This is a genomic window from Pseudophaeobacter sp. 1A09344, assembly GCF_041008745.1.
In the GTDB taxonomy this organism is placed as follows: Bacteria; Pseudomonadota; Alphaproteobacteria; order Rhodobacterales; family Rhodobacteraceae; genus Phycobacter; species Phycobacter gallaeciensis_A.
The window spans coordinates 56,627-170,168 of the sequence record NZ_JAXGFS010000006.1; the positions used below are offsets into that span (position 1 = coordinate 56,627).

Below are 113,542 nucleotides of genomic sequence, written 5' to 3' on the forward strand. Positions count from 1 at the left end.
ACCTCGATATCGAAATCCTCGTCCAGCGCAGCGGCGACCTTCTTGGTCAGCTGCACTAGAAGGTTCACGCCCAGGGACATATTGCCCGCACGTACGATCACCGCGTGACGCGCGGCGGGCGCCAGCTGGGCGATCTGTTCATCCGTCATGCCGGTGGTGCCGATCACATGCACGGCGCGGGCCTGTGCAGCGAGGGCGGCAAATTCCAACGTGGCCTCAGGCGCGGTGAAATCGATCACCGCCTGCGCCTTGGAAAAAGCCTCAAGCGCGTCATCGGTGACGGTGACACCCACAGGTACGCCGCCCATCGCCTCACCCACGTCGCGGCCGACCCAATCGTGGCCGCCGCGTTCCACCGCGCCCACAAGGGTCGCCTTGTCGCTGTCCAGAACCGTCTTGATCAGCATCTGCCCCATACGCCCGGATGCTCCGGTAATCACGATCCCCGGTTTATGAGTCATTGGCCCGATCCTTTTCGCTGGCTGGCGCTTCGTTCTTTTGCTGGTTTTGTCCTACCGTCTTGCGCACGTCTTGGCAAAGGGCAGCTTTCGGCATAGATCGAAGATATGGCAAAGAACAAATTCCACGATGGCCCCGGCCCCTCTCAACGTCAGCTGCGCGTCGGCGAACTGATCCGCCGCACCCTGTCCGAGGTGCTGGCGCGCGGTGATGTGCATGACCCCGAACTCAACCGCATGTCGATCACGGTGGGCGAGGTGCGCATTTCGCCCGACCTGAAGATCGCCACCGCCTATGTGCTGCCGCTCGGTGGCAAGGGGCAGGACGAGGTGCTGAAGCTGCTGGCCCGCAACAAGGGTGAGCTGCGCCGCATGGCGGGCAAGAAGCTCGGCCTCAAATACGCGCCGGATCTGCGGTTCCAGCTGGATCAGACCTTTGATCAGATGGATGACACCCGCCGGATGCTGAACCAGGACGCGGTGCGCCGCGATATCGACGATTGATCCTGCGGGCGGCAGTTGCGCTTGCCGCCTTTTGCCTGGGGTTGTCGGCCTCTGTCGCCGCAGCCGTCGAATGCCGTGACGCCTCTTATGATGGCAGCCGCTACACAATCTGCGAGGTGGACGCGGGCAAGGAAGAGTTGCGGCTGTTCCTGCGGAACGCAGAGGGGAAACCCTACGGCCATTTTGCCGCCATCGATGCCGACCTCGGCAAAGAGGGAAAGTCCCTCTCCTTTGCCACCAACGCCGGAATGTATCACGCCGACCGCTCTCCGGTCGGGCTTTATGTCGAGGATGGCCAGCAGGAAATGCGGCTTGTCCCCAATGCGGGCCCCGGCAATTTCGGCCTGCTGCCCAATGGTGTCTTCTGCATCAATGAGACCCGCGCCGATGTGATCGAAACGCTGAAATTTCGCGACAGCGGCGCCAGCTGCCGCGATGCCACCCAGTCGGGGCCGATGCTGGTGATCGACGGGGAGCTGCACCCGCGCTTCCTGCCGGATTCGACCTCCTACTACGTGCGCAACGGTGTCGGCACCTCGGCAGACGGGCAGCGCGCGGTCTTTGTCATCTCGCGCAATGCGGTGACGTTTCACCAATTCGGCAGCCTATTCCGCGACTACCTGAAGCTGCCCAATGCGCTGTACTTTGACGGCAATATTTCGCGCCTGCACGCGCCCCAGATGGGCCGGTCGGATGCCGGTTTCTCGATGGGGCCGGTGGTGGGCGTCGTCGAATAGCCGCCGTGCAGCCCGCCTGAGCATAGACGGGGCATAGACGGGGCATAGAAATGGCGCCACAACAGACCCGGCACAATTGACAGGCTGTTCTGGCTGCGCTACCCCGCGCGCCTCTTTCAGCATCATCGAGGAACAGGCATGGCACGCAAACGCAAGGGGCGCGATATTTCCGGCTGGCTGGTGGTGGACAAGCCCGCAGGGCTGACCTCGACCGCGGTCGTGAACAAGGTGCGCTGGGCGCTTGAGGCCAAGAAGGCCGGCCATGCGGGCACGCTCGACCCCGAGGCGACGGGTGTTCTGGCCGTGGCCCTGGGTGAGGCAACCAAGACGGTTCCCTATATCACCGACGCGCTGAAGGCCTATACCTTCACCGTACGGCTGGGGCAGGCGACCAATACCGACGATGCCGAGGGCGAGGTGATCGCGACAAGCGACGCGCGCCCTTCCGACGAGGAAATCAAGGCCGCGCTGGGTCAATTCATCGGTGAGATCATGCAGGTGCCGCCGAAATTCTCGGCCGTGAAGATCGACGGGCAGCGTGCCTATAAACTTGCCCGCGATGGCGACGAGGATTTCGAGATCGCCGCCCGCCCCCTGTGGGTCGAGGAACTGGTGCTGGTGGACCGCCCCGATCCCGATCATGTGGTGCTGGAAATGACCTGTGGCAAGGGCGGTTACGTTCGCTCCATCGCACGGGACCTAGGCGCCGCGCTTGGCTGTCATGGCCACGTCAAGGAGTTGCGCCGCATCTGGTCGGGACCGTTTGACGCCGCCGATGGTCTGTCGCTGGAAGATATCGAACGGATGCAGCGCACGCCGGAACTCGACACCCATCTGCGCCCGCTGGAGGAAGGTCTGGCTGACCTCCCCGAGCTGAAATGCACGCCCGAAGGCGCCACCCGCCTGCGCAACGGCAACCCAGGCATGGTGCTGGCCTCGGATGTGGAGTACGGCGACGAGGCCTGGGCCTCGATTGACGGAAAGGCCGTCGCCGTCGGCATCTACAAGGCGGGTGAGCTGCACCCGAGCCGCGTCTTCAACCAGTAACGCCCGCGCTTGCCCCCTCTGGGGGCAGCGTGGCATCCCTGCCCTATGATCACCCGCAGCCATACCAAGGGCGATGCACCCTCCACCGCCGTCTATTCGGATTGCGAGACCTATCGCTATAGCCTGACTCGGGTCTGGGATCCGGACGGGCAAAAGGTGATGTTCGTGATGCTGAACCCTTCGACTGCGACCGAGGTGCAGAACGACCCGACCATCGAACGCTGCGAAAGACGGGCGCGCACGTTGGGGTTTGGCGGCTTCCGGGCCACCAATATCTTTGCCATCCGCGCCACCGACCCGCGGGTGATGCGCGCCGCCAAGGATCCCGAAGGGCCGGAGAATGAGGCCGCGATCCTGTCCGGCGCAGAGTGGGCCGATCAGATCATCTGCGCCTGGGGCACCCATGGCGCCCACCGCGATCAAGGTCCCCGCATTGAGAATGCGTTAAGGGCGACCGGACAGCCTCTATTTCACCTTGGCCTCAGCAAACACGGCCATCCGAAACACCCGCTTTACATCGCCTACAGCCAGCAGCCGCAACCCTGGGCATGATCCCAAAGGCGCCGACCCCGGTATTATTTCGTTAACCGATGTTCCCGGTTTGTTTTGAGGCAAATCCTTAATTGTGCGAGAGTATACTCAGGGATAGAAATTTGTTGCGTAAGGAGTGGGGCCGATGCTCTGGTTGGCCGGCCTTTTTGGTCTTGTGGCTGTTGGCGGGGCCATGTTTGTGGATTTCAGCGGCGGTGACGACGATCTGAACGACACCGACGACTCGGATGAGGCAGCGGGCGAAGGCTCCGGTGAGGACACCGGAGCCGTCATCGTGCCGCCTTCCGAATTTCTGAACCCCGACGACCCGGACAGCACCGCTACAGATGACGGCTCTGCCAGTGGCAGCGGCGACACCGGGACGACCACCGATGGCGAAACCGGTGACGGCACCGACAGCGCCACGGATGGGCTCAACCTGTCCGGTACCGATGAACCCGAACTGCTGACCGGCAGCGATTGGGCCGATATTCTGTTCGGTGGCGATGGCGATGATCAGCTGGACGGCAACGAAGGCGACGATTCCCTGTCTGGCGACGGCGGCCATGACGTCCTGCACGGTGGCGACGGCGATGACACGCTCGCGGGTGGCTGGGGACGTGATCTGCTGCATGGTGAAGACGGCGACGATCACATTGCTGGCGAGGATGGCGATGACACGCTGTATGGTCACTTCGGCAATGACACCCTGACCGGCGGCGGCGCCGAGGATGTGGCCCACGGTGGCCAGGGTCACGACGTGCTGAGCGGCGGCGAAGGCAGCGACGCGCTGCATGGTAACGATGGCAATGACACGCTGAGCGGTGGCACCCAGAACGACACGCTGTTCGGTGGCCGGGGCAACGATCTGGTCTGGGGCGCCGATGACGATGACACCAGCGATTTCCTGAACGGGGGCGATGGCGACGACACATTGGTTGCCGGAGCCGGGGATATCGTCACTGCGGGCAGCGGCGCCGATCTGATCATGGCCGGAGATATCGGCGGAACCCCGGATGGCGACCACCCCCCTGTCGAACTGGTCGATTATGATCCCGAAGAGGACCAGCTCATGGTTCTCTGGTCCCCCGGCGCCGAATCGGAACCGGAGATCACCGTGGAACAGGATCCCGATGCCCCGGACGAGCAGGTAATCCGCGTGAACGGCACCGAGGCCTTGCGCGTGAGTGGTGCCGCGCCGCTATCAGCCTCGGACATTCAACTGGTCGATGTGAACGATCCGACCTTCGCCGACCTGCTGCCCAACTGACCGATCCGATTGCTGCCTGAACCGGCACGGACAGACGGCTTGCAGGGTTGCGCCTTTGCTTCTCTCGTGATTGTTATGTCATAACATAACATTTGGAGCAAACCATGCAGGATTCTCGCCTTCCCGTCACAGTGCTGTCCGGATTTCTCGGTGCGGGCAAAACCACCTTGCTGAACCGGGTGCTGAACAACCGCGACGGGCGCCGCGTCGCCGTGATTGTCAACGATATGTCAGAGGTGAACATCGACGCCGATCTGGTGCGCGCCAATACGCCCGAGCTGAGCAAGACCGAAGAAACCCTCGTGGAACTGTCCAACGGCTGCATCTGCTGCACCCTGCGCGACGATCTGCTGACCGAGGTACGCCGTCTCGCGGAAACGGGCCGGTTCGATTACCTGCTGATCGAATCCACCGGCATATCCGAACCGCTGCCGGTGGCGACGACCTTTGATTTCCGCGATGAGGCTGGCGTCAGCCTATCCGATGTCGCGCGGCTGGATACCATGGTGACCGTGGTCGATGCGGTGAACCTGCCGGATGACTTCTCCAGCCACGATCAGCTTGGCGACCGGGGCGAGACGATGGGCGAAGCGGACACACGCAGCCTTGTCCACCTGCTGACGGATCAGATGGAATTCGCCGATGTGGTGATCCTCAACAAGGTGTCCGACGCAGGCCCAGCCCGCACCGATGCCGCGCGCAAGATCATCCGCAGCCTCAACGCCGATGCCCGCATTGTCGAAGTCGATCGCAGCGAGGTCGCTCCTGAAGACATTCTCGACACCCACCTGTTCGATTTTGAAACCGCGCATGAGCACCCGATGTGGGCCAAGGAACTCTATGGTTTTGCCGATCACACGCCCGAAAGCGATGAATATGATATCCAGTCCTTCGTCTTTCGCGCCCGCGCGCCCTTTGATCCGGTGGCGATCCACCGCGTTCTGAATGGGGATCTGCCCGGCGTGATCCGCGCCAAGGGGCATTTCTGGATTGCCACCCGCCCCGATTGGGTGGCGGAATTCTCGCTTGCCGGTGCCCTGTCCAGCGTTGCCCCGCTGGGGACATGGTGGGCCACAGTTCCCGAAGAACGCAGGCCCACTCATGCCCAGGCGCAGGAATACCTGCAGGTGCATTGGCAGGAACCCTTCGGTGATCGCAGGCAGGAACTGGTGTTCATCGGCAGCGGGATCGACTGGCCATCCCTGAAGGCACAGCTGGAGGCCTGCCTGATGGCGGTTCCCGATCTCAATGCGCTGGAGAGGCTGACGGATCTGCCCGATCCTTTCCCGCGCTGGCGCCGGGCCTGAACGCCCAAGGGCGAAAAACCGGGAACCGGCGACATCTCCTTTGCTTTTTGCCGCAAAACCGCCTATACGCCCGCATCTGCCGTGGAATCGCGGCGGACTTCTCCATGGGCCTGTGCTGGACGACATCCCGGCCTGCGCCATTTCTCTAACCTTTTCAAAGGAGACCCCGATGTCGATTACTGCTGAAGAAAAAGCACGCCTGATGAAAGAATTCGCAACCAAGGAAGGCGACACCGGTTCGCCCGAAGTCCAGGTTGCCATTCTGACCTCGCGCATCAACACCCTGACCGAGCACTTCAAGACCCACAAGAAAGACAACCACGGTCGTCGTGGTCTGCTGAAGATGGTTGCTCAGCGTCGTAAGCTGCTGGACTACACCAAAGGCAAGGATGAGGCCCGTTACCAGGACCTGATCAAGCGCCTGGGCATCCGCCGCTAAGCGAGACATTTGCATTTCGATGCATGCGCCCGTTCCGAAAGGAGCGGGCGTTTTTTATTGGCGGGAACCGGACGGGATGTGGTCGGCCCACCGCCAGCCCTCGTTTACGGGCTGCCGACACATGATGTAGGGTTTCACTGCGTGTGAAGCGCGCTTTCCCAGCTCAGACAATGAAAGACCAGAAATATGGAACACCCGACCTCGGGAAGTTGTCTGTGCGGTGCTGTCCGGTTTCACATCCGCGGCGCATTCGAAAGCTTCTTCCTGTGCCACTGCGCGCGCTGCCGCAAGGACAGCGGGTCCGCGCATGCGGCCAATCTGTTTTCCACCCAGGCAGAGATTGAATGGCTAACCGGGCGGGACAGGGTCAAGAGTTTCCAGTTGCCTGAAACACAGCACGTCAAAAGCTTTTGCACCGACTGCGGATCAGCGCTGCCGACGCTTCAGATGGATGGCGCCCTGCTGGTCGTGCCCGCAGGTGCGCTGGACAGTGAGATCCCTATCCGGCCCACGGCCCGCATCTGCTACGCCAGCCGCGCGGCCTGGACCGATGCGATTGTGACTGTGGAAACCGTCGATGGGCTTCCCGGCTAACTGATCCCCTCCATTCACCTAGCGCAGCAGGTCCAGCCGGGACAGGGTCAGCCGTGATTGTCGGCACAGCGCCTCATTCCTGCCGCCGCGGTAGAAACTGAGGGCAATGACCGCACAGTACAGCGCCCAGCCGCTGGCCCGTTCCCACGTCCTGTCCTCCAGTTCCAGCCGGTCGCGAAACGCGGTGCGGGCGGCAGGGGCCACCCAGGTCCAGGCCGCCGCATAATCGACGGCGGGATCGCCAACTGCCGACAGGCCCCAGTCGATCACCCCCCGCAAGGTACCATCCCGGGCAATCAGATTGTCGGCCTTCAGATCCCCGTGCAGCCAGACGGGTCGGTCCTGAAACCCGGCATCGCAGGCCGCGTCCCACAGGCAACGTGCGCGCGGCGCGTCGATCTCATCTTTGAGGATGTCGATGGCCGGATGCACCACTTGGGTCAGGTCCTGCAGTGCGACGCCACGCCTATTGTTGCCATCCCCCGCAACGGGTGCGCCATCCGTGTCGGTCCGGTGCAGCGCCGTCAGAAAATCCGCAAGGCTTTGCGCCGCCGCAACCGGGTCCGCAATCTTTGCGGGGTTTGCGAGATCCCCTTCGATCCAGTCGAATATGCCAAAGGGCAAATTATTCTGCAGACACCCCCGGTGCCGCAGCACCGGAACCGCAAGCGGCAGACCTTGTAGGCGCGGCAGCCAGTCCAACTCCTTGGCCAGATACTGAGTCGCCGACCACCGGCGCGGAACCCTCAAAACCATCTGCTCCCCGATACGGACCATGCAATTGTCCGTCCCAGACGATTCGATGCGCCTCCGCGGAAGGCCAGCCCATTGCGGCACCTCGGTCGCAAGGATATCGCCGACCATCGCGTCGCTGATTGCAATGTCATCCGTGTCTTTGCTCATCAGGCGAAGCTAACCGCCCGATGGCCCCACCGGCAAGGAAAGGGCGCGATCCGGGACCGGGCGTATCGGCAGCTTGCCGCTTCAATTTGATATGTTATTACATACCAAAGCAGCATTTCGAAGGACACCCATGCCACACCCGCGACGCCGCAATCTGGGCGCCACCGGCCTGCCCATCCGCAAACGTACCGGAAATGCGATGACGGAGTATGACCGCTTACCGCCCAGCCTGCGGGCCTGGATGCAAGAGGCCGCCCTGCCGTGGTCGCCGCGCTCCTGCCACAGCATCTGGATGAAGGTGAAACAGGATGGCGGAAGCGACCGGCAGGCCATTGCACGCCTTGCCGCTGTTGAGGCCGCAATGCTGAAACGCGCCGCAGAGGCGTGAACCTCCTTCCTGTAGGTCTCCACGAGCTGTTTTTCTTTCATTCCGGGCCAAAGTGATGTATGGGCCGGGCATCTGAGACGTTGCGCCATGGCCCCGGCGCTCGAAAGAAAGATGGAGGGGGCCGGCGGCAATGGGGCCGCCATGACAACGGGAGACCCGGGATACGCCTGGGAGTGCTCCCACTTAGGATGCTGACATGTTCAACGTTACGAAGAAATCAATGCAGTGGGGCGAGGAAACGCTCACACTGGAAACCGGCAAGGTTGCCCGCCAGGCAGATGGCTCTGTGATTGCCACCCTCGGCGAAACCTCGGTTATGGCAAACGTCACCTTTGCCCGCCAGCAAAAGCCCGGCCAGGACTTCTTTCCCCTGACCGTGCACTACCAGGAAAAATACTACGCCGCGGGTAAAGTGCCCGGCGGCTTCTTCAAGCGTGAGGCCCGCCCCACCGAGAAGGAAACCCTGACCGCCCGTCTGATCGACCGTCCGATCCGCCCGCTGTTCGTCCCCGGATTCAAGAACGAAGTTCTGGTGATGTGCACCGTGCTGTCCCACGATCTGGTCAATGACCCTGACATCGTCGCAATGATCGCTGCCTCGGCTGCGCTGACCATTTCCGGCGCCCCCTTCATGGGCCCGATCGCCGGCTGCCGCGTTGGTTTCGAGGACGGCGAATACGTTCTGAACCCGACCGTCGACGACATGCAGGACCTGCGCCTGAACCCCGATCAGCGTCTCGACCTGGTTGTTGCCGGCACCAAGAACGCCGTGATGATGGTGGAATCCGAAGCTTACGAGCTGTCCGAAGCAGAAATGCTGGGCGCCGTGAACTTTGCCCACGAGCAGATCCAGCCGGTTCTGGACCTGATCATCTCGCTGGCCGAAGAAGCCGCCAAAGAGCCGTTTGACTTTGCCGCACCGGATTACTCCGAGCTGTATGAAGCAGTCAAAGCCGCTGGCGAAGAGCAGATGCGCGCCGCCTTTGCGATCTCGGACAAGCAGGAGCGCACCGCCGCTGTTGCCGCCGCACGCGAAGCCATCAAGGAAGCGCTGAGCGAAGAGCAGCTGGAAGATTCCAACCTCGGCTCTGCTCTGAAGAAACTGGAAGCCGGCATTCTGCGCGGTGACGTTGTCAAAACCGGCAAGCGTATCGACGGTCGCAAGACCGACGAGATCCGCGAAATCGTTTCGGAAACCGGCCTGCTGCCGAGGACCCACGGTTCTGCCCTGTTCACCCGTGGTGAAACCCAGGGTCTGGTCGTGACCACGCTGGGCACCGGCGATGATGAACAGTTCATCGACGCCCTGCACGGCAACTTCAAATCCAACTTCCTGCTGCACTATAACTTCCCGCCCTACTCGGTTGGTGAAGTTGGCCGCGTGGGTGGCCCCGGCCGCCGCGAAATCGGTCACGGCAAGCTGGCATGGCGTGCGCTGCAGGCGGTTCTGCCCGCGGCAACCGACTTCCCCTACACCATCCGGATCGTCTCCGAGATCACCGAATCGAACGGTTCCTCCTCGATGGCGTCGGTCTGCGGTGGCTCGCTGTCGATGATGGACGCAGGCGTTCCGCTGAAAGCACCGGTTGCCGGTGTGGCCATGGGCCTGATCCTCGAAGACGACGGCTCCTACGCGATCCTGTCCGACATCCTGGGTGACGAAGACCACCTCGGCGACATGGACTTCAAGGTTGCAGGTACCGAGAACGGCATCACCTCGCTGCAGATGGACATCAAGGTCGCAGGCATCACGCCCGAGATCATGGAAAAAGCCCTGGCCCAGGCCAAGGACGGCCGGATGCACATCCTTGGTGAGATGTCCAAGGCCCTGTCGGAAACCAACGCGTTCTCCGTCCACGCGCCGCGCATCGAGACCATGAACATCCCGACCGACAAGATCCGTGAAGTGATCGGTTCGGGCGGCAAGGTCATCCGCGAAATCGTGGAAACCTCCGGTGCCAAGGTCGACATCAACGACGACGGCGTGATCAAGATCGCTTCCTCCAACGGTGACGCGATCCAGAAGGCCTATGACATGATCCACGCGATCGTGGCAGAGCCGGAAGAAGGCGCCATCTACAAAGGCAAGGTCGTGAAGATCGTCGATTTCGGCGCCTTCGTGAACTTCTTCGGCAAGCGCGACGGCCTGGTGCACGTTAGCCAGATCGAGAACCGTCGCCTGAACCATCCTTCGGACGTTCTGAAGGAAGGCCAGGAAGTCTGGGTCAAGCTGCTGGGCTTTGACGACCGCGGCAAGGTGCGCCTGTCGATGAAAGTCGTCGATCAGGAAACCGGCGAGCCCGCCGCGCCTGAGAAGAAAGAAGAAGCCGCGGACTGATCCGCAGCCTCGCTTCGAACAAGAAAGGCCCCGCTGGCAACGGCGGGGCCTTTTCTGTCAGCGCCGTTCAAGGGACTGCGGCCTTCCCCCTCAGCGCGTTCCCCGATATGGATTTTACCATGCACACCCTGATCATCCACATGTCCGGCAACAGCAAACGCGGCGCAAATGTCGAACATCTGCTTTATACACTGCCGAATGCCGAGGTGGCCGAAGCGGTGAATGGCCGGACTGCGGTGAGTCACCATGTGCATCCGACGCGTCACGGCGATGTGCATGATCCGCGCTACCCCTTTCCCCTGTCACCAGGAGAGGTCGGCTGCTTCCTGTCACACCGTAGCTGCTGGCAGAGGATCGTGGATGCGGGCTGGGAGTATGCTTTGATCGTCGAGGATGATCTCTCGGTCGATCCGGAGGCATGGCAGACGGCGCTGTCGCTGGTCGAGGCGCACGCGGATGCGGACAGCTTCATCCGCCTGCCCGCCAAACGGCGCGAAAGCCCCGCCGCGATCATCGATCAGGCGGGCAACAGCAAGCTGTTCCTGCCCCGGGTGATCGGCCTTCAGACCGTGGCGCAGGTGGTGGGGCGCAACGCGGCGGCGAACCTTCTGGCTGCCAGCACCACTATCGACCGGCCCGTCGATACCTTCCTGCAGATGCACTGGATCCACGGGCAACAGATCCAGACCATCCTGCCCAATGGCGTCAGCGAGCTGACCGAGGCACTGGGTGGATCAACCATCCAGAAGAAGAAAAGCGGCAACAAGCTGGCGCGTGAATTCAAGCGCACGCTCTATCGGGCCCAGGTCGCCGCCCGCCCCCAGACGGCCGGATAGACCCGCAGACTGGACCCGCGCCCGGGAGTGTGCCAGGAACCGCATCATGAAAACCCTCGTTCAGACAATCCCCCTGCCGCGCCAAGCGCGAATTACCGTCCCGGCCTGATCGTCGGGCCGGGTGGTCGAACGCTGAACAACACATGCGCGCCACTTGGAATCTGCGCGCTTTCAAGAGTTTCTGAAATGTCTCAAACACTTCCGACGCTGCACATGCTGTGCGGCAAGATCGCCTCTGGCAAATCCACTCTCGCCGATCACCTGACGCGCGAAGACAAGGCCGTACGCATTGCCGAGGACCAATGGCTGAACACTCTCTTCCTCGGCGAGATAGAAACCGGGGCCGATTACCTGCGTTGTACCGGGCGGCTACGCGAGACCGTGGCGCCTCATGTCATCGACCTGCTCAACGCAGGGGTTTCCGTGGTGCTGGATTTCGCCGCAAATACGATCCAGCAACGCGTCTGGATGCGCGGCATTCTCGACAGGACTAGTGCAGACCATCAACTGCATGTGCTGGATGTCCCGGAAGAAGTCTGCCTTGCCCGGCTGCGTGCGCGAAATGCCAGTGGGGAGCATCCGTTCTCGGCAACCGAAGAACAGTTTCACCAGTTCTCGAAGCACTTTGTCCTGCCCACGCCGCAGGAGGGGTTAATTATCGTGTTTCACACCACACCCGAAAAGGCACAGCCAACGAAATGACAAAGGGGCCAAACGGCCCCCTTGCTGAACTTCAAAATGGTCTTCCGACTTATTCCGGCGCTTTGGTCTTGCGCAGGTAGGGGAAGATGGTTTCGAACTCACCGAACTTGGCCTTGGCGTCTTCGTTCGACACGGTCGGCGGGATGATCACATCCTGACCCGGCACCCAGTCGGCAGGGGTGGCAACGCCGTGGCCGGTGGTCATCTGCAGACCGTCCAGCGCGCGCAGGATCTCGGCAAAGTTGCGGCCCACCGACATCGGGTAGGTCATCGACAGTTTCAACTGCTTGTCCGGGCCGATGATGAAGACCGAGCGCACTGTGGCGCTGTCGGCCGGAGTGCGGCCATCGGGCAGGTAGGCTTCGGCGGGCAGCATGTCAAAGGCCTTGGACACGGCGAGCCCTTCGTCCGCGATGATCGGGAAGCCTGCCGGAGTTTTGGCATAGCTTTCAATGTCGCCCTTCCACTTCTTGTGGTCCTCGACGCCGTCAACGGACACGCCGATCACCTTGGTGTTGCGCTTGGCCCATTCCTCGGACAGCTGCGCCACGGCACCAAATTCAGTGGTGCAGACCGGGGTGAAATCCTTGGGGTGGGAAAACAGGATCGCCCAGCTATCCCCGATCCAGTCGTGGAAGGTGATGGTGCCCTGATCGGTCTCGGCGGTGAAATTCGGAACCACATCGTTGATGCGCAAACCCATGACGGTCTCCTCTCTGCGTTCACATTCAGTTTTCAATACGTATCTTGCTACGCAAGGTAATCAATCGCAGCGCAGGTTAAACCCCTGCGGCGTCAAGACCAGCACAAAAGTGCCAATCACCTGCGACAAAACGGAAAACCCTGGGTTTATCCGCGAAAATTCGCCTCACATAATTTGATCAAATTATGTGAATGTGGTCTTGCCCAAGGGTCAAGGCAGTGACACAGTGGCGCGCGAAAGCGCCGGTACAAACTGGCGAAACGTCTGATTTGGGAGATCTGGACATGATCGAGAAACGCGACTTTTACATCAATGGCCAATGGGTTGCTCCTGCGGCAGCCAAGGATCACAATGTCATCGATCCTTCCACCGAAGAACCCTGTGCAGTGATTTCCCTGGGATCCGAAGCCGATACCAATGCCGCCGTTGCCGCTGCCAAGGCCGCCCTGCCCGGCTGGATGGCGACCCCGGTAGAAGAGCGGATCGCGCTGGTGGAAAAGCTGATCGAGGTTTACCAGGCCCGCGGCGAAGATCTGGCGCAGGCGATGTCCACCGAGATGGGCGCCCCGATCGAGATGTCCCGCACCCAGCAGGTTGGCGCCGGCATCTTCCACCTGAAGAATTTTGTCCGCGCGGCCAAGGCGTTTGAATTTGAACGCCCCCTGAGCGACCGCTTCCAGAACGACCGCATCATCTACGAAGCCGTCGGTGTTGCTGCCCTGATCACGCCCTGGAACTGGCCGATGAACCAGATCACCCTCAAGGTGGGCGCCGCGGCCATCGCGGGCTGCACCATGGTTCTGAAGCCTTCCGAGGAAAGCCCGCTGGATGCGATGATCTTTGCCGAGCTGATGGACGAGGCAGGTTTCCCCGCCGGTGTCTTCAACCTGGTGAACGGCGATGGCGTCGGCGTCGGCACGCAGCTGTCCTCGCACCCGGATGTGGACATGGTCTCCTTCACCGGTTCGACCCGCGCAGGCACCGCGATCTCCAAGGCGGCTGCCGACACCCTGAAGAAGGTGCACCTTGAGCTGGGCGGCAAAGGCGCCAACGTGATCTTTGACGATGCCGACGAAAAAGCGGTCAAGCGTGGCGTGCTGCACATGATGAACAACACCGGCCAAAGCTGCAACGCGCCTTCGCGGATGCTGGTTCAGAAAGGCATCTACGATCAGGCCGTGGCCACCGCTGCCGAAGTTGCCGCCAAGGTCACCGTCGGCCCGGCGTCCGAGGAAGGTCGCCACATCGGCCCCGTGGTCAATGAAACCCAGTGGAACAAGATTCAGGACCTGATCCAGAAGGGTATCGACGAGGGCGCGCGTCTTGTCGCCGGTGGCACAGGGCGCCCCGAAGGATTCAACAAAGGCTTTTACGTCAAACCGACCGTCTTTGCCGATGTGAACAACCAGATGACCATCGCCCGTGAAGAGATCTTTGGCCCGGTCCTGTCGATCATCCCCTTCGAGACCGAGGAAGAAGCCGTCGAGATCGCCAACGACACTCCCTATGGTCTGACCAACTACGTGCAGACCCAGGACGGCGCCAAGGCCAACCGCATGGCCCGCGTGCTGCGGTCGGGCATGGTGGAAATGAACGGCCAGTCCCGCTCCCCCGGTGCGCCCTTTGGCGGCATGAAACAGTCCGGCAACGGCCGTGAAGGCGGTATCTTCGGGATCGAGGATTTCCTAGAAATCAAAGCCGTCGGCGGCTGGTCCACCGACTGATTTTCAGCCTCTTTGAAATAGCAAAAGCCGCTCCTATCCGGAGCGGCTTTTCTTTTGCCCGTGTGGTGCACGGGGTCTTGCAGCTCCCCGTTACGCCCAAACTTGATCGGGATCGGGCAGCGGGATCGCAGACAGCAGTTCTTGCGTATAAGGCGCAGTCGGGGCCGCAAACAGGTCCGCCGTGGCGGCGTTTTCGACAATTTCGCCCTGATAGAGCACCAGAATGCGGCTGCACAGGCGGCGGATCACCGACAGATCGTGGCTGATGAAGGCCAGCGTCAGGCCCAGCTCGCGCACCAATTCTTCGAGCAGGTTCAGCACCTGCGCCTGGCTTGAGACATCCAGCCCCGAGACGATCTCATCCGCGAGGATGAAATCGGGGCGCAGGGCGATGGCGCGGGCGATACCGACGCGCTGACGCTGCCCACCGGACAATTCATGCGGATAGCGGCTGGCAAAGCTGCGTGGCAGGCCCACCATATCCAGCGCCTCATTTACGCGGGCGTCGATCCCCTCCAACCCATGCAGGCGCAAGGGACCGGCGATGATCCCCCCCACCCGGCGGCGCGGGTTAAGCGAGGACAGGGGATCCTGAAAGATCATCTGGAACCGCCGCCGCAGGGGGCGCAGGGCCTCCTCTGACATATGGGTGATGTCTGTCCCCTCAAACGAAATTTGACCACTGTCCGGTTCAATCAACCGGATCAGCGCCCGCCCCAATGTGGATTTACCGGACCCAGAGCCGCCAACGATGCCTAAAACCTCACCCTTCGGGATCTGGAAGGTCAGCCCCTTGAGGATCTCGATCCGCGGCGCAGGACCCAGCAGTGGCTTGCGCGACATGTCCGGAAAGCTGAGCCGCAGATCCTTCACATCATAGATCACATCACTCATGCCGAGCCCTCCATTTGTCGGTCAAAGGCCGCAACCTCTTCCTCCACCGCGCGGATCACCGCGTCGGGGACCGGGGTCAGACTGCCGTCCGGATCGGTGTATTTCGGCGTCGCTGCCAACAGGGCCGCCGAATAGGGATGCCCGGGGCTCGCGAAGAAGTCGCGCACCTTGGTGTCCTCGACCACCTTGCCGGAGTAGAGCACGGTCATGGTCTGGCAGACCTTGGAGACCACGCCCAGATCATGGGTCACGAACAACAGCGCGGTACCATGGCGTTGCTGCATGTCCGAGATCAGCCGCAGGATCTGCTTCTGCACGGTGACATCCAGCGCGGTCGTCGGCTCATCCGCGATGATCAGCTTCGGCTCTGCCGCAAAGGCGGAGGCAATGAGGATCCGCTGGCGCATTCCCCCCGACAGCTCGTGCGGGTAGGCGCGCATGACGCGGGCGGGATCGGGGATATGGACCTCTTCCAGCAGCTCCAGCGCCCGGGCCTCGGCGGCCTTGCGCGACCAGCCAAGGATATCCACCAGCCGGTTGGTGATCTGCGGCCCCACCCGGCGCGAAGGGTTGAGCGCGGTCAGCGGATCCTGTGGGATCAGGGCGACCTTGGCGCCAATCCTCTGGCGGCGCGCGCGCGGTGACAGCTGGCCCAGATCCTCGCCTTCCAGGATGATCTGCCCGCCGGTGATTCCCAGCGCCTGCGGCAGGGTGCCCAGCACCGATTTGCCGATCATGGATTTGCCTGCGCCGCTTTCGCCGACAAGGGCGCGGGATTCACCCGCCGCCACATTGAGCGACACACGCCGCAAGATCGGCACATTGCCCCTGAGGCGCACGGTCAGGTCTTGAATGGACAGAAAGCTCATCGCAGCACCGGATCGAAATGGTCCTTCAGACCCTCGCCAAGCTGCGAGAAGCTGAGAACGGTGAAAAACAGGGCGACCAGCGGGAACACCAGCACCCACCAGGCCTGATGGACCGAGGTGCGCCCCTCGGCGATCATCCCGCCCCAGGTCGGCGCATCGGTGGAGATCGACAGGTTCACAAAGCTGAGGATCGCCTCGACGATGATTGCAATGCCCATCTCCAGCGTCAGCAGCGCCACGATGGTGGGCAGCACGTTGGGCAGGATTTCCGTCAGCGCGGTACCGAACCGGGTGCGCCCCACAACCTGTGCCGAGGCGACGTAATCCATCTTGCCCTGGCTCATTGCTTCGGCCCGGATCACCCGGGCAAAACGGGTCCAGTCAATCACCACGATGGCGATGATGATCGAAGTCATGCCAGTGCCCAGAACCGCGATCAGCAGGATCGCAAAAAGGACCGGCGGGAAGGCCATCCAGATATCCACGAGGCGGGAAATCACCAGATCGGCCCAGCCGCCGTAATAGCCAGCGATCAGGCCCAGCGTGGCCCCAATCAGACAGGTCAGCACCCCGGCGATCAGCGCCACGCTCAGCGCCAGCCGGGCGCCATGCAGAATGCGGCTGAGGACATCGCGGCCCAGGGAATCGGTGCCCAGCCAGTAATTGGGATCGGCGCCCGTCTCCCAGAAGGGCGGCATCCGTCCGGCGAACAGGTCCTGCGCCAGCGGATCATGCGGGCTGATCCAGGGCGCCAACAGCGCGGCCAGAACTAGAAGGCTGATCCAGCCCCCGGACAGCCACAGGCGCAGGCCCGGTTTGCGGGTGTGTGCTCGGGTATCACGCATGACGGAGCCTCGGGTTCAGGGCGGCATAGGTCATGTCGACGACCAAATTGACCACGGTGAAAATCAGGGCGAACAGGATCACGATCCCCTGGATCAGTGGCAGATCGCGGTTGATCACCGCATCAATGGCCATGTTGCCCAGCCCCTCATAAGAAAACAGCCGCTCCACAATGACCGTGCCGCCAATCAGGAAGGTGAACTGCACCCCGACCAAGGTCAGCGTCGGCAGGATCGCATTGGGCAGCGCCTCGCGGGTGATGATGCTGGTCTCGGCGTAGCCCTTGGTGCGCGCCAGGGTCACGTAATCCAGATGCATGGTTTCCTTCAGCGACTGTTTCAGCAGCTGCGAGATGATCGCCGCCAGCGGGATCGCCAGCGCCAGCGCGGGCATGAACATATGGGCGACGATATCGGCCCAGACATCGAACCGCAGGCGGATGAAGCTTTCCCAGAGATAGAAATTCGACTGGAACTCGAACCCCAGCGAGGGCGACACCCGGCCCGAGATATGAAACAGCGGCCAAAGCACGCCAAAGAGCAGGATCAGCACCAGCCCCCACAGGAAGTCGGGCACCGACAGGGCCATGCCCCCGGCCACATCGATCGCACCTTCGACGCGCGTGCCCCGGTAAAGCGTCGCGGTCAACGCCATGGTGCCGCCCAGCATCACCGCGATTACCAACGCCATTACTGATAGTTCCAACGTGGCGGGCAGACGGCCCAGCACCAGTTCGGACACCGGCTGGCGCAGGGAAATCGAGGTTCCGAAATCCCCCTGAAGCACGCCAGAGGCCCAGATCAGGAATTGTTCGGGGATCGATTTGTCGAACCCGTAAAGCGCCTGAAGCCGCTGGATATCCGCATCGGTGGCCCCCGGCGGCAGCATCATGGCAATCGGATTGCCCGGCACCACGCGGATAACCACAAAGACGATGATCGCCACCCCGACCAGCGTCACCATAGTGGCCGCCAGCCGCGCGATCATTCTGCGCAGGATCTGCATTGTCTACCTTCGTTCTGTGAGGTCGTGAAAAAGGGCCGCGGGGCACCGGCACAATCAGACCGATGCCCCGCAACCAAGGGAGAGAGGGATCAGGCCCGTGTCATCAGATGCGGCAACAGCGCGCCCGAGGCATGCGGCACCACCTTCACCTGATCGCTGTGCAGGATCGGCTGAACATATTGCAGCAGCGGGATCACCAGCGCGTTCTCGGCGATGAAACGGTCCACGTCCTTCCAGCCCGCGATCCGCTTGTCCTCGTCCGATTCACCCCAGAGCGGCAGGATCTTCTGCATCAGCTCCTCACCGTCCCAGACCGAATGCGGCGAGGGGCCGAACATGGCAAAGCCGGTCGAGGTGGTGGGATCACCAATCGAGTTGCCCCAGTTGTAGAAGGCCGCAGGCGCCAATGTGTCGGCCGCGCGCAGCTCGTAGTGTTTGGCAATCTCGTAGACTTCGATCTCGGCCTCGATACCGACCCGGCGCCACAGACCGACGATGGCCTGGATGATCTCGTAATCCTTCGGCTTAAAGCCACGGGTGGTCTGGATGGTGAATTTCACCGGATTGTCGGGACCATAGCCAGAGGCCGCCAGCAGCTCCTTGGACTTCTCCGGATCATAGGCGACCTTGATCGTCTCGTCATAGCCCACGTAATCGGGCGTCTGCAGCGTGTCGATCGCCACGCCATAGCCGGACAGCAGCCGGTCGATGATCAGCTGTTTGTCGATCGCATGGGCCATGGCCATGCGCACGTTGGGATCGGTCATCACTTCGATATCGTTGATGAAGATCATGCCGATATCCGACACCGGTGCGGCAGTGCCCATGATGCCCGATTTTTCCTTCAGGCGGTCGAATTCCTCATAGGGCATTTCCAGCGTCACATGGGCGTTGCCCGATTCCACCTCGGCCACGCGGCTGGCGGCATCGGTCACGAACTTGATGGTGACGGATTTGAATTCGGGCGCGCCGCCCCAGTAGTTCTCGTTCGCCTTCAGGCGCACGAATGCGTTGCGCTCGAACTTTTCGACCATATAGGGACCGGTGCCCACAGGCGCGGCCTCAAAGCCATCTGCCCCGACTTCCTCGTAGTATTTCTTGGGCAGGATATAGCCGGTCAGGAAGCTCATCCATTTGAAGATCGTCGGCTCATAGGCCAGCACGTCAGCGGTGACGCGGTTCCCCTCGATGGAGAAATTGCCGATCTTGCCCCAGATGAACTGGATCGGGTTGCCGGTCTCGGGGTTGCCCGCACGTTCCAGCGACCAGACCACGTCTTCGGGTGTCAGGGGATCGCCATTGTGCCAGGTGACGCCTTCGCGCACATCCATCCAGACCTTTGTCTTGTCATCGTTCCAGCCATAATCGCTGATGATCCCGGAACCAAAGGACAGATCCGGGTTCTGCGGGATGAACAGATCGAACACCGATTGGTAGATGCCCTGAATGGTGGGGTTCACCGCCGAGGGACCGACGGTCGGATCCCAGCTGGGCAGGTTCACGTTATAGGCAATCACCAGCTCTTCGATCCCGGCGGCAAAGCTGGGCAGGCTGGCCCCGGCAAGCGCCACGCTGGCGGCGGTGCTCTGAAGTAAAGTGCGTCTTGTCAATTTCATTTTGCTTTTCCCTGTTGGTTGGAAGGCCGACATGTTGTTGTGATTAGGTGCCGGCCAGTTTTTGCCCGAGGAGGTATCCCGCCCCGGCTCCGGTTCCCGCTCCGGGCCAGACAGCCGCCCCGGTGTGATAAAGATCACGGATCGGGGTGGAGCCATCCGCAAACCCGCGCAGGGGCCGGAACATGAAATGCTGGTTGAGCTGGTGACTGCCACAGACCTGATCCCCGCCCACAAGGTTGGGGTTATCGGCCTCCAGCATGGTGGGCGTCACGATATGCTGGCCAAGGATCTTTGCCCTTGTACCGGGCGCATAGGTTTCAAGGATATCGAGCGCGCGCTCTGCCATGGGCTGCGCTGCCTCAGTCCAGTCGGTGGCGGTGATCTGTCCGGCGGCATCGCCCTTGATCTGACCGGGCACCATGCGCACCTGCAACCATAGAACATGTTTGCCCTCGGGCGCGCGACTGGGGTCGATGACGGTGGGCTGACCGCATACGATCACCGGCTCATCCGGCAACAGCCCCGCCTTGGCCTGCGCATAGGTGCGCGCCATCTGGTCAAGCTCGGGCGCCATATGCACATAGGCAAAGCGTTTCAGATCGTCCCCGGCCGCCCAGTCCGGCAGATCCTCCATCGCCAGATGGATCATCATGGTCCCCGGCGCGTGAGAAAATTTCTCCATCCCGCGATCATACCGTTTGTCGGGTGTGCCGCCGGTCAGCCGCAGCATCGCGGCAGGGGCGACATTGGCGATCACTGCCCGTTTTGCCTGCACCTGTGTCCCGTCCGACAGCTCGATTCCCGTGGCTCGCCCGCCCGCGTGCAAAATCCGCGACACCTCGGCGCCGCAGGTCACCGATCCGCCGCGCGCCTCGATCATGGCGATCATGGCCTTGATGATGCCATCGGCGCCGCCCTGCCCCAGCACCATGCCAAACGCCTGGTTCACTTGTCCTTCTAAGTAAGGAAACAGCGCACCGCCCGCGATGTCCGGGGCAAAATCCAGATGCATGCCCCAGGCCGCCAGAAGGGCACGCACCTTTGACGATTCGAATGTCTCTTCCAGCCAGCTGCGCGGCGAAGACGCCAGAAACTGCCCCAGATCCATTAGCCCGGCAGCGCCCATCTTGCGCCAGGATTTCCAGCCTAAAGATGCAAATGCACGTTTATTGATCGGACTACCCAGCAAAGCGAACAAAGTTTCAGCACGCTCAGGAAACGCGGCGCTCAACGCCTCCCAGGCTTTTGCATCAGCCGCATTCTCGGCTGCGATTCGCGCCACATTTGCCGCCGCATCATTGCCGATCCCCAACCAGGTCTGATCCCGAAAAACCGAGGCAAAACAATCCGCCGCGGGGGCGAATCCAAGTCCGTGCCCGGCCAATTCCTCGGCATATTTCTGATGAAATGCGGACCCTGCAAAGAGCGACAGATTCATCGCAGCCCAGTCATGGCGAAAGCCCGGAAGCGTATATTCCCCGGTTTTTACTGCCCCGCCGGGCGTTTCGGCGCGCTCGTATACGGCAACGCTCCAGCCCTTTGCCGCCAGATGCGCAGCACAGGCCAAAGAGTTGTGACCGCTTCCGATAATGACTGCGTCCGGCGCCACTGACATGGGCAGATTCCTTTATCCTTTACATATTGATATTTGCAAATGCATGTAATTATGTCTAGCATGGATTTGTCATCGCAAAAAGCGGCACCTTCAGACCGCACACAACACGGGAGGCGATAATGACCGCAACAACCGCATTGGACGGGCTTGGCGCCAAGCTTTTGACCGGGGAAATCGAAGTGGTGGACTGCACCGGGGTTCTGGGGCCAAACACTCCGATCCTGCAGCTGCCGGAAGATTTCGCGAAAAACACCCCCAAGGTCGAAATCCACAAAATCAGCGAATACGACGAAGACGGCCCCTTCTTTGCCTGGAACTGGATGAAGCTGGGCGAACACACCGGCACCCACTTTGATGCGCCGCATCACTGGATCACCGGCAAGGATTTCGAAGAAGGCTACACCGACACGCTGGACGTGCAGCGCCTGATCGCGCCCGTAAACGTGCTCGACTTCTCCAAGGAGTGCGGCGAAGATTCCGACTTCCTGCTGACCATCGACCACGTGAAGGCCTGGGAGGCCGAGCACGGCGAGATCAAAGCCGGGGAATGGGTCGTCCTGCGCAGCGACTGGGATCAATACGCCGACGACGAGGCCAAGTTCCTCAACGCTGACGAAACCGGCCCGCATACTCCCGGACCGACCGCCGAGGTCATCCAGTATCTGGTCGACAAGGACATCGTTGGCTGGGGCAGCCAGTGCATCGGCACCGACGCAGGCATGGCCGGCGGCATGACCCCGCCGTTCCCGGCGCATAACCTGCTGCACGCCAACAACCGCTTTGGTCTGGCCTCGCTGGCCAATCTGGACAAGCTGCCCGCCAAGGGCGCCATCCTGATCGCTGCGCCGCTGAAGATCCAGCGCGGCACCGGCAGCCCGATCCGCGCGCTGGCGCTGGTCCCCAAGGGATAAGAGCAGATGGCCGCCGCCCCTCACATCATCATCGGCACCGGGATCAATTCACTGGTCGCCGCCGCGCTGTTGTCCCGCAAGGGCAAACCGGTTCTGATGCTCGAACGCTCGGACCGCATCGGAGGCTGCCTGCGCACCGATGAGATCACGCTGCCCGGGTATTCCCATGATGTGATGGCGGCGACCTTCGTCCTGTTCCTCACCTCGCCTGCCTATGCAGAACTGGCGGGCGATCTGGCGAAACATGGGCTTGAGTTCTGTCACACGGACCGCCCCACGGCGGTCCTGCGCCCCGATGGCCGCGCCACCGTACTGACCATGGACCGCGCCGCCAATATCGCTGCCTTTGACGCGCTCAGCCCCGGCGACGGGGCGCAACATGGCCGCGATGTGGGCGGGATCGAGGCGGATGCCGAATTCCTTTTCGCCTTGCTGGGCGGACCGCTCTGGTCTGCTGGCACCGCCAAACTGCTGGCAAAACAGGCGTGGAAACGGGGCCTCAACGGTCTCAAATCCTGGGTCGGCGCAGCGCTGCAACCGGCGCGCGGCTGGCTGGAAAGCTCTTATGGCTCCGAAAACCTTCAGGCGCTTTGGGCGCCTTGGGTGCTGCATTGCGGCCTCACCCCCGAAAGCACTTATTCCGGGCAGATGGGCCGCGTCATTGCCTTTGCGCTGGAGGCCGCCGGGGCGCCGGTGGTCAAAGGTGGCGCCGGGGCTGCCGCCGAAGCCTTTGAACGGCTGATCACCGCCAATGGCGGCGAGATCCGTACCGGCACCGATGTGACGCGTATCCTTACCGAAAACGGCCGCGCCACCGGCATCGAAACCGCCGACGGAGAGGTCATCCGCAGCGCCTCTGTCATCGCTTCGGTCACGCCGTCGCAACTCTATGGCCGCCTGCTACCGCAGGAAACCGCGCCGGAGGCCGCGAAGAACTACCGCCATGGGCGTGGCAATTTCCAGCTGCACTATGCGCTGGATGCCGTCCCTGAATGGCTCAGCGAGGGGTTGGAAGACGTCGCCCTGATCCATCTTTCGGACGGGGTCGACAGCGTTTCGAAATCCGCCAACGAGGCCGAACGCGGCATGCTGCCGGAAACGCCGACGATCTGCGTTGGCCAGCCCCACCGCATGGACCCCACCCGCTGCCCGGATGGAAAGGCGATCCTGTGGCTGCAAATCCCCGACGCCCCCCGCGTGATCAAAGGCGACGCCGCAAAAGAAATCGACAGCGGACCCGAGTGGGATGAACCCACCCGCGAAGCCTTTGCCGACCGGATCGAGGCGATCCTGTCCCGCCACATCAAGGATTTCGACAAGATCAAACTGGCCCGCCGCGCCTATTCCCCTGCCGATCTTCAGGATCTGAACATGAACCTGGTGGGCGGCGATCCCTATGGCGGATCCTGCACGCTGGACCAGTTCTTTGTCTGGCGCCCCTTCCCGCAATCGGTCAATAACGCCACCGCAGTGAAGGACCTGCATCTGATTGGGGCCGCGACTCACCCCGGACCCGGTCTGGGCGGAGGGTCCGGCTACAACCTTGCAAAAAGGATGGGCGCATGAGCACGGACGACACCACCACGGCCACGGCAGACCAACAGGAAGCAGACACGCCGATGCCCCGTCTGGGTGAAATCGGGCTGGAAAACTTCCCCCCCTACCTGATGAACCGCATCATGGGCCGCTACAACGCGTCCTTGCGCGAAGAGATGGCGGCGCTCGGCCTCAACACGGCCAAGATGCGTGCCCTCGCCGTACTGTCGGTGCTGGACGGGCTGCTGATCCGTGAGCTCGCCGTCTATGCGGTGGTCGAACAATCCACACTGAGCCGGTCGCTGGACAAGCTGGAACAGGACGAGCTGATCATCCGCCGTCCCGACCCCGACGACAGCCGCGCCACCCGGATCTTCATGGCCCCAAAGGGCCGAGAGACGCAGGAAAAGCTCTGGCCGCATATCGCCGAGGCCTATGCCCAAATGTTCACCGGCATCAGTGCCGAAGAGCAGCGTCAGTTCGTGACCACCCTGCAAACCATCCTGCGCAACGTGCGCGTACACCAGATTTAACCTGACCGTCTTCCACGACGGTCCCCCAGAACGATATCCAAGGAGGCGCCAATGGCCGAAAGGTCGTTCAAGGCAGAAGTAGAGCACCTGCGCAAAGGTGCCGGGACCAGCTTTACCGGCGAAGGCATTCTGGCCATCACAAAGGCCCTGCTGGAAAACGGAGTCGGCTATGTCGGCGGTTATCAGGGCGCGCCGATCTCGCACCTGATGGACGTGCTGGCCGATGCCGAGGACCTGCTCGGCGAACTCGGCGTGCGTTATGAGGCGAACGCCTCCGAAGCGGCAGCGGCGGCGATGCTGGCAGCCTCGGTCCATTATCCCATCCGCGGCGCGGTTACATTCAAGGGGTCAGTCGGGGTCAACGTGGCCTCGGATGCGCTGGCCAACCTCGCCTCTTCGGGCGTCACCGGCGGCGCCCTTGTGGTGGTGGGCGAAGACTACGGCGAAGGCTCCTCGATCATGCAGGAGCGGTCTTATGCCTTTGCGATGAAATCGCAGTTCTGGCTCTTGGACCCACGCCCCAACCTGCCTTCGATCGTGAAATCTGTGGGCGATGGCTTTGGCCTGTCCGAAGCGTCGAACACGCCGGTCATGCTGATGGTGCGGATCCGATCCTGCCACGTGACTGGCACCTTTGAATGCCGCGACAACCAGCGCCCCGATCTGACCGTGCGCGATGCGCTGGCCAACCCGCAGCGGGATTTCTCGCGCGTGGTGCTGCCGCCGATGTCCTATCAGCATGAACACGACAAGATCGACAATCGCTGGCCCGCCGCCGAGAAATACATCCTCGACAATGGTCTGAACGAACGCTTTGGCCCGAAGGAAGGCAAGGTCGGGTTGATCTGCCTGGGCGGCATGTACAACAGCGTCATCCGCGCCCTGCAACGCCTTGGCCTTGCGGATCTGTCGGGCAACACCGACGTACCGCTTTACGTGATGAACGTGACCTACCCGCTGGTGCAAAGCGACCTTCTGGATTTCTGCGAGGACAAGGACGCCGTCCTGATGATCGAGGAAGGCCAGCCCGAGTTCATCGAACAGCAGCTTGGCGCCATGCTTTACAAGGCAGGCAGCAGCACCAAGCTTGAAGGCAAGGGCACCTTCCCCAAGGCAGGCGAATATACCGGCCAGGTGATGAAGGACGGCATCGACGATTTCCTGCGCACCTATGCCGCGCATCTGTTGCCCGGGCAGATTCTGGCCCCAAACGAACCGGCGCCAGAAATTCCCGACCTCAGCCAGACCGTGCCGATCCGCCCGCCGGGGTTCTGCACCGGCTGTCCGGAACGCCCCATCTTTGCCTCGATGAAACTGGTAGAGCAGGAGCTGGGCAAGCATCAGATCTCGGCCGATATCGGCTGCCACCTGTTTGCCGCCCTGCCGCCTTTCGAAATCGGTGGGCAGACCATGGGCTATGGCCTTGGTCCGGCCTCCAACGCGGCCTTTGACGGCGGCGGCGAGAAACGCGCGATCTCGATCCTTGGCGACGGGGGCTTCTGGCACAACGGCCTCAGCTCTTCGATCGGCAACATGGTGTTCAATAAATCGGACAGCGTCGCGATCATCGTCGACAACTACTATTCCGCAGCGACCGGTGGGCAGGACATCCCATCCAGCCGCGCCAAGAACCCCAGCAAGGCGACCAACAACCCGATCACCAAGGCGCTGGAGGGTGCTGGCGTCAAATGGATCCGGCAGATCGACCGGACCTATGATGTCACCCAGATGCGCGCCACCATCCGCGAGGCGCTGACCACCGATTACGATGGGCCAAAGGTGATCGTGGCCTCCTCGGAATGCATGCTGAACCGGCAGCGGCGGGAGAAACCCCAGCGCAATGCCGCGATCAAGGACGGTACCCGCGTCGAGGTGCCACGCTTTGGCGTGGATGAAGATATCTGCACCGGCGATCACGCCTGTATCCGCCTGTCGGGCTGCCCCTCGCTGTCGCTGAAGAAACTGGACGATCCGCTGCGCGACGATCCCGTCGCCCATATCGACCAGACCTGCGTCGGCTGCGGCAACTGCGGCGAGGTCGCTGATGCTGCGATCCTCTGCCCGTCCTTCTACGAGGCCCGCGTGGTGCATAACCCGACCGGTTTTGAACGCTGGACCGCAGGGTTGCGCAACCGGATGATTTCCTGGCTGCAGAACCGCCGCGCAGCACGGCGCCTGACCTTTTCCACCGACCTGAGCGAAGGAGCCGCGTGATGTCCATCGAACTGCCAATCGCATCTGGCGGAGACGCCACCCATCTGGACGGCGTCATCAAGGTCGCGATCCTTGCCGTGGGCGGACAGGGCGGCGGCGTCCTGACCAACTGGATCGAATCCCTGGCCCGCGCCGAAGGCTATTCCGCGCAGGCGACCAGCGTCGCGGGCGTGGCGCAGCGTACCGGCGCCACCATCTATTACATCGAAATGGCGCCTGCATCGGTGCCAACGCCTGTCTTCTCCCTCGCACCGGCGCAGGGCGACATCGACGTGATGATCGCCGCCGAAATGATGGAAGCTGGGCGCGCCATCATGCGCGGCTTCGTCACCCCGGATCGCACCACTCTGATCGCATCGACCCACCGGGCGCTGGCAGTCTCTGAGAAAATGGTGCCGGGCGACGGCATGGCCGATGCCGCCGAAGTGCGCGCCGCCGCCGAAACCGCGGCGCGGCAGCTGGTCATGGCCGATATGGAACAGGCCGCTGTCGGTGTCGGCTCAGTGATCTCCGCGTCGCTGTTCGGTGCACTGGCCGGATCGGGCGCCCTGCCCTTCAAACGTGCTGCCTTTGAAGAGGCGATCCGCGCGGGAGGTAAGGGCGTCGAGGCCAGCCTGCGTGCCTTTGCCGCCGGATATGATCTGGCCCAGGGTGGGAAAGAGGCCCCGGCTGCAGCCCCCTCCGCCCCCGCCGAAGCGCCGAAACCGGCGGGATCCGCCGGAAAGCTACGGGCCTATGGCGCGCTGCTGGACCGGATCAATGCCCTGCCAGCTGCGGTGCAGGAACTGGCGCTGCCGGGCCTGCGCAAGGTTGTGGATTTTCAGGACATCGCCTATGGCGCCGAATATCTGGACCGGCTCGAAGGCATCCTGGGCCGCGACAGCGCGGACCGGGGGTATGTGCTGTCGCGCGAGGCCGCGAAATACATCGCCAATGCCATGGCCTATGACGATGTGATCCGGGTGGCGGATCTGAAAACCCGCGCCAGCCGGTTCGACCGGATCGAGGATCAGGTTGGCAGTGCTGACAAGCTGATGACCCTGACCGATTATCTGCACCCGCGCTCCGAAGAGATCGCCGGTCTGCTGCCTGCGGGGCTTGGCGCCCGGATCGAGGCCAGCCCGGTCTGGATGAAACGTCTCGACCGGCTGTTCAACAAGGGCCGCCGCATCCGCACCGACCGCTTCCGTGGCTTTGCCCTACTTTATGTGATGGGCGGCCTGCGCGGCTGGCGCCGCAAGAGCCGCCGCCACGCGCTGGAACAGGCGCATCTGGACGACTGGCTGAACCGCGCGATCGGCTATCTGCCCAGCAGCTATGACATGGCGGTGGAAGTGCTGCGCTGTCGGCGGCTGATCAAGGGCTATTCCGACACCCACACACGGGGCCTGTCGAAATTCGACCGGGTTCTGGACGGCGCGCGACTGGTCGAAACCCGCGACGACGGTCCCGAATGGGTCGCCCGCCTTCGCGAAGCGGCCCTGCAGGACGAAAAAGGTGAAGCCTTGGACGGCGCGCTAAAAACCATCCGCAGCTTTATCTGACCCCTTAAAGACAGAACCTCCCGCGCCCGAAGGATGCCGTGGCCCTGCCACGACAGCCTTTGCGGCCTTGGGCCCGGCGCCGCGCCTTGCGCGGCGCCGGGCCCAACGGGAGGCAGCCTTTCACCAAAAAGGCGAACGACGGGCGGGAGGACGCCCCATCGCCGGACCCAGATCGGATCATCCTGTCCCTATCGACCTTCCAATGTGGCTGCGGCACCGATATGCAGGGGTATCGGATCCTCCCCTTTGCAAGGACAGACAGCCGCGATGATCACCGCCCGCCTGCACGGCCGCCTTGGCAATCAGATGTTTCAATACGCCGCCGCCCGCGCGCTGGCCGAGCGCCTTGGCGTGGCTGTCGCTCTCGATAGCCGCGAAGCGGTGCGGCGCGGCGAAGGCGTGTTGACCCGGGTCTTTGATCTCGACCTGACCGACACGGCTCCACTGCCGCCGCTGAGAAAGGAAGCACCGCTGCGCTATGCCCTGTGGCGCGCCTTTGGCTCCGCTCCAACTTTCCGGCGCGAACGCGGCCTTGGCTACAACCCCAGTTTCGCGACCTGGGGCGATGGCAGCTATCTGCATGGCTACTGGCAAAGCGAGAAATACTTTGCCGCGATCGCCGACCGCATCCGGGCCGATTTCAGCTTCCCGGAGTTCACCAACGCGCAGAACGCCAACATGGCCGCCCGCATCCAAGGTAGCAATGCCATCTCACTGCACGTGCGGCGCGGTGATTACGTGGCGCTTGCCGCCCATGTGCTTTGCGATCAAGCCTATTACGAAGCCGCCCTCGCCCGCGTTCTGGAGGGGCTGGAGGGTACGCCAACCGTATTTGTCTTCTCCGACGATCCGGACTGGGCCAAGGAAAACCTGCCCTTGCCCTGCGAAAAGGTGGTGGTGGATTTCAACGGCCCAGACACCGATTTCGAGGACATGCGGCTGATGACCCTGTGCCAGCACAATATCATCGCCAACAGTTCATTTTCCTGGTGGGCGGCCTGGCTGAACCAGAACCCGGAGAAACGCGTTACCGGTCCGGCGCAGTGGTTCGGAGATCCGAAGCTGCACAACCCCGACATCCTGCCAGACAGCTGGCACCGGATCGACGCCTGATCAGAAGGGCGCCTTGGCCCGGAACTTCATCGACTGTTCGCTGTCGGGGTGTTTGATCCGCAGCTCTTCGGAATGCAGCATCATGCGAGGGAAATCCCGCGCCGCGCCTTCGGCATACAGCGGATCGCCCAGAATGGCGTGCCCCAGCGACAGCATATGCACCCGCAACTGGTGCGACCGGCCCGTCTTGGGCGTCAGCCGCACTCGGGTCTCCCCGTCGCCGTATTTCATCACCCGCCAGTCGGTCACCGCAGGTTTACCCGTCTCATGGCAGACCATCTGGCGCGGACGGTTCGGCCAGTCGACGATCAGCGGCAGATCCACCGTGCCCGCCTTCGGCTCCAGCCGCCCGGTGACGCGGGCCACGTAGACCTTGCGCGTGCTGCGTTTTTCGAACTGCATCGACAGGTGCCGCTGCGCATGGGGCGTCAGCGCAAAGACCATCACCCCCGAGGTATCGCGGTCCAGCCGGTGCACCAGCAGCGCCTCGGGAAAGGCAAGCTGCACCCGTGACAACAGGCAATCGGCGAGATGTTCACCCCGGCCCGGCACGCTCAGCAATCCCGCAGGTTTGTTCACCGCAAGGATCTGCGCATCATGATGCAGGATCTCCAGCGGGTCCTGCGGCGGGGTGTAATCGCTCGATACCGTCATGGCCGCCTGCCTACTGCCTTGCTGCCGCCGGAGCAAGTTCCCGCCACGTCCGTCTTGCCCGGCCCGCCGCCGCAAGGGCAGGATCGCATCAACAAAGGGAGAGAGACCATGCATCCAACCATCACCCGCATGCAGGAGGTCGTCGCCAAGGGCGATGAGGCGCTGATCGCAGAGCTGCTGTCCGAGGACGTGAAATTCCTGCCCCCCACCTATTGGAAAACCTGGACCGGCCGCGCGCCGGTGGCGGCGGTGCTGGGTCATGTGGGGCAAGTGTTCTCGGACTTCCGCTATCGCAGGATCATGGGAGAGGGCAACGACTGGGCGCTGGAATTCCAGTGCAAGATCGGCGAGTTCGACGCCGTGGGCGTGGATCTGATAACCTTGGGTGATGACGGGCTGATCGAGACCTTCGAGGTGGTCATGCGCCCCTATAAATCCGTCGGCGCCCTGCGCGATGCGATGAATGCACGGGTTCAGACCGATGCGCGCTTCCTGAAATTCCGTGAGTCACTCAGCTGAAATCCCCGATATTAGAGCCACATATTGGCAGATAACCCATGATCGCAGCCGACCAGATCCTGCGCCTGCCGCTGCTCCCGCTGTTGATTGCGCAGGGGCTGCGCGTCCGGCGCAAGGCGTTGCGGCTGCCAGAGCCAGAGGGGGACCGACAGGGAACTGCGGGATCCGGTGCGCCGCTGCGGCTGCTGATTGCCGGGGACAGTTCCGCCGCCGGTGTGGGCGCTGCGCATCAGGAGCAGGCGCTTGTCGGGCAACTGGTGCAGCGGCTGGCGCCCCGGTGGCAGGTTCACTGGCGCCTTGAGGCCACCACCGGGCATCGCACGGCAGATACGTTGCAGCGCCTGAAGGCCCTGCCCGCGCAGCCCTTTGACGTAGTGGTTCTGGCGCTGGGGGTGAACGATGTGACCGGAGCCGTCCCGCAGGGGCGGTTTGAACGGCAGCAGCGCGATCTGGCGCGGCTTTTAACGGATCGCTTTGGCGTGCAAAGAATCCTCGTCTGCGGGGTGCCACAGATGGAGCATTTCCCCGCCCTGCCGCAGCCGCTTGCCTGGGCGCTGGGGTGTCAGGCACGGCGGTTGGATCGCAGGCTTGCAGACCTCTCCGGGCAGATCGACGGGTTTCACCATCTGCCGTTTGAATTGCCCAGTGACCCGGCGCTGGCCGCCGAGGATGGCTATCACCCGAACCCGCACGCCTATGCGCTTTGGGCGGACCGGCTGGCGAAAGAGATCGGAAACCCCTTGATCAGAACCTGATTCAGGTGACCTTCTGCACCTTCGGCTTGCGCCGCATCTGACGGATCAGGGGAATAGAATAGATCACCAGCGCCGCCCAGATCATCGGGAAGGCGATCATGCGGGCGTGGCCGAACTCCTCACCAAAGACAAAGACGGCGACCAGAAAGATCAGCGTCGGCGCGATATATTGCAGGATACCGATGGTCGATAGCCGCAGCAGCTTGGCACCATTGGCGTAGATGATCAGCGGCACCGCCGTCACCACGCCGCACCCCATCAGCAGCAGGCTTTGCCCCCAGCTGATGCCAAAGCTGCCCGTGCCTGTGGCGGTCAGATAGGACAGATAGGCCAGCGCGGGTACCGACAGGATCAGGACCTCCAGAAGGAACCCCTGATTGGGGCCGACCGGCAACCATTTCTTGAAGAAGGCATAAAACCCCCAGCTGAACGTCAGACCGACCGCAGCCCAGGGCAGGCTGCCGGTTTCCACGGTCAGAACCACAACCGCGGCCGCCGCCAAGGCGATCGCCAACATCTGAGTGCGACTCGGCCGCTCCCCCAACAAAAGGGCGCCCAATGCGACACTAAACAAGGGGTTTATGTAATATCCAAGTGCTGCATCCAGCGCGTGATCCGTGGCGATGGACCAGACATAGATGCCCCAGTTCACCGAAATCAGCACCGCTGTGATGCAGGCCATCAGCAGGGTGCGCGGGCTGCGCAGGGCCGCGCGCAGATCGCCGGTGCGGCGCAGAACGATCAGCAGCGCCCCCGCCAAAGGCACCGACCAGATCACCCGATGGGCCACCACCTCGGCCGCGGGGATGTGCGACACCGCCTTCATGTAGAGCGGCAGGAACCCCCACAGCAGATAGGCCGTAATGGCAAAGGCCAACCCCTGAGGGGTGTCGACGTTCTCGCGCGTATGGGTGGTCATGGCAGCTCTCCTACGCGGCCTTTATGGCAGCTTTGCAGGCGAAGGGAATGCCCAAAACGCACAGGAATTGATCACGAAACAGATCACGCCGCACCATCACCTGCATGACTCGTCAGACCGAAGTATGACAAATTTTCCTGCATTAGAGCCTGATTCAGACCTTCACCCGCTCCGATTTCGGGTCATACATCGGCTTTAACGAAGCCTCTGCCTGCACCCGTGTCCCCATCACGTCGATCTCGTAAGAAGAGGCCAGAACCTCGGCAGCGCTTTCCCCTTCACACGGCACATAGCCCATGCCGATGGCACCACCCAACGTATGACCATAGGCACCCGAAGAGAGATAGCCGACGATCTCTCCATCGCGCAGCAGGGGTTCGTTGTGATAAAGCAGCGGTTCAGGGTCAGTCAGACGGAATTGCAGCATCCGGGCCTTTGGGCCGTTCTCCTTGCGCGCGGCAACGGCTGCCTTGCCGATGAAATCAGGTTTGTTCAGATCCACTGCGAATCCCAGCCCCGCGTCGATCACGTGATCCTCACAGGTGATGTCATGGCCGAAGTGGCGAAAGCCCTTCTCGATCCGGCAGCTGTCCATCATATGCATGCCGCAGAGCTTCAGATCCATGTCCCGCCCGGCATCCTGCAGCACCTCGAAAACGTGCCCTGCCATATCGGACGAAACATAGATCTCCCAACCGAGTTCACCGACATAGGACACCCGATGCGCACGGGCGAGCCCCATGCCGATCTCGATCTCCTGCGCGGTGCCAAAAGGGTTCACCGCGTTGCTGAAATCATTGGGAGAGACCTTCTGCAGCAACTCGCGCGAGCGTGGCCCCATGACCGCCAGGACGCCCTCCCCCGCGGTTACATCGGTAATGGTCACGCGGTAATCCCCGACCAGCCGCCGCATGCGGGTCTCATCCGCCAGCCGGGTCAGGGCAGGCGTCACAACCAAGTATACAGTTTCTGACAGGCGTGTGATTGTCACATCCGCCTCGATCCCGCCGCGGCTGTTCAGGAACTGGGTATAGACGATCTTGCCCACAGGGGCAGACATGTTCGCGCCGCAGATATGGTTCAGGAAGCTTTCCGCATCCGGTCCTTCCACACGGATTTTCCCGAAGGAGGACATATCGTACATGCCAACGTTTTCGCGCACCGCACGGTGTTCAGCGGCGGAGTTCTGGAACCAGTTCTGCCGCTTCCAGCTATAGCGGTATTCCCGTTCCTGCCCCGCCTCGGCAAACCAGTTGGCGCGCTCCCAGCCCGCCAGTTCGCCAAAGACCGCTCCCGCCTCAGTCAGTTGGTGATGGAAAGGAGAGCGCCGCACCCCGCGCGCGGTTGCCTTTTGCCGATAGGGGAAGTGATCGGCATAAAGCAGCCCCAGCGTTTCCTTGGAGCGCTCGAACAGGTAGTGTTTGTTGCCCTGGAAGGGATGCATGCGGGTGATGTCCACATCGCCCAGGTCAAAGGGCTTCTCTCCATCCTGCATCCATTGCGCCAGCGCCATGCCCGCGCCGCCCGCCGACTGGATCCCGATCGAATTGAACCCCGCTGCGACCCAGACGTTGTCCATCTCGGGCGCCAGTCCCAGGTGATAGGCATCGTCGGGGGTGAAGCTTTCGGGGCCGTTGAAGAAGGTATGGATCCCGGCATCGGCCAGCATCGGCATCCGGTTGCAGGCGGCCTCCAGGATGGGTTCGAAGTGGTCGAAATCCTCGGGCAGCTGGTCGAATTCGAAACTGTCGGGAATGCCCTTCATCCCCCAGGGTTTCGCCTTGGGTTCAAAGGCGCCCAGCATGATCTTGCCCGCGTCTTCCTTGTAATAAGCGCATTCATCCGGCACCCGCAGCACCGGCATCTGGCTGAGCCCCTGGATTGGTTCCGAGACGATGTAGAAATGCTCGCAGGCATGCAGCGGTACGTTGACGCCCGCCATGCGGCCCACTTCATGCCCCCACATGCCAGCGCAGTTCACCACCATGTCACAGGCGATATGCCCCGTATCAGAGCCTGAATCGGACACCCAGTCCACCCCCGTCACACGGCGTCCTTCGCGGGCAATGCCGGTGACCTTGATCCTCTCCTTGACCAGCGCACCGCGCTGGCGGGCACCCTTGGCCAGGGCGAGCGCGATATTCCCCGGATCCGCCTGACCGTCAGTCGGCAGCCAGACACCACCGGTGACGCCATCGAGATTGATATGGTCGTAGCGCGCTTTCACCTCTGCCGGGGAGAGCTCCTCGACCGGCACGCCAAAGGCACGCGCCATGGCGGCATTTCGGTACAGCTCCTCCAGCCGTTCATCGGTCAGCGCGACCGAGACAGACCCCACCTGCCGCATACCGGTGGCAACGCCGGTTTCTTCCTCCAGCCCGAGGTACAGATCGGCGGAATAGCGCGCCAGCTTCGTCATGTTGGAGGATGCCCGCAACTGCCCGATCAGCCCGGCCGCATGCCATGTGGTGCCAGAGGTCAGCTGTTTGCGCTCCAGCAGGACCACATCCTGCCAGCCGAGTTTCGTCAGGTGATAGGCCACCGAACAGCCCACCACGCCGCCGCCGATGATGACCACGCGGGCCGACTTTGGAAGATCGCTCATCTCATGCTCTCCGAACCGATTTACGGATCAGAGTGGCACAGACTTGCGTCAGAAAATGCATCAAAAACGTCAAACGGGGGAATGTCTTATCCCCGACCCGTTTTTTCAAACCGGCCGTGGCTCCCCAGAATGCGCACTGTGGGCGGTTTCAGACACCGGGCGGGTGCGGCGCTGTTTGCGCAGGGCAAAGGGGGTGATCCCGAAAACGGATTTGTAGAGCGAGGAAAACCCGTTGGGAAATCCGCAGGCCAGGCCAATTTCTCGCACGCTGAGCGTGGTGTTCAGCAGCAGATTATTCGCCTTGCTGAGCCGCATTTCCCGATAGAACCCGTTGGGCGTGGTGCCGAAAAACGTCCGGAACTTGCGCTCTAGCGAGCGGTTGGACAGGCCCAGTTCGGTGACGATGGCGCGGATCGGCATCGGTTCTTCGATATTGGCCTGCATCAGGCGGATGCAATCGTCCAGATCCCGGTCGCCTGACGTGGTCGGCGCATGACCCGCAAAAGGTTGCAGCGAGGCAAAGTCGCGGATGTGGTCGTGCAGCAGGATATTGGCCACCGTGACCTGCGCCGCCGCCGAGGTCAGCTGCCCGACCAGGGCCAGAACCACATCGGTGGTGGCGCCCATGCCGGCACAGGTCACCACCAGACCATCCTGCCGGGCCAGCGCATGGGCACCAAGATCCAGCCCAAGCTGTTCGCGCAGCAGGTCCGAGTTCTCCCAATGGGTGGTGTGCGCCCCCGCCCCGCCGGACTGGCTGCGGATATGGCGGGCGGCGGCTTCGGCCAGCAGATAGACCTGCGCGCCGCGGCTGGTGTAGCTCTGGACCACCCGGCCCAGCGACAGGCCCGGATGCGCCGGATCGGAATTGCCAAGGACAAAGGCAAAATCGGCTTCTGGCTTTGCGGCGAAACACTGGGTGTCGACGCTCAGCCCTGACCGGCAGGTGATCTGCCCGCCAGAGGCAGAGCGCACCGTCCAGTCGAACAGAGGGCGCGCCAGCACCCGGTTGGCAATGCGCAGCGTGTCGGTGACCGCGGCCATTTCCGTCAGTACGAACCCATCGCAGACGAGAATGTCGAAATGCCAGCCTTGCGAGGCCTCTTTCAGATCCGAAACCTTCCGATCCATTCCGTTTTCCCTCGTTCAGCCAAGGCGCGCTGCGGCACTAGGCCCGCAGGCGCGTGTTTTCCGGATCCCAGAGCGGTTCATCCTTCTGAACCATGGCCCGGTGCATTTGTCCGTAGATCTCCACCTCCAACTCGGTGCCGGGCGTGGCCAGATCACTGCGCACCATGCCCAGCGCGACAGAAGCGCCGACGCGGTATCCCCAATCGCCCGAGGTGGTCTCGCCCACGATCTCGCCATCCTTCCAGATGCAGGACATATAGGGCGCGTCCGCCTCACCCGCCTCGACAATCAGCGTGACAAACCGTTTGGCCGGGCCATCCTGCGTCTCTGCCGCCAGTACTGCCTTGCCGGGGAAATCATGCGGCTTGTTCAGTCGAATGAACCGGTCGAGGCCCCCTTCGATGGCCGAATAGTCAGTGGATAGGTCGCCCTTCCACGCGCGATACCCCTTCTCGATCCGCAGGGAATTCAGCGCGTACATGCCAAAGGGTTTCGCGCCTGCCGCCAGAACTGCCTCATAAAGCGCGGGAATATCCTCTGGCGCGGCGTGGATTTCCCAGCCCAGCTCCCCGGCAAAGGACACGCGCGCCAACCCGCAGTCGCGTCCGGCAATCCGCGCGCTCTGCACTGAAAGCCACGGCAGCGACAAATCTGCCTCGGTTCCGATGGTGGTGAAGATCTCGCGCGCGGCAGGGCCGGTGACGATCAGAGTCGAGAAATCTTTCGTCCTGTCGCTGAGGGTGATCCATTCCGGCAGCTCATGTGCCAGAACATCGTAATCGTGCCATTGCGCCGTGGCGGCGGTGATCAGCATGTAGTGATCCTCGCCATGCCACATCACGCTCATCTCGGTCAGGATACGGCCGCGGGGATCGGTGAAATAGGCCAGCCCCATACGCCCCGGTCCGGGCAAGCCGCCGGTGATCTTGCCGAGCAGCCAGTCGCGCGCGCCGGGACCCTTGACCTCGAACCGGGAAAACCCAGGCAGGTCCAGGACACCGCAGTGATCGCGCACCGCCTCGCATTCCTCGCGGATGCGCTGCTGCCACGGTCCAGCGCGGCCCCAGGTGCGGGTGGCTTCCTCCGATGTGTCATCGCCGTCTTTCGCGAACCAGTTGGCCCGTTCCCAGCCGTTGTAGGCGCCCATCTGACCGCCCAGCGCCTTGACCCTGTCATGAACCGGCGACAGTTTCCGGTCGCGTCCGGCAGGCCATTCGTGGCGCGGGAAGTGCATGGCATATTCGTGGCCGTAGACCTCCATCCCCTTGGCGACGCAGTATTCGTGATCGGTGTAGTCGGTATAGCGGCGCGGATCGCAGGACCACATGTCCCATTCGGTCTGCCCATCGACAATCCATTCCGCCAACACCTTGCCCGCGCCGCCGCCCTGCGCGATGCCAAAGGTAAAGACGCAGGCCTCAAAGGCGTTCTTCACGCCCGGCATGGGGCCAAGCAGCGGCAGCCCGTCGGGCGCATAGGGGATCGGCCCGTTGATTACGCGGGAAACGCCCGAGGTCGCCAGCGCAGGCACCCGCTCCATAGCGTCGGTGACGATTTCCTCGATCCTGTCCAAATCGTCGTTCCACAGCTGAAAGGAGAAATCCTCGGGCATGGGGTCGGCGTCGGTATCCCAATGGGCGCGGCAGTTCGGCTCATAGGGGCCAAGGTTGAAGCCGTGTTTTTCCTGCCGCAGGTAGTAGGACACATCCACATCGCGCAGGAGCGGCAGCTTCTTACCGGTCTCCTTGGTATGGGCCTCGATCTCGGGGATTTCCTCGGACAGGAGGTACTGGTGGCTCATCACCATCATCGGCACGGTGCGCCCGCCGTAGGGTTTGAACCATTCCCCCACCCGCTGCGCGTAATATCCGGCCGCATTCACCACGTAATCGCAGGCGATATCGCCCTTGTCGGTGTGAACAATCCAGCCATCGTCTGTTTGCGTGACGCCTGTCGCCGGGCAGAAACGCAGGATCTTGGCGCCCAGATCACGCGCGCCCTTGGCCAGAGCCTGCGTCACCTGCGCCGGGTCGATGTCGCCGTCATTGGGATCATACAGAGCGCCTGCCAGATCATGCGTTTCAAGGAAGGGATAGCGCGCCTTGGCCTCTTCCGGGGTCAGGATCTCCATGCCCATGCCTTGATAGCGGCCCATGGCGGCAGCACGCTCGAACTCCTGCATGCGTTCCTTGGTGTGCGCCAGACGGATTGATCCGGTCTGGTGATAGTTCATTGGATAATCGACCTCATCGCCCAGACGTGCGTACAGCTCGGTCGAGTAGCGCTGCATGTTCATGATCGACCAGGAGGTCGAAAAGGTCGGCACATTGCCTGCCGCGTGCCAGGTTGATCCCGCCGTTAGCTCATTCTTTTCCAGCAGCACGCAATCGCTCCAGCCGCGTTTGGCCAGATGATACAGGGACGAGCAGCCGACAACGCCGCCGCCAATGATGACCACGCGGGCCTTTGATGGAAAATCAGACATATCCGCTCCCTGTTGCTGCGGGTGTTATGGTTTCTGCGGCAGCCCGTCGGCGATCTCATAGTAATCGCCCTTGCTGGCGCAAAAGATGTGCTTTTCGATCTTCAGCCCGCTGGGGTCCTCGACCGCACCAAGCGCAAAGCTGATCGTGTCCTCGTCATGGGCCTTCCAGAACAGAAAGGAGCCGCAGCGCGCGCAAAAGCCCCGTTCGGCCCCCGTGCTGGCCGCGTACCAGCTGACCGGGCCGTGAAGGATCAACTCGGTCTCTGGCACATAGGCCGAGGCCCAGACACCGCCCGATTGCTTGCGGCACTGGCTGCAATGACACATCGACGGCCCTTGCGGCGCGGCGGCGGTTTGAAAGCGGATATCACCGCACAGGCAGGATCCCCGGATCATTGCACGCCCTCCAGCTGCGGCGCGCTGCTGGCGCCAAGAAGCACGCCATAGACGATGAAACAGACTGCCAGCAGGCGGCGGATCCAGACGTTGAACACCGCCTTCAGCGCCGCCTTGCCCATCAACACACCCAATAGGGTGAACCCCGTATAGCTGAGCGTCGTCAGCACCAGTGCCGTGGGCATGATCACCGACATCTGCTCCCAGATCGGCACACCGGGCTGCACGAACTGGGAAAAGGCGGCAAGGTATCCGGCAACGCTTTTGGGGTTGATCGTGGCCACCGCCAGCGCGTGCAGGTAAACATGGCGTGCAGGGCGTTCCACTGCGGGCGTAGGGCGCGTTGCGTTGATCCAACCGCGCACACCAAGAAAGATAAGGAAGCCCGCCCCGATCACCTTGGCCACGAAGAACCCGGTGGGCGAGGCCGCGATCAGCGCCGTCACCCCCAGCGCCGACAGGATCAGAAAGGCGCTGGCCTGCGTCAGGATCGCCAGCACCCCCAGCATCGCCTTGGGCAGGCCCAGCGTCATCCCGTTCGAAATGCAATTCACTGCATTGGGACCGGGCGTGGTGACAAAGACCACCCAGAACAGGGCAAACAGGGTCCAGGCTTCAAAACTCATCAGTCATATCTCATGCTTTAATAAACGGGCGGGGCAATGACCCAGACCGCCACGGCGGGCGCGTCATAGGGGTTGGCCCATTGGTAGGGTTCGTGGCGGATGCGGAAACTGTCACCGGGACCGACGGTAAAGGCATGCCCGCCGATCACCAGATCCAGCTGCCCCGAAATCATGTAGCCAACCTCTTGCGTGGGGCGGTTGGCCGGGGTCTGCATGCGGGATTGCGGCGCAAAGGTGGAATGCACCATCTCAAAATCATCGGTCAGGTCCGGCGACAGCAGCTCCTCCATCAGACCTTCTTCGCCCGATCCCATGGGGCGGCGGGCACCTGCACGCACCACATAGCCCTGTTCGTCCGCGGGCACGTTGGAATGGGCAAACAGCATGGACATGGGCACGCCCAGACATTGCGCGATCTGGCGCAGATCGGAAATCGACGGTTCGGACAGGTCCCGCTCAACCTGGCTGAGCCAGCCCACCGACCGGTTCAGCCGCGCCGCGATATCGGACAGTGTTAGCCCGCGCGCCTTGCGCAGGGCGCGGATATCCGCGCCAAGGGTCGCTGTCTGCGGGGATAGATCACTCAATGCCAGTACCGCTTCGTGAAAAAACACATCTCTTTTTCACGCTGACCCACATTGCATGAAATTTCAAAGCATTTTTTCACGAAAGCCGCAGAAAGCCTGTCAAGCGGCAAAGACCTGTTTGAGGATGGCGCCCAGCTGATCCGCATCTTCCTGGGTGAAGGCATCGGGCTGGTCGCTGTCGATGTCAAAGACGCCGATTACCTCGCCCGCCTTGTTCCAGACAGGCAGCACCAGCTCGGACCGGGTGGAGGAGGCACAGGCGATATGGCCGGGGAAGGCCTCAACATCCGGCACCAGCTGCACTTCTCCGCTGCGCGCCGCCGCGCCGCAAACGCCGCGCGAGAACGGGATCTGCAGACAGCCGTGTCCGCCCTGGTAGGGGCCGATTTTCAGCAGCTCGGGCGCCACCACGCGATAAAACCCGGTCCAGTCAAACCGGTCATCGCTGTGATGCACCTCGCAGGCGACGGTGGCCATCAGGGCGACCTCATCGGTTTCGCCCTCGGTCAGGGCGGCGATGGTCTTTGCCAAAGTGGTGTAATCGAGGCTCATCTGGTCGGCTCCCGGGTCAGTCTGTTCTGGTGCTGCTGTATCCCGCGCAGGCGCAGGCGACGCAAGGCCCCCTTCACGCGGCGGTGTCCAGCGCGCCCCGCAACCACTCTGCCGCATCGGATATGGCTTCATCCGCCTGCGGGATCACCTTGGTCAGATTCAGGAAGCCGTGGATCTGCCCCGGATACTGCTTCACCGTGACGGGCACGCCTGCCTGCTCCAGCGCTGCCGCATAGGACAGGCCATCGTCCCACAGGGGATCATGCCCCGCCACCAGCACAAATCCCTGCGGCTGCCCGGCCAGATGGGTCGACATCAGCGGCGATATCTCGGGCGCCAGACGGTCCTGACCTTGGGGAATATATTGATCCATATACCACTGCATCCGCGGCAGCGACAGCAGCGGGTGATCCTGCAAGGCCTGCACCGAGGCCGAGGTAAGCCGCGCATCCACAGCCGGATAGATCAAGAGCTGCGCCCGGGGCAGAGGTTTGCCCGCTTCCGACAGGCTGTGCATCAGGCTGGCCGTCAGATTCGCCCCCGCGCTGTCGCCCCCGACAGCAATGCGCGCCGGATCGATGCCAAGATCCTCCGCCCGCTCTAGCAAGGCCAGATAGGAGGCCAGCACATCATGCGCCGCCGCCGGAAAGGGGTGTTCCGGTGCCAAACGGTAGCTGACTGAAACAACCCGCACTCCGGCCCGCGCCGCCAGTTTCGCACACAGCGCATCATGGGTGTCGATACTGCCCTGTATCCAGCCGCCACCATGCAGATAGATCAGCGTCGGAAGGCTGTGCGCCTCATCGCATTCGGCAGGGACATAGACACGCGCAGGCCGGGGACCATCGCCGCCCGGCAGGGTCATGTCGTTGCGCGTAACCGGCTCCCGGCATGGGGCATCGAATTTTTCCACGAAACCGGCGAGTTGCACTCGGCTTTCCTTGACCGTCGGCTGGACTGCGGGATCGCGCACCAGACCAACCAGATCCGCAACCGCCTGCGCCTTGGGATCGGCCCGCCGTCCATCGACCACGGGCAAGGCCCCACCATAAAGCAGGCGCACCGCGCTCTCGGGCAGCAGCACCCGCAGCAAGGCCCAGATCAACTTTACTTTCTTCATTGGAAATTCCCCGCACTGAAATCACCTGCACCCCGCCAAAATTCACGGCGGAGACAGGGCTACTCTGCGGAGGAGAGGGCAACCGCGCAAGCCACGGCACGCTGCAGGCACATAAAAGGGCAAAGAGGTCGCCCCCTCTGCCCTTCACTCACTGATCCGGGATTAGACCCGTTCGATAGCGATGGCGGTGCCTTCGCCGCCACCGATGCAGATCGCCGCAACACCGCGTTTCAGCCCGCGTTTCTCCAGCGCGTTCAGCAGCGTCACCATGATCCGCGCACCGGAGGCACCGATCGGGTGACCCAGCGCGCAGGCGCCGCCGTTCACATTCACCTTGTCGCGGGAAATGCCCATCTCGTGCATGAAGGCCATGGGCACGACCGCAAAAGCCTCGTTCACTTCCCACAGATCCACATCCTCGACCGACCAGCCGATCTGTTTCAGCAGTTTCTGGGCCGCCGGAACCGGTGCGGTGGTGAACCATCCTGGTGCCTGCGCGTGGCTGGCGTGGCCCATGATCCGCGCCCGCACCGTCAGACCCTTGGCTTCTGCCGCCTCTTCCGAGGCCAGCACAAGCGCCGCCGCCCCGTCCGAAATCGACGAGGCATTCGCTGCGGTCACAGTGCCATCCTTGCGGAAGGCCGGTTTCAGGTTCGGAATCTTTTCCGGGCGGGCCGACTGGGGTTGCTCATCGGTGGTGATGACCTGCTCTCCGCTGCGGGTGTGCAGCGTGACCGAGGTGATCTCATCCGCAAAAGCACCGGTGCGCTCGGCGTCGAGCGCGTTCGACAACGAGGCCAGCGCGTATTGATCCTGCGCTTCGCGGGTGAACTGGAACTTCTCGGCGCAATCCTCGGCGAAGGTGCCCATCAGACGACCCTTGTCATAGGCATCCTCCAGACCATCGAGGAACATGTGGTCAATGACCTGCCCGTGACCGATCCGCGCACCCCCGCGCATCTTGGGCAGCAGATAGGGCGCATTGCTCATGCTCTCCATACCGCCCGCGATCATCGTGTCGGTGTGACCAAGAGCGATCTGATCAAAGGCAATCATCGCCGCCTTCATGCCCGATCCGCACATCTTGTTGAGCGTCGTGGCCGGGACCTCTTCGCCCAGACCACCTGCAAAACCAGCTTGCCGCGCGGGCGCCTGCCCCTGCCCCGCGGGCAGAACGCAGCCCATCAGAACCTCATCGACGGTGTCGGTTCCGGCCCCGGCGAGCGCTGCCTTGATCGCGGCACCACCCAGTTCGGCTGCAGTCACGCCATCGAAAACGCCCTGGAACCCACCCATGGGGGTGCGCGCCGCTCCGGCAATTACAACGTGTTTCATGAAATTTTCCTCCAATCGTCGAAATTATCCATACAGAATGCTAAGGTTTGAGGTCTAGAGTCAGTGTGAAGTACAGAGAGACCCTCGGGGAACAAACATGAGCTTATCCAGTACGGTAACGGACGGTGCGCAGATCGTCACAGTGAATGCGGAGCGGATCGACGCGGCCATCGCGATTCGGTTCAAGGAAGACATGCGCTCTGCCACCGAAAGCGGACCCGACCGCGTGATTCTGGACCTGTCCGAGGTCCAGTTCATCGATTCCAGCGGTCTTGGCGCCATTGTCGCAGCCATGAAACAGCTTGGCAGCGGTCGCCGCCTTGATCTGGCTGGCCCGACCCCGATGGTGGAAAAGGTTTTCCGCCTCACCCGGATGGACACGATTTTCGATCTATATGGCTCGCTGACCGAAGCGATGTCTGAACCCAAAGTCGGCACGTGATTCCGTATATGATCCTCCGCGCAAAGCGAGAAACGAATGGTTGAAACCTTTGCCTGCTCGTTCACGGCAACAGAGCTTGATGCCCGGTCCGGCATTACGCAGGTTGTGAAACGGCTGCGCGGACTGGGCATCCCCGAGTTGCGGGTCGATGAAGTCCAGATCGCGCTGGCCGAAGCCGTGAACAATGTGGTCGAGCACGCTTATGCGGGCAAGACCCCGGGAGACGTGCGGATCCGCTGTTCCCTGGAACCTGAGCGTCTGTGGATCAATATCACCGATGCCGGAGCCCCCTTCCCCGAAGGCGAACTGCCCGAAGGCAAGCCTGCAAATCTGGATGTGGCGCCGGAAGATCTCCCTGAAGGCGGCTTTGGCTGGTTTCTGATCCGGGAGCTGACAAGCGACATCCACTATGAACGCAGCGCCGGCAACAACCAGCTTTCCTTGTGTTTCGAAATTCAGGTGACCCGGGCCTGATCCCATTTTCCGGCCCCCTGTTTTGATCTGGTACCGACCTGTCGATGTACCAGCCGCAGAGCTTTTATTGCTCCAAAGCCGTACTTTCTAGAGCGTCCTGCCAAAAGCACGACGAGTGCGCCGCAAGGGTGGCTCCGGACTTCGCCGCAATTGCGCCACATAATCACCCCTAAATCGCCTGAAAAATGTGCTTTCTGTTACATCAGAAGCTTTTGATAGCTGTCCCCGGCGCTACGTTCCACTGCCCCCATCGTGCATGTTGCGCCGGGGAACATCCTCTCCCCTTCCACTGCAAGCATGGAAATCTCCGCCCCGGTTTTGCACCGCTACCGGAAATGGCCGTCTTTTGATGCGCCGAAGACGCGACAAGCATGGATGCCTTTCGCATTGCCTTCGGCGGCGAAGCCACTAGTGTTTCGCTGCTATTCAAGAGGGAGAGGCATATGCGCGATTTTCAACAACCCGGACGCTCTGCGGTCTTTGCACAGAACGGTATCTGCGCCACATCGCACCCCCTTGCGGCCGGTGCCGCCATCGACATTCTGAAACGCGGCGGCAACGCCATGGATGCGGCCATCGCCGGGGCGGTTCTGCTCGGTATTTGCGAGCCGCAGATGACCGGGATCGGCGGCGATTGCTTTGTGCTTTATACCCGTCCGGGCAGCGATGAAATCCACGCGCTGAACGGGTCCGGCCGGGCACCTGCCGCCGCCAATGCCGCAGATCTGCGCGCCGAAGGGCTGAGCGCCGTGCCGCTGCGCAGCCCGCATGCGGTTACCGTGCCGGGCGCCATCGACGCCTTTTGCCACCTGTCGCAAACCGAAGGCAAACTGGGCCTTGATGCGATCCTGTCCCCCGCAATCCACTATGCCGAAACCGGCGTTCCGGTAGCGCCGCGTGTTGCCTTTGACTGGGCCAATGACGCGGACACCCTGCAAGGCGCGGCCCGCGACAGCTATCTGATCGGGGGCAACGTCCCGACCGTTGGGCAGATCTTCCGCGCCCCGGGCCAGGCCGAAGTTCTGCGCCGGATCGCCAAGGACGGTCGCGATGCCTTTTACACTGGTGAAATCGCCGAAGACATGGTTGCCGCGCTCAACGCGCTTGGCGGCGTGCACACGGTTGATGATTTCGCCGCTACCGCCTGCATGTCGGTGACGCCGGTTTCCGGCGATTACAAAGGCACCGATCTGGTCGAGCATCCGCCGAACGGTCAGGGCGCGACCGCCATCCTGATGCTGAATATCCTGAAACATTTCGACATCGCGGGCATGGACCCCTTTGGCGCCGAACGCGCCCATATCGAGGCCGAAGCCGCCAAGCTGGCCTATGATGCCCGCAACCGCTTCATCGCCGATGCCGATCATACCACCCGGCTGGACCACATGCTGGCGCCCGAAACCGCGGCCAAACTGGCCGCACTGATCGATCCGAAACGCGCCATGGCCGCCGCCGCCCCGCTGAGCGAGGCCGTGCACAAGGATACGATCTATATCACCGTGGTCGATAAGGACCGCATGGCCGTGTCGCTGATCTACTCGATCTTCCATGGCTTTGGCTCGGGCATCGCCTCGGACAAATTCGGCATCCTGCTGCAGAACCGGGGCGCCGGTTTCACCTTGGAAGAAGGCCACGCCAACGAATTGGGCGGTGGCAAACGGCCGATGCATACGATCATCCCCGGCATGCTGCGCCAGAACGGGCGCGTGACGATGCCTTTCGGTGTGATGGGCGGTGCCTATCAGCCCAATGGCCACGCGCGTTTCGTTTCCAACCTTACCGATTTCGGCATGGAGCCGCAGGCCGCCATGGACGCACCGCGCAGCTTCTCGGACGCAGGTGTCATGAAGGTCGAGCGTGGCTATTCCGACAAGGTGCGCCAAGAGCTGACCGAGATGGGCCACAAGGTGGAGGTCCCCGAAACGGCGATTGGCGGCTCGCAGGGCATCCGCATCCACGATGGCGATTTGCTGGAAGGCGCCAGCGACCCGCGCAAGGATGGCTGCGCGCTCGGCTACTGATCAGGCCTCACCGGTGCTTCGCTGCAGCAAAAGCGCAGCGGGGCACCGGACGCGATCCGGCGATTAGTTCAGCTGGTATTGCAGGGAATAGGCCGCGCCGTCGAATTTGCCGAACATTTCCGAAAGATCCGGATGGCTGATCGGTTCGCCGGAATAATCGGCAACCAGATTCTGCTCGGACACATAGGCCACGTAATAGGTCTGATCGTTTTCGGCCAGCAGATGGTAGAAGGGTTGATCCTTCACCGGCCTGCTTTCTTCGGGAATGGATTCGTACCATTCCTCGGTATTTGCAAAGGCTGGATCGACGTCAAACACCACCCCGCGGAAGGGATGCTTCCGGTGGCGGACGACCTGGCCCAGGTTATATTTTGCGCGCGTTCTCAACATGGTCTTGCTGCCCCCGTCTTTTGTTACTAACGCGGATGCGCGGCAGATGTCCAACTCTTGAGGCAAATTTTCGAGGAAACAGACTGTGAACCTTGCTCTGACAGTGCTTGAAATCGTGGCCCCCGTCTTCCTGCTTGCCGGGGTCGGGTTCGCTTGGGTGCGGCTTGGATTTGAGTATCGGATTCAATTTGTTACCCGTCTGGCCATGACGCTGGCGGTGCCCTGCCTGATCTTCACGGCGCTGATGAAAACCGAGCTGGACAAGGCCGCGATCGGCTGGTTCGTGCTGGCTGCCCTTGCCGGGCATGCGCTGCTGGCATTGGCAGGCGCAGCACTGGTGCGCGTGATGCAGCTGGAGCGGCGCAGCTATCTGGCGCCCTTCATTTTCGGCAATACCGGCAACCTTGGCATTCCGCTGTCGCTCTTTGCCTTTGGCGAGGCGGGCCTTGGCTATGCGGTGGCGATGCTCGCGGTTTCTGCGGTGCTGTCCTTCACCTTTGGCATCTATCTGGTCGCCGGTGAAGGCGGCGGCGGCAAGGCGCTGCGTGAACCGATGGTCTGGGCCACGCTTCTGGGCGCGCTCTTTCTGTGGCAGGGCTGGCAGACGCCGCAATTCCTGACCAATGCGCTGGATCTGATCGGGCAAATGGCAATTCCACTGATGCTGATCACCCTTGGCGTTGCGGTGGCGCGGCTGACACCGGGCAAGACCGGCCTTGCCGTGTTACTGTCGCTGATCAAGGTGACGTTCAGTGCGGCCATCGGCTGGGGGCTGGGGCTGGCATTCGGGCTCGATTACACGGCATTCGGCGTTCTGGTGCTGCAGCTGGCAACGCCCGTGGCGGTGACGTCTTACCTGCTGGCCGAGAAATTCGAAGCCGATGCGCAGGCGGTTGCTGGCATGGTGGTGGTTTCCACGCTGATGTCCGTTGCAGCTCTGCCTCTCCTGCTGTCCCTGCTTCTGGAAATGTGATTTCATCCACAGGCGCAATTCGCTAGACTGCCGCCAAAATAAAAAAGGCAGAGGCAATGAGCAGAATCATCGTCGCCCTGATCCTCCTGTTGGCGGTTGCCTCCTGTGGGGGTGGGTACAAGTCCCCGCCGCGCAATCTTGATAATGCCTGCAGCATTATCAAACAGCGGCCTGAATACCTGAAAGCCTTCCGCGCGACCGAACGGCGCTGGGGTGTTCCCGTGCACGTGCAGATGGCCACAATCTATCACGAGAGCCGTTTTGACGGCGATGCCCGCACGCCGCACAACTATCTTCTGGGCGTCATCCCGATGGGCCGCCAGTCCAGCGCCTATGGCTACAGCCAAGCCCTGGACGGCACCTGGGACGATTACCGGCGCGACACAGGACGCCGTCGGGCCAAGCGGGACCGGATCAAGGATGCCGCGGATTTCATGGGCTGGTACATGAACAAGAGCCGCGAAAAGAACGGCATCGCGCTTTATGATGCCCGCAATCAGTATCTCGCCTATCATGAAGGGCACACCGGCTATGCCCGCGGCAGCTACCGTGCGAAATCCTGGCTGATGCGGGTGGCGAGCAAGGTGGAGTCTCGCTCCTTGATGTATCAGGCGCAGCTGGCCACCTGCCGTAAGTTCCGCTGACCCCCCGGGCTCGTGCCACAACGAATTGGTTCCCGTCCGGGCTGTCCTAGAGAAACGCTAAAGGGGCACTCCCGCCAGTCTCGAACCCTTCTGCGAAGGGTCCTCCCCCGTTGGGCCCGGCACCGCCTGACGGCGGTGCGACCCGCGCCACGGGCGCCAGTGTTCCACGGAATGTTCAGATATCACCGAGCGCGCCACGCCCTGGCGTGGCGCCCGGCCCAACACCGCCAAGGGGTTCGGGCAAAGCCCGGGCACCTGCGGGGGCGGGAGCCTTCAGCTGTATGATTGACGGCCTACCGACAGACAAGGTCAGGCTCGACAGTAGTCAGCGGGATCCGCTGCCTGCGCCCGTGGTGAAGAGGAAGGAGGATAGCTTGCCCCCGGTTTCCAGAGCGCCCAGAACCACCGTCGTGCGGCCCCCGGCGCTGTCATGCACAACCCATTTGCGCAATTCGACCGGGTCATCGGTGAACATCAGCTCCAGCCCGCCGTATTCGGGGTTCTCCGGGTCCTGCGCCTGCAGGATCGTTGTCGTTCCGTCGAACTGGTGGCCCACAACCATATCGGCTTGCCCCAGATCGACAGTTTTGGCCAGGATGATCGACAGCGGCGTACGCTTAAGCGGATAAGTCTCCGGCGGCTGGTTCGATTTCGGATCGTGGATCACCACCGACCCGGCCCCAGCCACCACCGTGGCGCCATTTTCGCCATCATATTCGAACCGCATCCGGCCCGGCCGATGGATATACAGCTTGCCAGTGGACAGCGTGCCATCATCGTTGATCTGGGTAAAACTGGCCTCGGCCGTGGTCAGGGCGTTCAGGTAAGCCGACAGTTCCGACAGGCTCAGCTTCTCTGCCGCCCAGGCAGCAGGGGCACACAGGATCAGCGCCGCGACAAGTGCAATCTGTTTCATGACCCTTAGATAAGCCCTGACTGTGGAAAAGGAAGAGCCACCCGCCGCTGCGGGAGACCCTGCGCACCCATCCGCCGATCTACTGTTCGGGGACTAGGATTTCCCGTTTGCCGACATGGTTCGCCGGAGACACCAGCCCTTCGTCCTCCATCTGCTCAACCAGACGCGCGGCCTTGTTATAGCCAATCGCCAGTTTGCGCTGGATGTAAGAGGTAGAGCACTTGCGGTCCTTGATCACGATCTGCACGGCGGAGTCATACAGCGCATCCTCGCCCGTGGTATTGCCGCCGGTGGACAGCCCCAGAACCGCGTCGATGTCGTCGGCCTTCTCGTCATCCGGGCCATCCAGAACCGTGCCCACATAGGCAGGCGGGCCGAATTGCTTCAGATGGGTGACGACTTCCTCGACCTCTTCATCCGACACGAAGGGACCGTGGCAGCGGGTGATCTTGGCGCCGCCCGCCATATAGAGCATATCACCCATCCCCAGCAGCTGCTCGGCGCCCATTTCGCCAAGGATGGTGCGGCTATCGATCTTGCCGGTCACCTGGAAGGAAATCCGGGTGGGGAAGTTCGCCTTGATGGTACCGGTGATCACATCGACCGAGGGACGCTGAGTGGCCATGATCAGGTGAATGCCCGAAGCCCTCGCCATCTGCGCCAGACGCTGAATGCAGGCTTCGATTTCCTTGCCAGCCACCATCATCAGGTCGGCCATCTCGTCGACGATCACAACGATATAGGGCAGTGCCTCGGGTGCGAACTCTTCGGTCTCGAACACTGGCTCGCCGGTGTCATCGTCAAACCCGGTCTGCACTGTGCGGGAGAACATCTCACCCTTGGCAAGCGCCTCTTTCACGCGACCATTGTAGCCTGCGATATTGCGCACGCCCATCTTGGACATCTTGCGATAGCGGTCTTCCATCTCGCCCACGACCCATTTCAGGGCGACGACCGCCTTTTTCGGATCGGTCACAACAGGCGACAGAAGATGCGGGATGCCATCATAGACAGAGAGTTCCAACATCTTGGGGTCGATCATGATCAGGCGGCATTCATCCGGTGTCAGCTTGTACAGCAGTGACAGGATCATGGTGTTGATCGCCACCGATTTACCGGATCCGGTGGTACCCGCGATCAATAGGTGCGGCATCTTCGAAAGGTCCGCCACCATGGCGTCGCCACCGATATCCTTGCCCAGCGCCAGCGGCAGGTTCTGGGTGCCATCGCCATAATCGCGGCTCGACAGGATTTCGCGGAAGCTGACCATTTCCCGTTTTTCATTGGGCAGTTCGATGCCGATCACCGAGCGGCCCGGCACGGTCGAAACACGCGCCGACAGGGCCGACATGGAGCGGGCGATATCATCCGCCAGACCGATCACCCGGCTGGCCTTCAGGCCCGGCGCTGGTTCCAGTTCGTACATGGTGACGACGGGGCCGGGACGGACCGAGACGATCTCGCCTTTGACGCCATAGTCATCGAGCACCGATTCCAGCATCCGCGCGTTCTCTTCCAGCGCCTCATCGCTCAGATGATGACGCTCGACCGCGGCAGGATTGGCCAACAGCGACAGCGGCGGCAGGTCGAAATCACTAGAATCGTTTTCTTCAAAGGCCAGCCGCGGCTGGGCTTCCGCCTTGGCGCGGGTCGATGGCTCCGGCGCGCGGCGCTGGGGCTGCTCAACAACCACCTTGCGCGGCTCTGCCACCGGGATGGTCAGGCCCTCGGCGGGTTGCTCTGCGCGAGCCGTGATCGCGGGCTCAGCGGTTTCAGCAGGCGCGTGGGTCGGCAACTCCTCGGCTGGGACCCGGTCGGGCTCCAGATCGGCGCCATATCCGGTTTCTGCAGCAGGCGCCCCAACGGTCGGCGCGGGCGGAACCTGCGACAGCCCGGGGGCGGCAGGCGCCTCGGCACTGAATTCTGCCGGAGCAGCAGGGGCATGCGCTGCGGTCAGTGGTGGTTCAGGCGGCAGCCCCGCATGGGGCGCGGGATCGGGATTGAAGACCAGCGGCTCAGGGCGGCGACCCCGGCCCTTGGTCAGGGGCAGGTTCGGATCGGGTTCCGGCGGCTGCCCAGCAGCGCGACGCACACGCACGGCATTTGCGATCTTCTGCGAAATCCGGTCATCACCCGGCAGATCCTCATCACTGATCTGCGGTGCGCTCTCGACCAACTCGGGCTGCGGCATCGGCGCATTAGCCAAATCGGGATCAGCGCGGCGGATCAGATTGGGCACCCGAGAGAACAATCCGGTTTTTGTCGGTGCGGCAGGCGCTGCGACCTCGATCGGCGGAGGCGCAGTCACATCGGTTTCGAACATCTGAGGCTCTTCCTCCTCCTGTCCGAACCAGGCCGTATCATCCTCGGCGGCCATTGCCTGTTCTGCGGCGGCAGCGCGTTTTTCACGATAGGACAGCGCCGCCTGGACACCGCTGGAGGCGCCACGACCCAGAAGGCTGGCGAGCGTGCCATAGGCCAGGATTAGACCGACCAGCAGGAACCGTCCGGCCCGCTGCAGTTCCGCACGCGAAAAGCCGCAGACAAACGTGCCAAGCGCCAGCATGCCAATGGCCATCAGCAGCGACATCAGCTTGACCGCGAAATGCGAACTGATCGGCACCAGCGTCAGCAGCGCTCCCATCACGGTATCGCCGAACAGACCCCCAAGGCCGAAACTATGAGTGGCGCGCCATTCCTCGCCCGGCACCAACGTCGCTGCATAGACCGAGCCCACGGCGATCAGAACCGGTGCAAAGACGATCCGCCCGATGACCCGCTCGGCGCCCTGATGCAGCAGGAAGCGAACACCCCAAGCCAGCAGCGTCACCGCGAGGGCCACGCCGCCCCAACCGACAACCATGAACAGCGGCGCCGCCACAGAAGCCCCCATCCGGCCCATCCAGTTCTGAACCGGCGCATCGGTGGAGACCATCCAGTTGGGATCATCCGGCGTATAAGAGCCGATCATCGCGGCGGCCATCAGGCCCAGCCCCAGAAGGGCGATCCCGATCAGTTCCTTACCGCGCTTTTCAATGGCTGCCTGCATGTTGCTGTCAAGCAACGGATCGCGGCTGCGGGTTTGAAATGCCATGCCTACCTCGGTTCCATTTTTCGGCGCCTGCCCCGCTTGTGCCGCGGGATCCTGGCATCCGGTGGTCTATTGATTTTGGCCGCGCGCCCCCAGCCGGGGCCGCGTGGCAGTCGTATCAGTACAGACAACTGCGCAGGGTGCTCAGCGCCGTCTGTGTTGCCTCTGCCGGGGCGACCAGCGCCACGCGGATATATCTTTCGCCCGGGTTCTGCCCCAGCGCGCCTTGCGCCAGATAGGCGCCTGGCAGCACCCGCACGCCGGTTTCCTGCCACAGCTTCAGCGCTGCCGCCTCGCCGCCGTCCTTGACCGGTAGCCACAGAAAGAACCCTGCTTCGGGGGACATGTAGCCATCCAGACCGTCAAACACCTGATCGGCGATCTGGTATTTCTCCTGATAAAGCGCGCGGTTTTCCTCTACGTGCGCCTCATCGGCCCAGACACGCGCCGCCGCAGCCTGCAGCGGGCCGGGCATCGGTGCGCCGCTATAGGCGCGCAGCTGTTTGAGGCGCGCAATGCATTCAGGGCCGCCCGCGATCAGACCAGCACGCAGCCCGGGCAGGTTCGAACGTTTCGACAGGGAATTGAACAGCACCACCCGTTCAGGATCCGCGCCCAGTTCCTGCGCCACGGTCAGCGCGCCTACGGGCGGGCTGTCGCGGTAGATTTCGGAGTAGCATTCGTCGGCGAAAATGCGGAAGTCATGCTTTTCCGCCAGCCGGATCAGATCGGCCCAGTATTCGCGCGTGGCCACTGCGCCCTGCGGGTTGGCAGGCGAGCAGATATAGGCCACCGCTGTGCGATCCAGCACCTCGGTCGGCAGGCTGGCGTAATCGGGCAGATGACCGGTTTCGGCCGTGGCTGGCACAAACACCGGCTCGGCGCCGACAGAAATCGTCGCCACCATGTAGACCTGATAAAACGGATTCGGGATCAGCACCGCTGGACGGGCGCCGTTCTTGGTTTCCGGACACAGGGCCATCGCCGCATTGTAGAGCCCTTCGCGGGTGCCGTTCAGCGCCATCACCTGCCGGTCTGCATCCATCTTCACGCCATAGCGACGCGCGATCCAGTCGGACATTGCGCCGCGCAGTTCCTCGGAGCCTTCGTTTGGCGGGTAGTTGTTAAACCCGGCCGCGTTCTCCGCAATCACATCCGTGACCCAGGCGGGAAAGGTGTGTTTCGGCTCACCAATGGTCATATGCACCACATCCCCGCCGGGCGTATGGTGGTCTAGCAGCGCCCGCAGACGCGGAAACGCATAGGGCGGCAGGTTCGAAAACCGCTCTGGGAAATTCATCACAATTGCCTCAGTTTCGGGATCATTCGTGCCCCGTTTGCAGATAAGGTACAGAGCGTGGGCGCCTGCGTCCAGCCGCATAGGGCACCCACGGTCCAGTTGTGCTTTTGCAACAACGTGCGATAGCCGTCAGATCAACACAGCGCCGCCTCGACGCTGGCCCCGATCCGCAACAGTGCCTCTTCGCAATCCGGTTGCCCCAATAGCTGCAAGCCGCAGCTGGGTTTACTCGTGGGCAAGGACAGCGCGCAAAGCCCCATCAGGTTGCCGATCCGGGTATTGCGCAGGGTCAGAAGATTGGCCCGGACGTAATAGTCATGATCGCTTTGCAGTTGTGCCATGTTCGGCGGCAGAATCGGGCAGGAGGGCGTCAGAACCGCGTCAAAGCCCGCCACCGCCTGATCCCAGACCATCCGGCATTGTTCCAGCTTGGCCCAGGCCGCCACATAATCGGGACCACTGTGCTGACCGCCAGCACGGAACCGCTCCAGGATTTCGGCAAACATCAGATCCGGGCTCGCCTCGATCACATCCTTCCACAGACCATAAGCCTCTGTCGTATACAGAATTCCGCTCAGATCCATGGCGTCCTGCAGCTCCGGCACCTCCAGCGGTACGATCTCAGCGCCGGCCGCCTTCAGCTTGCCCAGACACTCCACATGGGCAGCGGCAACCTCAGGCTCCAGATCATCGCGCGCCACGGTGCGCAGATCGGCAAAGCGGCGCCCCTGCAGCGACGCTGGGTTACGCAGGTCCGGCCCCTTGGTGCCCTCCAGCAGCCCCAGCATCAGGCCCGCATCTTCGACCGAGCGCGCCAGCGGACCGACAGTGTCGAACTTCAGGCACAGAGGCACCACGCCCTCTAGGCTGATCCGACCTGCCGTGGTCTTAAGCCCCACAAGGTTGTTCCAGGCCGAAGGGATGCGCACCGAACCGCCGGTGTCCGAGCCAATACCGCAGGCCGCCAGCCCAAAGGCCACCGAAGCCGCCGCGCCAGAGGACGATCCCCCCGGCGCCGCGCCCTCATCATTGACGCAGGGCGGGGTTTCCTTAACCGGGTTCAGTCCCAGCCCGGAGAAGGCCAGCTCGCTCATGTGAGTTTTGCCCAGGCAGACGGTGCCCATGGCGGTGGCATTGGCCAGAACCCGTGCGTCCTGATCCGGCACCCGGCCTTTGAGCAGGTCCGATCCCGCCTCGGTACCGGTTCCGGCACTGTCGAACAGGTCTTTCCAGCTGATCGGCACCCCATCCAGCGGCGAGCGCCGCAAATCCATCCGCGCCCGCTCGGCCGCGGCTTCCGCTTCGGCCAGGGCGCGCTCATGCGTGACCTCGGTATAGATCCGGTCGCGCAGCGGATGCGCGTCAATGGCCTCCAGGTAGCATTTGGTCAGCGCAACAGGATCGATCTCCCCTGCCCCAATGCCGCGCCCCAGATCCGCAGCCGTCATCTTCAGCCAGTCCTGCATCCGCAAAGTCTCCCGTCGCGTGTTCCATATGTTTTGCCGGGGACGGTAACGGCAGCAGCGCTGAGGGACAATCCCGCGCACTCGCAAGACCGGACAATGCGATGGACATTCCGAATGCAAGGCGCATATTGCAGGGCATGAAGAACAGCTCCGATATCCTGATTGTCGGCGGCGGGCTGAACGGCCCTGCCCTGGCCCTGGCGCTGGCCCAGACCGGCCACAGCGTCACCGTCATCGATGCGCTGCCCAAGGTCGCCCTGAAGGACGAAGGCTTCGACGGGCGCGGCTATGCGCTGGCGCTGGCCTCCAAACGTCTGCTCGACCGGATCGGCGTTTGGCAACACGTCGCGGACAATGCGCAGCCGATGCTGGAGATCAAGGCCTCCGACGGACACGCCGGAGAGGGGCCCGCGCCGTTCTTCATCCATTTCGACCATACCGAGATCGAAGACGGGCCGATGGGCTATATGGTCGAGGATCGCTTTCTGCGCCGCGCCTTTCAGCAGGCGATGGAGGACGCGCCCCGGATCACCACGCTGAATGGCCGCCGCGTGGTGGCGCAGGCACCGGATCAGAGCGGCGTCACCCTGACGCTGGATGATGGCGCCGAGCTGCGCGGTCGCATGCTGGTCGGCTCGGACGGACGCAAAAGCGGCACCGCCGCCCGCGCCGGGATCAAACGCACCGGCTGGGACTACGGTCAGACCGCGCTGGTCTGCGCCATCGACCATGAAAAACCCCACCACGGCATCGCGCATCAGTTCTTCATGCCAGCGGGGCCGCTGGCCATCCTGCCCCTGCCCGGCAACCGCTCCTCCATCGTCTGGAGTGAAAAGACTGAGACTGCGGAGGCTATTCAGGGCCTGAGCGACGCCGATTACATCGCCGCACTGAGACCCCGGTTTGGCGATTTCCTGGGTGAGATTTCTCTTGCGGGCAAGCGCTTTACCTATCCGCTGAACCTGACGCTCGCCAACAGTTTTATCGGGGACCGTATGGCGCTGATCGGCGATGCGGCCCACGGCATGCATCCAATTGCTGGCCAGGGTCTCAACGCCGGGCTGCGCGATGTTGGCGCCCTCGCCGAGGTGCTGACCGAGGCCACCCGGCGTGGCGAGGATATCGGATCATCGCTGGTGCTGGACCGCTATCAGCAGTGGCGCCGCTTTGACACCGCAACGCTGGCGCTGGCGACGGATACCTTCAACAAGCTCTTTTCCAACGACAATCCGCTGCTGCGGCTTGGTCGCGATATCGGCATGGGTCTGGCGGGCGCCGTCCCGGGCCTGCGCCGCGGCTTCATGCGCGAAGCCGCCGGGCTGACCGGCGAACTGCCGCGACTGTTGCAGGGCAAACCCATCTGATCAGGACGCAACCGCGCCGCGCGACAGTGCGGCGCCGGGCCCAAGTCCCACCCTCTTGCTTGGGCGCAGCCAAAGGACAGGCCGGACGCGGGAGTATCCCGGCTTCGCCTCACTCCAGTGGGCGGGCCTCGTCCACCAGCATCACCGGGATCCCATTGCGGATCGGGAAGGCCAGATTGGCAGGTTTGGAAATCAGCTCCTGCGCTGCGGCGTCGTATTCCAGAACTGCATTGGTAACCGGGCAGACCAGCGCCTCCAGCATGCGGCGGTCAAAGGCGGGCGCGGCGGTGTGTTCTTCGCTCATTGCAGCGGGTCCTCACTTGATCCGCTTCGCAAAGCGAATTCGATCAGGGTGACAAGGGTTTCGCGCCTTGTGGCAAGGCAGGGCGCCTCTAGCAAGGCCTGTTTGTCCTCGGGGTCGAAATCCAGCAGCATCGACAGGGAATTGATCAACAGCTCGTCATCGGCCTCCTGCAACGATTCCCAATCCGTCGACAGGCCGCGTGCCGCGAAAAAGCGTTCCAACAGCTCCAGCAGGTCCCCCCGTTCGAACCCGCAATCCGGTTCGCTCCGGCCCAGATCACCCTCAAAGCCGCTCCAGTTCACCTCGCAGCGGCGGTAGGGCGTGAAGCCATCGCATTCTTGCACCACCCGGAACCGAGATATCCCGGAGAGGGTGATCAGATAGCGCCCGTCATCGGTTTCGGAAAATTGCGATATGCGCCCGGCACAGCCGATGGCATGCAGCCCCTCGGCATCACCGCTGCGCAGCGGACAGGGCTGTACCATGCCGATCAGCCGCGTGCGCGTCTTCAGCGTGTCTTCCAGCATCTGAAGATAACGCGGTTCGAAGATATGAAGGGGCAGCTTTGACCGGGGCAGCAATAGCGCCCCGGGCAAGGGAAACACGGGAATCGTGTCAGGCAGATCTGCAGGCTTAAACATAGCCTTCAGTTTAGCGCGCAGGTGCCTTTAGGCAAATATCATCGAGCTCAGCTTGCGGCGCCCGTTCAGAACAACCGGATCGTTGGCAGGCAACGCCTCGAAGATGGTGAAGAGCTGCGCCTTGGCCGCCCCGTCGTTCCATTCGCGATCACGGCGGAACAACTCCAGAAGTTCGGTCACCGCCGCCTCGGCATCACCAGCCGCATGCAGAGCCTGCGCCAGATCGAAACGCGCTGCATGGTCGGCCGGGTCCGCTTCGACCTTGGCGCGCAGATCGGCTACCGGACCGGCATTCTGCGCCTGACGGGCCAGCTCGATCTGGGCCCGAGCCGCTTCGATCTCGAGCGCGTCGGAAATCTCGGCAGGCGCGCCGTTCAGAATTGCCTCGGCCTGATCCAGATCTTCCATCGCGATATGCGCCCGCGCCAGACCACCATAAGCGGCGGCGTTCTTGTCATCCTCGCCCAGAACCGCGGCAAAGGTCTGCGCCGCATCGGCCGCCGCGCCTTCGGCGAGCATTTCCTCAGCCGCCTCCAGCGCCTCACCAAGGCCACCGCCTGCTTCCCCGCCTGCGGCCTCAATCACCTTTTTCAGGAAGGCGTCGATCTCGCTTGGCGGCAGCGCGCCCTGGAACATGTCGATCGGGCGGCCCTGCACAAAGGCCACCACTGTGGGGATCGATTGCAGCGGCAGCCCCTGCTGCGCCAGCGCCTGCGCCAGACGCTGGTTCTGGTCCACATCGATCTTGGCCATGGTGACCGCGCCATTGGCGCGCGTGACAGCCGCCTCCAGCGCCGGACCCAATGTCTTGCAAGGGCCACACCAGGGCGCCCAGAAATCGACGATCACCGGCGCCTGCATCGAGGCCTCGACCACGTCCTGCATAAAGGTCGCTTCTGTGACGTCCTTGATCAGATCACCTGCGGGCGTGGGCGCGCCCGCGCCTCCGAGAATATCCATCATGCTCTTGTTCTCCGTTTGGAACTTGCCCCCTATATGGAATCCCAAGGCCAAGAAACCAAGAGAGGAGTTGCCGCGTGCCGGTTCCGCGCATCGACATCTTTGCCCTGTCCGAGCGCCTGATGGCTATGGACGACGCGGCCTGGGCTCGTCACGCAAACCCGCTGAGCGTTTATAGCCGGGTGTCGATTCTCCCGCTTATGACCCTCGCGATCTGGTCTCATCTCTGGCTCGGGTGGGGCGCTTTGGCGCCGGTTGCTCTGGTACTGATCTGGACATGGTGGAACCCGCGCGCCTTTGGCCCGCCAGCCACAACCGACAGCTGGGCAGCGCGGGGCACCTTCGGCGAACGGGTATTTCTGAACCGTGCCAAGGTGCCGATCCCACCGCATCACGCGCACTGGGCCAGGATCCTGACCCTGATCTCCGGGCTGGGCGTTGTTCCGTGGGTTTACGGGGTGTGGCAGCTGGACCCAGGTCTGACACTGTTCGGTCTCAGCCTGATGGTCGGCGGAAAACTCTGGTTCTTTGACAGGATGGTCTGGCTATATCAGGACATGCAAGCGCAACGCCCGGAATATGCAAAATGGCTGCACTGATGGCACGCCCTCCCGCGCCCGCAGACGCCCCACGGGGCGCCTTCATGCGGCCTTGGGCCGGGCAGCGCGTTACCGCGCTGCTGTTTCTCCACGACGGTGACGTCTGAACGCGGCACCGCGCCGTGCGTCAGCACGGCGCCCGGCCCAACTGCGGCGGGGCAATCAACGATTGCTCCAAGGCAGGCGGGAGCGCCCCACCCTCTGCCTAGAGGTCGAAGGTGGCAAAGACCGGTGCGTGATCGCTGGGTTTTTCCCAACCACGGGCGTCCCGCAGAACGCGGCTAGAGTGACCTGCGCTGGAAATGTCGCCCGTCGCCCAGACATGATCCAGACGCCGCCCCTTATCCGCTGCATCCCAGTCCTTTGCCCGGTAGGACCACCAACTATAGAGCCGCCCATCGGGGATGTCCTGCCGGGTGATATCGACCCAGTGGCCTGCATCCTGCGTCTCCGCGAGGTGTTCGACCTCGACCGGGGTGTGGCTGACGATCTTCAGCAGTTTCTTGTGGTCCCAGACATCGTCTTCGCGCGGGGCGATGTTGAGGTCGCCGACCAGAATCGATTTCTGTGGCTTTTCGCCGTGGAACCAGTCCCGCATGCCAGTGAGGTAGTCGAGCTTCTGACCGAATTTCTCGTTGATCTCGCGGTCGGGTTTGTCGCCGCCGGCCGGGACGTAAAAGTTGTGGATGGTGACGCCATTGTCCAGCTGACCTGCAATATGGCGGGCATGGCCCAAATCGGCAAAATCCATGCTACCGACCTCGGTGATGGGCATCCGCGACAGGATGGCGACGCCGTTGTACCCCTTCTGCCCTCGCGCGATCATGTGGGTATAGCCAAGCGCGGCAAAGCCCTCCATCGGGATCTTGTCGACCGGGCTCTTGCACTCTTGCAGGCACAGGACATCGGGCGCCTCTTCCTGCAGCAGCTTCAGCACGATCGGCTCGCGCAGGCGGACAGAGTTGATGTTCCAGGTGGCAAGGGTAAAGGGCATTGCGCGTCTCTTTCGTAACAGCGGGTCATGGCAGCGGCTCGGCGCTATTCTTGCCCTCCCGGCCCACCGGATACCAGAGCCTATTTCCCTAGCTTCCCCCTACCACTCCCGGAAGTCCGCAGACAAAAAAAGGCCGGGCGCAAGGCCCGGCCCAGTCCAACAGGGAGGTGCATATCATGACCCGGATATGCGCGGGATAGGATCAGGGTAAAGATGACTGACAGACAGACAGATCTTTGATCTGCGTCAACAGCTTTTCCCCGCAGGTTTCAAGCCCCGAACTGTCACAATCCGGTCAGGTCGACAGGCGGTAGCCACCGGATTCCGTTACCAGAATACGGGCATTGGAGGGATCAGGTTCGATCTTCTGGCGCAGGCGATAGATATGGGTTTCCAGCGTATGGGTGGTCACGCCGGCATTGTAGCCCCAGACCTCGTGCAGCAGCACATCGCGCGCCACCACACCGTCGTTCGACCGGTAGAGGAACTTCAGGATGTTGGTTTCCTTCTCGGTCAGGCGAATCTTGCGGTTGTCCTCTGTCTCCATCAGCTTCATCGCCGGTTTGAAGGTATAGGGACCCAACGCAAAGACGGCGTCTTCGGACTGTTCATGGGTGCGCAGCTGGGCGCGGATCCGAGCCAGCAGCACAGGGAATTTGAACGGCTTGGTCACATAGTCATTGGCGCCCGCGTCAAGGCCGAGAATGGTATCGGCGTCGCTGTCATGGCCGGTGAGCATCAGGATCGGTGCCTTGACGCCTTGTTTGCGCAGCAGGCGGCACAGCTCGCGACCATCTGTATCGGGCAGCCCCACGTCGAGGATCACCAGATCATAGAGCGCTTCCTTGGCCCGCTCCATGGCGGCCTGGCCATTCTCTGCTTCGAAGACATCAAAGTCCTCGGTCATGATCAGCTGCTCGCTCAGCGCCTCGCGCAGATCGTCGTCATCGTCTACCAGCAAAATCTTCTTCAGTTGCGCCATGGCGGTGTCCTCCAGTTCGTGTGCAGACAGATGCGGTCAGCATCCCCCAACGACAAGGTATGCTGCAGAAGTTTCACGCCCTCGTGTCCGTCAGACAGGAATTGTTTCACTTCCGTTGCATTTGGGCCTAGGTAAGGGCTGTTATAATGTCACGAACTTCCGGATGGTCGCATGAGCCTGATGCCCACCATGATTGAATTGCTGGCCCGCGCACGGGTCGATTTGCGCATGGGCCTGCCCGTGGTGCTGGAGGGTGGCGACAGCGCGGCGCTGGCGATTGCCGTCGAAAGCCTGACGCCCGAGCGGCTAACGGAGCTTCTGGCCCTTGGCCCGGTGTCGCTGGCGCTGACCGCCCGGCGCGCCGAAACCCTGAAGGCGCGCGCCTATGATGAAGATCTCGCGCGCATCCAAGTCCCCGCTCAGGCCTCCTTGCAGTGGATACAGGCGCTGGCCGATCCCGCCGATGATCTCAATACGCCGATGAAAGGCCCGCTCACCAGCCTGCGCGACGGATCCGCCGATCTGCACCGTCTGGCGATTGCCCTGGTGAAATCAGCGCGGCTGCTGCCCGCGGCGCTACTGGTGCCCGTCAACACGGCCCCCCAATTCGCATCCGAGCACGGGTTGACCCGAATCGCCCGGGCTGCTGCCGAACCGCTGCTCAGCCAAAGCTCACCCCTGCATCCGGTGGCCGCCGCCCGCCTGCCGATGGTCGCTGCCGAGGCGGGCCGGTTACACATCTTCCGCCCCGAAGATGGCGCCGAGGAACATTATGCGGTCGAAATCGGCCGCCCCGACCGCAGTAAACCCGTGCTGGCGCGGCTGCATTCGGCCTGTTTCACAGGCGATGTTCTGGGCTCGCTGAAATGCGACTGCGGACCGCAGCTGCGCGGGGCACTGGCGCAGATGGGAGAAGAAGGCGCAGGCGTGCTGCTCTACCTCAACCAGGAAGGCCGCGGCATTGGCCTGGCTAACAAGATGCGCGCCTACAGCCTGCAGGACCAGGGCTTTGACACCGTCGAGGCAAACCACCGGCTGGGGTTCGAGGATGACGAGCGCGATTTCCGCCTTGGCGCTGCGATTCTGAAAGAGATGGGATTCAGCTCCGTCCGGCTGATGACGAACAACCCCAACAAGATTGCCATGATGGAAAAGACCGGCATCGCGGTGGCTGAACGGGTGCCGCTGAAGGTCGGCGAAAACGCCCATAACGCGGGTTATCTCGCGACCAAGGCGGCGAAATCCGGGCATCTCTTGTGATGCCCCCCGCGCTGTCGCCCCGGGATCTGGTTCTGACCCCGCGCGGTCTGCGCTTCATGGGGCGCCTCCTGCCCTGTGCCATCGGCAAGGGCGGGCTCACCCAGAGCAAGCGGGAAGGCGACGGCGCCACGCCCGTGGGCGTACATCGCATCGCCGGGATGCTCTACCGTCCGGACCGCATGCTGCCCCCCACGGATTGGGCGGTACCTATCGGGCCGGGGGATCTGTGGTCGGACGATGTGAGGGACCCCGATTACAACCTGATGGTCCGCGTGCCGCACGGTTTCAGCCACGAGCGCCTGCGCCGCGCCGATCCCCTATATGATCTGGTGCTGATCACTGACTGGAACTGGCCCAACGCGGTCAAGGGGCGCGGATCGGCCATCTTTATCCACCAGTGGAGGAGGCCCGGATATCCGACCGAAGGTTGTCTTGCCTTCAGCCGCAGTGATCTTCGCTGGATCGCGCAGCGGCTCCGTCCCGGCAGCCGGGTAATTATTCCGTCGGCTTGACCCGCTCGCCAAAAATCGCCGAGCCGACCCGCACATGGGTGGCGCCAAGTGCGATGGCAGTTTCGAAATCGCTGCTCATGCCCATCGACAGGCCGTCCAGCCCGTTACGCGCGGCGATCTTGGCCAGTAGCGCAAAATGCAGCGCCGGTTCCTCGTCCACCGGGGGAATGCACATCAGCCCCTTGATGGGCAGATCCAGCGCCCGGCATTCGGAGATGAAGGCATCTGCATCGGCTGGAAGAATACCGGCCTTCTGCTCTTCCTCGCCGGTGTTGACCTGAATGAACAGATCCGGGCAATGGCCCAGCTCCTGCGCCAGCCGGGCGATGGCCTTGGCCAGCTTGGGACGATCCACCGAATGGATGCTGTCAAAAAGTTCCATTGCCTGACGGGCCTTGTTGCTTTGCAAAGGGCCGATCAGATGCAGGTCGATCCCGTCGAACTGTTTGGCGAAATCGGGCCATTTCCCGGCTGCCTCCTGCACGCGGTTTTCGCCAAAACAACGGTGACCTTCTTCCAGCACCGCTTCGACCCGCTCGTTCGGCTGCACCTTGGACACCGCGATCAGATGAACCGAGCCCGGCGCACGGCCTGCGGCCTCTTCTGCCTTTGCGATGCGTGTCTTGATCTCTTCCAGGGACATGGTCGGCCTCCGAGCGATGAAAGTGCGGTTCGGTCTCGGCGCAGAGAAACACTGTTTGCCGACAAATGTTAAGAGGCAAAAGAAAAGGGCGAGCCTGCAAGCAGGCCCGCCCCCAATTTCACGCTAAGCGTGGTTCAGCTTAGAAGCTGAAGTACACACCAGCTTGGAACTGGTTGTCGTCGTCGGCTTCGTCAACGTAACCGGCAACCACGGTGGCGCCGCCACCCAGGTCGTACTGGTAGTTGATGCCGAAGGAGGTGCCGTCAACGCCGCCGTCACCTTTAACGGTGGACACGGAGCCCGGTGCGTCAGCGGAGTTCACCCAAACCAGAACGTTCGACGCTGCGCCGATGTCCATGTTGCCTTCCAGGGTGAAGCTGTCGACCTGGTCGGTGGAACCGTAGGCCAGTTTCGCGCCGAATGCACCGAAGTTACCGCCAGCAGCAGCAAAGGTGATGTCGTTCAGCGGAACGGAGGAGGACTGCATCGCTGCGGTGACATAGTAGTCGCCGAAGGAGTAAGTCGCCATCACGCCGGTGCGGTCTTCGCCGCCTGCGGAACCGGCAACGGTGCCGCCGTTACGCTGCGAGTAGGACACGTGACCGGTGAAGCCGCCTGCGGAGTACAGAACTTCGATGCCGTTGGAGCCAGCGCCAGCGGAGGAGTACGCGTCCCAGTTGAACACGGTGCCGCCGTTGGTTTTGATGGCAATCTGGTGGAAGCCCATGCCGTCGATGCCGGTACCAGCCGAACGGGTGCCGGTTGCGTACAGACCGGGTGCGTTTTCAACCGCGCCGATGATGTTGCCAACGTTCACGGTCACGCCGTTGTACGACACGCCAAAACGTGCGCCGTTGAATGCGCCGGTGCCGGCAACGCCGTCACGGCTTTCAGCCTGTGCGCGGTAGCGAGCGTTGAATGCAACGCCAGCGTCGGTTTCGGCGGTCATGTCGAACTGCAGGCGCAGACGGCTGGTGATGTTGGTTTTGGAACGGCCAACAACGCGCTCGTTTGCGGAGTTGTAGTCCAGACCGAAACGGCCGTAACCGGACATGCTGACTTCAGCAGCAGCCATGCCCGCGGTTGCGATCAGCGCGGTGGTCGCGAAGAGAACCTTTTTCATAGTTTTTCCCTCGGTTTTCAATTCACATGCCCAAACCGGGGAATCCGGCGTGGGTATGACAAGGGGTTTCGCTCTTTCGGCCCCGGTTTGGCAAGAGCCGCCCATTGGCCGCCGATCATTGTGGCCTGTGCTGGTGCAGCTTTGCCACAGTAGTAAATGCCGCCCCGATTTCGCCGCTCCCGCGTGGCTAAGCCATAGGGACAATATACTTTAATCACCGGCAGACCGCAGCGAGACTGTGACCAAGCGCTGCAACGCCATCTCTCTGTCTTCCGTTGATACCTTAACCTCTGCCGCCCAGCACAGCCGCCGCATAATCTCCTGCAAGGACCTCATCAGGGTGCCCAGGATCCGATTCGATGCATCCCACCCGAATGCTAAAGCCCTTGCTCAGCTTGCTGCCCATGCGATAGGACTGCCTCAAGTCAAAGGCTCCGGGAGCGGCTATGAAACTGCATAAGATATTTCAGGCGACCTTGATCGGCGCATTGTGCCTGAGCGTTGCCGCCTGCGGCGGGCGCGGCAAAGATCGTCCGGCCAACACCAGCGTTGCGCAGGAATTCAACAACGACGTAGACGCCGCAAAGAGCGATAAATCCTCGATCTGGGATGTCTTTGGCGGCAAGCCCGACCAGAAGGTTCAGGTCAACCGCTACCTGTGGAACGCCAGCATTGATGTGCTGAGCTTCCTGCCGGTGCAAAGCGTTGATCCCTTCACCGGCGTCATCATCACCGGCTACGGCACCCCGCCCGGCGGCGGACGTTCCTATCGCGCCACTGTCCACATCAAGGACCCGGCGCTGGACGCGCGTTCGCTCAATGTCTCGCTTCATTCCAAGGGCGGGCCAGTCAGCGCCTCCACCACCCGCGCCGTCGAAGATGCGATTCTGTCCCGTGCGCGCCAGCTGCGCATCGCAGACAAAAAGTTCTGACCCCTCTGCCCTCTGGAAAGCCGCAGAAAACATCAGTATCACCAGCGCCGGGCCCCATCGCCCGGCGTTTTCATTCTAAAGGACCGCATCCATGTCGCGTTACTCTGCCTCTGAGATCGAAGCAAAATGGCAGGAGGCCTGGGAAAAGGCCGGAATCTTCCAGGCCAAACGGACGGCAGACAAGCCGAAGTACTACGTGCTGGAGATGTTCCCCTATCCGTCGGGGAAGCTGCACATGGGGCATGTGCGCAACTACACCATGGGCGACGTGATCGCGCGCTACAAAATTGCAACCGGCCACAATGTACTGCACCCGATGGGGTTTGATGCCTTTGGCATGCCTGCAGAAAACGCCGCCATGGCATCGGGCGGGCACCCCAAGGACTGGACCTACGCCAATATCGACACCATGGTCGAACAAATGCAGCCGCTGGGCCTGTCGCTGGACTGGTCGCGGATGTTCGCCACCTGTGATGAGGAGTATTACGGCCAGCAGCAGGCGCTGTTCTTGGATTTCCTGGAAAAGGATCTCGTTTACCGCAAGAACGCCGTGGTGAACTGGGACCCAGTCGACATGACCGTTCTGGCAAATGAACAGGTTGAAAACGGCCGCGGCTGGCGCTCTGGTGCGCTGGTGGAACGGCGCGAGCTGACGCAGTGGTTCTTCAAGATCTCCGACTATTCCGAGGAACTGCTGGACGCACTGGACGGTCTGGACAACTGGCCCGCCAAGGTGCGCCTGATGCAGGAAAACTGGATCGGCAAATCGCGCGGCCTGCAGTTCTCCTTTGAACGCGCCGACGGTGGTGAGCCGATCGAGGTTTATACCACCCGCCCCGACACGCTGATGGGTGCCTCCTTCGTGGGGATTTCCCCGGACCACCCAATTGCCAAACAGCTTGAGGCCGAAAGCCCCGAACTCGCTGAATTCCTGGCCGAATGTCGCAAGGGCGGCACCACCGCCGAGGCGATTGAGACCGCGCCGAAACTGGGCCGCGACACCGGCATCCGGGTCAAACATCCGCTGAACCCGGAATGGGAACTGCCGGTCTGGATCGCCAACTTCATCCTGATGGATTACGGCACCGGCGCGATCTTTGCTTGCCCGGCGCATGATCAGCGCGACCTCGATTTCTGCCGCAAATACGATCTGCCGGTCACCGACACCTTCCTGGCGCTGGACGATCCCAAGCCGGTCGAAAACGAGGCATTTGTGCCGCCGAAGACAGAAAAGGTGAAATGGATCAATCACTTCGCAGGGCTGGACGTGGCCACAGGTGAAGAGGCGATCAACGCCACCATCGACAAGGCCGAATCCGAAGGCTGGGGCGAAGGCGTCACCAAATTCCGCCTGCGCGACTGGGGTCTCAGCCGCCAGCGCTATTGGGGTTGCCCGATTCCCGTGGTCCATTGCGATGCCTGCGGCGTGGTGCCGGAGAAGAAAGAAAACCTGCCCATCGCCCTGCCCTATGACGAAGACGGCAAGGCCATCGATTTCTCGGTTCCCGGCAACCCGCTGGACCGCCACCCCAGCTGGCGCGACTGTGCCTGCCCGAAATGCGGTAAGCCTGCCCAGCGCGAAACCGACACAATGGATACCTTCGTCGATTCGTCCTGGTATTTCGCCCGCTTCACCGCGCCGCGCGCCGAAACGCCCACGGTGATGGAAGAGGCCGATTACTGGATGAACGTAGACCAGTATATCGGCGGCATCGAACACGCGATCCTGCACCTGCTGTATTCGCGCTTCTTCGCCCGCGCGATGCACATCTGCGGCCACCTGCCGGAGAAATCGAAAGAACCGTTCGACGCGCTCTTTACCCAGGGCATGGTCACCCATGCGATCTACCAGACCAAAGGCGACAATGGCCGCCCGGTCTATCACTACCCTGAAGAAGTCGAGCTGCGCGATGGCAAGGCCTTCCTCAAGGAGACCGGCGCCGAGGTTGAGGTGATTCCCTCGGCCAAGATGTCGAAATCCAAGAACAACGTGGTCGACCCGCTGCACATCATCTCGGCCTTTGGCGCCGATACCGCGCGTTGGTTCGTGCTGTCCGACAGCCCGCCGGAGCGCGACGTGGAATGGACCGCCGCCGGGGCCGAGGCCGCTTACAAGCACCTGAACCGGGTCTGGAACCTGTCGGTAAAGATCGCCGAGATGGACCCGAATGCATCCGGCAGCGGCGACGAGGACCTTTTGCGCGAGATGCACAAGGCGATCCGGGACGTGACCCTGGGTGTCGAATCCTTCGGCTTCAACGCGGCGATTGCCAAGCTTTACGCCTTTACCAACACGCTGGCCAAATCCAAGGCGGGCGCGGCGGCGCAGAAACAGGCGATCATGGCGCTGGCGCAGTTGATGTCGCCGATGACGCCGCACCTGGCCGAGGCCGTCTGGGAAGCGCAGGGCGGCGAAGGTCTAGTGGCCACGGCAGCCTGGCCCGCCGCCGACGAATCGATGCTGGTCGAAGACAGCGTCACCCTGCCAATCCAGATCAACGGCAAACGCCGCGGCGAAATCACCGTCGCCAAAGATCTGGACAAAGCTGAGGTTGAAAAACTCGCGCTGGCGCACGAAGCTGTGCAAAAGGCGCTGAATGGCGGCGCCCCGAAAAAGGTGATCGTCGTGCCGGGTCGTATCGTCAATGTCGTTGCCTGATCCAAGGCATATCCTCGCGCTGCCGCTGGTCCTGTTGCTGGGGCTGGCCGCCTGTGGTTTCACCCCGGTCTATGCGCCGGGGGGCACCGGAGCGGCGCTTTATGGCAAGATCGCCATTCAGTCCCCCGAGGAGATCAAGACCGACAACGAAGTGAACGCCTACCTGCTGGTCCGCAATCTGGAGGAACGGCTTGGCCGCGCCTCTGGCGGCGATTACCGACTGGACCTGTCGCTGCGCACCCGCAGCGAAGGTCAGGCGATCACCGCGGGCAATGAAACCACCCGCTATTCCATCGTCGGCGTTGCCAGCTACAGCCTGTTCCGCCTGTCCGACGGCGTCATCGTGGCCAGCGGCAGCGAAGATGCCTTTACCGGCTATTCCGCCACCGGATCGACGGTGGAAACCCTGGCCGGGGAACGCGATGCCAATGCGCGGCTGATGCAGATTCTGGCTGACCAGATCACCGCCCGGGTGCTGACCACTGCGGATCTGGCCGCTGCGGCGCCGACTGCGGAATGAAGCTCTCCCCGCGCGACGCTGAGGGCTATTTCAAAAAGCCTGACCCGGAGAAGACGGGTCTGTTGATCTATGGCGCCGATGCCATGCGGGTGGCGCTGAAACGGCAACAGATGCTGGCGGCCCTGCTGGGCGCCGCCGCTGAGGAAGAAATGCGCCTGACCCGGATGCCCGGCTCCGAATTGCGCAAGGATCCGGCACAGCTTCTGGACGCGGTCAAGGCGGTCGGCTTTTTTCCCGGCCCACGCGCGGTCTTTGTCGAAGAGGCCAACGACAGCGCCGCCCCGGCGATTCTCGCGGCGCTGGAGGACTGGCAACCAGGTGATGCCCAGATCATCGTCACCGCCGGGCAGCTGAAAGCCACATCGAAACTGCGCAAGGGTTTCGAATCGCATCGCAATGCCTATGCCACCGGCATCTATGACGATCCGCCCTCGCGAGCTGAGATCGAGCGGATCCTCTCCGAAGCGCAGATCCGAGATGTGCCTGGCGACAGCATGTCGGCGCTGACCGATATCGCCAATGACATCGGCCCCGGCGATTTCTCCCGCATGATCGAAAAACTGGCGCTCTACAAATACCAGGACAGCAGCCCCCTAAGCCTTGAGGATATCGACGCCGTCGCACCGCAATCCACCGAAGCCGCACTTGACGATGTGCTGAACGTGGTGGCCGAGGGGCGCAGCGCCGAGATCGGCCCGCTGCTGCGCCGCCTTCAGGCGCAGGGTACCAATGCGGTGACACTCTGCATCGGGGCGACCCGCCATTTCCGCACGCTTTACACCGTGGCCGCCGATCCCGGTGGTCCGGCGCAGGGCATCGGCCGCCTGCGCCCGCCGCTTTATGGCAAGCGCCGCGACCGGGTGCTGCGGCAGGCGCAGGGCTGGGGCGCCGCCAAGCTGCAGACCGCGCTGACCATTCTGACCGACACCGACCTGCAGCTGCGCTCAGCCGGGCAGACCGCCCCGGCACTTGCCTTGATGGAGCGCGCTTTGATTCGGCTGGCGATGCTCAGCCGCGCCCGCCAGTAAGGGCCCAAAAGGCCGCAACGTTCTGCGGCCATCGACGGGTGCAGGCAGGCTTCAGCCTTGACGCAAAGACAGCTGCGCGCATCTGATGCGCAGCAAAACCTGAGGGAGAGAAACCTATGTACACCGTGATCGGCAAACCGATGACCCGCGCCTTCCGCGTGATCTGGACGCTCGAAGAACTTGGCCAGCCTTATGATCTGAATACCGCCGCCCCGCACAGCCCGGATATCGTCGCCGTGAACCCCTCGGGCAAGGTTCCGGCGCTGGTCGAAGATGGCGAGGTGATCACCGATTCCACCGCCATCATCACCTATCTGGCGGACAAACACGGCGCGCTCACCGCGCCCGCAGGGACCACGGCCCGCGCCAAACAGGATGCCGTCACCCATCAGATCCTGGATGAAATCGACGCCGTGCTCTGGACCGCCGCCCGCCACAGCTTTGCCCTGCCCGAAGAGCAGCGCGTGCCCGAAATCAAGGACAGCCTGCGCTGGGAGTTCGAGCGCAACATCGCCCGGCTCGAAGCGCGCCTGACCGGCCCCTACCTGATGGGAGACGCGTTCACCATCGCCGATATCATCTGCGTGCATTGCCTGAACTGGGCCTATGGCGCCAAGTTCCCGGTCGAAAGCCGTGCCCTGCTCGACTATTCCAAGACCGTGCGCAGCCGCGACGCCTTTCAGCGCACCGCAGCGCTGGCCAAGTAATCGACCGCGCCACGTCCGGCCCAGCGCCCGGTGGCAAGACAGGCCGTCAGAAGGTAGCCCCCCGTGGGCGCCTCCCAATCCAGCATCTCTCCGGCGCAAAAGGTGCCGGGGATTTCTTTCAGCATCAGCCCCGCATCCAGCGCCTCATGGCACACTCCGCCAGCCGTCGAGATCGCCTCATCCATCGGCCGCAGTCCGGAATGGCGCACCGGCAGGGATTTGATCAACGCTGAAAGCTCTGATGGCTCCTGCGGCAACGGCCGGGCAAACTCCTGCATCAGCGCGATCTGCGCGGGCGTCAACTTCAGCGCCTTGCGCAAATGGTTCGCAAGGCTCGCCTTGCCACGCGGGCGTGTCAGCTTGCGCGCCACCTCCTCCACGGTCAGATCCGGCAGCAGATCTAGCGTCAGATCGGCGCCCTCGCGTACCGCTGCGCAAATGGCGTAGACCCCGCCCCCTTCCAGACCCCGGTTTGAGATCACCGCCTCCCCGCGCGACGACAGCGCCCCCGCGCGCAGCGCAATCCCTTTCAGCGGCGTACCGAAATGCGCCGCCATGTGATCCGACCAATCCACCACCAGCCCGGCATTGGCAGGCTTGAAGGGCGCCAACGCCACATCTCGCGCCGCCAGCAACTCCGCCCAGGCCCCGTCCGAGCCGAGCCGCGCCCAGCTTGCACCGCCCAGCGCCAGAACCGTTGCCCCCGCGCGCAGCCGCACCACCCCTTCGGGCGTCTCAAAGCTCCGGCAGTTCCCCTCCCAGCCAGTCCAGCGCCAGCGGGTGCGGCGGGCAACGCCCAACTCCTCCAGCCGCGCCAGCCAGGCGCGCAGCAGTGGCGAGGCTTTCATTTCCCTGGGAAACACCCGCCCAGTGGAGCCGGTGAACAGATCGCGCCCCAGGCCCCGTGCCCAGTCCTGCACGGCGCCTGCATCAAATGCCCTCACCATGGGTGCAAGCCAGTCCCGCGCGGCACCATAGTGTTCGATCAGGTCCTCGAAGGTTTCATCCTTGGTCAGGTTCAGGCCGGATTTCCCCGCCATCAACAGCTTGCGCGCAAGCGATGGTTTGGCCTCGGCCACCAGCACGCGATAGCCTGCGCGCGCCAGTTCCTCAGCCGCCATCAACCCCGCAGGCCCTGCGCCAATCACCACCGCATCCCATTGTTCTGCCTGCGCGCCCATGGCCCCTCGCATTCCATCCCTTGTCTGCACCCATCTGCGCCGCATCTAATGCAGTCCAGCCGCAAAGACGAGAGGTAAGGATGCCAGAGCCGAACCCGACACCCATATGTCCCCTCTGCAACCGCCCCATCCCCGCGGACGTTCCGCAAAGCCTGCACCACCTGATCCCGAAACTCAAAGGTGGCAAGGGCGGCCCCACCGTGCTGCTACACCATATCTGCCACCGCGAAATCCACGCAGCCCTGACCGAGGCCGAGCTGGCCCGCGACTATGCCACCATCGACGCGCTGCGCAGCCACCCGCGCCTCGCCCGCTTCATCGCCTGGGTCCGCAAACGTCCGCCCGGCTTTTCATCCCGCGTACCGGGAAAGCGACGCAAGCGTTGATGCGCCCCCGGCTCTGCTCCGGCGCCGACAGCGGGTCAAGGCTGGCCGCAGGCCACCCTGCGCAGCAGGGGCAATGCGCCTTGAGGCGGTGACGGTGCCTCTACACTCGATATGGCCCTGTTGAGGCAGTTTCTGCCCTCAACAGGGCCTCTCAGCGAAAAGAAAACGCCGCGCGACAGCGCGGCGCTACGCCCAACGGGACGCGGGGCATATCAATGCCCCAAGGACGGGCGGGAGCCGCCCCTGCCCCTCTTAGCGGCACATCTCCAGAATACCGCGTGCAATCTCCGGCTTGGCCGCCAGCGCATCGCTCAGCAGGGCGCGGGCGCTGTCCATCAGGGCACCCGGTTCCACGATCCGGTCCACCAGCCCCCAAGCGCAGGCCTCTTCGGCCTCGATCTTCTGACCAGCGGCCAGGATCATCTTGGTGCGCGCCGGGCCGATCAGCGCCACCATGCGCGCCGGGTCCGAAGGCTGCGGCAGGTAGCCAAGCTTCATCACCGGATAGAAGAATTTTGCCGAAGGCTCCGCCAGACGGATATCACAGGCCAGCACCATGCCGTTGGCGCCCCCGGCCAGCGTGCCGTTCAGCGCCGCGATGGTCAGGCAGGGCAGCGCCGCGATGGCGCCCGAAAGCCGTTCCCACAACGGCGAGGTGGCAAGCCCCGCGCGCGCCGCCTCCAGATCGGCGCCCGCGCTAAACACCTTGCCGGTGCCGGTCAGGATAAAGCCTCGCGCCTCGCCCGCGCGTTCAGCGATCTCGGCCAGTTCCGTCAACATCTCACCCGTCAGCGAGTTCGCCTTGTCCGGGCGGTTGATCGTCACCACCCAGAGGCCCTCATTCGAAATCTCTAGGTTGATCATATCAGGCCCACCCGGCGGCGGATCGCGTCTTCACGCAGGGAAATCTCCTGGCCGAGGAAATCATCGGCATCGCTGCCGCACATCCACAACAGCGCCTTGGCGGGCCATTCTGCGGGAATGTGATCTTCCCAATCGAGCTCGCTGACCGGGTTGATGCCGCTGGCCTTGATCTCGCGCTGCATCTGGGTCGCGACGGTGCCCGGCGACAGGCCCATGGCGCGGATGCCGTTGCCGCCTTCCTCCAGGTGCAGGGCGCGAGTCAGCATCGCAGCCCCGGCTTTTGAGGTGCAATAGGCGCTCCAGGCCTCCAGCGGGTTATGCGCAGCGCCGGAACTCACCGTGATGATGGTGCCGCCCCCGGCGGGTTTCATCAACGGCAGTGCCGCGCGGATGCCGTTGAATACACCCTTGATGTTGATATCGATCAGCTTGCCCCAGGCCGCTGGATCGGCCTCTTCCAGACGCGCGATCGGTTCGATCACCCCGGCGTTGTTGATCAGCACATCAAGGCTTCCGAAATGCTCGTGTGCTTTTTCCAGCGCCGCCGCAACCGCGCTTGGTTCCGCCACATCACAGGCAAAGGCGAGCGCATTTCCGCCGAGTTCCCCGACCAGTTCGCCCAGCGCATCGGTGCTGCGCGCCAGCAGCGCCAGGTTGGCCCCCGCGGCGGCGAAAACCCTTGCTGCATCGGCTCCGATACCGCGGCTGGCCCCTGTGATGACGACCGTCTTGCCCTGCATATCCATATGATTTCTCTCCAATACCTGTATCGCGACAGTGGTTCCCCTCTGTGGTAAACTCCCTAGGGGGAACGGTCCAGCCCCAGGCCCCTTGACGCCGGTGGCGCCGCGACGGACCATGGTATCCAACGCTTGCTACGAAAGGTTTCACCCATGTCCATTTTTCTCGCGCGCAGCTGTGGCGCCGCTCTTCTTCTGACTGTTTCCGCCCAGGGGGCGCTGGCCGATCTCAGCGCCAAGGACGTCTGGTCCGACTGGAAATCCTACATGACCGGTACCGGTTACGAGGTGACCGCCACCGAAAGCATGTCGGGCGACACGCTGACGGTGTCCGATCTGTCGATGATGATGCCGATCCCCGACGAAGAAGACGTGACCGCCGGGCTCAGCATGCCCGAGATCAAATTCACCGAGAATAGCGACGGAACCGTCAGCATTCTGGTGCCCAAGGAATTTCCGCTGACCGTGCGCGCCAGCGAAGATGATGACAAGCTGACGGTAAATCTGATCATCACCCACGACGGCACGCCGGTGACGGTCTCGGGTGATTCCGAGAACATGACCTATGACTATGCCACCAGCGAGATGACGATGACGCTGGACGGGCTGGAAGCCACTGGCGAGGACATCCCCCAGGATGCGATCCGGGGCACCGTCTCCCTGTCCGACATGGTGACAAAAACCACCATGTCGCTGGCCGGGGTGCGCAGCTACGATCAGACCTGGACCGCTTCAGCGCTGAGCTATGATCTTGGTTTCAAGGATCCGGACAGCGAGGATTTCGCCTCCTTTAACGGCGCGATGCAGCAGCTTCAGGCGCATGGCACCAGCACGGTTCCGGCCGATCTGGACAAGAGCGGTGATTTCTCTGCGCTGCTGGCCGCCGGTTTTGGTCTTGATACCGATTTCTCCTACACGAGCGGCACCTCTGCCTTTGCCTTTCAGGATGGCAGCGACAGCCTGACCTTTGACAGCACCTCGGGCGGCGGCAACTTTGGCGTTGCAATGGACGCAAGCAAACTGACCTATGACGTCACGCAAAAGGACATGGCCTTCAACGTCACCGGATCGGACATTCCCTTCCCGCTGGCGCTCAGCATGGCCGAGGCTGGTTTCAACATCACCATCCCCCTTGCCAAGTCCGAGGAAGAACAGGACTTCGCGCTTGGCGTGGCGCTGCGCGACTTCGCGGTTCCGGAAATGCTCTGGGGCATGGTCGATCCGGCCGGCGCCCTGCCGCATGATCCGGCCAGCGTCGTGCTGAGCCTCACCGGCAAGGGCAAGGTGTTGTTCGACGTCTTCGATGCCGAAGCCATGGAAAAGGTCGAGGATGGCGAGGTCGCACCGGGTGAGCTGAACGCGGTCACCATCCAGGAGCTGCTGGTCTCGGCAGCGGGTGCCAAGCTGACCGGTACCGGCGATTTCGCCTTCAACAACGATGATCTGACCAGCTTTGACGGCATGCCGGCCCCCTCGGGCGAAGCGAACCTGTCGCTGACCGGTGCCAACACCCTGATGGACAAGCTGATCGAAATGGGCCTGATGAGCGATGATGACGCCATGGGCGCCCGGATGATGATGGGCATGCTGGCTGTTCCCGGCGAAGGCGAAGACACGCTGAACTCGAAGATCGAGATTTCCGAAGACGGCAAGATCCTCGCCAACGGCCAGCGCATCAAATAAGCTGACCCACAGCAAAAACGCTTTACGGGACCGCCTTTGCGCGGTCCCTTTTTCTTGCGGCAATTGTCCCTGCGCCCTTGCAGCAGGGGGTTCCTCTGGCTAGCTCTATGGCGACCCGCAGCAACAGGATGGCCCGAGACGCCCATGACCCAGACCCCCGAGACGCTTTGCCATGCCCTGATCGATGCCGCCCGCAAGGCAGGCGCGGATGCTGCCGATGCTATGGCCGCTGCAGGCAGTTCCCTCAGCATCGAGGTGCGCGAGGGCCGGTTGGAGCATGCCGAACGCTCCGAAGGCACCGATCTGGGATTGCGCGTCTTCCTGGGACAGCGTCAGGCGCTGGTCTCCTCCTCCGACAGCCGCCCCGAAACCATTGCCGCCATGGCCGAACGCGCCGTGGCCATGGCCCGAGAGGCGCCCGAGGACCCCTATACCGGCCTTGCCGCACCGGATCAGCTGGCGCAGGACTGGGACCTTGCGGCGCTGGATCTGAACGACCCCACCGCCGATCCGGCCCCAGCCGCCCTGCAAGAGGATGCGCTGGCCGCCGAAGCCGCCTGTCAGGCCATCGACGGGATCAGCCAGGTGCAATCCGCAGGCGCGGGCTATGGCCGCAGCTCGGTCTATCTGGCGACCTCGAACGGGTTTTCCGGCGGCTACACCCGCACCGGCCGGTCGATTTCCTGCACCGGCATCGCGGGCACCGGCACCGGGATGGAGCGTGATTACGACGGCGATTCCCGCACCTATCAAAGCGACCTGCGCAGCGCCGAAGAGATCGGTCGCAGCGCCGGGGAACGCACCGTGGCGCGGATGAACGCACGCAGGCCCAAGACCGGCACCTATCCGGTGCTGTTCGACGAACGGATTTCCGCATCGCTGATCGGTCATCTTCTGTCGGCGGTGAATGGCGCTGCCATCGCACGCGGCTCCTCCTGGCTGCAGGACAGTCTGGGACAGCAGGTGCTGCCCAAGCATCTGTCGGTGATCGAGGATCCCCACCGCCCCCGCATTGCAGGCTCGCGCCCCTTTGATGGTGAAGGTCTGGCCACCCGCCGCCGCGCCATCGTCGAGGACGGCACCCTGACCGGCTGGACGCTGGATCTGGCCTCGGCCCGCAAACTGGGGATGGAAAGCACCGCAAACGCCGCCCGTGGCATCGGCTCAGTGCCGTCGCCGTCGAACTGGAACGTGGCGCTGACCCAAGGCGATCAAAGCCGCGCCGATCTGATCGCGGGCATGGGGACCGGGTTGCTGGTCACCTCGCTGATCGGCTCAACCATCAATCCCAACACCGGCGATTACTCACGCGGCGCCTCAGGCTTCTGGGTCGAGAACGGTGAAATCGCCTATCCGGTGAACGAATGCACCATCGCGGGCAATCTGCGCGACATGCTGATGCGGATCGTACCCGCCAATGACGCGCGGAGCTACCTGTCCCGCGTCGTACCATCGCTGCTGGTCGAGGGGATGACGCTTGCCGGCAATTGACGACGCCCAGACAGAAGAGCAGGCAAAGGGCCTTACGGACCTCGAACTGCTGATCGCCGCCGCCGAGGCTTCGGGCGAGATCGCCAGCCGCTACAGCGGGCCAACGGCGCGGCGCTGGGACAAGCCCGGCGGTCAGGGTCCGGTGACCGAGGCGGACCTGGCGGTGAATGCGCTGCTGGAAGAAATGCTGCCCGAGGCACGGCCTGACTATGGCTGGCTGTCCGAAGAGACCGAGGACAGCGCTGATCGGCTTACCCGTGACAGCGTCTTCATCATCGACCCCATAGACGGCACCCGCGCCTTTGCCGAAGGCTCGCGCACCTGGGCGCATTCTCTTGCCATTGCCACCGCGGGCCGGGTCACCGCTGCGGTGATCTACCTGCCACAGCGCGGTCTGATGTACACCGCGGCACAGGGACAGGGAGCTGCCCGGAATGGCACCCCGATCCGCGCCTCCTCGCTGACCGATCTGGCGCTGGCCGAGGTGCTGACCGCGCGGCCCAACCTCGCCGCCGAACATTGGCGTACCCGCAATGCCCCCGGTTTCACCCGCAGCTATCGCCCGTCGCTGGCCTATCGCATGGCCAAGGTCGCAGACGGGCGCGCCGGTGCCATGCTGACCCTGCGCCGCAGTTGGGAATGGGACATCGCCGCCGGCGATCTGATCCTGCGCGAGGCTGGCGGGCAGGCGACCGACCGTCTGGGCCAGGACCTGAGGTTCAACAATCCTGTGCCATTGCTCAATGGGGTGGTGGCCGGACCTCCGGCCCTGCATAAGGAGCTGATCGAGGCGCTGGACCCCGACGGCCCCGGCATTGCAAGCTGATCCGGACGTTACGGTCCGACCACACCGGTTGCCCGCGACACGCAGATGAATTTTTGGACGCCCCATATGCCCAGCCGCAGCTCCCGCCCCGTATCAAGGACGGTTACCAGCACTGACCTGCCTCCGCGTCCGGAGGGGGAAGTGCTGTGGGTGCATGCGACCAGCACCGAACGCTACATGGCCCTCTGCGATGTCGGAAACCGGCTTAAGACGGCGCGGCCGGATCTGTCGGTTCTCGCCACCTGGGAGCCGGACATGGCGCCCCCGCCCGAGGCCGAAGGCTGCGATATCCCCGCTGGGCACCTGCCCCCTGACAGCCCGACGGATGTGCGCGCCTTTCTGAACCTCTGGCGCCCGGATTTCTGCATCTGGTCCGGCGGACGGCTGCGCCGCGTCCTGCTGCGGCACATGCGCGAACAACGCATCGACGCGCTGCTGGTTGATCTGACGGAGAAGGAACTGCCGAGCCGCACCAGCCGTTGGCTGCCCGATCAGCGCCGCCGCATGCTGGATGGCTTCGCTGCGATCCTGACTCCCGATGCCGAGGTCCAGAGCCAGTTGCAGCGCACCGGCATTTCGCCGGACAAGCTGCAGATGGCCGGACGTTTGCGGATCTCGACCTCGCCGCCCGGCTGCAACGACGAGGAACTGACAGAGTTGCAAGGGGTGCTTGGCAGCCGTCCCGTCTGGCTGGCGGCGCAAGTGCGCCCGGACGAATTGCCGATGGTTCTGGAGGCACACAGGATCGCTCTGCGGCTGTTGCACCGGCTGATCCTTGTGCTGTCACCAGACAGCTATGGTGGCCTCAATGAATGTCGCGCCGCCCTGAAGGACAGCGGGCTGCAATATGCCGATTGGGACGCCGGGGATGAACCGGACGATTACACGCAGGTTCTGCTGGCGGACAAGGACGACCTTGGCCTCTGGTATCGGCTGGCGCCTGTCTGCCTGATGGCGGGCAGCCTGCACCGGGGCCGCGAGGGTCATTCGCCGCTGGACGCCGCCGCGCTCGGCTCGGCCATTCTGCACGGTCCCGGCACCGTGCGGCATCAGGAGATCTATGCTCAGCTGGCGAATTGCGGTGCTGCCGAATGCATCTACACACCCCAGGAGCTGGCTGAAATGGTGCTGCACCTGTCGGCCCCCGATATGGCGGCGGAAATGGCATTGGCAGGTTGGGAAGCCGTCACAGAGGGCGCAGCGATGACTGATCAGCTGATCGACCGGGTGCAGGATCTGCTCGACCTGAGGGAGGAGCGTAATGCGGCCTCCTGAGTTCTGGAACAAGGCGCCCGGCGCCTTTGATCTGCGCGCCATCCTGCTGGCGCCGCTGGGCCGTCTATATGGCGCGGTGACCCGCTCCCGGCTTGCCAAGGGCACGCCAGCGAAGGTCGACGTGCCGGTGATCTGCGTCGGCAACCTCAATGCTGGCGGCACCGGCAAGACGCCGACGGTGATCTGGCTGATCGAGACCCTGCGCGCCATGGGGCACGACCCGCATGTGGTCAGCCGCGGCTATGGCGGCACGCTGATTGGCCCCGAAGAGGTCATTCCCGCCCGCCACAAGGCCTCGCAAACCGGGGATGAGCCGCTGTTGCTGGCCGCCTTTGCCAATGTCTGGGTGGCCCGCGACCGCGCCGCCGGGGCACGCGCCGCTGCAGCTGCCGGGGCGACGGTGATCCTGCTGGACGACGGGTTTCAGAACCCAAGCCTGGCCAAGGATCTGTCACTGGTGGTGGTGGATGCGGCACGGGGCTTCGGCAATGGCCGCTGCCTGCCCGCCGGGCCGCTGCGCGAACCGGTGGCCGAAGGTCTGGCGCGCGCCGATGTCGTCTTGTCCATCGGCGCCCCTGCGGCGCAGGAGAAGTTCGCCCACCTCTGGGGTGCGGCGCTGAAGGGAATGCCACATGTTTCGGCCCATCTGGCGCCTTTGCAAACCGGCATGCCCTGGCAGGGCACCCGGGTTCTGGCCTTTGCCGGCATCGGCTATCCGCAGAAGTTCTTTGACACCCTGCGCACTCTTGGCGCCGATCTGGCCCGGGCCGAGGCGCTGGACGATCACCAGAGCCTGCCAACGGCGCTTCTGACCCGGCTCGAATCCGATGCAAAGGCGCTGAACGCGCAGCTGGTCACCACCGAAAAGGACGCTGTGCGCCTGCCCGCCAGTTTCCGCCACAAGGTGATCACCCTGCCGGTGCGGCTTGAGATCGAAGAGGCAGACCCGCTGATTGATCTTCTGAAGCGGGCGGCACCGCCACCGCCCTAGCCACGAAAAGAATAGGCCATGTCAGAAAATCGTGTTGGTCATATGTGCGGACAGAAGGGATCATTCGCTGCGGCTGCGCGAACGGCTGCTTTTGTTAAGTGGTGACGGGCTTCGAATAAATGGTTGGCTCGATTGGCGTACCATCGCTCTCCGCTACGTGACGATCAAAGACCTTCACTTCCGGAGGCAGGAGGGTCCCTGGCTGCGCTTCGGAGACGAAGATGTGCTTGCAATTGTCGGGCCCAATCTTGACCGCATGAGGGTTATCCAGCGTTCCAATGTAGAGGCCGATCTTGTCTGGCCACCGTTCGAAAGTCAGCGCCAGTTTTGTTCCGCAATCCGGACAGAAGTGTACGTTGATATTCTTGCCGCTTCCGTCTGACGGTTGTGTATAGACCTTCGGTCTGACAGCTCCGAAGTTAAATCCACGCCTCTCAAAAACTGGCTGGATCATTCGATCCGAGCCCGTGGCACGTTGGCAGAAACGGCAATGGCAAATGGTGATCCAAAGCGGCTCGCTACCCGTGTCGTAAGCTACCTGCCCGCATAGGCAGCTTCCAGTTAATCCAGTTGTCATTATTTCTCTCAACCTTCTCAAATCAGTTTGGAGCCAGAGCTCTATGTACTATGCCAAGCAGACATTCGAGCAGAGCGCAGCACCCGGGAAATTGGGCTCACAGCGGATCAACGTGATCTTCTGATATGACCAATGAAAAACCCGGCCACATCGGACCGGGTTTTCTGTTCGCGTGGATCCGGAAGGGGGATCAACCTTCCAGTTCGGCCTCGATCAGCGCCTTGAAGGAGTCATAGGACTGGTTTTCGATCTTCTTGCCGTTCAGCACGAAGGACGGCGTCGCGGTCACGTCGTGCTCTTCGGCGTTTTCCTGATACCAGGTCACCAGAGTCTGCGCCTTGGTGCCATCCTGCAGGCAGGCTTCCAGCTGATCGTTCTCAAGCCCGGCGAGGCGACCGATCTTGCGCAGCGCGTCAACGATCTCGGTGGCGCCACCGGCACGGGCCCAGTCGGACTGCTCCTTGAAGATCAGATCGGTCATGCCAAAGAATTTCTCGGGACCAGCGCAGCGCGCGATCATCGAAGCCCAAAGACCGTAGCGGTCAAAGTAGACCTCGCGGTAGATGAACTTCACCTTGCCGGTGTCGATATATTCCTCTTTCAGCTTCTTGTAGGGGCCCGTGTGGAAGTTGGCACAATGCGGACAGGTGTAAGAAGCGTATTCGATCAGGGTCACCGGCGCGTCCTCGGCGCCCTGCACCATTTCGGTGATGGTCGAGGTATCGACCTCCGCGTCCTGGGCATAGGCGGCCCCGATCAGCGGGTTTTCGGGCAGCCGGTTTTGGCCACTCAGCCCAGAGATGGCATAGGCGCCGGCAGCGACAGCCACCACGGCAAAGACACCAGACATAAGACGGGTCATTCATACCCCTTTCGAATTGTTTTCTGTTTTGTCAGAACGTTGCGCCCCAGCCGTTCCAGCGCGGCGCGCAACTCTTCGTTTCCCACCCCTTCGGCCGCCGCGGCGGCCTCGGATACGGCCTGTGGATCAGGCTGCAGTGGGGTGTTCTCCTTGGGTGCGTATTTGAACGAGACCTGACCGTCGGAAAACCCGATCGGCGCGGTCTGGGTGATCAGCACCTTGGAAATCGCATTGTAGCCATAGACCGCGTTCACCTTTTCGCGCAGCCGTTCCTTCTGCATCTCCAGCATCGGCGCATTGGCCCCGGTGGTCAGCACCGTCAGCGTTGCTCCGAAAGAACTGCGCCCATAGCCGACCTTGACCGGCCGGGCCATTGCCGCCAGATCGGCCCCGACGATCTCTTCCCAATGGGTCAACAGGCGCGACACCGCAAAGCCCCGACTTTCGCCAGCCTTGCGGATCTGGTCGTTCAAAAGCTTGGAAGTCCGTGCGAACCCGCGTGTGCTGCTGCGCCTGAATGCCATAACTGTGGTTTTGCGTGACTGACCGCCCTATTGTAAAGGGTCCGTTTGCAGGGGCCAGAAAAAGGCAGGAACCGGGAGTAAACTATGCGTGATCTGAATGCAGATCCAGGCGGGCTCAGCCGCGACATCCTGGACTGGTACGACCGGCAGGCGCGGGACATGCCCTGGCGGACCGGCCCGGCAGACCGCGCCGCCGGGGTGCGGCCCGACCCCTATCGTGTCTGGCTGAGCGAGGTGATGTTGCAGCAGACCACCGTGGCCGCCGTGACCGACTATTTTCAGCGCTTCACCGCCCGCTGGCCCCGGGTCGAGGACCTTGCCGCGGCCGCGGATGCCGACGTAATGGCGGAATGGGCGGGCCTTGGCTACTACGCCCGCGCCCGCAACCTGCTGAAATGCGCCCGGGTGGTGGCTCAGGAGCTGGATGGCACTTTTCCCGACAGCTACGAGGCGCTGCTGAAACTGCCGGGGATCGGCCCCTATACGGCGGCGGCCATCGCCTCGATCGCATTCGACCGCCCCGAAACCGTTCTGGATGGCAATGTGGAGCGGGTGATGGCGCGGCTGCATGATATTCACGATCCGCTGCCGGGATCAAAACCGCTGCTGAAGGACCGCGCCGCCGAGCTGACCCCTGAGGTCCGTCCCGGCTGCTATGCACAGGCGGTGATGGATCTGGGCGCCACCATCTGCACCCCGAAATCACCCGCCTGCGGCATCTGCCCCTGGCGGGAGCCCTGCGCTGCGCGAATCGCAGGCACCGCGCCTGAATTGCCAAAGAAGACCCCAAAGAAAGCCAAGCCCACCCGTCACGGCATCGTCTATCTGGCCCGCAGCAGCGCCGGGGACTGGCTGCTGGAGCGGCGACCGGACAAGGGGCTTTTGGGCGGGATGCTGGGCTGGCCCGGCCCGGAATGGGGCGAGTCGCCCCAGCCTGCGCCGCCGTTTGACGCGGATTGGCAGGATCTCGGCGCCGAGGTGCGCCATACCTTCACCCATTTCCACCTGATCCTGCGGGTGATGGTGGCAGAGCTGCCAGAGGGTTTTGAACCTGCGGAGCAACAGGAGATCATCACCCGACACGCGTTTCGTCCCTCGGACCTGCCGACGGTGATGCGCAAGGCCTTTGACCTGTGGCGTGGCGGGCAGACCGGCGGCGACTGAGGCCATTCGACCTCTTGGGTTTGGGCCGGACCCGGCTTAGGGTTTTCCCGACGCGCCATACTTTGGGAGTGCTGACGATGATCGCCGCCAAGATCGCCCCGGAAACCCTGAGCCGCTGGCAATCGGCCCTGCCGTTCTGGCTGTCCTTCCTGCTGGTGCCGCTGTTGTGGTTCTCCGCCATCATGGGTGGCTGGTGGGTACTGCTGACGCCACTGGTGACATGGTATCTCTTTGCGGCGCTCGACGGGGTTTTCGGCCTCAACCTCGACAATGCCGACCCGATGACGCCCGAAGAGGATCTGCGCTGGTACAGCCTGCTGACCATCGCCTGGGTGCCGATCCAGTTCCTGACGCTGTTTGGCCTGATCTTCTACGTGGCGGGCAGCGAGGCACTGAGTGGGCTGGAAAAATTCGGCATCTTCTTTGGCATGGGCGTGGTCAGCGGCACCGTGGGCATCAACTACAGTCACGAGCTGATGCACCAGCGCAGCAGGGCGGAACGCTGGCTGGCGGATATCCTGCTGGCGATGGTGCTTTACTCGCATTTCCGCTCCGAACACCTGCTGGTGCATCACCGCTATGTCGGCACGCCGCGCGATCCTGTCACCGCGCGCTACAATGAAGGTTTCCACCGCTTTTACCCGCGGGTGCTGCGGCAATGCTGGCAATCGGCATTCCGCGCCGAAAAGGAAAAACTGGCCAAGAAGGACCGCCCCTGGAGCGATCCGGCCAATCCGTTCTTCCGCTACTGGGCGCTGCAGGCGGCCATGCTGGTGCTGGCGGTTCTGCTGGGCGGGTTTGGCGGGCTGGTGCTGTTTCTGGTGCAGGCGGGCGTCGCCATCTGGCAGCTGGAGCTGGTCAACTACGTCGAACACTACGGGCTGACCCGCAAACATCTGGGGGACGGCAAATACGAACCGGTGCGCCCCTGCCATTCCTGGAACGCGGCGCATAAGGCGTCAAACTGGCTGCTGATCAATCTGCAACGCCATTCCGATCACCACTATAAACCCGACCGGCGCTTCCCGCTGCTGCAGAACTATACCGAGGCAGACGCGCCGCAGCTGCCCTATGGCTATCCGGTGATGACGGTGGCTGCGATGATGCCGCCGCTGTGGCGCCGGGTGATGAACCCGCGCGTACGCCATTGGCGCCAGATGTATTATCCGGAAATCACCGACTGGACGGTCTACAACAAGGCCCGCAACCCGATGCCCCGCTGACGAGGATGCTGACGCCGGGGCCACACAGACCCCGGCACACGCGGCTCAGGAGGCACGGCTATAGCGGGCGCCTTCGGGTTTATGGGCATCAAAATGGCTTGCGATCAGCCGGGTCAGGGCGCGCCCTTGGGGGCGGATTTCCAGCGCCTTGGCGTCAAGAGTCACCAGATCCCCGAACCGGGCCTGAACGGCGACCAGATCGGGATCGATACTGCGCGACAGATCTCCGAACTCTCGTTCCAGCGCGGCGCGGTCCAGACGGAAATCGCACATGATCATCTCGATGGCGCGGCCACGCAGATGGTCCTCTTCGCTCATCTCGTGGCCCCGTGCCCCGGCGAGCTGCCCCTTTTCGATCCGCTCCACATAGGCGGGGGTCGCAGCGGCGTTCTGCACATATCCCCCGGCAAAACGCGAAATCGAAGAGGCGCCCAACCCGATCAGCGTCGGGCACCGGTCATCAGTATAGCCCTGGAAATTGCGCCGCAGGTGGCCGCTTTTGGCCGCCTTGGCGAGGCCGTCCTCGGGCAGAGCAAAATGGTCGATACCAATCGTTTCATAACCAGCGGCGCGGAACTGATCCGCAGCCGCGCAGGCCAGATCATAGCGTTCGGGATCACCGGGCAGAGCGGATTCGTCGATCAGCTCCTGCCGTTTCGCCATCCAGGGCACATGGGCATAGCCGAACAGCGCGATCCGGTCCGGCCCAAGGCTCAGCACCTTTTCAACCGTATCGGCCAGACGCGCGGCGTCCTGATGCGGCAGGCCATAGACCAGATCGGCATTAAGCGAGGTGATCCCCGCCTCGCGGAGATCCTCGACGCAGGCGCGCGTCACCTCGTAGGGCTGCTCGCGGCCGATGGCGGCCTGCACCTCGGGATTGAAGTCCTGAATACCGATGCTGGCCCGGTTCATGCCCTCTTCGGCCAGCGCCGCGATCTTGTCCCGGTCCACCAGCGTCGGGTCGATCTCGACCGAGAACTCCCAGTCCGGCGTCGGCGGGAAGACCGCCTTGACCGCCTGGGCCAGCCTGTGGATCAGCGCTGGCGGCAGGATGGTCGGCGTGCCACCGCCCCAGTGCAACCGCCCCATCTGCAGCCCCGCGGGCAGATGCGGCGCGACCAGCTTCAGCTCGGCCTCCAGCGTTTCGACATAGCTTTCCACCGGCTCGGGCCGACGGGTGCCCTGGGTCCGGCAAGCGCAGAACCAGCACAGCCGCTCGCAGAACGGGATATGCAGATACACCGAAACCGGAACCGCCGGATCAAGCGCATCAAGATGCCCGACCTGTTCCGCCGCACCCACGGCGGAAGAAAAGACCGGAGCGGTCGGGTAGGAGGTGTAGCGGGGCACCCGGCTGTCAAACAGGCCAAGGGCGGCAAGGCGGTCAATCTGTGTCATACCGCCTTTTTGCCGCTCAGGCGCGCGCTGACTTTGCGCAGGATCAAATTGCACGGGAAAAATCACCCACCCGGTCGGCTATTGCAACGGTCCAGCCAGAAAGGCCCCATCAACCGCCTGAATTCGCGGGACATCGGCAGCAGCCATCCCCGCACAAAAAATTTGTGACATTGGGCGCATTTTGAGTTTGACGCCCCGCGCGACTCTGCTTATACGGCCCCTCACCAACCCGTGCCCAGATGGCGGAATTGGTAGACGCGCTAGCTTCAGGTGCTAGTGTCCGTATGGACGTGGAGGTTCGAGTCCTCTTCTGGGCACCATATCATTCTCCTGAAATTGTTGTAGTATCTTGGCCCCGAGCGCCTCTGATCTGTCGCTGTCCGTGATCGGTCCGTGCGGGGCTGCGAGACGGGTTTTCCTGTGCTAGGCATCCATCACGATACCACAGCCCAGCCCGTGACCATCAGGAGCGCCCGAGATGACCGATACCCTGTTTACCCTGCCCGAAACCGCTACGATCCCGGTTCTGGGAGAGGACCGCACCTATCCCATCGGGCGTATCTTCTGCGTCGGGCGCAACTACGCCGCACATGCTGCCGAGATGGGCAATGAGGTCGACCGCGAAGCGCCCTTTTACTTCACCAAATCCGCAGCCAATGCGATTCTGACCGGCGCTACCGTGCCCTACCCGCTTGGCACCTCTGATTTCCACCACGAGATGGAGCTGGCCGTGGCCATCGGCGCGCCGCTGTTCCGCGCCACGCCGGAAGAGGCCCGCACAGCGGTTTATGGCTATGGCAGCGCGCTGGACATGACACGCCGGGATCTGCAGGGGCAGGCAAAGGACAAACGGCGCCCCTGGGATCTGGGCAAGGATCTGGAGCAAGGCACGGTTTTCGCCCCCCTGACCCGCAGCGCTGACTGGGACGGCCCAGCGGGCAAGCGGATCTGGCTTAGCGTCGACGGTGAAATACGTCAGGATGCCAGCCTGGATGAGATGATCTGGTCGGTCGAGGACATCCTCTGCCACTTGTCGGGTTATTACCACCTGCGGCCGGGCGATCTGATCCTCACCGGCACCCCAGCAGGAGTGGGAGCGGTAACAGCCGGACAGTCGATGACTGGCGGAATCGACGGGTTGAGTCAGGTCGAACTGACCCTCAGCGCCGCTGAATAAGATCAAAGGGCCATAGAGCCGCCCCGAAGGTTCGAAACCGTCAAGAATATGTGCGCTGGGTCCATTCCTGATCCCGGCGCCTTGGCCCTATCAATTACAGGGCTGTGCGCAAAGCGTACCACAGTCCTGCGCAGCGATAGGGAGGGTTGCGACCGCAGCGGCAAGGCAGCGATCCGCCGAAATGTCTTTTTTCATGGCTCCTGCGCCAATCAGTGATTGATCTTCACGAAATGAAATGCTCGAATGTATCCATCACGGCTCAGATATGAAAATCTTGTAACATTTTCTAAACGAGTCTGAGCGCTGATTTGGGACCAGCCAATTCATGAGTGAAAAATGCATGATCTGCTGTTGATGGTTACAAATGCACCAAATAGCAGGAGGTCAGCGAAGTTTGTTTTGTGATCCGCAGGGGTGTGGAAGGGACCAAAACAGAAAGAAAATAGGCAATATATTGCAATAATGTTAGTTGCCTGCATTATGTTGCTTGGAAGTAGGGTCAAAGGGAGGAATCACATGACCACTCGCAGAAAGATTCTTGGCGCAGCAGGCGCGGCGGCCATTGCCGCAGTATGCGCCACATCCGCCTTCGCGCAGGAGGTAACGCTGAAGCTGCACCAATTCCTGCCGGCGCAGGCAAATGTGCCGAAACTGGTTCTGGATGTCTGGGCCGACAACGTTGAGGCCTCCTCGAATGGCCGTATCAAGATCGACCGCTATCCCTCCATGCAGCTGGGCGGCAAGCCGCCGGAACTGATGGACCAGGCCATCGACGGCGTTGCCGACATCGTCTGGACCGTGGTCGGCTACACGCCGGGCCGCTTCCCGTCGACCGAAGTCTTCGAACTGCCCTTCATGATGACCAACGCGCGTGCCACCTCGCACGCTTATTGGGAAATGTTCGAACGCCACATGAAGGACACCGAGTTCAAGGACGTCCACATCCTGGGCACCTGGGTGCACGGCCCCGGTATGATCCACACCACGGATCCGGTTGAAACCCCCGCCGACCTGCAGGGCATGAAGATCCGTGGCGGTTCCCGCTCGGTCAACGCGCTGCTGACCGAACTGGGCGCAACCCCCGTCGGCATGCCGGTTCCCGCGATTCCCGAAGGCCTGTCCAAAGGCGTGATCGACGGCACCACCATCCCGTGGGAAGTCACCACCGCTCTGAAAGTTCCGGAACTGGTCGAGAACCACACCGAATTCACCGGCAAGGCGCTTTATACCCTGACCTTCGTTCTGGCGATGAACAAGGACAAGTATGAAAGCCTGCCCGATGATCTGAAGAAGGCCATCGACGACAACTCCGGTCTGGAGTTCTCCGTCTTCGCCGGCGGCACCCAAGCAGATTCCGACGGCCCGGCCCGCGAATTTGCGCTGGACAACGGCAACAACGTCATCACCCTCAGCCAGGAACAGACCGACGAGTGGCGCGCGCTGGCTCAGCCGATCTACAACAAATGGCTGGCCGACATGACTGAAAAAGGCATCGACGGGCAGGCCCTGCTGGAAGAAGCAACCTACCTGATCGAAAAATACACACCGCAATACGTGAAGTAAGCGGTAGCATAGTCAAAGGGCCGCAGCGCACCCGTGCCGCGGCCCTTTGCGTACTCAGAAAAGGGTAAACACCATGCAAAAGCTCATGATGGGGTTGGCCAGGAAGATGGCCATATTGGGCGGTATGGTCCTCGTTCTCCTGATCATCCTGACCTGCCTTTCGATCATCGGCCGCCTGCTGAACGGCGTGCTGCACGGAAGCCTCATGCAAGGGCTCGCTCCTGCGCTGTCAGACTGGCTGATCAACTACATCGGACCAATCAACGGGGACTTCGAACTGGTAGAGGCCGGCGTGGCATTCGCCATCTTCGCGTTTATCCCACTGTGCCAGATCACATCGGGCCATGCCTCGGTCGACGTGGTGGCAAACGCCTTTCCCGTCAAGGTGAACCGGTTCCTGCGCATGGTGGTCGCGATCCTGTTCGCGGGGGTTCTCGCCCTGATCACAGAACGGCTCGGCGCCGGCATGGTCGGCAAGTACTACAATGGCGAGACGTCGTTCCTGCTCGAGTTTCCTACCTGGTGGGCCTATGCCGCCAGCCTCTTCGCCTCCAGCATGGCTGCTGTGGTGGCGATCTATGTCGCGATCGTGCGTACAACCGAATTTATGACCGGCCGCATTGAGCTGTGGGACGGTGTGGAGGGTGAGCAGTGACAGCTCTTGAAATCGGAATATCCTCATTCCCCATCCTGATGATCCTGATCTTCCTTCGGGTTCCCATCGGGCTTTCGATGTTCCTGGTGGGCCTGGTCGGGTTGATCCTGGTCACCGACGGAACCCAGGTTGCCTTTGGGCGCCTGAAAAGCGAGACCTACTCGACCTTTTCCTCTTATTCGCTGACCATCGTGCCGATGTTCCTGCTGATGGGGCATTTCGCAACGCTGGGCGGCATGTCGTCGGCCCTGTTCAGGGCGGCCGCCAGTTTCCTTGGCCACAAGAAAGGCGGCGTCGCCATGGCCTCGATCGGGGCCTGCGCCGGCTTTGGCGCCATCTGCGGCTCCTCGCTGGCCACGGCGGCAACTATGGGCCGCGTCGCCCTGCCCGAGCTGAAGGAATACGGCTATGCCGGTGGCTTCTCGACCGCAACACTGGCGGCGGGCGGCACGCTAGGCATCCTGATCCCGCCTTCAGTGGTGCTAGTGATCTATGCCATCCTGACCGAGCAGAATATCGCCAAGCTGTTCCTTGCAGCCTTCATTCCCGGCATCCTCGCCGCGGTTGGATATGTCATCGCGATTTCGATCTATGTGCGCATGTTCCCCGAAAGCGCGGGCACCCGCCCCTCGGTTCCCTGGGCGGAACGGATGGAAAACCTGGTCAAGGTCTGGCCGGTTCTGCTGGTCTTTGGCCTGGTGGTCGGCGGCATCTACGCCGGTTGGTTCACCCCGACCGAGGGTGCAGCCGTAGGCGCATTCGGCACCGGTTTCATCGCCTGGCTGAATGGCGGTCTGAACCGCGAAACCATGGTCGATAGCTTTATCGTCACCGCCCGTTCGACCGCGATGATCTTTTTCATCGTGCTGGGCGCCGGGTTTTATAACGGCTTCCTCGCGCTGACCAAGGTGCCGCAGGAACTGGCAGATTTCGTCGTCAGCCAGGGGCTGAGCCCATGGGTGGTTCTGGCGCTGATCCTGGCCTTCTACCTGGTCTTTGGATGCCTGATGGACAGCCTGTCGATGATTCTGCTGACCATTCCGATCTTCTTCCCGGTGATCTCGGTGATGGACTTTGGTCTGTTGTCCCTGCCCGCGATGCAGGCGGATGCAGCGATGGAGGTGCTGCGCAACGGGGTGCCGGATGGCATGGGGGCTGAAATGCTGGCCTCGATACAGGAAGCCATTGCCAACGGCATGGAACTGACCCGGGAGCAGATGAAGGAACTGGGCATCCGCGTCACCGAAGGCCGCGTCAACCGGATCGAATCGGAATACGTCGCCATCTGGTTCGGCATTCTGGTTCTGATCGTGGTCGAGGTTGGCCTGATCACTCCGCCTGTGGGGATGAACCTGTTCATTATCAACGCGATGGATCGGACCACCCGTATGGTCGACACCTACAAGGCGGTGATGTTCTTTGTGGCATCCGACATCATCCGGGTGATTATCCTGGTTGCCTTCCCGATCATCACGCTGCTGCCACTGATGCTGCTGCACTGACCATCGGGTCCGACGACCCCTGCAATTGATCCCCCCCGTCAGACCTCTGGCGGGGGGATTTTTTGTCTGCGAGCCACCAGACCGGCCCGCCTCGGACCTTCATCAGCGGAAATATGTGCAAAATAGTGCAGTTTATTGCAGCGATATGTTGCATTATTTTGCGACCGGTGCATTAATCCGTCCCAGAACACGACTGCGCCGCCGGGGAGGGCCGCGCAGGCCGCCGGAGCGCCCCGCGCCTTCCGCGGCACATCAGGGAGGAGCGAGGATGACACCCAGCGGCAATGCGGCAGGATATTTTGTGGATCGCCACCGGAGCGAGCGCCCGGACAAGGTGGCCTTCCGGGAGGCCGCCGGAGCGCAGCGGCAGCTGACCTATGGCGATCTGGCCGAAAGCTCGGACCGGATGGCAGGCGCCCTGCGCCGGGCGGGCATAGCCCGCGAATCCCGCGCCGCCATGCTGGTGCTGGATCAGATCGAATTCCCGCAGATCTTCTGGGGCGCGCTCAAGGCCGGTGTCGTGCCGGTGCCGCTCAACACCCTGCTGTCCACCTCGGTTTACGAGGTCATCCTTAAAGATAGCCGCGCCACCATCCTGTTTGTCAGCGCCGCCTTGTGGCCAGTGGTGGAACCTGCCGTCGCCGCCTGCCCCGATCTGCAGCGCGTCGTGGTGATCGGCGGCGAAACGCCGGAGGGCTGCGACAGTTTCGAGGATTTCCTTGCCGGGGCAGAGCCGATGGAGGCCGTGGCCTGCTGCCCCGATGAAACCGCCTTTTGGCTCTATTCCTCTGGCTCCACCGGGCAACCCAAGGGCGTGCGCCATGTGCATGGGGCGCTGGCTGCCACCGCCGACACCTATGGCGCGCAGGTGCTTCAGGTGGCCGAGGACGATGTAATCTTCTCGGCGGCAAAACTGTTCTTCGCCTATGGGCTGGGCAATGGCATGACCTTCCCGCTGTCGGTGGGCGCCACCACAATCCTGTTCGATGGCCGTCCGACACCGGACTCGGTGCTGTCGATCCTCGATTCAGAAAAGCCAACCCTCTATTGCGGCGTGCCAACGCTTTATGCGGCCACGGTCGCGGCGCTGGAAACCGCCGAGAAACCTGACGCGCCCCTACGCCGCTGTATTTCCGCAGGTGAGGCCCTGCCCGAAGAGGTCGGCCGCAAATGGGAAGACATCTGGGGCGTCGAAATCCTTGATGGTGTCGGCTCGACCGAGATGCTGCATATCTTCCTGTCGAACGCGCCCGGCGATGTGGTCTATGGCACCTCCGGCGTGGCGGTGCCGGGGTACGAGCTGCGGCTTGTGGACGAGAACGACGAAGAAGTGCCCGCGGGTGGCATCGGCGAACTTCTGGTGCGCGGTGCCTCGGCCGCCGAAGGATACTGGAACCAGCGCGGCAAGAGCCGCAGCACCTTCGAAGGCGAATGGACCCGCACCGGCGACAAATACGAACGCGGCGCGGATGGCCGTTTCATCTACTGTGGCCGTACCGATGATATGTTCAAGGTCTCCGGCATCTGGCTGTCACCGTTTGAGCTGGAGCAGGCGCTGGTCGCCCATCCCGCCGTGCTGGAAGCTGCCGTTGTACCCGCCCGCGACGAAGAAGGTCTGGAAAAACCCAAGGCCCATATCGTGCTGAAGGACGGGACCGGGGACGATGCCCTGACCGCCGATCTCAAGGCGTTTGTGAAGGAAAAGGTCGGCAAGTGGAAATATCCGCGCTGGATCGTCTATGCCGACGACCTGCCCAAGACGGCAACCGGCAAGATCCAGCGCTTCAAATTGCGGGAGGATGCATGATGGCGTTTGAATGGGGTGGAAGTGGCACGGTCACGGCAGGCGGTGCCAATCTGGAATATGCCTGCCATGGGCCCGCGCCCGATCAGGCGCCAACCCTTGTGCTGCTGCACGAAGGGCTGGGCTGCGTGGCGCTGTGGCGCGATTTCCCCGAAAAACTGGCTGCGGCCACCGGCTGGGGCGTCTTTGTCTATTCTCGTCAGGGCTATGGCCAGTCCGATCCCGTGACCCTGCCCCGGCCGCTCGATTTCATGACCCGCGAGGCAAAGGACGTGCTGCCCGGGCTGCTGGATACCATCGGTCTGGAGCATGGCGTGCTGATGGGCCACAGCGACGGCGCCACTATCGCGGCGATCTACGGCGGCAGCGTGCTGGATCACCGGGTGCGCGGGCTGATCCTGATGGCGCCGCATTTCTTCACCGAACCGGGTGGCCTTGCGGAAATCGCCAAGGCGAAAGAGGCTTATGACAGCGGCGATCTGAAAGAGAAGCTGGCGAAATATCATAAGGACCCCGAAGGCGCCTTCCGTGGATGGAACGATGTTTGGCTCGACGAAGGCTTCCGTGACTGGGACGTTGCAGATGTGATCGACTATCTGCGGGTGCCGGTTCTGGCCATTCAGGGCCGCGAGGACCAATACGGCACCCTCGCCCAGGTCGAGGTGATCGAGGAACGCACCTATTGCCCCTGCGATATGCTGGTGCTGGAGGATTGTCGCCACAGCCCACAACAGGACCAGCCACAAAAGGTCATCGACGCGGTCGCCGAATTCACCAGCCGTCTGGCCCGGATCGAGGCCGCCGAGGTCGAAACCGCCTGACATGGCCCGTTTTCCGGATCCGCCGCACGCCCATATCCCGGGCCAGACGCCCCGGCATCCGGAAGGCACCTTCGATGCGATCTGCGAGACAGCAAGACCGGAACAGCCCCTTGGGGCTGTTTTCGCGTCAGACGCCTGGCGTGCCGGATGTCAGTATTTCCGGACCGGTTATTTCTGGGAAGCACATGAGGTCTGGGAAGCGGTCTGGATGGCCCTGCCTGATCCCTCGGCCGAACGACGACTAGTGCAGGGGATGATCCAGCTCGCGAATGCAGCGCTGAAGCAGAAGATGCAGCGCCCGCGCGCGGTGCAGCGGCTCTGCGATATCGCCGACGCGCAGATGACCGACCTGCCAGGGGCGCTGTGGATCACCGCAGACCTGCAGGAGGATCAGATTCGGGCGCAGCTGCTGGACCTTCGCCGCCAGACCGAGAACACCACAAAAAGTGCACTATAATGCATTTTCAAAGCGGATATTCCGCAATCACACCGCAATATTCTGCATTATTATGCCGAAAGAAGGCATTATTATGCATCTTTTCCTTTGCCAGCCTGCAAAGCTGCGGTAGGTTACTCACAACAGAACTCAGGAGCGCGACATGCCCCAGGCAATCGATTTTCAAACCGACCCTTCGAAGTATCGCCACTGGCGGGTGGAGTATGATGGCCCCATCGCAAACCTCTACATGGATGTGGACGAAGACGGCGGGCTGTTCGACGGCTACCAGCTGAAGCTCAATTCCTACGATCTGGGCGTCGACATCGAGCTGTCCGACGTCGTGCAGCGGATGCGGTTCGAACACCCCGAGGTCAAGGTGGTGATCATGCGCTCGGGCAAGGACAAGGTATTCTGCGCTGGCGCCAATATCCGTATGCTGGGCGGCGCCAGCCACGCCCACAAGGTGAACTTCTGTAAATTCACCAACGAGACCCGCAACACCTACGAGGCCGCCGAAGCGGATTCGGGTCAGAAATACATTGCCGCCGTTCAGGGCGCCTGCGCCGGTGGTGGCTATGAACTGGCCCTCGCCTGCAACTACATCATGCTGACCAATGACAGCGCCTCCTCTGTCGCCCTGCCCGAAGTGCCGCTGCTGGCGGTTCTGCCCGGCACCGGCGGGCTGACCCGCGTCACCGACAAACGCAAGGTGCGCCGCGATCTGGCCGATATCTTCTGCTCGGTCGAAGAAGGCGTCAAAGGCCAGCGCGCCGTTGACTGGCGTCTGGTGGATGAGGTGGTACCGAATTCGAAATTCGCCGACACCGTTGCCCAACGCGCCCAGGAATTTGCTGCTGCCAGCAGTAAGGCAGACGGGCTGACCGGTATCACCCTGGGTCCGATCACCCGCAGCTTTGGCGAAGATTCGATCACCTATACGCTGGTCGAGGTCGAAATCGACCGCAAAGGCGGCCGTGCCACCGTGACCCTGAAAGGCCCCGATGGCGATGCCCCGGCAGATACCGCTGCGCTCCACGCCGAAGGCGATCAGACCTACCTGCTGCGTCTGGCGCGCGAGCTGGACGATGCCATTCTGCATCTGCGCCTCAATGAACGCGAAGTCGGCACCGTGGTGTTCCAGACCCAAGGTGACGCCGAAAAACTGCTGGCGCATGAGGCGCTACTGCTGAACAACCGCGATCACTGGCTGGCCAATGAAATCCTGATGTACTGGAAGCGCCTGCTGAAACGCGTCGACATGACCTCGCGCTCGCTGGTGGCCGTGGTCGAACACGGCTCCTGCTTTGCCGGGCCGCTGGCGGAACTGCTGTGGGCCGTCGACCGCTCCTACATGATGCTGGAGGAATTCGAAGGCGACAATCGCCCGCTGGCCGCCATCACGCTCAGCGAAGGGAACTTTGGCACCTATCCGATGGGCAACGACCTGACGCGGCTTCAGACCCGGTTCCTCGGCACCCCCGAGTCGGTCGAGGCGCTGCGCGATCATATCGGTGAGCCGCTTGAGGCCGATCAGGCCGAAGAGCTGGGCCTTGTGACCTATGCCTTTGACGATATCGACTGGGAGGACGAGGTGCGCATCTTCCTTGAGGAACGCGCCAGCTTCAGCCCCGATGCGATGACCGGCATGGAGGCCAACCTGCGCTTTGCCGGGCCGGAAACGATGGAAACCCGTATCTTTGGCCGCCTGACCGCCTGGCAGAACTGGATCTTCCAGCGCCCCAACGCGGTGGGCAGCGATGGCGCCCTGCAGCGCTACGGCACCGGCCAGCGCGGCGAATACAACATGGAACGCGTGTAACCAGGAAATACAGCGGTAGCCCAAGGCGGCGCCGCGTGACGGAGGAACGATATGCTTGATCTCATCAATGTCAGCTATGACACCCAGATTCCCAACAACGTTGGCCTGTCCAGCGATAAGAAGGTTCTGAAAGCGCTGGAAAAATGGCACCCCGGTTACATCAACTGGTGGAACGACCTGATCCCGCAGAACTTTCAGGAATCGATGGTCTACCTGCGCACCGCGGTTTCGGTCGACCCCAAAGGCTGGGCCAAATTCGACTACGTGAAGATGCCGGAATACCGCTGGGGCGTGCTGCTGGCGCCGCAGGTCGAAGGCCGCACCATCCCGATGGGCGAACACTATGGCGAACCTGCTTGGCAGGAGGTTCCGGGCGAATACCGCAACATGCTAAAGCGCCTGATCGTCATTCAGGGCGATACCGAGCCGGGCTCGGTCGAGCAGCAGCGGTTCCTGGGCCTCACCGCGCCGTCGCTCTATGACATGCGCAACCTGTTCCAGGTCAACGTCGAGGAAGGCCGCCATCTCTGGGCGATGGTCTACCTGCTGCAGAAATACTTTGGCCGCGATGGTCGCGAAGAAGCGAACGAGCTGCTGATCCGCTCCTCCGGCTCCGAAGAGGCGCCGCGGATGCTGGGTGCCTTTAACGAGGAAACACCGGACTGGCTGTCCTTCTTCATGTTCACTTATTTCACCGACCGCGACGGCAAGATGCAGCTGGAATCGCTGGCACAATCGGGCTTTGACCCGCTGTCGCGCACCTGCCGCTTCATGCTGACCGAAGAGGCGCACCACATGTTCGTGGGCGAAACCGGTGTGGGCCGGACCATTCAGGCCACCTGCGAAGCGATGAACAAGGCCGGGATCACCGACCCCTATGACATCAACAAGATCCGCGACCTGGGTGTCATTGACCTGCCCACCATCCAGAAAAAGCTGAACCTGCACTACACGCTGTCACTTGATCTCTTTGGCCAGGAAGTCTCCACCAACGCCGCCAATGCCTTCAACTCGGGCATCAAGGGGCGTTACATGGAAATGCGCCTGAAAGACGACCACAAGCTGACCAACGACACCTACGTGGTACGCACCGTCAAGGATGGTCAGATCGTCGCCGAAGAGGTCCCCGCCCTGACCGCGATCAACATGCGTCTGCGCGACGATTACGTCAAAGACGCTGCAGGTGGCGTGGGCCGCTGGAACAAGATCATCGAAAAGCACGGCATCGAATTCGAGATGAAGCTGCCGCACGAAGGCTTTCACCGCCAGATCGGCGTATTCTCCGCAGTGCGCTGCGACCCCGAAGGCAACATCATCTCGCAAGAGCAGTGGGATGCCAAGGTCAAGGACTGGCTGCCCAACAAGGAAGACGGTGCCTTTATCCAGTCGCTGATGAAACCGATCTACGAGCCGGGCAAATACGCCAGCTGGATTTCGCCGCCCAAGGTCGGCATCGACAACAAGCCGGGCGATTTCGAATACGTGAAACTGCACATGGCATAAGCAGGGTTTAACCCTCTCTTTGCCGGCGCCTGTCACACTGACCGGCAGGCGCCGGAATTCAACAGCCAGACCGGAGGATCCCCAGATGGACATCACCCGCAGCCAAGCTGAAACGCCCAATGCCAACCGTGTGTCGGTTCAGATCAATGGCCTCAAAGGCCCCTGTGTGGGCTGTTCCGACTGTGTCGGCATGTGTCGCGAGTTGATCGATGCGCTGACCGTGCCCGATGCGATCCTCAAAAAAGCGCCGAGAAGCTGAATGACCAACGCCCCCACCGCGCCGCTGAAACAGCATCTGATCGATCCCGAGATCTGCATCCGCTGCTACACCTGCGAAATGACCTGCCCCGAAGAGGCGATCGAGCATGACGACATGAACGTCGTGGTCGACGCGGAGAAATGCAATTTTTGCATGGATTGCATCCCGGTCTGCCCGACCGGTTCAATCGACGAATGGCGGGTGGTGAACACCCCCTATTCGGTGGATGAGCAGTTCGAATGGATGGAACTGCCCGAGCAGGAAGAGATTTCCGGCGGCGACGCTGCCGAAGGTGATGTCGAGGCGATGGACGATGCCGTTGCTGCGCTGCTGGCCGATGCCCATGCCGGCGCGGGCGGCAAGGCAACCGCCCCCGCGAGCGCCAGCAAGCCGGTGATCAACATGTACACCCCCGGCAAACCGGCCCGGGTCAAGGTACAGGGCAATTACCGGCTGACCGACAAGGACAGCGACAGCGATGTACGGCACATCATTCTTGATCCGGCGGGCCTGCCCTTTCCGGTTCTCGAAGGCCAAAGCATCGGTATCATCCCCCCCGGCACCGACGCCGAAGGCAAACCGCATCTGCCGCGACTTTATTCCGTGTCCAGCCCGCGCGACGGCGAACGCCCCGGCTATCACAACATCTCGCTGACCGTGAAACGCGAGGAACAGGGCCTGTGCTCCAACTATGTCTGCGACCTCGCTGCGGGCGACGAGGTACAGGTGACGGGGCCCTTCGGCGCCACCTTCCTGCTGCCCTCGGACCCGACTGCCGACATCATGATGATCTGCACCGGCACCGGCTCGGCCCCCTTCCGCGCCTTCACCATGCGCCGCCTGCGTGAGGCACCTCATGAGACCGGCAAGATGACCCTGATCTTTGGCGCCCGCCGCCCGGGTGAGCTGCCCTACTTCGGCCCGCTAAAAAAGATCCCCGATACGTTCATGACCAAGCTCTTTGCCTTTTCCCGGCAGGAGGACGCGCCCAAGCAATACGTGCAGGACCGTCTGCGCGAGGCATCCGACCGGGTTGCCGCGCTGATGCAGAACCCGGCGGGCCATATCTACATCTGCGGGCTGAAAGCAATGGAGCAAGGCGTCGAAGAAGCCTTGCGTGATATTGCCCGCTCCCATGGTTTGAACTGGGCCGAACTGCGCGATAAGATGCGCACCGACGGACGTTACCACGTCGAAACCTATTGAGCCGCAGGACAAAACCCAGATGACAGACCAGATCGCCCCCGCCGGACAGGACGCCGGGACGGAGAACTTCGTGCACGAAATCCGCGTCGGTTGGGGCGACTGCGATCCGGCCAAGATCGCCTATACCGGCCGCCTGCCCGCCTTTGCGCTGGAGGCGATCGATGCCTGGTGGGAACATAACCTGGATGGCGATGGCTGGTTCCAGATGGAACTGGACCGCGGCACCGGCACCCCCTTCGTGAACATGAACATCGATTTCCGCTCGCCGGTGACCCCGCGCCACCGGCTGATGTGCGAGGTCTGGCCCTGCAAGCTCGGCACCAAATCGATCACCTTCCGGGTGGATGCACGGCAGGACGGTGTTTTGTGTTTCGAAGGCACCTTTACCTGCGTCTTTATCGATCCGACCAATTTCACCGCCAAGGCGGCACCCCCGGATTACCGCGCCGTGGTCGAACCCCGGTTGCGCCCGGCCTAGGTTCCCATTCCCCGCTCCCGCGCCCCACTGACGTGGGGTCCCGCAAGATAATGCACTCCGCAGCCGCGCCCGTACCGGTTTTCATTTGAACCGGATGCGGCAGCGCCTTAAGTTTGTGCATTATGTTTCATATATCGGCGCCGCATGAGTGAGATCACCAATTTCCGGGGCGAAACCCGGCCCGCGCAGGACAAAAGCGAGATCGACCAGGTCGTTCCCGCCCTGATTTCACGCGTGGGGGAACGGGTCCGCAAGGCACGCGAGCGCAAGGGTATTCCGCGCCGGGTTCTATCGGACCGTTCGGGTGTGTCGCCGCGCTATCTGGCGCAGCTGGAGGCCGGAGAGGGCAATATCTCCATCGGCCTCTTGCAACGGGTGGCCGTGGCACTGGATCACCGCATCGAATGGCTGATCGGCGAAGAGGATCCCTGGACCTCGGACGCGGTGCGGGTGGCGGATCTTTATCGCGGCGCCACCAGCAGCATCCAGCAGGCGGTTCTGGACCTCTTGGCGCCGCAGACGCCGGAAACCCAGCGCGCCGGGCGCGTCTGTCTGGTGGGTCTGCGCGGTGCAGGCAAATCGACCCTTGGCAGCATGGCGGGCAAAGAGCTGGGCATTCCCTTTGTCGAGCTCAACAGCGAAATCGAAAGCCAGTCCGGCATGCCGGTGTCCGAACTGATGGCGCTTTACGGCCAGGAAGGCTACCGCCAACTGGAGGCGCAGGCGATCAACCGCATCATCGCAACCCATGACAGCCTGATCCTGGCAGTCGCGGGCGGCATCGTCGCCGAACCGGAGACCTACACCAACGTTCTGGCGCATTTTCACACCATCTGGATCAAGGCCCGGCCCGATGAACATATGGCGCGGGTGCGGGCGCAGGGCGATGAACGCCCGATGGCGGGCAACCCCGAGGCGATGGAACAGCTCCGCTCGATCCTGACCAGCCGCGAGGCCCTGTATGGCAGGTCGCTGGCACAACTGGACACCTCGGATCAGACCGTGGATCAGTCGCTGGCCAGCCTGATCACCATGGTCCGGGAGCGCGGCTTTACCGGCTGATCCGGATTGCATCCGCAGGCTTGTCTCACAACGGGTCGCGCAACCAATCACCGGCGAAGGCAACGTTTTGCAGCCCGGCGAAGCGCGCCACCCTGTCCAGTTCCGCCTCCAGCCTGCCGATACGCGGCGCTGACCAGCTGACCCCGCGCTCGGGCCAGACGGCAGTGATATTCAGCTGCCCCGCGCCGCGATCCGCTTTCATGTCGATCCGCCCCACCAGACGCTCCCGCTCCATCAGCGGGAAGACGTAGTAACCGTATTTGCGCTTGGGTGCGGGGGTGAAGACCTCGATCCGATAGTGAAAGCCGAACAGGCGTTCGGCCCGCTTGCGATCGCGCAGGGCCGGGTCAAAGGGGCTCAGCACCCGCATCCGCCCCGGCGCCGGACCCAACGCCTCGGCCTGTTCCACTGTCCCCGGGCGCGCCAGCACCCGGCGCCAGCCACCATCGGCTTGTTCGATCTCGACCTCCTCAAGGGCGCCAGATTGCAGCTGCGCCGCTGCCCAGTCCCTTGCCTCAGTGGCCGAGGCAGTATCCCAGAAGGCAGCGAGTTCGCCCGAGGTGGCAAAACCCAACCGATCCATCGCGCCATTGCACAGCCAGTCGACCGTCGCCGCCACATCCACAGGCGCGGCGTCCGGGTGCAGGTGTTCGTCAATCACCCGCTCGGTCAGGTCATAGCGTTTCTGAAACCCCTCGCGCCCGACCACCGTCAGCGCGCCAGACCGCCAGAGGTATTCCAGCGCGGTCTTGGAGGGATGCCAGTCCCACCAGCCGCCCGATCCCTTCTTCTCGTCCTTGCCGATATCCGATGAGCTGATCGCCCCGTGATCGCGGATATGTTCCAGCACGGTGGCAAACTGCGCCTCGAACCCGTCCCGCCGCCAGTTGCGCCAGCGGCTGCGCAGCAGATCGGCATCGCGCTGAAACCTGAGATGCCAATGGGTGTAATAGGCCATCGGGATCACCGCGGCATCATGGGTCCAGTGTTCGAACAGTCCCCGATCCGCCTCGTACAGCCGTTTCAGATAGGCGGGGCGATAGCTGGGCCTGCGGGAATAGAGGATCACATCATGCGCGCGCGCGACGGTATTGATACTGTCGAGCTGCACAAACCCGAGCCGCGTGATCAGATCCAGCAGGTCAGCGCCCTTCGACGGGCCGCTCGGCGCCTCCAGCAGCGCGTGCCGGTCCAAGAACAGCCGTCGCGCCGCCCGGTTGCCCAGCCGTGCCCGTGCCATCAGCGCCGTTTCAGCGTATCGCCATAAGCGATGGTCGGGGTCAGGGTCACGTGGCGTTCGATCTCGGCGTCGGGATCTTCCAGCTGCGCGGCAATGATCTCCGCCGCCTTGCGCCCGATTTCCTGACGGCAGGCATCCATGGTGGCCAGCTTGCGCGGCAGCCCCTGCAACAGTTCAACCCCGTTGAAGCCCGCAAGACCAATCTGCCCCGGCACGTCGATGCCCTGCTCCAGCAGATACAGCAACCCACCGGCCCCGATCATGTCATTGGAATAATAAAGGAAATCCAGATCCGGAGAGCGTTCCAGCATTTCCGCCGTCATCTCGCGCCCCTTGGCGAGCGCCGAGCCGCCAGAATAGAAGGCGCGATCTTCGATCTCGACGCCTTCCTTGGCCAGCGCCTCGGTAAAGCCTTCGAAGCGTTTGCGGGCGCGGTGGTCCAGCGGCATCTTGGTGCCCATGAAGCCGATGTGACGGTAGCCGGCTTTGAGGATCGCCTTGGCCATCTCGCTGCCCGCACGGCGGTGGGAAATCCCGACCATGGCATCCACCGGCTTGCCATCGGTGTCCATGATCTCGACCACCGGAATGCCCGAAGCATTGAGCATGGCGCGCGCCGCCTCGGTATGTTCCAGCCCGGCGATGATCACCCCCGAGGGCCGCCAGGACAGCATCTCGTAAAGGACCTTTTCCTCTTTTTCCGGCTGATAGTCTGTTACCCCGACGACTGGCTGCAACTCGGTGTTTTCCAGCACCTTGTTCACCCCGGTCAACACCTCGGGAAAGACCATGTTCGACAACGAGGGGATGATCACCGCCACCAGATTGACCCGTTTCGAGGCCAGCGCCCCGGCGATCTTGTTGGGCACATAGCCCAGTTCCTTGGCCGCGGTCAGGACCTTGGTACGGGTCTTCTCCGACACGTCGCCCCGGTTGCGCAGCACCCGGCTGACGGTCATCTCCGAAACACCTGTGGCTTCCGAGACATCACGAAGGGTGAGCGGGCGCTTGTTGTCGGTGGTCACGGGCGTGGACCTCTTTGATTGTTTCCTGAGCGATGTTAGCGCAGACGGCGATGACAACACAATGGCAACCAGGCCGACCTGCCGGATCTGAAAAATACGACCATGCAGCCACATAGCATTGTGATGGCAGATGTGATTTGCTATCGCCTGAAACGCGCGGCCCCGTGGCTCAACTGGATAGAGCAGCCCCCTCCTAAGGGGCAGGTTGCAGGTTCGAATCCTGCCGGGGTCGCCAGTGATCAACTATTGGAAGATCAGGTTTGGGGTCCGGGTCACAGAACTGGAAAGGCGCCGTATTCGGTTGCCCATGTTCTGCCGTTTCGCGTTGGCAACATGTCAGACCAGGCACCGCCACCGACCAGTGTCAGCGGCGGACAGGTCGTGCCCGCGCCCCCGGTTTTCAGGCGGCGTTGGCTTCGGTGCCGTCTACTGAATTGGCTAGGTAGGCTTCAAACTCCTGGTCCATCCGGCCCTCGGCTCCGCCCACCGCATGAAGCCCAAGCGTGCTGAACCCATCCATGCTGGTCTTCAGTCGGCCCGAATCCTCGGCAAGCTTCGAGGTGGTTTCATAAACCGCACCCGCCCGGGTGGCGTTATCCAGCGTGGTCTGGCCCAGATCGCTCATGCTGCTGTCGATTTCCTGCAGGCTGAGCGATTGACGAGAGATTACCCCGGAGATTTCCGACATCAGCTGCGAGACGTCGATCACGCCTTGACGAATGCCAGACAGGCTTTGCCCCGTGGCGCGAACCAGATCGCTGCCATCGTTGACGTGGATCGAGCTTTCGGCAATCAGGGCCTTGATCTCGTTCGCGGAATCCGACGCCCGCGCCGCAAGCGAGCGCACCTCGGAGGCGACCACGGCAAATCCGCGCCCGGCCTCTCCGGCCCGAGCCGCCTCGACCCCGGCGTTCAGCGCCAGAAGGTTGGTCTGAAAACTGATATCCTCGATCACATCTACGATTTTGGCGATTTTAGACGAGGACGTTTCGATACGTTCCATCGCTTCGATGGCCCTCTCCACCACAAGACCGCCTTCTTCGGCATCCTTGCGGTTCAAGTCCGAGTGTCGACTGGCCTTCTCGACCATATGGGTGGCCTCGGTGGTGCCAGCGGAGACATGGCTGACGGCGGCGACGGCCTCTTCCAGGGTGGCCGCCTGCTGTTCAGCGCGCTCTGCCATTTCCCGTGTCAGCTCCGAGGTTGAGCTGATTTTGTCGGCAACCGAATTGGCGCGTGTTGTGGCATCGGAAATGATCCCAGACCAGCGGCCGAGCAGATTGTTGTAAGATTCTCGGATCCCGTCGAACCGCGCCGGAATCCCGTCTTCTTGTCGGATCGGCCTGGTCAGGTTGCCCTTCTCCAGCTCGAAAATACCGGTGGTCAGCACGTCCAGTGCCTTGCTGTGTTCGGCATGCTGCGCCTCGAAATACGAGGCGATTACCCGCTCGCAATCGGCCATCATCAACCGGTTCACCAGTTGTACCTGTTTTGACAGCACCGCCCGGCTGGTCATCCGCTTGCGGACGAGAATATCCATCATATCAGCCCCGGCCGAGGAATAGCCGCCGAGATACTGAATGAAAGGCAGGCGCAACTCGTAGTGGACCCTGCCGACCCGAGCAGCGGAATCAAAATACTCCTGATCGAACCGCCCCGAGAACAGCCGCTGCCAATGCGCCTTCTGGGCCGCTTTGGCGTGGGCAACCACCTTGTCATCGGCAAAGAAACGGCGGGTTTCCTCGCGTTCCAGCACGCGATCATAAAACCGCTCCAGCACCCGGCCGAGGTGTGGCACGAGCAGTTTTTCGGTCTGGGCGATCAGATCCTTGCTATCGGTATCAAGAGAAAACCACTGGAAAAAACTCTGATGATCTGTGGATGACATGTGACGCCCGTACCCTTGTTAAACTTGAGATCTTTCTGCCTTGCAGCATTTGATGACTAGTTAAAGACGTGCGTGAAAGTTACAAGAATACCGACCTAAACCTTTGCGGTGAAATGATTTTAATTCACCATAAATTCGATTATTGAAATCTAAAAAAGAGAGCAGCATACCGCATGCACCCCGCCTTACGCCAAGGGTCCGCATTAAACGGTTCGAAAATGCCCTGAAACGCTATTCTCTGCTGGCATGGCTTGACCGAGTCAGCCACAGGTCGCGGTCACGCTCCAGACGCGCATGGACTGATCCAGACCGCGGATATCCTGTCCGTCGTGACAGGTGAAATCATTCAAAAGCTCCGGCGCCTGCCCCTCGGCCATGACCTGCCCGCGCAAATCATCACTCATCACGATCTGCGCCTGCAGTCTGCGGGTCATTTCTTCGAGCCGTGCCGCCACGTTGACCGCAGTCCCGATCACCGCATATTCCAGCCGGTTCGCACCGATATCCCCCAGCACGGTCTCGCCATAGTGAATGCCGATACCGGCGCAGATTTCCGGCTCTCCCCGGCGGCGCCGGTCGCGGTTCCAATCCGCCAGCGCCTCTTGCATCGCAATGGCGCAGGCCAGCGTATCGGTGGCATCCTGCGGTCCAGCCATCGGGGTACCAAAGGTCGCCATCAGCCCATCACCCAGATATTTATCGAGCGTCCCCCGATGACGGAAAACCTCGCGCTCCATCCGGGCATGAAAGGCCCGCAGCAACTCGATCACCCGGTGGGGATCCTGTCCCGCGCTCATCCGGGTAAAGCCGACGATGTCGATGAACAACACGCCCACATCCTGGCTGCGCACCTGCTTCAACGGATCGTCGTTCTGCGACAGCTGGTCCACCACATTGGGCGAGAAATAACGCGACAGGTTGGCCCGTTCGCGTTCAAGCCCCGCGTTGTCCATCAGCAACCGGCTGAACCGGCGCGCGGAAATCCCCAGCGTCACCGCCACCAGAAGAAAGACAAAGATCTCCTGAATGCGCAGGGGAATGTTGAAACTGTTCGGATCCATGATCGCCGCCAATTCGGTGCCGGGACCAAAAGCGGCCTGCGTGGCGGCGGTCAGTTCTGGAAATGGGTCCGCGAACCACCACGCCAGGCCCAGTCCAGCGGCCCACATCGCAGAGGTCCAGACCCCGATCGCGATCACCGTGCGCCAGGAAAACGCCAGTGTCCCACCCGCCAGGATCACAAAGAAATAGAGGAAGTTGTCGATCCTGTACTGCATCGCCAGCGGCAGATCACTGGGGCTGAAGGGATTCGGCGCCACCATGCCCACCGTCATGATCAAGAGGTCCATGAAGATCAGCAACAGCTCAACCCGGGAACGCCCCACCTGCCCATAGCGCTGGATCAGCCAGCCGTTGAGGCACAGCAGCAGCAGAATGCCGTGGTAATAAAGCACATCCCAGGTCGGGCTGACGGCAACCAGAAAGACCGAGATGACAGCCATCGCAATCCAGCGCGCCCGCACCGCGAGTTCCAGACCCTCGCGCTTGTGCGCCTCCAGCGCCGCCGCTGCGTATTGGCTGTCCCCCACGGGATCCGCCGCATTGACCGTCTCAGCGGCGCGCATCTGCTGCGCCGCACCCAGAGCCGTATCCGCCATCGTCCGTTCCTTCGTTCCCGATCCGACCATAGGCATCACCCCGGCGGGACGCACCCCCTATCCCGCAGGTAGAACCAAAAAAGCCCCGCCAGATCGGCGGGGCAAGGTGAGGTGCCCGCCCCCCTGACCAAAGGTCGGGGCACAGACACCAGCGGTGTTGTTTGGTTTTCTAGGTTAGATCAGGCCTGCATTTCCGCGCGGATCTGCTGACGCAGAACATCGATCGGAACGGTTTTGCCATCGCGGCGGAAGCACCAGTAGGTCCATCCATTGCAGGACGGTGCGCCTTCCAGCGCGGCGCCGACCTGATGGATCGAGCCTTTGACCTCGCCGCCGACCAGCGTGCCATCGGCACGCACCTTGGCCTTGTGGCGCTGGTTCATCGAGAACAGCTCTTCGCCGGGGCGCAGCATGCCGCGTTCGACCAGTTGGCCAAAGGGAACACGCGGTTCCGCGCGTTTGCTGGCCGAGACCTGCAGGGCTTCACGGTCGAACTTGCGCACTGCCTTGATGCGTTTTGCTGCCACCTCGCGGTAGGCCTCTTCCTGTTCGATCCCGATGAACTCGCGGCCCAGCATCTTGGCCACGGCACCGGTGGTACCAGTGCCAAAGAAGGGATCAAGCACCACGTCACCCGGGTTGGTCGAGCCGACCAGGATGCGGTGCAGCAGCGATTCCGGCTTTTGCGTCGGATGCGCCTTGTCGCCATTCTCGTTCTTCAGACGCTCATGCCCGGTGCAGATCGGCAGCACCCAGTCGCTGCGCATCTGGATGCCTTCGTTGAGGGCCTTCAGCGCCTCGTAGTTGAAGGTGTATTTTGCGCCTTCCGACTTCGACGCCCAGATCATCGTCTCGTGGGCGTTGGTATAGCGCTTGCCACGGAAGTTCGGCATCGGGTTGGACTTGCGCCAGATCACATCATTCAGGATCCAGTAGCCCTCGTCCTGCAGCGCCGATCCGACCCGGAAGATGTTGTGGTACGAGCCAATCACCCAGATCGAGCCGTTCGGCTTCAGGATCCGGCGCGCCTCGCGCAGCCAGGCGCGGGTGAAATCGTCATAGACCTTGAAACTGTCGAACTGATCCCAGTGATCATCGACAGCATCGACCTTGCTGTTGTCGGGGCGATGAAGCTGTCCCTTCAGCTGCAGGTTATAAGGGGGGTCCGCGAAGATCAGATCGACGGAATTTGCCGGGAGTCCGGCCATGACCTCGATGCAATTGCCACCAAGAATCGCGTTTAGAGGGAGCGCCGCGGCGCCCTTCGTCATGGTTTTGTTCATTTGCTCTGCCTCAATAACCACGGCGCATTTTTGCGCTCATTTTGGTTATCCACAGGATGAGTCATCCGGGATTCGAGGTCAATTTGTTTTTTAGAACAGCAGTCTACGGTTCACTCTTGATACAATATCTTGTGGACCGGCTTGAAGGATCTCCGATGATGTGGGGTGACGCCCAATTCCTCCAGCGCCGTGCGGTGCTGTTTCGACGGGTAGCCTGCGTTTTTCTCCCATCCATATCCTGGAAACTGTTGCGCTAAATCCACCATGATCCGATCCCGGGCCTCTTTGGCCACGATCGAGGCCGCCGCGATCGACAGTGATTTGCCGTCTCCCTTGACCACCGCTTCAGCCGGAATCTGTAGCCCGTTGGGGATCATGTTCCCGTCGATCAGCAGGTAATCCGGCTGCGGGTTCAGAGCTGCCACGGCGCGTTCCATCGCCAGATGCGAGGCGCGGAGAATATTAAGGGAATCAATCTCTTCAACGGTGGCATGGGCAATCGCAACCACCCCATTGTCAAAGATCGCCTGCTCCACCGCCTGGCGTTTTTTCGGGCTCAGTTTCTTGGAATCATTCAGCCCCTCGGGAATGCATTCAGGGGTCAGTATGACGGCTGCTGCCGTGACCGGTCCGGCCAATGGCCCCCGGCCCACCTCATCCACTCCGGCGATGATCAGGGACCCGCGGGCGCGGGCGGCGTCTTCAAGGCTGTAATCTGGCTGGTCCATGGATCCGAGAGACCCAAACCAGCGCAGTTTTGCAATCCCGTCACGCCCGACCAAAGGAAAAAGAGGGGCAATGCCCCTCTGAAATCGCCTCTTACTGTTGCGGAAATATCACCGCCCTGCCCGTCACCGGCGCACCAACCGGTAACCTCGGTTCTGCAGGCAGGTCGGCTTGTAACCGCTGCGATGCTTGTGCCCGTTCCAGAAGGTCACCCGGCAGACCTGCGGCAGCGCCGATTCGTACCGGTATTGGCGCTTCAGGCAGTTCTCCCCGACCAAGGTATGGCTGCGGCTGTAGCGGGGGAAATAGCGCACGCATTGCGCCGGAAGGTCATAACGCGCAACCCGGGGCGGCAGCGGGCGCGACCCGTGATGCGGACGACCGTGGTGGGGGTGCGCGCCGTGCTGAGGATACCCGTGTCCGTGCGGCGGCGTGGTCACCGGTGCAGTGTAACGGTCCTGGTGCCGCGCATCATTGATCGCCGCGCCCAGAATGCCAAGCAGAGCCACCCCTGCCAGCACCTTTGCCACGTCTTCGTCGGCACGGGCAGGCGCGGCGGAGATACCGGTGATGGCCAGCGACAGCGACAGAATCAACGCAATGAACTTGCGGTGGGATTTGCCCTGTGGGCAGCGGCGGGTGGAAGCGGAGTAGGTCATATCAAAGCCTTTCATCAGGGGCGCAGGGCGGCATGTCGTTGAATGTTTCATCGTGGCCAGAAGCCGGTGATCCAACCCTGGCTTTGCTGCCGCCGGACAGGCAATAACGCCCCCCTGATATCGGATATCAGCCCCGCCAAGACGCTGTTGTTATTGAATATCGGCGCGTTCGGGCGCAGGGTTGCGTCATGAAACACATGCTCCTGATCCCCCTCCTGGCTCTGGCCCTGACTGCGGGCGCACCGCAGGCGCAGGCCGCCGATTGCTATGCCGATTACAAGGCCAAGCAGGACAACCCGCTGAAACTGCATTATGGCGTCATCCAGCTGTCCGGCCCCTGCAAGAAGGGCCCGGCCCGCAAGGAAATCACGGCCCGTCTGGCGCCTGCCGGATGGACCCTCTTGAACGTGCTGTCGGTCTTTGGACCCGAAGGCCTGCAACAAAGGAAGGCCAATGCGGGCTCCTATTACCTCCGTTTCTGAAATGCGCGCCGCGGGCGGGCGGGTGGTCGCGTTTGGTATCGTCGCCATCGTGGCGCTGCTGGCGATTGCCGGGACCTGGCTGCTGCTGACCCTGCCCGATGCCAACGCCTTTAACGCCCGTGTCGAACGGGTCTTTGTGGAAAACGATCTGACAACCCAGGCCGAGATCAAGCTGCTGGAGATTCTCGCCCAGTCCGGCACCGCCTTTGCCGATACGCTGGCCAGCTACCGTATGGTGATCTTTGTGCTGCTGGTCTTTGCCGCCGCGATGATGCTGGCGGCGCTGGTGGTGCTGACCATGCTGCTGCTTCTGAACCGGCGCATGGCGCAGATCGAACGCGCCGGCATTCAGGTCAACGAGCTGCTGATCAGCCGCGAGGAAAACACCGTCTATCTTAACAGCATGGGGTTCCGCCTGACCCCGGCAGCGATGGAGACCCTCGCGGCCCTGGCCGAGGCGCGGATGGATGATGACGTCCTGTCGGGCGCTGAAATCGAAGCAGTGATTTCCGGCCGTCACAGCAGCGATTGTGACGAGGCCGCCGGCGCCACCCGGATCAAACGCCTACGCGATACCCTTGGCAACCAGATGATAAGTGAGCTTCTGGTCAAGAACATCGCCAAACGCGGCTATGTGCTCGCCATCAGCAAGGATGTCATCCGCATGGTATAATGCGCGACAGAGCACCGACATCGTGCGCAACCTGCACATCACCTGTGCGGCATCTGCCGGTTTCGCATCTGGAAACCCGGCAGAGCCCGCCCCATATAGGACCAACTCCAAAGATCGGTTTTTAAAAAGGACAGCCCGGATGAATGTGCACGTTAAGCCCCCCGCCCGGGGATACGGCATTCTGGTCGAACCGCTCAGCGGTCCGGTGCGGGTGTTCCGCAACGGTGTCCTTCTCGCCGAAAGCAGCGCGGCAAAGGTGATGTATGAAACCCGCCTGCCGCCCACCGTCTATTTCCCGCGCGACGATGTGTTGGTGCCCCTCTCCGAACGGGTGGCGCTGCAAACCTTCTGCCCGTTCAAAGGCACCGCCTGCTATCACGATCTGAAGCTTGAGGACGAGCGCGTCGACAATGCGGTCTGGATCTACGAGAACACCCTGCCCGAAGCTGCCGGGATCACCGGCCATGTGGGTTTCGTGCAGGATGATGAAACACAGCTGGATCTGGGGGAGAACATGCTCACCCCGCCTGATTCCGGCAATATCTCCGGCCCGCTGATCGACTGGCTGCTGCGCGAAGCGGCAATGCTGAACACTCCCGAAAGCTTTACCGAGGCGCTGGCGGAAAAGCTGCGCGAACAGGGCGTGCAACTGGCCCGGCTGTCGGTGCTGGCCTGGTCCCTGCACCCGATGATCGCGGGCAAGAACTACGTCTGGAAACGCCGCTCCCCAGAGATCATCGTCACCGCACCCAGCTATGACCTCCTCAGCAAACCGCAGTATCAGAACAGCCCCCTGCGCCACGTCTCGCAGGGGCTTGGCGGTGTGCGCCACCGGCTGCACCGCGATCTGCCCGACGATGCCTTCCCGATCCTTCAGGACCTGCGCAGCGAAGGCGCCACCGATTACGTAGCCATGCCGCTGCCGTTCTCGGACGGGCGCATCAACGTGATGACCGTGGCCAGCGATCACCCCGACGGGTTCACCACCGCCAATCTGGGCCTGATATTTGAATGCAGCGCCGTCATCGCCCGCTATTACGAGGTCTTCATGCAGCGCGAAAACGCGCAATCGCTGCTGGAAACCTATGTCGGCAAACGCTCCGGCGCGCGGGTGCTGGGCGGCGAAATCCGCCGCGGCGACGGGGATGAGATCGACGCCGCCATCATGTTCTGCGACCTGCGCAATTCCACCCGGCTCGAAGAGGATCTGGGCCGCGATGCCTATATCCAGCTGCTGAATGGCTTCTTTGAAACCGCCTCTACAATCGTGCATGACAACGGTGGCGAGGTGCTGAAATTCATCGGCGACGCGGTGCTGGCGGTCTTCCCCGCCGATCCACAAAAAAGCTACCGCGCCCGCAGCCAGGCACTGGCCTCGGCCCGCGCCATCGTCGATGCACTGCCGGAACTGGCGCGCGACACCGGGCTGGCGGCACTGCAATGCGCCACCGGCCTCGCCTATGGTTCGGTCACCTATGGCAACGTCGGCTCGCAGGAACGGCTCGATTTCACCGTCATCGGACGCGCCGCCAACGTCGCCGCCCGCTTGGGTGAATATGGCAAGACGCAAGGTCACCAGATCGTGGTCAGCGCCGATGTACTCAAAGACCCCTCCAATGCCATCCCCCTGGGCGAGGTCGAACTACACAATGTCTCCCGCCCGGTGAACAGCTACGCGATCCCCACTTCCTGACCTGCCCTTCCGGCCCCCACTCTCTGGCGATGGGTCAAGGGCCGCACTGCGGCCGCGCGCCAGCGCGGTTCACCCTTGAGGCAGCGCCAGAGGGTATGATCCTTGTGTAGGTCCGTTGAGGGCAGATCTGCCCCTCAATGGACCTCTCAGCAGATTCACTTGCGCTGTCCAAAGGACAGCGCCCGGCCCAAGGACGCACAAAGGGGGCTGGCGCAGCCGACCCCCTGCGGGCGCGGGAGTATTCCGCCTGCCCCAAAGACTTAGATCAAACCAGCAGCCACAACAGAGCGGTCAGCGTCACAAAGGCGAGGCTCGTGGCGGTCAGCATAGCGAGGCTCGCCGCGCCCTCCAACCCCTGCCGCTGGGCCAGCACCGTGTAGATCCCAAACATCGGCATCGCCGCCGACAGGATCACCGCGCTGTGCAACTCTTCCGGCAGCGTCACCAGACCCGCCCACAGCAGCACCGCCGCCACGCCCGCCACCAGCGCCGGGTGCAACAGCAGCTTGCTCGCCGCGATCTGCGCCGCAAGACTGCGGTTGCCGTGCATCGGCAGCCCCACCAGCGATCCACCGATCACCACCAGCGACAGCGCCCCGGCCGAGGCCGCCAGCATATCGACAAAACGCAGGAACGGCCCCGGCAGCGCAAACCCAGAGGCCGAAACCAAAAGCCCCAACGCCAACGCAATCAGCATCGGCATCTTCGCCATGTTCCACAGGATACCGCGCAGTTTCGGTAGCAGAGGCTGGCCCGGCGTGCTGCCCGCCAGTTCCATCAAGAGCAGGCACGTGGGGATCAGGATCAGGTTCTCGACCAGCAGGTTCAGCGCCAGGATCACCCCGGCCAGATCCGGAAAGGTCAGTAGCATGATCGGATAGCCGACAAAGCCGTTGTTGGGACAGGTCGATCCCATCACGCCCAGCGCCCGGCGACGCGGATCCACGCCGCGCAGGGTGAACAGCACGAAGGAAACCGCGATGGTCGCGACCCCGCCCAGACCATAGGCCAGCACATATCCGGGCTGGAACACTTCGGCAGGGTTGCGCGCTGCCACGGCGGAAAAGATCAGCGCCGGTAGGGCGATGTTCAGCACATAGGCCCCGAACCGGCGCATATCCTCTGGGGTGAACCAGCCTTTCCAGACGATCCCGTAGCCAAGGCCCAGCGCCGCATAGATCGGAAAGGTGATCGACAGGATCGCGCCCATGGCTCTGTGGCCCCTAGCCGATCTTCCCCTGGTTCTCGCCGATCTGTCCGCGGTGCAGCATCAGGTGATCCAGGATCACGCAGGCCATCATCGCCTCGGCCACCGGCACCGCGCGGATACCAACACAGGGGTCATGGCGGCCCTTGGTGATCACCTCGGCTGGGCTGCCATCCTTGCGGATCGACTGGCGCGGCGTCAGGATCGACGAGGTCGGCTTTACCGCGAACCGCACGACAACATCTTGGCCGGTGGAAATCCCGCCCAGGATGCCACCAGCATGGTTGCTGGAATAGACCGGCTGACCATCGTTGCCCATGAAGATCTCATCGGCGTTTTCCGAACCTTTAAGACGCGCGGCATTCATGCCTTCACCGATCTCCACCCCCTTGACCGCGTTGATCGACATCATCGCCGCCGCCAGATCGGTGTCCAGCTTGCCATAGACCGGCGCGCCGATCCCGGCGGGCACGCCGCGCGCCACCACCTCGATCACCGCGCCGACGGAATCATGCGCCTTGCGCAGCGCCTGCAGGTAGTCTTCCCAATCCTTCACCGCGCCCGCATCGGGGATCCAGAAATCGTTCTGATCGATGGCCTCCCAATCGAACTGTTCCCGGTCGATGCCCATCTCGCCCATGGCAACCATGTAGCCCTTGATCTCAAGCCCCGGCGCCAGCGCCTTGATCGCCTCGCGGGCAACACCGCCCGCTGCAACCCGCGCCGCCGTTTCCCGCGCCGAGGACCGTCCGCCGCCGCGATAATCGCGGTTGCCGTATTTCTGGTAATAGGTGATGTCGGCATGACCGGGGCGGAAGGTCTGGGCGATATCGCCGTAATCCTTGGAGCGCTGGTCGGTGTTCTCGATCATCAGCTGGATCGGCGTGCCGGTGGATTTTCCTTCAAAGACACCCGACAGGATCTTCACCGCATCCGGCTCGTTGCGCTGGGTCATGTTCTTGTTCTGACCCGGGCGGCGCTTGTCCAGCCACTGCTGCAGCATCTCCGGCTCCAGCGGCACGTTTGGCGGGCAGCCATCGACGGTGGCGCCCAGCGCGGGACCGTGGCTTTCACCCCAGGTGGTGACGCGGAAAAGATGGCCAAAGCTGTTCATCGACATGGGGGCGGTCTCCTTTGCGATCCGTGCTTAGCGGCGGGGCGGGCGTGGCTCAAGTGCAATTGCGCCCGCGTTGCCTGTCCCGCGCACGCTGCGGCAAGGCGCTGGTCACCTGTTTCGCGCGCGAAACATCCGCGCCGCCGCCCTCTTTCCTTGTCTTTGCCGCCCCGGGGCCCTAGGTTGCCGCTCACCTCGGGGTGCGTCGCACAAGGGCGCTGAGATCACACCCGTTGAACCTGAACCGGCTAACACCGGCGGAGGGAAGGTTATGGATAAGACCCGTCAACGGCACCACCCTTGCCCATCGCCGCAAAGGAGGATGCCATGAAGTATTCTGTTTTTGCAGCGGGACTGCTCGGCGCATCGGCGGCATTCGCCGAGACGCCCGAATTGACCGTTTACACCTACGACAGCTTTGTCTCGGACTGGGGCCCCGGCCCTGCGGTCGAGAAGGCCTTTGAGGAGGTCTGCGGCTGCGATCTGAAACTGGTCGGCGCGGGCGATGGCGCCGCGCTGCTGGCGCGGATCAAGCTGGAAGGCGACCGTTCCGATGCCGATGTGGTGCTGGGGCTGGATACCAACCTCACCGCCGCCGCCAAGGACAGCGGCCTG

Annotated in this window: 108 protein-coding genes, 2 tRNA genes and 1 riboswitch (2 of these 111 cut by a window edge); of the genes, 62 read left to right on the plus strand and 48 right to left on the minus strand. The window is 62.5% G+C overall.

Features of this window, described 5'->3' with window-relative positions:
• Nucleotides 1-461, minus strand: partial view of a 4-hydroxy-tetrahydrodipicolinate reductase gene (gene dapB, locus SM765_RS11850; RefSeq protein ID WP_274833053.1) — the 5' portion only. The gene continues 349 nt to the left of window position 1, outside the view; the window shows 461 of its 810 coding nt (coding positions 1-461); it begins with the start codon at nt 459-461; its stop codon lies off the left edge, out of view.
• A gap of 105 nt (nt 462-566) precedes the next feature.
• Between dapB and rbfA the strand changes: the two genes are divergently transcribed.
• From rbfA to SM765_RS11890, 8 genes are all read left to right on the plus strand, one after another.
• Entirely contained in the window at nt 567-962 is a 396-nt protein-coding gene (gene rbfA, locus SM765_RS11855; protein WP_065271812.1) for a 30S ribosome-binding factor RbfA, read from the plus strand.
• Entirely contained in the window at nt 959-1,699 is a 741-nt protein-coding gene (locus tag SM765_RS11860; RefSeq protein ID WP_425537311.1) for a phosphodiester glycosidase family protein, read from the plus strand. The genes rbfA and SM765_RS11860 overlap by 4 nt, the downstream gene beginning before the upstream one ends.
• Before the next feature lie 138 nt (nt 1,700-1,837).
• A complete protein-coding gene (gene truB, locus SM765_RS11865; RefSeq protein WP_274838139.1) occupies nt 1,838-2,746 on the plus strand; it encodes a tRNA pseudouridine(55) synthase TruB in 909 nt (302 codons plus the stop codon).
• Between the two features lie 45 nt (nt 2,747-2,791).
• Nucleotides 2,792-3,298, plus strand: coding sequence for a DUF1643 domain-containing protein (locus tag SM765_RS11870; RefSeq protein ID WP_274829847.1), 507 nt, complete (start codon nt 2,792-2,794; stop codon nt 3,296-3,298).
• A 124-nt stretch (nt 3,299-3,422) separates the two neighbouring features.
• Nucleotides 3,423-4,547: a calcium-binding protein gene (locus SM765_RS11875; RefSeq protein ID WP_368981535.1), complete on the plus strand. Its 1,125-nt coding sequence runs from the start codon at nt 3,423-3,425 to the stop codon at nt 4,545-4,547.
• Nucleotides 4,548-4,651: 104 nt separating this feature from the next.
• Complete coding sequence (locus tag SM765_RS11880) at nt 4,652-5,854, plus strand: GTP-binding protein (RefSeq protein WP_274838137.1); 1,203 nt, start codon at nt 4,652-4,654, stop codon at nt 5,852-5,854.
• A 169-nt stretch (nt 5,855-6,023) separates the two neighbouring features.
• Nucleotides 6,024-6,293, plus strand: a complete 270-nt coding sequence (rpsO, locus tag SM765_RS11885; protein ID WP_019295116.1) for a 30S ribosomal protein S15 — start codon at nt 6,024-6,026, stop codon at nt 6,291-6,293.
• A gap of 186 nt (nt 6,294-6,479) precedes the next feature.
• Complete coding sequence (locus SM765_RS11890; RefSeq protein WP_274838136.1) at nt 6,480-6,887, plus strand: GFA family protein; 408 nt, start codon at nt 6,480-6,482, stop codon at nt 6,885-6,887.
• Between the two features lie 18 nt (nt 6,888-6,905).
• Here the strand turns inward: SM765_RS11890 and SM765_RS11895 are convergent, their stop codons facing one another.
• Nucleotides 6,906-7,790, minus strand: coding sequence for an aminoglycoside phosphotransferase family protein (locus SM765_RS11895; RefSeq protein ID WP_274838135.1), 885 nt, complete (start codon nt 7,788-7,790; stop codon nt 6,906-6,908).
• A 130-nt stretch (nt 7,791-7,920) separates the two neighbouring features.
• Between SM765_RS11895 and SM765_RS11900 the strand changes: the two genes are divergently transcribed.
• The 4 genes from SM765_RS11900 (at nt 7,921) to SM765_RS11915 (ending at nt 12,054) form a co-directional block, all read left to right on the plus strand.
• Nucleotides 7,921-8,178, plus strand: coding sequence for a DUF6525 family protein (locus tag SM765_RS11900; protein ID WP_274838134.1), 258 nt, complete (start codon nt 7,921-7,923; stop codon nt 8,176-8,178).
• 196 nt (nt 8,179-8,374) lie between these two features.
• Nucleotides 8,375-10,516, plus strand: coding sequence for a polyribonucleotide nucleotidyltransferase (gene pnp / locus SM765_RS11905; protein WP_274829853.1), 2,142 nt, complete (start codon nt 8,375-8,377; stop codon nt 10,514-10,516).
• Between the two features lie 119 nt (nt 10,517-10,635).
• Nucleotides 10,636-11,352 (plus strand): glycosyltransferase family 25 protein, encoded by a 717-nt coding sequence (locus tag SM765_RS11910; protein WP_274835277.1) that lies wholly within the window; start codon nt 10,636-10,638, stop codon nt 11,350-11,352.
• A 186-nt stretch (nt 11,353-11,538) separates the two neighbouring features.
• The gene (locus SM765_RS11915; RefSeq protein WP_274835276.1) at nt 11,539-12,054 is read left to right on the plus strand and encodes a P-loop nucleotide/nucleoside kinase family protein; all 516 of its coding nucleotides are present in this window, start codon (nt 11,539-11,541) and stop codon (nt 12,052-12,054) included.
• Between the two features lie 49 nt (nt 12,055-12,103).
• Here the strand turns inward: SM765_RS11915 and SM765_RS11920 are convergent, their stop codons facing one another.
• Entirely contained in the window at nt 12,104-12,757 is a 654-nt protein-coding gene (locus tag SM765_RS11920) for a peroxiredoxin (protein ID WP_065271823.1), read from the minus strand.
• A gap of 284 nt (nt 12,758-13,041) precedes the next feature.
• On the opposite strand from SM765_RS11920, the gene SM765_RS11925 reads away from it, so the two are divergent.
• Nucleotides 13,042-14,481 (plus strand): aldehyde dehydrogenase family protein, encoded by a 1,440-nt coding sequence (locus SM765_RS11925; RefSeq protein ID WP_274835275.1) that lies wholly within the window; start codon nt 13,042-13,044, stop codon nt 14,479-14,481.
• A gap of 90 nt (nt 14,482-14,571) precedes the next feature.
• On the opposite strand, the gene SM765_RS11930 is transcribed toward SM765_RS11925, so the two are convergent.
• The 6 genes from SM765_RS11930 to SM765_RS11955 all read right to left on the minus strand — a co-directional run bounded on the left by SM765_RS11930 (nt 14,572) and on the right by SM765_RS11955 (nt 21,323).
• Nucleotides 14,572-15,375 carry an ATP-binding cassette domain-containing protein gene (locus SM765_RS11930; RefSeq protein ID WP_274833060.1) on the minus strand — a complete coding sequence of 268 codons (804 nt, stop codon included), beginning with the start codon at nt 15,373-15,375 and terminating at the stop codon, nt 14,572-14,574.
• On the minus strand, nt 15,372-16,244 hold the full coding sequence (locus tag SM765_RS11935; protein WP_065271826.1) for an ABC transporter ATP-binding protein: 873 nt from the start codon (nt 16,242-16,244) through the stop codon (nt 15,372-15,374). Before SM765_RS11935 ends, SM765_RS11930 begins: the two co-directional genes overlap by 4 nt.
• Complete coding sequence (locus SM765_RS11940; protein ID WP_065271827.1) at nt 16,241-17,089, minus strand: ABC transporter permease; 849 nt, start codon at nt 17,087-17,089, stop codon at nt 16,241-16,243. The genes SM765_RS11935 and SM765_RS11940 overlap by 4 nt, the downstream gene beginning before the upstream one ends.
• Nucleotides 17,082-18,092 (minus strand): ABC transporter permease, encoded by a 1,011-nt coding sequence (locus SM765_RS11945; protein WP_065271828.1) that lies wholly within the window; start codon nt 18,090-18,092, stop codon nt 17,082-17,084. Before SM765_RS11945 ends, SM765_RS11940 begins: the two co-directional genes overlap by 8 nt.
• 89 nt (nt 18,093-18,181) lie before the next feature.
• Nucleotides 18,182-19,708 carry an ABC transporter substrate-binding protein gene (locus SM765_RS11950; RefSeq protein WP_065271829.1) on the minus strand — a complete coding sequence of 509 codons (1,527 nt, stop codon included), beginning with the start codon at nt 19,706-19,708 and terminating at the stop codon, nt 18,182-18,184.
• Nucleotides 19,709-19,751: 43 nt separating this feature from the next.
• Entirely contained in the window at nt 19,752-21,323 is a 1,572-nt protein-coding gene (locus tag SM765_RS11955; protein WP_274838132.1) for a phytoene desaturase family protein, read from the minus strand.
• Between the two features lie 119 nt (nt 21,324-21,442).
• Here SM765_RS11955 and SM765_RS11960 point away from each other — a divergent pair, with 119 nt between their 5' ends.
• From SM765_RS11960 to SM765_RS11985, 6 genes are all read left to right on the plus strand, one after another.
• Nucleotides 21,443-22,234: a cyclase family protein gene (locus SM765_RS11960; RefSeq protein ID WP_274829862.1), complete on the plus strand. Its 792-nt coding sequence runs from the start codon at nt 21,443-21,445 to the stop codon at nt 22,232-22,234.
• Nucleotides 22,235-22,240: 6 nt separating this feature from the next.
• A complete protein-coding gene (locus SM765_RS11965; protein ID WP_274835268.1) occupies nt 22,241-23,800 on the plus strand; it encodes a phytoene desaturase family protein in 1,560 nt (519 codons plus the stop codon).
• The gene (locus SM765_RS11970) at nt 23,797-24,303 is read left to right on the plus strand and encodes a MarR family winged helix-turn-helix transcriptional regulator (protein WP_274835267.1); all 507 of its coding nucleotides are present in this window, start codon (nt 23,797-23,799) and stop codon (nt 24,301-24,303) included. The genes SM765_RS11965 and SM765_RS11970 overlap by 4 nt, the downstream gene beginning before the upstream one ends.
• A 51-nt stretch (nt 24,304-24,354) precedes the next feature.
• Nucleotides 24,355-26,517, plus strand: coding sequence for an indolepyruvate ferredoxin oxidoreductase subunit alpha (locus SM765_RS11975; RefSeq protein WP_274838131.1), 2,163 nt, complete (start codon nt 24,355-24,357; stop codon nt 26,515-26,517).
• Nucleotides 26,517-28,061 carry an indolepyruvate oxidoreductase subunit beta family protein gene (locus tag SM765_RS11980; protein WP_274835265.1) on the plus strand — a complete coding sequence of 515 codons (1,545 nt, stop codon included), beginning with the start codon at nt 26,517-26,519 and terminating at the stop codon, nt 28,059-28,061. The genes SM765_RS11975 and SM765_RS11980 overlap by 1 nt, the downstream gene beginning before the upstream one ends.
• A gap of 267 nt (nt 28,062-28,328) precedes the next feature.
• Complete coding sequence (locus SM765_RS11985) at nt 28,329-29,174, plus strand: alpha-1,2-fucosyltransferase (protein WP_274838130.1); 846 nt, start codon at nt 28,329-28,331, stop codon at nt 29,172-29,174.
• Here SM765_RS11985 and SM765_RS11990 read toward each other — a convergent pair whose 3' ends face one another.
• Complete coding sequence (locus tag SM765_RS11990) at nt 29,175-29,828, minus strand: RluA family pseudouridine synthase (protein WP_274835263.1); 654 nt, start codon at nt 29,826-29,828, stop codon at nt 29,175-29,177.
• 108 nt (nt 29,829-29,936) lie between these two features.
• Here SM765_RS11990 and SM765_RS11995 point away from each other — a divergent pair, with 108 nt between their 5' ends.
• Nucleotides 29,937-30,347, plus strand: a complete 411-nt coding sequence (locus tag SM765_RS11995; protein ID WP_274835262.1) for a nuclear transport factor 2 family protein — start codon at nt 29,937-29,939, stop codon at nt 30,345-30,347.
• Between the two features lie 38 nt (nt 30,348-30,385).
• Nucleotides 30,386-31,102, plus strand: coding sequence for an SGNH/GDSL hydrolase family protein (locus tag SM765_RS12000; protein ID WP_274838129.1), 717 nt, complete (start codon nt 30,386-30,388; stop codon nt 31,100-31,102).
• Between the two features lies 1 nt (nt 31,103).
• On the opposite strand, the gene rarD is transcribed toward SM765_RS12000, so the two are convergent.
• From rarD to SM765_RS12050, 10 genes are all read right to left on the minus strand, one after another.
• The gene (gene rarD / locus SM765_RS12005) at nt 31,104-32,021 is read right to left on the minus strand and encodes an EamA family transporter RarD (RefSeq protein WP_274835260.1); all 918 of its coding nucleotides are present in this window, start codon (nt 32,019-32,021) and stop codon (nt 31,104-31,106) included.
• A gap of 154 nt (nt 32,022-32,175) precedes the next feature.
• Nucleotides 32,176-34,626: a GcvT family protein gene (locus tag SM765_RS12010; RefSeq protein WP_274835259.1), complete on the minus strand. Its 2,451-nt coding sequence runs from the start codon at nt 34,624-34,626 to the stop codon at nt 32,176-32,178.
• Nucleotides 34,627-34,731: 105 nt separating this feature from the next.
• Nucleotides 34,732-35,757 carry a GlxA family transcriptional regulator gene (locus SM765_RS12015; RefSeq protein ID WP_274838128.1) on the minus strand — a complete coding sequence of 342 codons (1,026 nt, stop codon included), beginning with the start codon at nt 35,755-35,757 and terminating at the stop codon, nt 34,732-34,734.
• Nucleotides 35,758-35,794: 37 nt separating this feature from the next.
• Nucleotides 35,795-38,242, minus strand: coding sequence for a GcvT family protein (locus SM765_RS12020; protein WP_274838127.1), 2,448 nt, complete (start codon nt 38,240-38,242; stop codon nt 35,795-35,797).
• Nucleotides 38,243-38,266: 24 nt separating this feature from the next.
• Nucleotides 38,267-38,638, minus strand: a complete 372-nt coding sequence (locus SM765_RS12025) for a GFA family protein (RefSeq protein ID WP_274838126.1) — start codon at nt 38,636-38,638, stop codon at nt 38,267-38,269.
• Nucleotides 38,635-39,264, minus strand: coding sequence for a LysE family translocator (locus SM765_RS12030; RefSeq protein WP_274838125.1), 630 nt, complete (start codon nt 39,262-39,264; stop codon nt 38,635-38,637). Before SM765_RS12030 ends, SM765_RS12025 begins: the two co-directional genes overlap by 4 nt.
• 17 nt (nt 39,265-39,281) lie before the next feature.
• Nucleotides 39,282-39,851 carry a helix-turn-helix domain-containing protein gene (locus SM765_RS12035; protein ID WP_274838124.1) on the minus strand — a complete coding sequence of 190 codons (570 nt, stop codon included), beginning with the start codon at nt 39,849-39,851 and terminating at the stop codon, nt 39,282-39,284.
• 99 nt (nt 39,852-39,950) lie between these two features.
• Nucleotides 39,951-40,403 carry a GAF domain-containing protein gene (locus tag SM765_RS12040; protein WP_274838123.1) on the minus strand — a complete coding sequence of 151 codons (453 nt, stop codon included), beginning with the start codon at nt 40,401-40,403 and terminating at the stop codon, nt 39,951-39,953.
• 73 nt (nt 40,404-40,476) lie between these two features.
• Nucleotides 40,477-41,523: an alpha/beta hydrolase gene (locus tag SM765_RS12045; RefSeq protein ID WP_274835254.1), complete on the minus strand. Its 1,047-nt coding sequence runs from the start codon at nt 41,521-41,523 to the stop codon at nt 40,477-40,479.
• A gap of 162 nt (nt 41,524-41,685) precedes the next feature.
• Nucleotides 41,686-42,858 (minus strand): thiolase family protein, encoded by a 1,173-nt coding sequence (locus SM765_RS12050; protein ID WP_274833079.1) that lies wholly within the window; start codon nt 42,856-42,858, stop codon nt 41,686-41,688.
• A gap of 97 nt (nt 42,859-42,955) precedes the next feature.
• Between SM765_RS12050 and SM765_RS12055 the strand changes: the two genes are divergently transcribed.
• The 3 genes from SM765_RS12055 (at nt 42,956) to SM765_RS12065 (ending at nt 45,795) form a co-directional block, all read left to right on the plus strand.
• Nucleotides 42,956-43,300: an STAS domain-containing protein gene (locus SM765_RS12055; protein WP_065271849.1), complete on the plus strand. Its 345-nt coding sequence runs from the start codon at nt 42,956-42,958 to the stop codon at nt 43,298-43,300.
• A 36-nt stretch (nt 43,301-43,336) separates the two neighbouring features.
• The gene (locus SM765_RS12060; RefSeq protein ID WP_065271850.1) at nt 43,337-43,774 is read left to right on the plus strand and encodes an ATP-binding protein; all 438 of its coding nucleotides are present in this window, start codon (nt 43,337-43,339) and stop codon (nt 43,772-43,774) included.
• 443 nt (nt 43,775-44,217) lie between these two features.
• On the plus strand, nt 44,218-45,795 hold the full coding sequence (locus SM765_RS12065; RefSeq protein ID WP_274838122.1) for a gamma-glutamyltransferase family protein: 1,578 nt from the start codon (nt 44,218-44,220) through the stop codon (nt 45,793-45,795).
• A 63-nt stretch (nt 45,796-45,858) separates the two neighbouring features.
• Here SM765_RS12065 and hspQ read toward each other — a convergent pair whose 3' ends face one another.
• Nucleotides 45,859-46,185 carry a heat shock protein HspQ gene (gene hspQ / locus SM765_RS12070; protein WP_065271851.1) on the minus strand — a complete coding sequence of 109 codons (327 nt, stop codon included), beginning with the start codon at nt 46,183-46,185 and terminating at the stop codon, nt 45,859-45,861.
• An 85-nt stretch (nt 46,186-46,270) separates the two neighbouring features.
• Here hspQ and SM765_RS12075 point away from each other — a divergent pair, with 85 nt between their 5' ends.
• Nucleotides 46,271-47,158, plus strand: coding sequence for an AEC family transporter (locus SM765_RS12075; RefSeq protein ID WP_274838121.1), 888 nt, complete (start codon nt 46,271-46,273; stop codon nt 47,156-47,158).
• Nucleotides 47,159-47,214: 56 nt separating this feature from the next.
• Nucleotides 47,215-47,802 carry a transglycosylase SLT domain-containing protein gene (locus tag SM765_RS12080; protein ID WP_274838120.1) on the plus strand — a complete coding sequence of 196 codons (588 nt, stop codon included), beginning with the start codon at nt 47,215-47,217 and terminating at the stop codon, nt 47,800-47,802.
• Nucleotides 47,803-48,127: 325 nt separating this feature from the next.
• Here the strand turns inward: SM765_RS12080 and SM765_RS12085 are convergent, their stop codons facing one another.
• The 4 genes from SM765_RS12085 to SM765_RS12100 form a co-directional block, all read right to left on the minus strand.
• Nucleotides 48,128-48,718 (minus strand): LolA family protein, encoded by a 591-nt coding sequence (locus tag SM765_RS12085; RefSeq protein WP_274833083.1) that lies wholly within the window; start codon nt 48,716-48,718, stop codon nt 48,128-48,130.
• Between the two features lie 79 nt (nt 48,719-48,797).
• A complete protein-coding gene (locus SM765_RS12090; RefSeq protein WP_274838119.1) occupies nt 48,798-51,812 on the minus strand; it encodes a DNA translocase FtsK 4TM domain-containing protein in 3,015 nt (1,004 codons plus the stop codon).
• A 115-nt stretch (nt 51,813-51,927) separates the two neighbouring features.
• A complete protein-coding gene (locus SM765_RS12095) occupies nt 51,928-53,109 on the minus strand; it encodes an aminotransferase class I/II-fold pyridoxal phosphate-dependent enzyme (RefSeq protein ID WP_274838118.1) in 1,182 nt (393 codons plus the stop codon).
• 134 nt (nt 53,110-53,243) lie between these two features.
• Entirely contained in the window at nt 53,244-54,575 is a 1,332-nt protein-coding gene (locus SM765_RS12100) for an amidase (RefSeq protein WP_274838117.1), read from the minus strand.
• A gap of 137 nt (nt 54,576-54,712) precedes the next feature.
• Here SM765_RS12100 and SM765_RS12105 point away from each other — a divergent pair, with 137 nt between their 5' ends.
• Nucleotides 54,713-55,939, plus strand: coding sequence for a UbiH/UbiF/VisC/COQ6 family ubiquinone biosynthesis hydroxylase (locus SM765_RS12105; RefSeq protein WP_274838116.1), 1,227 nt, complete (start codon nt 54,713-54,715; stop codon nt 55,937-55,939).
• A gap of 109 nt (nt 55,940-56,048) precedes the next feature.
• Here SM765_RS12105 and SM765_RS12110 read toward each other — a convergent pair whose 3' ends face one another.
• The 3 genes from SM765_RS12110 to SM765_RS12120 are packed head-to-tail and all read right to left on the minus strand — an operon-like array spanning nt 56,049 to nt 57,847.
• Complete coding sequence (locus tag SM765_RS12110) at nt 56,049-56,243, minus strand: Trm112 family protein (protein WP_065271858.1); 195 nt, start codon at nt 56,241-56,243, stop codon at nt 56,049-56,051.
• Nucleotides 56,240-56,884, minus strand: coding sequence for an LON peptidase substrate-binding domain-containing protein (locus SM765_RS12115; RefSeq protein ID WP_065271859.1), 645 nt, complete (start codon nt 56,882-56,884; stop codon nt 56,240-56,242). Before SM765_RS12115 ends, SM765_RS12110 begins: the two co-directional genes overlap by 4 nt.
• Before the next feature lie 27 nt (nt 56,885-56,911).
• The gene (locus SM765_RS12120) at nt 56,912-57,847 is read right to left on the minus strand and encodes a tetratricopeptide repeat protein (protein WP_274838115.1); all 936 of its coding nucleotides are present in this window, start codon (nt 57,845-57,847) and stop codon (nt 56,912-56,914) included.
• Between the two features lie 74 nt (nt 57,848-57,921).
• On the opposite strand from SM765_RS12120, the gene SM765_RS12125 reads away from it, so the two are divergent.
• A complete protein-coding gene (locus SM765_RS12125; RefSeq protein WP_274838114.1) occupies nt 57,922-58,443 on the plus strand; it encodes a DUF6653 family protein in 522 nt (173 codons plus the stop codon).
• A gap of 205 nt (nt 58,444-58,648) precedes the next feature.
• Here SM765_RS12125 and SM765_RS12130 read toward each other — a convergent pair whose 3' ends face one another.
• Together SM765_RS12130 and SM765_RS12135 are read right to left on the minus strand one after the other, a co-directional pair.
• The gene (locus SM765_RS12130; protein ID WP_274838113.1) at nt 58,649-59,437 is read right to left on the minus strand and encodes an exodeoxyribonuclease III; all 789 of its coding nucleotides are present in this window, start codon (nt 59,435-59,437) and stop codon (nt 58,649-58,651) included.
• 295 nt (nt 59,438-59,732) lie between these two features.
• The gene (locus tag SM765_RS12135) at nt 59,733-60,419 is read right to left on the minus strand and encodes a response regulator transcription factor (protein WP_065271862.1); all 687 of its coding nucleotides are present in this window, start codon (nt 60,417-60,419) and stop codon (nt 59,733-59,735) included.
• 171 nt (nt 60,420-60,590) lie between these two features.
• On the opposite strand from SM765_RS12135, the gene ribA reads away from it, so the two are divergent.
• Both ribA and SM765_RS12145 read left to right on the plus strand, forming a co-directional pair.
• Nucleotides 60,591-61,679 (plus strand): GTP cyclohydrolase II, encoded by a 1,089-nt coding sequence (gene ribA, locus SM765_RS12140; protein ID WP_274838112.1) that lies wholly within the window; start codon nt 60,591-60,593, stop codon nt 61,677-61,679.
• Between the two features lie 11 nt (nt 61,680-61,690).
• Complete coding sequence (locus tag SM765_RS12145) at nt 61,691-62,191, plus strand: L,D-transpeptidase family protein (protein WP_274838164.1); 501 nt, start codon at nt 61,691-61,693, stop codon at nt 62,189-62,191.
• On the opposite strand, the gene SM765_RS12150 is transcribed toward SM765_RS12145, so the two are convergent.
• On the minus strand, nt 62,175-62,834 hold the full coding sequence (locus SM765_RS12150) for a YggS family pyridoxal phosphate-dependent enzyme (protein WP_274838111.1): 660 nt from the start codon (nt 62,832-62,834) through the stop codon (nt 62,175-62,177). The genes SM765_RS12145 and SM765_RS12150 overlap by 17 nt on opposite strands.
• Nucleotides 62,835-62,973: 139 nt before the next feature.
• On the minus strand, nt 62,974-63,957 hold the full coding sequence (locus tag SM765_RS12155) for a porin (protein WP_065271865.1): 984 nt from the start codon (nt 63,955-63,957) through the stop codon (nt 62,974-62,976).
• A 446-nt stretch (nt 63,958-64,403) separates the two neighbouring features.
• On the opposite strand from SM765_RS12155, the gene SM765_RS12160 reads away from it, so the two are divergent.
• The 5 genes from SM765_RS12160 (at nt 64,404) to SM765_RS12180 (ending at nt 69,803) form a co-directional block, all read left to right on the plus strand.
• Complete coding sequence (locus tag SM765_RS12160; protein ID WP_274833094.1) at nt 64,404-64,889, plus strand: DUF3576 domain-containing protein; 486 nt, start codon at nt 64,404-64,406, stop codon at nt 64,887-64,889.
• Between the two features lie 91 nt (nt 64,890-64,980).
• Nucleotides 64,981-67,548 carry a leucine--tRNA ligase gene (leuS, locus tag SM765_RS12165; RefSeq protein ID WP_274838110.1) on the plus strand — a complete coding sequence of 856 codons (2,568 nt, stop codon included), beginning with the start codon at nt 64,981-64,983 and terminating at the stop codon, nt 67,546-67,548.
• Entirely contained in the window at nt 67,535-68,068 is a 534-nt protein-coding gene (gene lptE, locus SM765_RS12170; protein WP_274835243.1) for an LPS assembly lipoprotein LptE, read from the plus strand. The genes leuS and lptE overlap by 14 nt, the downstream gene beginning before the upstream one ends.
• Nucleotides 68,065-69,096 (plus strand): DNA polymerase III subunit delta, encoded by a 1,032-nt coding sequence (gene holA, locus SM765_RS12175; protein ID WP_274835242.1) that lies wholly within the window; start codon nt 68,065-68,067, stop codon nt 69,094-69,096. The genes lptE and holA overlap by 4 nt, the downstream gene beginning before the upstream one ends.
• 116 nt (nt 69,097-69,212) lie before the next feature.
• Nucleotides 69,213-69,803 (plus strand): glutathione S-transferase family protein, encoded by a 591-nt coding sequence (locus SM765_RS12180; RefSeq protein WP_368981536.1) that lies wholly within the window; start codon nt 69,213-69,215, stop codon nt 69,801-69,803.
• Here the strand turns inward: SM765_RS12180 and SM765_RS12185 are convergent.
• Nucleotides 69,776-70,996, minus strand: coding sequence for a TIGR03862 family flavoprotein (locus tag SM765_RS12185; protein ID WP_274838109.1), 1,221 nt, complete (start codon nt 70,994-70,996; stop codon nt 69,776-69,778). The two genes, SM765_RS12180 and SM765_RS12185, sit on opposite strands and share 28 nt — an antisense overlap.
• A 68-nt stretch (nt 70,997-71,064) precedes the next feature.
• Here SM765_RS12185 and SM765_RS12190 point away from each other — a divergent pair, with 68 nt between their 5' ends.
• Nucleotides 71,065-71,370 (plus strand): HNH endonuclease family protein, encoded by a 306-nt coding sequence (locus SM765_RS12190; protein ID WP_274835240.1) that lies wholly within the window; start codon nt 71,065-71,067, stop codon nt 71,368-71,370.
• A 252-nt stretch (nt 71,371-71,622) separates the two neighbouring features.
• On the opposite strand, the gene SM765_RS12195 is transcribed toward SM765_RS12190, so the two are convergent.
• Both SM765_RS12195 and SM765_RS12200 read right to left on the minus strand, forming a co-directional pair.
• The gene (locus tag SM765_RS12195; protein ID WP_368981537.1) at nt 71,623-72,234 is read right to left on the minus strand and encodes an enoyl-CoA hydratase/isomerase family protein; all 612 of its coding nucleotides are present in this window, start codon (nt 72,232-72,234) and stop codon (nt 71,623-71,625) included.
• Nucleotides 72,231-72,980 carry an SDR family oxidoreductase gene (locus SM765_RS12200; RefSeq protein WP_065271874.1) on the minus strand — a complete coding sequence of 250 codons (750 nt, stop codon included), beginning with the start codon at nt 72,978-72,980 and terminating at the stop codon, nt 72,231-72,233. Before SM765_RS12200 ends, SM765_RS12195 begins: the two co-directional genes overlap by 4 nt.
• A 147-nt stretch (nt 72,981-73,127) precedes the next feature.
• On the opposite strand from SM765_RS12200, the gene SM765_RS12205 reads away from it, so the two are divergent.
• The 5 genes from SM765_RS12205 (at nt 73,128) to lpxK (ending at nt 79,240) form a co-directional block, all read left to right on the plus strand.
• Nucleotides 73,128-74,657: a DUF2125 domain-containing protein gene (locus SM765_RS12205; RefSeq protein ID WP_274829895.1), complete on the plus strand. Its 1,530-nt coding sequence runs from the start codon at nt 73,128-73,130 to the stop codon at nt 74,655-74,657.
• A 144-nt stretch (nt 74,658-74,801) separates the two neighbouring features.
• The gene (locus tag SM765_RS12210; RefSeq protein WP_368981538.1) at nt 74,802-76,148 is read left to right on the plus strand and encodes a TldD/PmbA family protein; all 1,347 of its coding nucleotides are present in this window, start codon (nt 74,802-74,804) and stop codon (nt 76,146-76,148) included.
• A complete protein-coding gene (locus SM765_RS12215) occupies nt 76,135-76,974 on the plus strand; it encodes an inositol monophosphatase family protein (RefSeq protein WP_274835237.1) in 840 nt (279 codons plus the stop codon). Before SM765_RS12210 ends, SM765_RS12215 begins: the two co-directional genes overlap by 14 nt.
• A 66-nt stretch (nt 76,975-77,040) precedes the next feature.
• Nucleotides 77,041-78,249, plus strand: coding sequence for a 3-deoxy-D-manno-octulosonic acid transferase (locus tag SM765_RS12220; protein WP_342455900.1), 1,209 nt, complete (start codon nt 77,041-77,043; stop codon nt 78,247-78,249).
• A complete protein-coding gene (lpxK, locus tag SM765_RS12225; protein ID WP_274838106.1) occupies nt 78,236-79,240 on the plus strand; it encodes a tetraacyldisaccharide 4'-kinase in 1,005 nt (334 codons plus the stop codon). Before SM765_RS12220 ends, lpxK begins: the two co-directional genes overlap by 14 nt.
• A 94-nt stretch (nt 79,241-79,334) precedes the next feature.
• Here the strand turns inward: lpxK and SM765_RS12230 are convergent, their stop codons facing one another.
• The 3 genes from SM765_RS12230 to SM765_RS12240 form a co-directional block, all read right to left on the minus strand.
• Nucleotides 79,335-79,817 (minus strand): GFA family protein, encoded by a 483-nt coding sequence (locus SM765_RS12230; RefSeq protein WP_274838105.1) that lies wholly within the window; start codon nt 79,815-79,817, stop codon nt 79,335-79,337.
• Nucleotides 79,818-80,007: 190 nt separating this feature from the next.
• Nucleotides 80,008-80,679, minus strand: coding sequence for a DsbA family protein (locus SM765_RS12235; RefSeq protein WP_274835233.1), 672 nt, complete (start codon nt 80,677-80,679; stop codon nt 80,008-80,010).
• Nucleotides 80,676-81,203 (minus strand): DUF721 domain-containing protein, encoded by a 528-nt coding sequence (locus SM765_RS12240; RefSeq protein ID WP_274829902.1) that lies wholly within the window; start codon nt 81,201-81,203, stop codon nt 80,676-80,678. The genes SM765_RS12235 and SM765_RS12240 overlap by 4 nt, the downstream gene beginning before the upstream one ends.
• A gap of 84 nt (nt 81,204-81,287) precedes the next feature.
• On the opposite strand from SM765_RS12240, the gene mutY reads away from it, so the two are divergent.
• The gene (gene mutY / locus SM765_RS12245; RefSeq protein ID WP_274838104.1) at nt 81,288-82,367 is read left to right on the plus strand and encodes an A/G-specific adenine glycosylase; all 1,080 of its coding nucleotides are present in this window, start codon (nt 81,288-81,290) and stop codon (nt 82,365-82,367) included.
• A gap of 77 nt (nt 82,368-82,444) precedes the next feature.
• Complete coding sequence (locus tag SM765_RS12250) at nt 82,445-83,590, plus strand: alkane 1-monooxygenase (RefSeq protein ID WP_274838103.1); 1,146 nt, start codon at nt 82,445-82,447, stop codon at nt 83,588-83,590.
• A 45-nt stretch (nt 83,591-83,635) separates the two neighbouring features.
• Here the strand turns inward: SM765_RS12250 and hemN are convergent, their stop codons facing one another.
• Entirely contained in the window at nt 83,636-84,991 is a 1,356-nt protein-coding gene (gene hemN / locus SM765_RS12255) for an oxygen-independent coproporphyrinogen III oxidase (RefSeq protein ID WP_274838102.1), read from the minus strand.
• Between the two features lie 233 nt (nt 84,992-85,224).
• Here hemN and SM765_RS12260 point away from each other — a divergent pair.
• From SM765_RS12260 to SM765_RS12325, 14 genes are all read left to right on the plus strand, one after another.
• Nucleotides 85,225-85,311 (plus strand) — tRNA-Leu (locus tag SM765_RS12260).
• 158 nt (nt 85,312-85,469) lie between these two features.
• Entirely contained in the window at nt 85,470-86,168 is a 699-nt protein-coding gene (locus SM765_RS12265) for a fumarylacetoacetate hydrolase family protein (RefSeq protein ID WP_274838101.1), read from the plus strand.
• A 516-nt stretch (nt 86,169-86,684) separates the two neighbouring features.
• Nucleotides 86,685-87,731, plus strand: coding sequence for a TRAP transporter substrate-binding protein (locus SM765_RS12270; protein WP_065271885.1), 1,047 nt, complete (start codon nt 86,685-86,687; stop codon nt 87,729-87,731).
• Between the two features lie 73 nt (nt 87,732-87,804).
• Nucleotides 87,805-88,386, plus strand: a complete 582-nt coding sequence (locus SM765_RS12275; RefSeq protein WP_065271886.1) for a TRAP transporter small permease — start codon at nt 87,805-87,807, stop codon at nt 88,384-88,386.
• Nucleotides 88,383-89,888, plus strand: a complete 1,506-nt coding sequence (locus SM765_RS12280) for a TRAP transporter large permease (protein ID WP_274829907.1) — start codon at nt 88,383-88,385, stop codon at nt 89,886-89,888. The genes SM765_RS12275 and SM765_RS12280 overlap by 4 nt, the downstream gene beginning before the upstream one ends.
• A 268-nt stretch (nt 89,889-90,156) precedes the next feature.
• Nucleotides 90,157-91,695: a benzoate-CoA ligase family protein gene (locus SM765_RS12285; RefSeq protein ID WP_274838100.1), complete on the plus strand. Its 1,539-nt coding sequence runs from the start codon at nt 90,157-90,159 to the stop codon at nt 91,693-91,695.
• Complete coding sequence (locus SM765_RS12290) at nt 91,692-92,513, plus strand: alpha/beta fold hydrolase (protein ID WP_342455901.1); 822 nt, start codon at nt 91,692-91,694, stop codon at nt 92,511-92,513. The genes SM765_RS12285 and SM765_RS12290 overlap by 4 nt, the downstream gene beginning before the upstream one ends.
• Before the next feature lies 1 nt (nt 92,514).
• Nucleotides 92,515-92,970 (plus strand): DUF309 domain-containing protein, encoded by a 456-nt coding sequence (locus tag SM765_RS12295; protein WP_065271889.1) that lies wholly within the window; start codon nt 92,515-92,517, stop codon nt 92,968-92,970.
• Between the two features lie 142 nt (nt 92,971-93,112).
• Entirely contained in the window at nt 93,113-94,771 is a 1,659-nt protein-coding gene (gene boxC, locus SM765_RS12300) for a 2,3-epoxybenzoyl-CoA dihydrolase (RefSeq protein ID WP_274838099.1), read from the plus strand.
• Between the two features lie 51 nt (nt 94,772-94,822).
• Nucleotides 94,823-96,274, plus strand: coding sequence for a benzoyl-CoA 2,3-epoxidase subunit BoxB (boxB, locus tag SM765_RS12305; RefSeq protein ID WP_274835226.1), 1,452 nt, complete (start codon nt 94,823-94,825; stop codon nt 96,272-96,274).
• 85 nt (nt 96,275-96,359) lie between these two features.
• Nucleotides 96,360-96,533 (plus strand): hypothetical protein, encoded by a 174-nt coding sequence (locus SM765_RS12310; RefSeq protein ID WP_165832684.1) that lies wholly within the window; start codon nt 96,360-96,362, stop codon nt 96,531-96,533.
• Nucleotides 96,534-97,739: a benzoyl-CoA 2,3-epoxidase subunit BoxA gene (gene boxA, locus SM765_RS12315; RefSeq protein ID WP_274838098.1), complete on the plus strand. Its 1,206-nt coding sequence runs from the start codon at nt 96,534-96,536 to the stop codon at nt 97,737-97,739. It abuts the gene before it with no gap.
• Between the two features lie 19 nt (nt 97,740-97,758).
• Nucleotides 97,759-98,217: an acyl-CoA thioesterase gene (locus tag SM765_RS12320; RefSeq protein WP_065271893.1), complete on the plus strand. Its 459-nt coding sequence runs from the start codon at nt 97,759-97,761 to the stop codon at nt 98,215-98,217.
• A gap of 144 nt (nt 98,218-98,361) precedes the next feature.
• Nucleotides 98,362-99,279, plus strand: a complete 918-nt coding sequence (locus SM765_RS12325) for a helix-turn-helix transcriptional regulator (RefSeq protein WP_274829912.1) — start codon at nt 98,362-98,364, stop codon at nt 99,277-99,279.
• Between the two features lie 25 nt (nt 99,280-99,304).
• Here SM765_RS12325 and SM765_RS12330 read toward each other — a convergent pair whose 3' ends face one another.
• Together SM765_RS12330 and SM765_RS12335 are read right to left on the minus strand one after the other, a co-directional pair.
• Nucleotides 99,305-100,519 (minus strand): winged helix-turn-helix domain-containing protein, encoded by a 1,215-nt coding sequence (locus SM765_RS12330; protein ID WP_274838097.1) that lies wholly within the window; start codon nt 100,517-100,519, stop codon nt 99,305-99,307.
• Nucleotides 100,519-101,544, minus strand: a complete 1,026-nt coding sequence (locus tag SM765_RS12335; RefSeq protein ID WP_065271896.1) for a LacI family DNA-binding transcriptional regulator — start codon at nt 101,542-101,544, stop codon at nt 100,519-100,521. Before SM765_RS12335 ends, SM765_RS12330 begins: the two co-directional genes overlap by 1 nt.
• Nucleotides 101,545-101,702: 158 nt before the next feature.
• Here SM765_RS12335 and SM765_RS12340 point away from each other — a divergent pair.
• Nucleotides 101,703-101,779 (plus strand) — tRNA-Arg (locus SM765_RS12340).
• A gap of 165 nt (nt 101,780-101,944) precedes the next feature.
• Here the strand turns inward: SM765_RS12340 and SM765_RS12345 are convergent.
• The 5 genes from SM765_RS12345 to SM765_RS12365 all read right to left on the minus strand — a co-directional run bounded on the left by SM765_RS12345 (nt 101,945) and on the right by SM765_RS12365 (nt 107,758).
• Nucleotides 101,945-103,432: a globin-coupled sensor protein gene (locus SM765_RS12345; RefSeq protein ID WP_065271897.1), complete on the minus strand. Its 1,488-nt coding sequence runs from the start codon at nt 103,430-103,432 to the stop codon at nt 101,945-101,947.
• 260 nt (nt 103,433-103,692) lie between these two features.
• The gene (locus SM765_RS12350; protein WP_425537310.1) at nt 103,693-105,090 is read right to left on the minus strand and encodes an adenylate/guanylate cyclase domain-containing protein; all 1,398 of its coding nucleotides are present in this window, start codon (nt 105,088-105,090) and stop codon (nt 103,693-103,695) included.
• Between the two features lie 179 nt (nt 105,091-105,269).
• On the minus strand, nt 105,270-106,373 hold the full coding sequence (locus SM765_RS12355) for a site-specific DNA-methyltransferase (protein ID WP_065271899.1): 1,104 nt from the start codon (nt 106,371-106,373) through the stop codon (nt 105,270-105,272).
• A 110-nt stretch (nt 106,374-106,483) separates the two neighbouring features.
• Nucleotides 106,484-107,101, minus strand: a complete 618-nt coding sequence (gene rnhB / locus SM765_RS12360; RefSeq protein ID WP_065271900.1) for a ribonuclease HII — start codon at nt 107,099-107,101, stop codon at nt 106,484-106,486.
• Nucleotides 107,102-107,224: 123 nt separating this feature from the next.
• Nucleotides 107,225-107,758: a hypothetical protein gene (locus SM765_RS12365; RefSeq protein WP_274839016.1), complete on the minus strand. Its 534-nt coding sequence runs from the start codon at nt 107,756-107,758 to the stop codon at nt 107,225-107,227.
• A gap of 188 nt (nt 107,759-107,946) precedes the next feature.
• On the opposite strand from SM765_RS12365, the gene SM765_RS12370 reads away from it, so the two are divergent.
• The 3 genes from SM765_RS12370 to SM765_RS12380 all read left to right on the plus strand — a co-directional run bounded on the left by SM765_RS12370 (nt 107,947) and on the right by SM765_RS12380 (nt 110,606).
• The gene (locus tag SM765_RS12370) at nt 107,947-108,240 is read left to right on the plus strand and encodes a hypothetical protein (RefSeq protein ID WP_274833117.1); all 294 of its coding nucleotides are present in this window, start codon (nt 107,947-107,949) and stop codon (nt 108,238-108,240) included.
• Complete coding sequence (locus SM765_RS12375) at nt 108,212-108,913, plus strand: winged helix-turn-helix domain-containing protein (protein ID WP_065271902.1); 702 nt, start codon at nt 108,212-108,214, stop codon at nt 108,911-108,913. The genes SM765_RS12370 and SM765_RS12375 overlap by 29 nt, the downstream gene beginning before the upstream one ends.
• A 139-nt stretch (nt 108,914-109,052) precedes the next feature.
• Nucleotides 109,053-110,606, plus strand: a complete 1,554-nt coding sequence (locus tag SM765_RS12380; protein WP_274835219.1) for a DUF427 domain-containing protein — start codon at nt 109,053-109,055, stop codon at nt 110,604-110,606.
• A 265-nt stretch (nt 110,607-110,871) separates the two neighbouring features.
• On the opposite strand, the gene SM765_RS12385 is transcribed toward SM765_RS12380, so the two are convergent.
• Together SM765_RS12385 and aroC are read right to left on the minus strand one after the other, a co-directional pair.
• Nucleotides 110,872-111,816 carry an AEC family transporter gene (locus SM765_RS12385; RefSeq protein WP_274838095.1) on the minus strand — a complete coding sequence of 315 codons (945 nt, stop codon included), beginning with the start codon at nt 111,814-111,816 and terminating at the stop codon, nt 110,872-110,874.
• A gap of 13 nt (nt 111,817-111,829) precedes the next feature.
• Complete coding sequence (gene aroC, locus SM765_RS12390) at nt 111,830-112,933, minus strand: chorismate synthase (protein WP_274838094.1); 1,104 nt, start codon at nt 112,931-112,933, stop codon at nt 111,830-111,832.
• A 180-nt stretch (nt 112,934-113,113) separates the two neighbouring features.
• A riboswitch (TPP riboswitch) is annotated at nt 113,114-113,210 on the plus strand.
• A gap of 44 nt (nt 113,211-113,254) precedes the next feature.
• Here aroC and thiB point away from each other — a divergent pair.
• Nucleotides 113,255-113,542 carry the beginning of a thiamine ABC transporter substrate binding subunit gene (gene thiB / locus SM765_RS12395; RefSeq protein ID WP_274838093.1) on the plus strand. 690 nt of this gene lie beyond the right edge of the window, so the window shows 288 of its 978 coding nt (coding positions 1-288); it begins with the start codon at nt 113,255-113,257; its stop codon lies beyond the right edge, outside the window.

Excerpts from the sequence above, each read along its gene's own strand:
- rbfA (WP_065271812.1), top strand. The coding sequence starts at position 567 with ATGGCAAAGAACAAATTCCACGATGGCCCCGGCCCCTCTCAACGTCAG.
- truB (WP_274838139.1), top strand. The coding sequence starts at position 1,838 with ATGGCACGCAAACGCAAGGGGCGCGATATTTCCGGCTGGCTGGTGGTG.
- SM765_RS11870 (WP_274829847.1), top strand. The coding sequence starts at position 2,792 with ATGATCACCCGCAGCCATACCAAGGGCGATGCACCCTCCACCGCCGTC.
- SM765_RS11875 (WP_368981535.1), top strand. The coding sequence starts at position 3,423 with ATGCTCTGGTTGGCCGGCCTTTTTGGTCTTGTGGCTGTTGGCGGGGCC.
- SM765_RS11880 (WP_274838137.1), top strand. The coding sequence starts at position 4,652 with ATGCAGGATTCTCGCCTTCCCGTCACAGTGCTGTCCGGATTTCTCGGT.
- rpsO (WP_019295116.1), top strand. The coding sequence starts at position 6,024 with ATGTCGATTACTGCTGAAGAAAAAGCACGCCTGATGAAAGAATTCGCA.
- SM765_RS11890 (WP_274838136.1), top strand. The coding sequence starts at position 6,480 with ATGGAACACCCGACCTCGGGAAGTTGTCTGTGCGGTGCTGTCCGGTTT.
- SM765_RS11895 (WP_274838135.1), bottom strand. The coding sequence starts at position 7,790 with ATGAGCAAAGACACGGATGACATTGCAATCAGCGACGCGATGGTCGGC.
- SM765_RS11900 (WP_274838134.1), top strand. The coding sequence starts at position 7,921 with ATGCCACACCCGCGACGCCGCAATCTGGGCGCCACCGGCCTGCCCATC.
- pnp (WP_274829853.1), top strand. The coding sequence starts at position 8,375 with ATGTTCAACGTTACGAAGAAATCAATGCAGTGGGGCGAGGAAACGCTC.
- SM765_RS11910 (WP_274835277.1), top strand. The coding sequence starts at position 10,636 with ATGCACACCCTGATCATCCACATGTCCGGCAACAGCAAACGCGGCGCA.
- SM765_RS11915 (WP_274835276.1), top strand. The coding sequence starts at position 11,539 with ATGTCTCAAACACTTCCGACGCTGCACATGCTGTGCGGCAAGATCGCC.
- SM765_RS11920 (WP_065271823.1), bottom strand. The coding sequence starts at position 12,757 with ATGGGTTTGCGCATCAACGATGTGGTTCCGAATTTCACCGCCGAGACC.
- SM765_RS11925 (WP_274835275.1), top strand. The coding sequence starts at position 13,042 with ATGATCGAGAAACGCGACTTTTACATCAATGGCCAATGGGTTGCTCCT.
- SM765_RS11930 (WP_274833060.1), bottom strand. The coding sequence starts at position 15,375 with ATGAGTGATGTGATCTATGATGTGAAGGATCTGCGGCTCAGCTTTCCG.
- SM765_RS11935 (WP_065271826.1), bottom strand. The coding sequence starts at position 16,244 with ATGAGCTTTCTGTCCATTCAAGACCTGACCGTGCGCCTCAGGGGCAAT.
- SM765_RS11940 (WP_065271827.1), bottom strand. The coding sequence starts at position 17,089 with ATGCGTGATACCCGAGCACACACCCGCAAACCGGGCCTGCGCCTGTGG.
- SM765_RS11945 (WP_065271828.1), bottom strand. The coding sequence starts at position 18,092 with ATGCAGATCCTGCGCAGAATGATCGCGCGGCTGGCGGCCACTATGGTG.
- SM765_RS11950 (WP_065271829.1), bottom strand. The coding sequence starts at position 19,708 with ATGAAATTGACAAGACGCACTTTACTTCAGAGCACCGCCGCCAGCGTG.
- SM765_RS11955 (WP_274838132.1), bottom strand. The coding sequence starts at position 21,323 with ATGTCAGTGGCGCCGGACGCAGTCATTATCGGAAGCGGTCACAACTCT.
- SM765_RS11960 (WP_274829862.1), top strand. The coding sequence starts at position 21,443 with ATGACCGCAACAACCGCATTGGACGGGCTTGGCGCCAAGCTTTTGACC.
- SM765_RS11965 (WP_274835268.1), top strand. The coding sequence starts at position 22,241 with ATGGCCGCCGCCCCTCACATCATCATCGGCACCGGGATCAATTCACTG.
- SM765_RS11970 (WP_274835267.1), top strand. The coding sequence starts at position 23,797 with ATGAGCACGGACGACACCACCACGGCCACGGCAGACCAACAGGAAGCA.
- SM765_RS11975 (WP_274838131.1), top strand. The coding sequence starts at position 24,355 with ATGGCCGAAAGGTCGTTCAAGGCAGAAGTAGAGCACCTGCGCAAAGGT.
- SM765_RS11980 (WP_274835265.1), top strand. The coding sequence starts at position 26,517 with ATGTCCATCGAACTGCCAATCGCATCTGGCGGAGACGCCACCCATCTG.
- SM765_RS11985 (WP_274838130.1), top strand. The coding sequence starts at position 28,329 with ATGATCACCGCCCGCCTGCACGGCCGCCTTGGCAATCAGATGTTTCAA.
- SM765_RS11990 (WP_274835263.1), bottom strand. The coding sequence starts at position 29,828 with ATGACGGTATCGAGCGATTACACCCCGCCGCAGGACCCGCTGGAGATC.
- SM765_RS11995 (WP_274835262.1), top strand. The coding sequence starts at position 29,937 with ATGCATCCAACCATCACCCGCATGCAGGAGGTCGTCGCCAAGGGCGAT.
- SM765_RS12000 (WP_274838129.1), top strand. The coding sequence starts at position 30,386 with ATGATCGCAGCCGACCAGATCCTGCGCCTGCCGCTGCTCCCGCTGTTG.
- rarD (WP_274835260.1), bottom strand. The coding sequence starts at position 32,021 with ATGACCACCCATACGCGCGAGAACGTCGACACCCCTCAGGGGTTGGCC.
- SM765_RS12010 (WP_274835259.1), bottom strand. The coding sequence starts at position 34,626 with ATGAGCGATCTTCCAAAGTCGGCCCGCGTGGTCATCATCGGCGGCGGC.
- SM765_RS12015 (WP_274838128.1), bottom strand. The coding sequence starts at position 35,757 with ATGGATCGGAAGGTTTCGGATCTGAAAGAGGCCTCGCAAGGCTGGCAT.
- SM765_RS12020 (WP_274838127.1), bottom strand. The coding sequence starts at position 38,242 with ATGTCTGATTTTCCATCAAAGGCCCGCGTGGTCATCATTGGCGGCGGC.
- SM765_RS12025 (WP_274838126.1), bottom strand. The coding sequence starts at position 38,638 with ATGATCCGGGGATCCTGCCTGTGCGGTGATATCCGCTTTCAAACCGCC.
- SM765_RS12030 (WP_274838125.1), bottom strand. The coding sequence starts at position 39,264 with ATGAGTTTTGAAGCCTGGACCCTGTTTGCCCTGTTCTGGGTGGTCTTT.
- SM765_RS12040 (WP_274838123.1), bottom strand. The coding sequence starts at position 40,403 with ATGAGCCTCGATTACACCACTTTGGCAAAGACCATCGCCGCCCTGACC.
- SM765_RS12045 (WP_274835254.1), bottom strand. The coding sequence starts at position 41,523 with ATGAAGAAAGTAAAGTTGATCTGGGCCTTGCTGCGGGTGCTGCTGCCC.
- SM765_RS12050 (WP_274833079.1), bottom strand. The coding sequence starts at position 42,858 with ATGAAACACGTTGTAATTGCCGGAGCGGCGCGCACCCCCATGGGTGGG.
- SM765_RS12055 (WP_065271849.1), top strand. The coding sequence starts at position 42,956 with ATGAGCTTATCCAGTACGGTAACGGACGGTGCGCAGATCGTCACAGTG.
- SM765_RS12060 (WP_065271850.1), top strand. The coding sequence starts at position 43,337 with ATGGTTGAAACCTTTGCCTGCTCGTTCACGGCAACAGAGCTTGATGCC.
- SM765_RS12065 (WP_274838122.1), top strand. The coding sequence starts at position 44,218 with ATGCGCGATTTTCAACAACCCGGACGCTCTGCGGTCTTTGCACAGAAC.
- hspQ (WP_065271851.1), bottom strand. The coding sequence starts at position 46,185 with ATGTTGAGAACGCGCGCAAAATATAACCTGGGCCAGGTCGTCCGCCAC.
- SM765_RS12080 (WP_274838120.1), top strand. The coding sequence starts at position 47,215 with ATGAGCAGAATCATCGTCGCCCTGATCCTCCTGTTGGCGGTTGCCTCC.
- SM765_RS12085 (WP_274833083.1), bottom strand. The coding sequence starts at position 48,718 with ATGAAACAGATTGCACTTGTCGCGGCGCTGATCCTGTGTGCCCCTGCT.
- SM765_RS12090 (WP_274838119.1), bottom strand. The coding sequence starts at position 51,812 with ATGGCATTTCAAACCCGCAGCCGCGATCCGTTGCTTGACAGCAACATG.
- SM765_RS12095 (WP_274838118.1), bottom strand. The coding sequence starts at position 53,109 with ATGAATTTCCCAGAGCGGTTTTCGAACCTGCCGCCCTATGCGTTTCCG.
- SM765_RS12100 (WP_274838117.1), bottom strand. The coding sequence starts at position 54,575 with ATGCAGGACTGGCTGAAGATGACGGCTGCGGATCTGGGGCGCGGCATT.
- SM765_RS12105 (WP_274838116.1), top strand. The coding sequence starts at position 54,713 with ATGAAGAACAGCTCCGATATCCTGATTGTCGGCGGCGGGCTGAACGGC.
- SM765_RS12110 (WP_065271858.1), bottom strand. The coding sequence starts at position 56,243 with ATGAGCGAAGAACACACCGCCGCGCCCGCCTTTGACCGCCGCATGCTG.
- SM765_RS12115 (WP_065271859.1), bottom strand. The coding sequence starts at position 56,884 with ATGTTTAAGCCTGCAGATCTGCCTGACACGATTCCCGTGTTTCCCTTG.
- SM765_RS12120 (WP_274838115.1), bottom strand. The coding sequence starts at position 57,847 with ATGATGGATATTCTCGGAGGCGCGGGCGCGCCCACGCCCGCAGGTGAT.
- SM765_RS12130 (WP_274838113.1), bottom strand. The coding sequence starts at position 59,437 with ATGCCCTTTACCCTTGCCACCTGGAACATCAACTCTGTCCGCCTGCGC.
- SM765_RS12135 (WP_065271862.1), bottom strand. The coding sequence starts at position 60,419 with ATGGCGCAACTGAAGAAGATTTTGCTGGTAGACGATGACGACGATCTG.
- ribA (WP_274838112.1), top strand. The coding sequence starts at position 60,591 with ATGAGCCTGATGCCCACCATGATTGAATTGCTGGCCCGCGCACGGGTC.
- SM765_RS12150 (WP_274838111.1), bottom strand. The coding sequence starts at position 62,834 with ATGTCCCTGGAAGAGATCAAGACACGCATCGCAAAGGCAGAAGAGGCC.
- SM765_RS12155 (WP_065271865.1), bottom strand. The coding sequence starts at position 63,957 with ATGAAAAAGGTTCTCTTCGCGACCACCGCGCTGATCGCAACCGCGGGC.
- SM765_RS12160 (WP_274833094.1), top strand. The coding sequence starts at position 64,404 with ATGAAACTGCATAAGATATTTCAGGCGACCTTGATCGGCGCATTGTGC.
- leuS (WP_274838110.1), top strand. The coding sequence starts at position 64,981 with ATGTCGCGTTACTCTGCCTCTGAGATCGAAGCAAAATGGCAGGAGGCC.
- lptE (WP_274835243.1), top strand. The coding sequence starts at position 67,535 with ATGTCGTTGCCTGATCCAAGGCATATCCTCGCGCTGCCGCTGGTCCTG.
- holA (WP_274835242.1), top strand. The coding sequence starts at position 68,065 with ATGAAGCTCTCCCCGCGCGACGCTGAGGGCTATTTCAAAAAGCCTGAC.
- SM765_RS12180 (WP_368981536.1), top strand. The coding sequence starts at position 69,213 with ATGTACACCGTGATCGGCAAACCGATGACCCGCGCCTTCCGCGTGATC.
- SM765_RS12185 (WP_274838109.1), bottom strand. The coding sequence starts at position 70,996 with ATGCGAGGGGCCATGGGCGCGCAGGCAGAACAATGGGATGCGGTGGTG.
- SM765_RS12190 (WP_274835240.1), top strand. The coding sequence starts at position 71,065 with ATGCCAGAGCCGAACCCGACACCCATATGTCCCCTCTGCAACCGCCCC.
- SM765_RS12195 (WP_368981537.1), bottom strand. The coding sequence starts at position 72,234 with ATGATCAACCTAGAGATTTCGAATGAGGGCCTCTGGGTGGTGACGATC.
- SM765_RS12200 (WP_065271874.1), bottom strand. The coding sequence starts at position 72,980 with ATGGATATGCAGGGCAAGACGGTCGTCATCACAGGGGCCAGCCGCGGT.
- SM765_RS12205 (WP_274829895.1), top strand. The coding sequence starts at position 73,128 with ATGTCCATTTTTCTCGCGCGCAGCTGTGGCGCCGCTCTTCTTCTGACT.
- SM765_RS12210 (WP_368981538.1), top strand. The coding sequence starts at position 74,802 with ATGACCCAGACCCCCGAGACGCTTTGCCATGCCCTGATCGATGCCGCC.
- SM765_RS12220 (WP_342455900.1), top strand. The coding sequence starts at position 77,041 with ATGCCCAGCCGCAGCTCCCGCCCCGTATCAAGGACGGTTACCAGCACT.
- lpxK (WP_274838106.1), top strand. The coding sequence starts at position 78,236 with ATGCGGCCTCCTGAGTTCTGGAACAAGGCGCCCGGCGCCTTTGATCTG.
- SM765_RS12230 (WP_274838105.1), bottom strand. The coding sequence starts at position 79,817 with ATGACAACTGGATTAACTGGAAGCTGCCTATGCGGGCAGGTAGCTTAC.
- SM765_RS12235 (WP_274835233.1), bottom strand. The coding sequence starts at position 80,679 with ATGACCCGTCTTATGTCTGGTGTCTTTGCCGTGGTGGCTGTCGCTGCC.
- SM765_RS12240 (WP_274829902.1), bottom strand. The coding sequence starts at position 81,203 with ATGGCATTCAGGCGCAGCAGCACACGCGGGTTCGCACGGACTTCCAAG.
- mutY (WP_274838104.1), top strand. The coding sequence starts at position 81,288 with ATGCGTGATCTGAATGCAGATCCAGGCGGGCTCAGCCGCGACATCCTG.
- SM765_RS12250 (WP_274838103.1), top strand. The coding sequence starts at position 82,445 with ATGATCGCCGCCAAGATCGCCCCGGAAACCCTGAGCCGCTGGCAATCG.
- hemN (WP_274838102.1), bottom strand. The coding sequence starts at position 84,991 with ATGACACAGATTGACCGCCTTGCCGCCCTTGGCCTGTTTGACAGCCGG.
- SM765_RS12265 (WP_274838101.1), top strand. The coding sequence starts at position 85,470 with ATGACCGATACCCTGTTTACCCTGCCCGAAACCGCTACGATCCCGGTT.
- SM765_RS12270 (WP_065271885.1), top strand. The coding sequence starts at position 86,685 with ATGACCACTCGCAGAAAGATTCTTGGCGCAGCAGGCGCGGCGGCCATT.
- SM765_RS12275 (WP_065271886.1), top strand. The coding sequence starts at position 87,805 with ATGCAAAAGCTCATGATGGGGTTGGCCAGGAAGATGGCCATATTGGGC.
- SM765_RS12285 (WP_274838100.1), top strand. The coding sequence starts at position 90,157 with ATGACACCCAGCGGCAATGCGGCAGGATATTTTGTGGATCGCCACCGG.
- SM765_RS12290 (WP_342455901.1), top strand. The coding sequence starts at position 91,692 with ATGATGGCGTTTGAATGGGGTGGAAGTGGCACGGTCACGGCAGGCGGT.
- SM765_RS12295 (WP_065271889.1), top strand. The coding sequence starts at position 92,515 with ATGGCCCGTTTTCCGGATCCGCCGCACGCCCATATCCCGGGCCAGACG.
- boxC (WP_274838099.1), top strand. The coding sequence starts at position 93,113 with ATGCCCCAGGCAATCGATTTTCAAACCGACCCTTCGAAGTATCGCCAC.
- boxB (WP_274835226.1), top strand. The coding sequence starts at position 94,823 with ATGCTTGATCTCATCAATGTCAGCTATGACACCCAGATTCCCAACAAC.
- SM765_RS12310 (WP_165832684.1), top strand. The coding sequence starts at position 96,360 with ATGGACATCACCCGCAGCCAAGCTGAAACGCCCAATGCCAACCGTGTG.
- boxA (WP_274838098.1), top strand. The coding sequence starts at position 96,534 with ATGACCAACGCCCCCACCGCGCCGCTGAAACAGCATCTGATCGATCCC.
- SM765_RS12320 (WP_065271893.1), top strand. The coding sequence starts at position 97,759 with ATGACAGACCAGATCGCCCCCGCCGGACAGGACGCCGGGACGGAGAAC.
- SM765_RS12325 (WP_274829912.1), top strand. The coding sequence starts at position 98,362 with ATGAGTGAGATCACCAATTTCCGGGGCGAAACCCGGCCCGCGCAGGAC.
- SM765_RS12330 (WP_274838097.1), bottom strand. The coding sequence starts at position 100,519 with ATGGCACGGGCACGGCTGGGCAACCGGGCGGCGCGACGGCTGTTCTTG.
- SM765_RS12345 (WP_065271897.1), bottom strand. The coding sequence starts at position 103,432 with ATGTCATCCACAGATCATCAGAGTTTTTTCCAGTGGTTTTCTCTTGAT.
- SM765_RS12350 (WP_425537310.1), bottom strand. The coding sequence starts at position 105,090 with ATGGCGGATACGGCTCTGGGTGCGGCGCAGCAGATGCGCGCCGCTGAG.
- SM765_RS12355 (WP_065271899.1), bottom strand. The coding sequence starts at position 106,373 with ATGAACAAAACCATGACGAAGGGCGCCGCGGCGCTCCCTCTAAACGCG.
- rnhB (WP_065271900.1), bottom strand. The coding sequence starts at position 107,101 with ATGGACCAGCCAGATTACAGCCTTGAAGACGCCGCCCGCGCCCGCGGG.
- SM765_RS12365 (WP_274839016.1), bottom strand. The coding sequence starts at position 107,758 with ATGACCTACTCCGCTTCCACCCGCCGCTGCCCACAGGGCAAATCCCAC.
- SM765_RS12370 (WP_274833117.1), top strand. The coding sequence starts at position 107,947 with ATGAAACACATGCTCCTGATCCCCCTCCTGGCTCTGGCCCTGACTGCG.
- SM765_RS12375 (WP_065271902.1), top strand. The coding sequence starts at position 108,212 with ATGCGGGCTCCTATTACCTCCGTTTCTGAAATGCGCGCCGCGGGCGGG.
- SM765_RS12380 (WP_274835219.1), top strand. The coding sequence starts at position 109,053 with ATGAATGTGCACGTTAAGCCCCCCGCCCGGGGATACGGCATTCTGGTC.
- SM765_RS12385 (WP_274838095.1), bottom strand. The coding sequence starts at position 111,816 with ATGGGCGCGATCCTGTCGATCACCTTTCCGATCTATGCGGCGCTGGGC.
- aroC (WP_274838094.1), bottom strand. The coding sequence starts at position 112,933 with ATGTCGATGAACAGCTTTGGCCATCTTTTCCGCGTCACCACCTGGGGT.